A 112,923-nucleotide genomic window follows, 5' to 3' on the forward strand; every position below is an offset into this window, starting at 1 on the left:
CCAGCTCGAAGAAATTCGAGGTGCCGATCAGGGCGCAGGGTGCCGCCACGTTAAAGGGTACTTTCCATAGCCGCGCAGCCGCGTAAGCAATGGCAAAAATGCCGTAGGACTGGATCAGCAAGGGCACGGCAATCAAAGCAATCAGCAGTGGTTTATCCAGAATGATCTGCCCCTGAAACCCGAAAAGCAGCACCACGGTGCCCAGCAGGCCGAGTATCGACAGGGGTTTGACCCGAGCGTTGAAGCGCGTGACCGCATACTCGGCCTCGCCGGCGTTTTGCGCCGAGGCACTGAGCTTCAGCCGGGTGAGTACCCCGGCAATCAGCGGGATCAACACATACAGCCCGACCGAAAGGATCAGGGTTGCCCAAGGCACCTCAATGTCAGTCACGCCGAGCAACAGCGCCACCAGCGGCGCGAAGGCGAAGATCATGATCACGTCATTCAGTGCCACCTGCGCCAGGGTGTAGGTGGCGTCGCCGCGTGTCAGCTGCGACCAGACGAACACCATGGCGGTACACGGCGCGGCGCCGAGCAGGATCAGACCGGCGATGTATTGGCCGGCATCGCGAGGATCGATCAGGTCGATAAAGAAATAATGAAAGAACAACACCCCCAGCCCGGCCATGGTGAACGGTTTGATCAACCAGTTGACCACCAGGGTGATGATCAGCCCCTTGGGCCGTTCGTGAATGCGCTTGAGGCTGGAGAAGTCCACCGACACCATCATCGGATAGACCATCAGCCAGATCAGTACCGCGACAATGAAATTGACCGAACCGTATTCATAATCGGCCATGGTCTGGAACAGCCGTGGGAACAGACTGCCCAGACCAATGCCGGCGGCGATACAGAGGGCGACCCACACTGACAGGTAGCGCTCGAAAAAGCCGATGGGCTGGCGGGTGCTCATACTCAAACCTCTTCTTTGTACGTCTGCGCGCACAGGTTCCGGATGCAGAGCGTATATGGAAAAAAACATATATTTCTGAACTGAGCGCGATCCTGTTCAGAGAATACCCCCCAGAGGATTCTATCTCGTTCTGATTGTAGACGGCGCGTGGCAGGGAAAATAAACGGCGGGGGCTTTACCTTATATTCGGATAATCATATATTCGGTTTTCCGTATATTGGATGAGGCTTCATCATGACTGGCAAAGCCCGCGTTCTCTTCGTCTGCACCGCCAACGCTGCTCGTTCCCAGTTAGCCCAAGCGCTGCTCAGGCACACGGATTCGGAACATTTCGAGGCGTTCAGCGCCGGCACGGTTCCGACCGCGGTCGACCCGCGCACCTTCGAGGTCTTGTCGCACCTTGGAATCAGTACTGACGGGTTACGCAGCAAGTCGATTGATGAGTTTCAGGGAGAGCGTTTCGATTACGTGATTACCCTGTGCGATAAAGCAACTGCGCAGTGCCAGTCGCTCCCCGATGCTGGCGAGGCCTTGACCTGGAGCTTTGAAGATCCGGTCACCAGCACCAAGCCCGACGCGTTCCGTCACACGCTTCACGAAATTCATGAGCGCATCAAGATGTTTGTCTTGGTGAAAACCAAACACTGAGAACTGAAATGGCTGACCATCTGACCCCGACCACTGTCTTCAAATGCCTGGCCGACGACAATCGGGTGCGCATGATGCTGCTGATCACCCGAGAGGGGGAGTTGTGCGTCTGCGAGCTGACCTGTGCGTTGAACGAGAGTCAGCCCAAAGTCTCCAGGCACTTGGCGCAGTTGCGCACCTGCGGTTTGCTCTCGGACCGTCGGCAAGGTCAATGGGTTTACTACCGACTGCACCCCAATCTTCCTGACTGGGTGCTGCAGGTACTGACCGTGGTACTCGAAACCAACAAGCACTGGTTAAGCCCCGATGCCAAGCGTCTGGAAGCAATGGGGGACCGTCCTGAACGGGTCGCCATTTGTTGTGAGAGCAAAATTGCCTGACGAGCCCCGGTAGACGATGCCGCTGGTTTGATGATTCCCAAAGCGCCGTCGCGCAGGAAAAGACTATGTTTGATGACTCTATTCCCCAACTCGAAACCGAACTGGTTGATCTTCCGTCGACAGACAAACTCGGTATCGAAACCACATCCAGCCACAAGCCACGCATTTTGCTGCTGTACGGATCGACGCGCGAGCGTTCCTTCAGTCGCCTGTTGGTAGAGGAGGCCGCTCGGTTGTTGGAGCACTTCGGCGCCGAGGCGCGGATTTTCAATCCGTCGGGTCTGCCGTTGCCGGATGACGCACCGGTCGATCACCCCCGGGTCCAGGAGCTGCGCCAGCTGATGCAGTGGTCCGAAGGCCAGGTCTGGTGCTCGCCGGAACGCCACGGGTCCATGAGCGCGGTGTTCAAGGCGCAGATTGATTGGGTGCCGCTGGCCATGGGCGCGGTACGCCCGACCCAGGGCAAAACCCTCGCTGTCATGCAGGTATGCGGTGGCTCGCAGTCGTTCAACGTGGTCAATCAGCTGCGGGTGCTGGGACGCTGGATGCGCATGTTCACCATTCCCAACCAATCTTCCGTGCCGAAGGCCTATATGGAGTTTGACGACAGCGGCCGGATGAAGCCTTCGCCGTTCTATGACCGCGTGGTGGATGTGATGGAGGAATTGGTGAAGTTCACGCTGCTGCTTCGCGACCGCCAGGATTACCTGGTCGACCGTTATTCCGAGCGCAAGGAGTCGGCGCAAGAATTGATGAATCGCGTCAATCAGCGCTCCATCTGAGTCAAGCCCAACGCCTGGTTCGACCGGCAGTCGAACTCCATAGACACCAGCCATAGGAGCACAACAACATGACGATCAAAGTGGGTATCAACGGTTTTGGACGTATCGGTCGCCTGGCATTGCGGGCCGCCTGGCATTGGCCGGAGTTCGACTTCGTGCAGATCAACGATCCGGCGGGTGACGCCGCGACCCATGCGCATCTGTTGAACTTCGATTCGGTGCATGGTCGCTGGAATGCAGAGGCTGGCTCCGAGGGCGACAACATCGTCATCGATGGCAAGCGCATCAAGGTCACGGCCAATAAAGCGATTGCCGACACCGATTGGTCGGGCTGCGATCTGGTGATCGAAGCCAGCGGAAAAATGAAGACGGTTGCCGTGCTTCAGGGCTATCTCGACCAGGGTGTGAAGCGCGTGGTGGTCAGCGCCCCGGTGAAGGAAAAAGGTGCATTGAACGTCGTCATGGGCGTCAATCATCAGCTGTTCAAGCCCGACGACCATGCCATCGTCACCGCCGCTTCATGCACCACCAACTGCCTGGCGCCGGTGGTGAAAGTCATCCACGAGAAGCTCGGCATACGCCACGGTTCGATCACCACCATTCACGACCTGACCAACACCCAGAGCATCCTCGATCAACCCCACAAGGACCTGCGCCGTGCGCGGGCTTCGGGCATGAGTCTGATTCCCACCAGCACCGGCTCGGCCACCGCCATCGCGGAAATCTTCCCGGAGCTGCGCGGGCGCCTCAATGGTCACGCCGTGCGCGTGCCACTGGCCAACGCTTCGCTGACCGATTGTGTCTTCGAGGTCGAGCGAGCCACCACCGTCGAAGAAGTGAATCAGTTCCTCAAGGACGCTTCCGAGAACGAACTCAAGGACATCCTCGGTTTTGAGGAGCGCCCATTGGTGTCCATCGATTACCGAACCGACCCGCGCTCGTCGATCATTGATGCGCTGTCGACCATGGTCATCAATGGCACCCAGGTCAAACTCTACGCCTGGTACGACAATGAGTGGGGCTATGCCAACCGCACCGTGGAACTGGCCCGGATGGTCGGTCGGACAGTCTGAGGAATGGTCATGAAAGCGTTGTCAGCCCTCGCTCCGCAAGTGCGGCAGTACCTGCTCGTCACCGGCAATTACTGGGCCTTCACCCTCACCGATGGCGCCTTGCGGATGTTGGTGGTGCTGCATTTTCATGCGTTGGGCTACAGCCCGCTGCAAATCGCCGCGCTGTTTTTGTTCTACGAAATCTTCGGCGTGATCACCAACCTGGTGGGCGGCTACCTCGGTGCCCGGCTTGGCCTGAACCGAACCATGAATATCGGCCTGGGGATGCAGGTCGTGGCGCTGTTGATGCTGACAGTTCCCTTGGCCTGGTTGACCATCCCCTGGGTGATGGGGGCTCAGGCGCTGTCCGGGATCGCCAAAGACCTGAACAAGATGAGCGCGAAAAGCTCGATCAAGCTGCTGGTTCCCGATGGTCAACAGGGGCAACTGTACAAGTGGGTGGCGATTCTCACCGGCTCCAAGAATGCCCTCAAGGGCGTTGGTTTCTTCCTGGGGGGCGCCTTGCTGGCCCTCATCGGCTTCAAAGGTGCGCTGCTGGCGATGGCCGGCGTACTGGCGTTGATCTGGATCGCCAGCCTGATCCTGTTGAAAAAGGATCTGGGTAAAGCGAAAGCCAAGCCCAGGTTTCGCGACATCCTCTCCAAGAGCCGCGCGATCAACATTTTGTCGGCGGCACGGATGTTCTTGTTCGGTGCCCGCGACGTCTGGTTCGTGGTGGCCCTGCCGGTTTACCTGAGCAGTGTTTTCGGTTGGGACTTCTGGAAAGTCGGCGGTTTCCTCGCGGCTTGGGTGATCGGCTACGGCATCGTGCAGTCTTTTGCGCCCAACATCACTGGCAAGAAACGTGGGCACGTGCCGGATGGTCGCGCGGCGTGTCTGTGGGCAATGGCATTGGCGGGTCTGCCCGCGGCCATTGCGCTAGGACTCGACAGCGGGTTGGCACCACAGACGGTGCTACTGGGTGGGCTCATGGTCTTTGGTGCGCTGTTCGCGGTGAACTCTTCGTTGCACAGCTATTTGATCGTGTCCTACGCCAAGGAAGACGGCGTATCGCTGGATGTGGGTTTTTACTACATGTCCAACGCCATGGGACGGCTGATCGGAACGGTGCTTTCTGGCTGGGTTTATCAAGTGTACGGGCTGCAGGCGTGCTTATGGATCTCCAGCGCCTTCGTGCTGCTCGCCGCTTTGATTTCCATTGGATTGCCTCGTCACGCCAGTCCGGCGGTCGATCTTTAACCACCTTCAGACTTCGTTAAGAAACGGCCTCGATACTTTCTCCCCATACCCAAGGGAGAACGTTGACCCATGCCCGATTCTGACTGGAACATCCATCTACCGCTGGCTTTCGGCAATGCCGGCCAGCCGGTTCGCCACTTGCACCGGGCTATGCCGGGAGAGCCCCGCCGGGATGAGTTCGAAGCCTTCATCCACCGGCGTTTCCACCAGGCGCACGGCGCAGAGATTCGTCACTTCATGCCCGAACTGTTCGGGCTCGATGATGCTGACGGCAGGCTTTGCGCCGTGGCAGGCGTGCGTCTGGCCGCCCAGGGACCGCTGTTTCTCGAGCATTATCTGGACGATCCCATCGAGCCTTTGATCAAGGCCGATGCAGACTGCGCAGTGGATCGCGCCGGCATTGTCGAAGTTGGCAATCTGGCCGCCAGCGACACCGGCAGCGCTCGCCTGAGCATTATCGCGATCACCTATCTGTTGGCGATGGGCGGGCTGGAGTGGGTGGCGTTCACCGGCAATATCGGCCTGGTCAACAGTTTCCATCGCCTTGGCCTCAAGCCCGTGACCCTGTGTCCGGCCGACCCGCAGCGCCTGGGGGAAGACCGTCACCTCTGGGGCCGCTACTACGAGAGTCAGCCATGGGTTCATGTCGGCAACATCCGCGCCGGCTTCGTTCATCTGCGCGATGCCGGTCTGTTCGATCGCCTGGGTTTTTCACAGACCTACGGGGAGGCGTGCCATGTTGCCTGAAGTGGAGCGCTTCAAACTCACCCTGCGTGAGCATGCCCAACGCAAGGGCTACGCCGTGGCGCTGTGGGGCGATAACTTGCGGCTGGACTACGCCACGCTTTACTCCGAAGTGGTGTACCGCCAACAACGCTTGCGCGATGAACACATAAAGGTTGTTGCTCTGGCCCTGGATAATGGTGTCGAAGCCATGCTTTGGGACCTGGCGGTTTTGTTCGAAGGTCTGGCCTGCGTCATCCTGCCGGTTTTTTTCAGTCCGGCTCAACGCTTGCATTGCCTGGAGCAGAGCCAGGCGCAGCGGGTGATTGCCGAGCCGGGACTGGCCGCCGAACTCCAGGCCGCCGGTTACCACTACAGCGGCGAGTTCTGGCACAAAGATTACCCCGGACCGAGCCGCTTGCCGACGGGCACCGCCAAGCTGACCTTTACCTCGGGCACCACCGGCACGCCAAAAGGTGTCTGCCTGAGTGCCGACAGCCTGCTGCGGGTCGCCCGTGAGCTGGAACAGGCCAGCCGGCCGGTCAACCCAAGGCATCACCTGGCGCTGCTGCCCCTGGCGGTGCTTCTGGAAAACCTCGGGTGCTACGCGGCGCTGTATGCCGGGGCGATGCTCAGCCTGCCTGGCCAGAAAACCCTCGGCATCCAGGGCGCCAGTGGCGTCGACCCGGCGCGCCTGTTGGCGTGCCTGACCGAGCGCCGGGCGCAGAGTCTGATCCTGGTTCCACAATTGTTGCTGATGCTGGTCACGGCTGCCGAGCAGAAAGCGTTCTACCCACACGCTTTGCGGTTCGCCGCCGTGGGCGGTGCGCGGGTATCCCATGATCTTCTGCAACGAGCCCAGCGTGCTGGCGTGCCGGTATTTGAAGGCTACGGGCTGTCGGAATGCGCTTCGGTGGTGTGCCTCAACCGCCCACAGGCCAACCGCGCCGGCAGTGTCGGTCAGCCGTTGCCCCATGTGCAGGTTCGTCTGGCCGAAGACGGCGAGGTCATGATCAAGGGCTCGACCTTGCTCGGATACCTGGGGGAGCCTCCGCCGCCCGCCGACTGGTGGCCCAGCGGCGACCTGGGGGAGTTCGACGCCGACGGGTTCCTTTACCTGCGCGGGCGCAAGAAGCACCAATTCGTCACCAGCTTCGGTCGCAACGTTAACCCTGAATGGGTCGAAGCCGAACTCACCCAAGGCGGCACCATCAGCCAGGCCTTCGTCTATGGCGAAGCCTTGCCGCACAACCATGCATTGCTGTGGCCCACCCGCGCCGACTGCTCCGATCAAGCGCTGGAGCTGGCGGTAAACAAGGCCAACGAGGCGTTGCCCGATTACGCGCAGGTCCATCACTGGACGCGACTGGCGCACCCCTTCACCGCAGCCAACGGCCTGCTCACCGCCAACGGCCGACCGCGCCGTGAAGCGATTGCCGAGCATTACCGCGGGTTGTTCAGCGAATCCATTCTGTCCGAGGAATATCCGTCATGAGTTTTTTCGACACGTTGCAAGAAGCCACCCATCAGGAACGTCAAACGCTGTTTAATCTGCCGATTATCCGTGACGCCCTCGACGGCCAGGTCAGCCTGGCCAGTTACCGGGCGTTTCTGATCCAGGCCTACTACCACGTGCGCCACACCGTACCGTTGATGATGGCTTGCGGTGCACGCCTGCCAGCGCACCTGGAATGGCTGCGCAAGGCCGTGTGCGAGTACATCGACGAGGAATACGGTCATGAGCAATGGGTGCTGGATGACATCGCCGTGTGTGGAGGCGACAAGGATGCGGTGCGTGATGGTCAGCCGTCGCTGCCTATCGAATTGATGGTCAGTTACCTGTATGACTTGATCGCCCGGGGCAATCCGGTGGGGCTGTTCGGCATGGTCAATGTGCTCGAGGGCACCAGCATCGCTCTGGCGACCCACGCCGCCGACGCCATTCGTGAACACCTGGAACTGCCGCCCACCGCTTTCAGCTACCTCAGCTCCCACGGCTCGCTGGATATCGAGCACATGCAGACCTATCGCGGCCTGATGAACAAGCTGGAGGATCCGGCCGACCAGGCGGCGGTGATCCACGCCTCCAAAGTGGTGTACACGCTCTACACCGAGATGTTCCGGGGCCTGCCCCGTGACAAGGGGGACCAGCATGCGCCTGTGTGACGCCCGGATCGTCTTGACCGGTGCCAGTGGCGGAATTGGCCTGGCCATCGCCCAGGCCCTATGCGCCAGTGGCGCTCGGGTGTTGGCCGTGGCCAGGCATCGCGAAGCGCTGGAACCCTTGATCGAACGCTACCCGCAGCAGTTGTACTGGGTTGGCGCAGACCTGACTGTGCCAGGTGATCGGCGCAAGGTGCTGGCCGCCGCCGAGGCCTTGGGCGGCATCAACCTGCTGATCAATGCCGCCGGTGTTAACCACTTTGCCATGCTCGAACAACTCGAGGACAGTGAGATCGACGCCATGCTGGCGTTGAACATCAGCGCGCCGATCTGTTTGAGCAAACTGTTGCTGCCACTGCTTAAACAGGCCGCCAGCGCCATGGTGGTCAATGTCGGCTCGACCTACGGCTCGATCGGCTACCCAGGCTACGCCAGTTACTGCGCCAGCAAGTTCGCCCTGCGCGGGTTCTCCGAAGCACTGCGCCGGGAGTTGGCGGACACCCGGGTCGGCGTGCTCTACGTGGCGCCCCGGGCTACGCGTACGTCGATGAACAGCCCGGCGGCCCAAGCCCTCAACCAGGCACTCAAGGCCAACGTCGATGATCCGCACGCGGTGGCCTCGGCGGTCATACATGCCATTACTGGCGACCGTCGCGAGCTGTATCTGGGCTGGCCCGAGCGTTTTTTCGTCGGCCTCAACAGCCTGCTGCCCAACCTGGTGGACCGTGGCCTGCGCAAGCAACTGCCACTGGTTCGCCGTCTGAGCCATAAACCTGAGAACGAGCACCTCAAACCATGAAAAAAATTCTGATCTGTTTACTGTTCGGCGCCCTGGCTCAAAGCGCCTGGGCCTTGGATGACGCCGACCAGCAGCGTCTCACAGGCATCCAGCAAAGCTGGGCGCATATTCAATATGAGTTGCCTGAGGGGCAGCGTGCCGATGCCTTTGAAAAACTCGCCGCCCAGGCTTCGGCGTTCAAGCAGCAACGCCAGTCAGTGGCCGAGGCCTGGATCTGGTCGGGCATTGTCAAAAGCAGTTGGGCAGGGGCCGCAGGCGGGATCGGTGCGCTGGGCAAGGTCAAGGACGCCAAGGCTGATCTGGAACAGGCCCTGGCCCTGGATCCCAAAGCCTTGCAAGGCTCGGCCTACACCAGCCTCGGCGCACTCTATGATCGGGTTCCCGGCTGGCCCTTGGGGTTTGGCGACTCGGACAAGGCCGAGCAACTGCTCCAGCAGGCGCTGCAACTGAACCCAAACGGCATTGACAGTCTGTACTTCTGGGGCGATCACCTCTACCGTCAGAAACGCTACGCTGAAGCCCGGGTTGCCCTGCAAAAAGCCTTGCAGGCAGCGCCACGGCCCGGCCGGGAAAGCGCTGACGCGGGGCGCCGCAAGGAAATCGAAGCGTTGCTGGTGGATGTGAACAAAAAACTTGGCTGAGAGGAGTGTGCGTGCGCTTATTACTGATCGAGGATGACGTGGCCCTGGGCGAAGGCATCCATCAGGCCCTGAGCCGCGAAGGCTATACCGTAGACTGGTTGAAGGACGGGAGCAGCGCCTTGCACGCACTGCTCAGCGAAACCTTTGACCTGGCTGTGCTTGACCTGGGCCTGCCACGGATGGACGGCCTGCAGGTGTTGCGTCGCTTGCGTGACAGCGGTTCCAACCTGCCGGTGCTGATCCTCACCGCCCGGGACGCCACCGAAGATCGCATTGCCGGGCTCGATGCCGGGGCCGACGACTACTTGATCAAACCCTTCGATCTGGCGGAACTCAAGGCCCGGTTGCGGGCCTTGTTGCGCCGCAGCGCCGGTCGTGCCCAGGCGCTGATCGAGCATGCCGGCATCAGCCTCAATCCGGGGACCCAGCAGGTCAGCTATCAGGGCAACCCGGTGGCGTTGACGCCCAAGGAGTATCAGTTGCTCCATGAATTGCTGTCGCCGCCGGGCCGGGTTATGACGCGCGATCATCTGATGCAATTGCTTTACGGCTGGAACGAGGAGGCCGAGAGCAACACCCTGGAGGTGCATATTCACCACCTGCGCAAGAAATTTTCCACCGACCTGATCCGTACCATTCGTGGCGTCGGGTATCTGGTGGAGGAGCGCCGATGACTTCAATCCGGCGGCGCACCCTCACGCTGATCCTGGGGCTTTTGTTCGTTGGCCTGTTGATCATCACCGTATTCAATCTGCATGACAGCAACCACGAGATCGCTGAAGTCTACGATGCTCAATTGGCCCAGAACGCCCGGCTGTTGCAGGGTGTCATGCGCATGCCCATGGCCAGCAAGGAACATGCGCAGTTGTATCAGGCATTCAATTCGGCCTTGGCGTCGGCGGTTCCCAAAGTCGATGGACATCCCTATGAGAGCAAAATCGCCTTTCAGGTCTGGGATTCAAAAGGTGCGTTGCTGGTTCACACCTCCAGTGCACCGACATTCACCTCACCGCCGATTGCTCCTGGTTTCAGCGACGTGATAGACCAAAAGGACCGTATGTGGCGGGCGTTCGTACTGGATGATACACAGTACGGCCTGAAAATCTGGGTAGGGGAGCGTGATGATGTGCGGTCCGATCTGGTCGATCGTATTGTCCGTCACACGGTGGTGCCCAATCTGATCGGCAGCCTGATTCTGGCCGCCGTGATCTGGTTGGCCATCGGCTGGGGGCTCAAGCCTCTGGTCGACATGGCAGCCAAGTTGCGTGCGCGGCATCCGGGCTCACTGGAGCCTCTGCAATTGGTGCCGCTGCCCAGCGAACTGGAGCCCATGCAAGCGGCGCTCAATCGGGTGCTGGCGCAGATTCAGGAGTTGATGGGCCGTGAACGGCGTTTTATTGCCGACGCAGCCCATGAGATGCGAACCCCCCTGGCGGTGCTCAGGGTTCATGCGCAGAACCTGATGGAGGCGGGGAATGAGCAGAGCCGGCGTGAGTCCCTGCAACACCTGATCGTCGGAGTGGATCGCACCACGCGCCTGGTCAATCAGTTGCTCACCATGGCACGCCTTGAACCGCAAGCCGGCGTGCCTGCACCCGCCGTGATCGATCTGCCCGCCACGGTGCGTGAAAGTCTGGTTCAGATGACTCCCTGGTTGCTCAGCAAGGGGCTGGAGCTGGTCCTGGACGTCAGTGATGACATCGACCCGGTGAGGATTGATCCGGTGTCCATCGATATTGCCTTGAACAACCTGGTGACCAATGCGGCCAACTTTTCTCCCCCCAACGGCTTGATCACGGTGCGACTGGCCCGACAGGGAGATCATTACGAGCTGGCGGTCGAGGATCAGGGGCCAGGCATAGACGAGGCCGAACGGGACCGGCTTTTTGAACGCTTCTACAGCCGCGGCAACGACCAGGGTGCCGGGTTGGGCTTGACGATCGTGCGGACCATCGCCAATCGGCTTGGCGGGCAGGTCCGGTTGGAGAATCGCCCCGAGGGAGGTCTGCGCGCCACGTTGCAGATGGGCCGTCTTTAACCTTGCTCGTCGCGTGCCGGTAGTGTTTGGGCATCGGATGGACCGACGAGGAAAGCGGCAATTTCGTTGACCGTGCTGCGGGCCGTGCGTGTTACGCCGATCAGCGTAGCGGAGGCCGCACCGGTCCATTCGCCATAGCCCACCAGCCATAGCCTGGGCTCTTGAATCGAATGAGTCCCGTCAACGTCCACGCGTCCTTCAGCGTTGAGCACACCCAGTGGCTCCAGATGCTGCAGGGCGGGGCGGAAGCCGGTGCACCAGATCACCACGTCCACCGCAGACTCGCTCCCGTCGGCCCAGATTACGCCGTTGCGGGTGAAGCGTTCGAAAGGTCGGACTGATTTGAGCGCGTTGCGCGACCGGGCCTCGACAACGGGCGGTACCATGACGATGTCACCCAGCCCACCCACGGGCTGTTCGATGACGCGACCTTCCTGTTGCGCTTTCCAGCGCTGCGTGGCGCGCTCGAACAACACCTGCCCATCCACTTCATCAGGCAGGAACAGGGGTTCAACAGGTGTTACCCATGTGGTTTCGGCAACCCTGGAAACCTCGGCCAGAATCTGCGCCCCTGAATTGCCGCCACCGATGACCAGGACTTTTTTTCCGGTGAACGGCTGCGCTTGGAGGTAGTTTGCCGAGTGCAGCTGTTGACCGGCGAATAATCCCGCGCCGGGGTAGTGGGGGATGAACGGGGTACTCCAGGTGCCGGTGGCGCTGACCACAACCTTGGCGTCCCAATGTCTATCGTGCGCCTTAATCCGCAACCCGGTTTCTGTACGCTCTACAGAAGTGACGCGCACGGGACGCACGATGGGCAATTGATAGCGCTGTTCGTACTGCTTGAGGTAGTCGATCACATGGTCGCGTGATGGGTAGCCATCCTGCGTGGGCGGCATCATCCAGCCTGGGATCGAGCTCCAGGTGGCGGGGGAGAATAGACGCAAAGAGTTCCAGCCATGGCGCCAGGCACCTCCTGGCCCTTGCTCGGCATCGAGAATGACGAACGAAAGTCGGGTGCGCTGCAGGAAATACGCCACTGCCAAGGCGGATTGGCCTCCACCGACAATCACCACGTCATATTGACTGGGAGTGGCAGGCGAATGAGTCATGACGGTGGTCTCCGATTGAGGTGGGAAAACAAACCGGTGTAATGGCTGACAGTACCGTCATTTGCAGGCGCGGCAGCACCCGCCTCAGCAGCGTTTGCAGGTCCTGATGCCCAGTAATGTATAGACCGGGCAGAAACGGAAGATCCCCGTGGCCAGCGGCACCAGGCCGATCCAGCCCCACAAGCCGATCACGCCGCTCAGGCTGAGGGCAATGAGGACAAGTCCCGCGGCAATACGCAAGCTACGGTCGATGGTTCCGATATTGGCTTTCATGACGATCTCCCGATCAGTGAGTGCGCCGGTTCTCCAGCGCGGTGAACAACAACATGCCAGCCAGCATGGCCGCCATGAATACGATGATTTGCCAGTGCCCGGTGAGCAGGATCGCCACGGCGGGCCCCGGACAGATACCGGCTATCCCCCAACCGATGCCGAACAGCAGGCTGCCGCCGATCAAGCGTGGGTCCAGCTCACGCTTGACCGGCAATTGCATCGGGTTTCCCAGCATCGAACGGGGCTGGCGGCGGGCCCAGGTCAGTGGGCCGATCGCGACACCAATCGCTGCGAGCATGACCAGGGCCAGGGAGGGGTCCCAGGTGCCGGTCACATCCAGGAACGCCAAGACTTTGCTCGGATTGGCCATGCCCGCCAGGAGCAGACCGAAGCCGAACACCAGACCGGCCATGAATGCAGTCAGTTTGAGCATGTTCAACCCTCCAACATATGACGCAGGACAAAGACCGTGGCGAAACCGCTGAACATGAAACATGCCGTGGCGATCATCGAACGCGGTGAAAGGCGCGACAGGCCACATACGCCGTGGCCGCTGGTACAGCCCGACCCGTAGCGGGTGCCGATGCCCACCAGCAGGCCGGCGACGCTGAGGCCGAGCCAGCCGCTCTGAAACTCGATCTGCGGCAACGCGGTGAACAGGCCCCATACCAGCGGGGCAACGAGCAGCCCCAACAGAAACAGCGCTTTCTCGCTAACCCCCTCGCTACCACGCTGCAGCAGGCTGCCGAGTAAACCGCTGATGCCGGCGATACGCCCATTGGCGACAACGAAAAGGCTGGCAGCCAAACCAATCAACGCACCGCCGGCAAGGGCTGACCAGGGCGTGAAGTTGAGCCAGTCAATGTTCATGAGATTTCTCCGATACAAACCACGTTGAGACTCCAGCAGGCGATTAACCCAGGGCTTTTACAACCAATGCCAGGGCCACCAGCGCAGCCAGAATGGCGAAGCCTTTTTGCAGATAGGGCTCCGGCAGCCGGGCGGCGAGCAAACGGCCGCCGGTCATTCCCAACAATGCGCCAAGGGTAAAAGGTACGGCAATCGCCCATTGCAAATGACCCGCCGCCGAGCTCGCCACCACGCCGGAAATTGAAACCAGGGCAATGACCGTCAGCGACGTGGCGAGCACCGATTGGGTGGTCAGATTGGTGTAGCGCTGGAGTGCCGGGACCATGACAAAACCGCCGCCCACACCCAGCAGGCCGGACAGCGCGCCGGCGACCATGCCGGAGACCGTCAGCGCCCAGGCACAGGGTGCGGTCCAATGGAGCTTGCCGCGGTTTTCGTCCAGTACACAAGGCGGGGGTTTGCGCTTCGACTTGGCTTTGCAATCGGCGCGCGAGGGCAATGATTTTTGAAAGGCTCGGAAGGCCACGTACATCAATAGAAGGGCAAACAGGAGCGTCAAGGGGCGGTTGGGCGTGCGCTGAGCCAGCCAGATCCCCAGTGGAGAGCAGATGATGCCCGCGCCTGCGGTCAGCAGCGCAGCCTTATAGCGTACGGTGCCGTTTCTAAGGCCCATCACTGCACCCAGGGACGCGGCCAAACCCACCGCCATCAAGCCAATGGGCCCGGCTTCGGCCATGCTCAGGCCCGCGCCGAAGACCAGCAGGGGAACCGCCAGGATTCCTCCGCCAGCGCCGGTCAGCGCCAGAATCACACCCACGGTCAGGCCGAGCAGCAAGATGATGATCATCCCTCTCTCCTTGCCTTGAGGTCTGGTTTCATAGATCCGCCAACTCCGGTTTAGCCAGCCACTCATGTCCCTTGAGCATGCCCTTCCAATACAACGGAGGGAGAATCCGCTCCTTGAGTAGCCAGGCCAGCCGCGATGGCCGGGTACCGTCAATCAGCCAGGACGGGAAGCTGGGGGCGACGGTGCCGCCATAGGTGAACTCCGCCAGGACGATCTTGCCCCGTTCGACTGTCAGCGGACAGGAGCCGTAACCGTCGTAATGAGCGTTGCCCTTGGCTTTGCCCATGGCTGCCAGCACGTTATGGGCGACCACGGGCGCCTGCTTGCGAGCGGCCGCGGCGGTCTTGGCATTGCTGGAGTTGGTGGCGTCGCCCAGTGCGTGAATATTCGCCCAGGTTTTATGGCGCAGCGTGTCGGGATCGACATCAATCCAGCCAGCGGCATCGGCGAGGGGGCTGACGCGGATAAAGTCTGGCGCAATCTGTGGGGGCACCACATGCAGCAAATCGAAGTCGCGCGTGACAAGCTGGCGTGTGCCATCGGGCTGGGCGCAACTGAAGGTGGCGGTTCGCGCGGGCCCGTCAACGCTCGTCAGCGTGCTGCCGAAGTTCAGGTCGATGCCATAGGCGCGGATGTACTCCATCAGGGCCGGCACGTAATCGGGCACGCCGAACAGCACAGCTGCGGCACTGCAGAAATCGATCTTGATGTTGCCGAGTACCCCTTCACGCCGCCAGTGGTCGGCAGAGAGATACATGGCTTTTTGCGGCGCCCCGGCACATTTGATCGGCATCGGCGGTTGCGTGAAGATGGCCCGGCCACCGCGCAGTTGCTGCACGCACTCCCAGGTATAGGGGGCGAGGTGATACAGGTAGTTGGATGTAACGCCGTTGCGACCCAATGTCTGCGGCAGACCTTCAATGGCATTCCAGTTGAGTTTCAGGCCAGGGCATACGATCAGTTGTTGATACTTGACGACTCTGCACCCATCGAGAATGAGCGCATCTTTCTCGGGTTCAAAAGCGGCCACGGCGGCTTTGATCCAGTGCACGCCGCGAGGAATGGTCGAGCCCATCGTATGGGCGGTCCGGGGGGCATCGAAGACACCGCAACCGACCAGCGTCCAGCCGGGCTGGTAATAATGCACATCTGCCGGGTCAATGATGGCGATGTCGAGCCCCGGTTCCCTGGCCAATAAGCTGGATGCCGCCGCAATGCCCGCTGCGCCGCCCCCGATAATGACCACCGCATGTTCGGCCTCGGCCACTTCGATCGGGGTCTGCCCCTTGTTTGCAATCCGGCGGATAACGCCTTTCATGTCAAACCCGGCATCTTTGGCTGTTTCGACGATCTGCGGCAGAGGCAGCAGGCTCGCTTGTGACAGCGCCCACATCGTTGTCGAGCGCATGCCGGAGCGGCAATACGCCAACACCGGTTTTGGCAGCGATTCAAATAGCCGGCCGAAGGCAACGCCTTGCTCGTCGGTGACCTTGCCCGATTCCGCGGGCAGATAGTGAGCTTCAATGCCCAGCGCTTCAGCCGCGCGCTTGATTTCGGCAAACAAGGGTTGATCGCTGCCTTCGCCATCCGGGCGATTACACACGATGGCGCGAAAGCCGGTGTTTTTCAGTTCCGTCAATTGATCGGGGAAAATCTGCTCTGATACCGCTAAGCCTGGCGCAAGGTGGCGGATGTCCATGGTGGTCTCCGTGATGGGATTTTCTTATAGGGGGAGGGGACGTCAGAGCACGTTGAGCGGGATCTTCAGATAGCGTGTGCCGTTCGATTCCGGCTCAGGAAAGTGTCCGGCGCGCATGTTCACCTGAACCGATGGCAGGATCAGCGTCGGCATTTCCAACGTGCTGTCACGCTTGGTGCGCATGGCCACGAACTCTTCTTCACTGATGCCGTTGCGCACATGGATATTGTCGGCGCGCTGCTCGGCAACGGTACTGGCGAACAGTACCTCGCGGCCGTCGGGCTGGTAGTCGTGGCACATGTACAGCACCGTATCGGCCGGCAGGCTCAGTACCTTGTTGATGGACCGGAACAAGGTGCGGGCATCGCCACCAGGAAAATCACAGCGCGCCGTACCGTAGTCGGGCATGAACAGGGTGTCGCCGACGAATGCCACCGTTTGCCTGGCGTCGCTGACGACGTACGTCATGCAGGCGGGTGTATGGCCCGGCGTATGCAGTGCGCGGCATTGCAGCGAACCGATGGAGAACGTGTAGTCATTGACGAACAGATGATCGAACTGACTTCCATCCTGGGCCATGTCATCACCGGTATTGAACAGCGTGCCAAAGGCTTGCTGCACGGTGGTGATGCGACTGCCGATGCCGATCTTGCCTCCCAGCTTTTCTTTGAGGTAAGGCGCTGCCGTGAGGTGGTCGGCGTGGACATGGGTTTCAAGAATCCATTGAACCTTGGCGTCCAGCTCGGCCACCCTGGCGATCAACGTGTCGGCAGACGTCGTCGTGGTATGGCCGGACTTGGGATCGTAATCCAGTACGCTGTCCACGAGTGCGCAGTGGCGGGTCGCCTGATCAAGCACGATATAACTGACAGTATGAGTATCGGGATCGAAAAATCCTTCGACGTGCAGTGTAGCGGTCATGATCGGTCTCCTGGTCTTGTTGCCGACTGGTTTAACCTGACATAGCAATAAGTCTGCCATGCACCGAGTGAGCGAAAAATCAAAGCTATCTATTTGAATTTGTTGTGTTTATTTTTGTAGGTGGGATGCGGCATTTTCACGCACACGAATAAACAACTGCCATTGGCAGTGTTTGTTGGCATAGTGGCAGTGTCGCTTGCGTCCGGATGAATCCACAGGAACCCCGATGAGCACTATCCTGCCAACCCCGAACAATTCGATCCCTCCGCCGGACCAGGTGCAGTCTCTGGTTTCGTTTCTCGAGCACGAGCCGCAGCCGATGATCGTGCTGGACCCGGACTACAACATTCTGGCGGCGAACACCGCCTATCGGCGCCAGTTCGGCAGTGCCGATCAACCGTTTATTGGTCATAAGTGCTATCGGATTTCCCACCATTACGATGTGCCTTGCGATCAGGCGGGGGAGAACTGCCCGATGAAGAAGGCCAGGGAAATGCGCGGCCCGGACCGGGTCCTGCACATTCACCACACCCCCCGCGGGCCTGAACATGTCGACGTGGAGCTGCGGCCGATCCTCAATGACCATGGCGACATAACCGCGTATGTGGAGCGTCTTACCCTGGTACGCAGCGCCTCAGCGCGGCCCAGCAACGAGGGCCTGGTGGGCAGCTCTCCGGCGTTCAACCGTGCACTGTCGGAACTGCAGCGGGTCGCGCCGTCCATGTTGCCGGTGCTGCTGTTGGGAGAGTCCGGTACGGGCAAGGAACTGTTTGCCCGTGCGGTCCATGAAACCAGCGAGCGGGCCAACGGGCCCTTTGTGGTAGTGGACTGTTCCGGGTTGACTGAAACGCTGTTTGAGAGCGAACTGTTCGGCCACGAGAAAGGCGCGTTCACCGGGGCCACCCTGCGCAAGCAGGGCCTGGTCGAAACAGCCCAGGGCGGTACGCTGTTTCTTGATGAAATCGGCGACGTTCCCCTGGCCATGCAGGTGAAACTGCTCAGGCTGATTGAGTCGGGAACCTATCGCCGTGTTGGCGGCGTGGAAACCTTGCATGCAGATTTCCGATTGGTTGCCGCCACCCATAAGCCCTTGGAACAGATGATGGCCCAGGGTGAGTTCAGGCAAGACCTGTACTACCGCATCAGCGTATTTCCCATTCATTTACCGCCTCTGCGCAATCGCATGGAGGACATCGCGCTGCTGGTCAATTCGTTATTGCAACGTTCCGGTACGGGCAAGCGCCGGCTGACCATCGACGCCGATGCCTTGATGCAACTGCAGCGATACTCCTGGCCGGGCAATATCCGCGAGCTTCGTAATGTGCTGGAAAGAGCCAGCCTGTTTGCCGATGACGGGGTCATTCATTCCGTGCATTTACCCCAGGTCCCCGATGCGACAGCCCAACGACTGGCTAACCCGGCTGTTGCTGATGGCCACTCGTTGGCCCAGATCCTGTCTGCGTTCAAAGGGACCCGCAGTGAGCTGGCCCGGCACTTGGGTATCAGCGAACGGACTTTATACCGGCGCTTGAAAGAGCAGGGTTTGGCCTGATCAGCCGCGATGACACCTGACTGCCAATCACTGCCGTCATGGCAGATTGGCAGCCTCTGAGGTTGGCGCAAAATCCCCCTTCTCCCAGGTTACGTTCCTAATCTGCTGTTATTTAACGATAAAAACCTGACCCTGGGCCTTGGCATGGCGCGTGCTAACTGCACCGACATGACTATTTCCGACAAACGACTGCGCCGTCATCTGCTCACAGCAGTGCTTATCAAGCTGCTCCTGCTGGCAGTGCTGTGGTGGCTATTCATCCAGGATTTCCACGTCAGCGTCGATTCCAACGCGGTCGGCAACCGTTTCGGTGTACCCACCTCGGCTCAAGGGGCAAGCAAGTGATCTCAGAACAACTGGTGGATTTGTCGCGGCTGCAGTTCGCAGCCACGGCGCTTTATCACTTCCTTTTCGTACCGCTCACCGTTGGCATGGTGTGGCTGCTGGTCATCATGGAAAGCGTCTATGTGATGACCGGTAACGTCATCTGGAAAGACATGACGCGCTTCTGGGGCAAGCTATTTGGCATCAACTTCGCGCTGGGGGTGACCACCGGGATCACCCTGGAATTTCAGTTCGGCACCAACTGGGCCTACTACTCGCACTATGTCGGGGACATCTTCGGTGCACCGCTGGCAATCGAAGGCTTGATGGCGTTCTTCCTCGAATCGACCATGATCGGGCTGTTCTTTTTTGGTTGGGACCGTCTCAAGAGACAGCATCACTTGCTGGTCACGCTGTTGATGGCAATCGGCACAAACCTGTCGGCGCTGTGGATCCTGATCGCCAATGGCTGGATGCAGAACCCGGTGGGCTCAGAGTTCAGCTACATCACCATGCGCATGGAAATGGTCGATTTCTGGACGGTGGTGTTCAATCCGGTGGCCCAGGCCAAGTTTGTCCATACGGTTTCGGCCGGGTATGTCACCGGTTCGATGTTTGTGCTGTCGATCTCCAGTTGGTATTTACTCAAAAATCGTGATGTCGAGTTTGCCAAACGTAGCTTTCGGGTCGCCGCAGCATTCGGCCTGGCCTCTGTGCTGAGCGTCATCGTACTGGGCGATGAGTCCGGTTACACGGTGGGGGAGGCGCAGCAGACCAAGCTGGCGGCCATGGAGGCCATGTGGGAAACAAAGCCCGCGCCGGCTGGCCTGACGCTGATCGCGAGCATCGATGAAGCTCAATCCCGAAATAATTGGGAGGTCGAGGTGCCATGGTTGATGGGCCTGATCGGGACCCGCTCGGTCAGCCAGCAGATTCCCGGCATTCATGAGATCAAGGAAAAGAACCGCGCCCGAATCATCCGCGGTATTAGCGCAGTCAATGCGCTGGAAGCACTGAGAGCCAATCGCAGCGATCCGGCGGCGTTCAAGACGTTCGAAGAATACAAAGCTGATCTGGGCTTCGGGTTGCTGCTCAAGCGCTATGTCGAGGACGTCAACCAAGCCACACCGGCCATGATCGAAACCGCGGTGAACGATACGGTTCCGCGCGTGACGCCTATGTTTTGGGCGTTCCGGATCATGGTCGGCCTGGGTTTTGCGATGCTGATGCTCTTTGCACTGGCATTCTGGAGCACGCTGAAGTCGAACCGCACCCGCCACCGAGGGTTGTTGCGTTGGGCACTCTACATGCTGCCGGCGCCCTGGATCGCCTGTGAACTGGGCTGGTTTGTCGCCGAATACGGCCGTCAGCCCTGGACGATCTACGGCGTATTACCGACCCACATGAGCGTGTCCACGCTCAGCGTCAACAACCTGTATGGCTCGCTGGCCGGGTTCATCGTTTTCTACACCGTCTTGCTGGTGGTGGAAATGTTCCTGATGGTCAAGTTCGCCCGCCAAGGGCCTGGCAGCCTCGGTACAGGCCGTTATGTTCACGACGCTCATCTGAAGGAGCTTCACCATGCTTGATTACTTCACCCTGAAAATAATCTGGTGGGCGTTGGTCGGCGTCCTGCTGATCGGTTTTGCGATCATGGATGGTCATGACATGGGCGTCGGCACGCTGCTGCCATTCGTTGGCCGCAATGACCTGGAGCGGCGCGTTGTCATCAATACTGTCGGGCCGCATTGGGATGGTAATCAGGTCTGGTTCATCACCGCTGGCGGCGCCTTGTTCGCGGCCTGGCCTGTGGTCTACGCCACAGCCTTCAGTGGTTTCTACTGGGCGATGATTCTGGTGCTCTGGGCGTTGTTCTTCCGCCCGGTGGGGTTTGACTACCGTAGCAAGATCCACAACGCCACCTGGCGCAGCACCTGGGATTGGGGGCTCTTTATCGGAGGGGCGGTGCCTCCGCTGGTGTTCGGGATTGCGTTTGGCAACTTGCTGCTGGGCGTGCCGTTTCACTTCAATGACTATCTGGTGTCTACCTACACCGGCAGTTTCTGGCAACTGCTCAATCCTTTCGCGCTGCTGTCCGGTGTTGTGAGCAGTGCAATGATCACCCTGCAGGGCGGCACTTATCTGGCCCATCGCACTGAGGGGATTATCCAGTCCCGGGCAGTAAAAGGTGCGGTGGCGGCGGCGATCGTGCTGGTGTGCTCATTCATCGTGGCCGGCATTTGGCTGCAATGGATTGACGGCTACCGCATCACCTCGCTCGTTGATACCGCGGCGCTGCCGGACATCCTCAGCAAGACTGTGGTACGTGAACCTGGCGCCTGGATGGCCAACTACGAACGCTATCCATTGCTTTGGCTGCTGCCCGTCCTTGGATTGGGCGGGGCTGTAGCTGCCGCGTTCTTATTGATGGTGCGCCGCACGCTGTCGGCGTTTGTCGCCTCATCGCTTGCGGTGATTGGCGTGATCAGCACGGCAGGCGTCTCAATGTTTCCGTTCATCATGCCTTCATCAACCATGCCCGCGGCAAGCCTGACGGTGTGGGACAGTGTCTCCAGCCACCTGAGCCTGGCGATCATGTTCTGGGCCACGTTGATCTTCATGCCTCTGATCGTGATTTATACTTCTTGGGCGTATCGCGTCATGAGCGGAAAAGTCACCGTTGCCCAGATCAAAGCCAACGAGCATTCGGCCTACTAGTGCCGGCAAAGGAGCAAAGAATATGTGGTATTTCGCCTGGATGTTGGGAGTCGGCTTTGCGCTGTTGCTGGCGATATTGAATGCAATGTGGGGGGAGAACGAAGCGAACCGGGCCTTGAGTGACAATGACGAGCAGCAGCGATGATTCAGCAACGCTCAGATACCCAGCCGTCTTCACGCATTCATCTGGCGAGTCTGATGATCGCCATCACCATCATGCTTGCCTGCACACTGTACCCGCCGATGATGGCAACCTCGGAGGGAAAAGCTGATCACGCACTGGCGGGTGCTTTGTTTGCGGCGATGAGTGTGGCTTTCGTCAGGGGCGTGGGTTTTATCCCGCGCCGGTGGCTCTGGCGCTGGCTGTTTTCAGGTTGGACCTGCACTGCGGCATTGGTGCTGGCCGGATGGCTGATGTTCGTGCGGTGAAGGCGGGCTTACGTTCAATAACGCTGCACGAGAACGGCGACAGTAGTATTGGCTGCGCCGTTCATTCAGTTCCCTGGCCACCATCGTTCTGCCTCGCAGACGTTATGGGGGACAGGCCCCCTGGTGCGCCATCAACTGCAACTCACCCTCGGTTATTTGACCAAGGTAATCGGGATACTGGACAGCTGGATCACTTTGGCCGCGACAGAGCCCAGGAAAATGCCTTCGAGAAAACCACTGCCGTGCGAACCCAGGATGATGCTGTCGCACCCCAAGGATTTGGCGCACGCCACGATTCTGCTGGCCGCGTCGCCGTGCAGTGTATGGAAAGTAAAGGCGATGCCTTGCTGTTTCAGAAGAGCGATTGCCTTATTCGCATCTTCGGCACTTTTGCCGTCGTAGTAACGGTCAAGTTCATCCTTGCTCATGGTTTGCGCGATGCGAGTGGGTAAAAATGACTGCACATTGACCAGGTGCACCTCCACGCTGCCTCCCAGCAATCCGCCGTCCTGGATCAGTCCAATGAGGTAATGCACCACACGTTCGGAGTGCTCTGAACCATCGACAGCGACCAATACTTTGTGCATTTTCCGAATCCTCTTTCAGTAACATCCAGCGGCTGGTCGAACACCATGCCAGCCGCAGCGTCAGGGTGACTTCGGGGTCTGTCCCACTATGAGCGTAGCGCCCTTGGGGTCGGTTAACCGTAGCCGAATCTGTTTTTCAGTTTCGATGATCGCAAAGAGCGCGATGCCCACTGCGATAATCAATAGCCCATCCATAAAGGGGATCGCTTGAGTGGCAAACACCCTTTGCAGGGGCGGCGCGTAGGTGATGGCGAACTGAGCGAAGGTTACCACTGCAACGGTCAGCCACACGACCTTTGTACCTCTGACAGCCTCCCAAGTCAGTGACGTGCCATAAAGATTGCGAATGAAGAACAGGTGGAATATTTCCATCACCACCAGCGTGTTGACGGCGATGGTGCGGGCCAACTCCACCGGGTAGCCCCGGTCGAGCGCGTAGGTAAATATGCCGTAGACGCCGCAAAGAAACAGGATCGAAACCAGCACCATGTGCCAGATCAAGGCGCCGCTTATCAACGGCTCGTGCCTTGAGCGCGGCGGCCTGCGCATGGTGTTTTCTTCGGTCGGCTCGAACGCCAGGGCGATACCCAGCGTTATGGCGGTAATCAGGTTGATCCACAAGATTTGAATCGGTGTCACCGGCAGGGTGAGGCCAAACAGCAGCGCGACAATGATGGTCATGGTTTCGCCCGCGTTGGTGGGCAACGTCCAGCTCAGCACTTTCTTGATGTTGTCGTAGACCGTCCGGCCTTCACGTACGGCGGCCACGATGGAGGCGAAGTTGTCATCGGCCAGCACCAGGTCCGCCGCCTCTTTTGCCGCCTCACTGCCTTTGTCACCCATGGCGATGCCGGCGTCGGCGCGTTTGAGCGCGGGTGCGTCGTTGACCCCGTCGCCGGTCATGGCCACGGTCATGCCGTTCGATTGCAGCAACATCACCAGCCGTAGCTTATGTTCAGGGCTGGTGCGGGCGAAGATATTCACGTCCTTGAGCGCTTCTTTGAGCGTGCCGTCGTTCATCGCGTCCAGGTCGACGCCCGTCAGCACCTTGTCGGGATTTTGCAGGCCGATTTGCGCGCCGATCGCGGCGGCGGTGCCGGAGTGATCGCCGGTGATCATCTTGACTGCGATACCGGCAGCCTGGCATTGCTGGACCGCCTGGATCGTCTCGGGGCGAGGCGGGTCAATCATGCCTGTCATGCCAAGCAGCGTCAGCGAACCCTGCACGTCGCCAAACTCCAGCACGGTGTGCTCGGATGGCACGGGGCGGCTGGCAAACGCCAGCACGCGCTGACCTTTGCCGGCAATGGTGTTTGCCTGTTGGTGCCAGTAGTCAGCATTGAGCGGCTCCGTGGCGCCGGTACTGCCACGCTGCTGCGCGCACATGGCCAGGATCTGTTCCGGCGCGCCTTTTACATAGATTGACGCCTGTCGCTCATGGTTGTGGTGCAACGTCGCCATGAAGCGGTGTTTGGCGTCAAACGGAATCGCGTCGGTGCGGGGCCAGGTGCGTCGCTCTTCTTCGCCATCGATTCCGGCTTTCACGGAAAACGCCAGCAGTGCGCCCTCCATGGGATCGCCCTCGACCTTCCATGTGACATCGTGCAGCCTCAACACCGCGTCATTGCAAAGCGCGGCGGCGCGTCCCAGTTCGGCTAACGTGGAGTGATTGGAGGTGTCGATCAACTGGTCAGCCAGGTTCATGTTTCCCGACGGCTGATAACCGGCACCGTCGACCGTGAACGTCAGATCACGGGTGACCACTGATGCAACCATCATTTCGTTGCGGGTGAGGGTGCCGGTCTTGTCCGTGCAGATGACCGAAACCGATCCCAGGGTTTCGATGGCGGGCAAGCGGCGAACGATGGCGTTGCGACGGGCCATCGCGCGAACCCCGACCGCCAGGGTAATGGTGAGAACGGCGGGCAGTCCTTCGGGGATGGCGGCGACTGACATGCCCACCACCACCATGAAGATTTCGTTGAATGCGTAATGGCCGACAAAATGACCGTAAACCAGTAACAGCCCGGCGACGAGCAGAATCAGGATCGTCAGCCAGCGCGCGAAGACGTTCATTTGCTGGACCAATGGCGTGGTCAGTGTCTCGACTTCCGACAACAGATTGCTGATGCGCCCGATCTCGGCGGCGGTCGCGGTTGCAACGACAACCCCGGTGGCCTGTCCGCAGGTCACCAGGGTTCCACTGAAGGCCATGCAGGCACGATCACCCAGGGGCGCTCCAAGGCGCACAGGTTCAGTGTGCTTTTCCACGGCGGCGGATTCACCGGTCAGGATGGCTTCCTGGATCTGCAGCCTGTTGGCGTGCAGCAAGCGAAGGTCTGCCGGGACTTTATCGCCGGCCTCCAACAAGACGATATCGCCGGGTACCAGCGCTTCACCCGCGATGCTCAAACGTTCACCAGCACGAATCACGGCGGCGCGGGGCGCCAGCATCTGCCGGATCGCGTCCATGGCTTTTTCCGCTTTGCCCTCCTGGACATAGCCAATGATGGCGTTGGCCACCACCACCGCCAGAATGACCACCGTATCCCAGAGGTGTTGTAACAGCGCAGTGATCACCGCGGAGCCCAGCAGTACATAAATCAGGATATTGTGAAACTGCAACAGAAAACGCAGCCACGCCGGTCGCCGCGCCGACTCCGGCAGGCGATTGAAGCCTGTGCGCGCAAGCCGGGCTTGAACTTCTGCATCGTTCAGCCCGGTGTGCTCATTGACCTCCAGCCGTTCGAGCACCTGCTGCGCAGGCAACGTGTACCAAGCCTCGGCATCTGTGGGAATCGGAGCCTGCTCGGTCGGTGCGTTGCTCGCTCGGTTCATCAGGCCGCTATCCCTGTGCTCATTACACTATTGGCGTTCATGCCTTCAATCGAACTGCTGCGGTGCAATCACCCACAGGCTGCACGGCATCTTGTACAGCAGGCCTTCCACGGTGCTGCCGATCAACTTGTCCAAACCTTTGTAGCGCACGCGCCCCATGACAATGACATCAATGTCATGGGATGCCGCGTAGCTGGCCAATACCTTGGCCGGGTCGCCCATGACCATGCGCCGTTGTTCCGGCGCGATGCCGTTGCGCTCGGCCAACGCGTCAAACGCCTCGCCCTGGGATTCATAGAGCTGCCGGGCCAGGGTGGAGGAAAAGAACATCGAGCCGCTGCCGAAGCCGTATTCAGAGGCAGTGATGGACGACAGGTCATAGGCGTAAATGACTTCCAGAGTCGCGTCGCAGGAGGTGGCCAGTTTGTTGGCTTCGCTCAGGATCCGGTCGTTGAGGCCTTCGTAGCGGCCGTCGAGATGAAAGGGGTCAATGGCCGCCAGAATCTTGCGCGGACGGGCGTGAGTGACTTTGTTGACGAAATGCAACGGCACTTCGCTTTCGCGCAGCAGGTGCACATCCAGCGGGGTGAACATCAGGCGCGAGAACCAGGATTCATGCTCCACCGTCTTGATCAGGGCATCCATCGGCTGCTCCTTGAGGTGGACCAGAATCTCCTGCAGCGGTCTCTCGACCCACGCCACTTCGGTCGTGACTTCAATGCCCAGCTTGCGCAGTGGCCGGGCCTGGTCTTCCAGCCAGTGGCGATGGCGTTCAACGTAACCCAGGCGCATCTGTTCCAGGGCCTGCTCATTGACCAGGCTGGCGGTGGCCAGGCCTTCGAGGTAGTCGAAGGCAACGATATGCAGCGCGGCGCCTTCGGCCTTGGCCAGCGCCGCTGCCCGGTCGAAGGCCGGACTGTGTTCCATCAGCGGCGAGACGACCAACATCAAACGTGATTGCGTGGACATGACAAACCTCCCGAGCATGGACGTATGGGTACCCGACGGCCTTCGCGCCGCGTGGAGCCAGGGTTTGATCATGATCGTATCGGGCATCGGTCACTTGATTTGCATCAAGCTCATGCCAGAAGCGTGGCATCAATGCACACGGCGCCTGGCAATAGCGCTATGTTTGATCATGAAATCCTCCCAGGGACTACCCTGGACTCAGGTACAACCGGAACACTCAGTATAGAACCGAGGCCATGAGCGAAACCCTGGGCTTTGCCAATGCCGCCGCTGCGCTCGGAATCGGCTTGTTGATTGGGCTAGAACGCGAGCGACGCAAAGGCGAGGGCGCCCGGCGCGACTTCGCCGGCCTGCGTACCTTTGCCATTACCTCGTTGCTGGGTTATGTCACGGTCCAGGCTGGCGGAGTCTTGCTGCTGGGGTTCGTGGCGCTTGCGCTGGGGGCACTGGTCACGGCGGCGTATTGGCGAAACCTCGACCAGGACCCCGGTATCACCAGCGAAGTGGCGTTATTCGCGGCGCTGGCGTTGGGAGCGCTCTGCATGACCGCCCCGGCCCTGGCGATCGCGATCGGCGTGGTGATGGCCGGTCTGCTCGCCAGCCGCCAGGCGCTGCACCATTTTGCCCGTAACCAATTGACCGCCGCGGAAATGCGTGACGGGCTGGTGCTGTTGATCGCCGCGCTGGTGGTGTTGCCTCTGGTGCCGGATCGCTTCCTCGGGCCTTACGATGCGATCAACCTGCGCACCATCTGTATGTTGACGGTCATGTTGATGGCTGTGGGGGCGCTGGGGCATGTTGCGGTGCGGACCCTCGGCACTCACTACGGTTACGCCCTCAGCGCGGTTGCCTCGGGGTTCGCCTCGGCCACGCTGACCGTCGCCACCATGGGTAACATCGCCGCGAAAGAACCGGCCAATCTCAAGGTGCTGAGCGCCGCTGCCGTGCTATCCAATCTGGCGACAGTGGCGCAAATGGGGCTGATCCTCGGTGCCGTCGAACCGGCCCTGTTACTCTGGACGTGGGGCCCGCTGCTTTGCGGTGTATTGACAACATTGGTCTACGCCGGGGTGCTGATGTTTCCCCGACCCAGGGCTCGGGCGGATGAACCGATCAAGCGCGGCGGGGCCTTCAACCTCAAACTGGCCTTGACGGTAGTCCTGGCGATGGCCGGTATCACGCTCCTGTCGTCGGCGATGCTTGCCGAGTTCGGCCAGACCGGGGTAACCGTAACGGCGGTTTTCAGCGGGCTGGTTGATGCTCATGCTTCAATTGCCTCTGTTGCTTCCCTGGCGAAGGCCGGATTGTTACCCCTGGATGGCATCGCCATACCGGTCTTGATGGCGATGAGCAGCAATTCCCTGAGTAAATGCGTAGTGGCGTGGCTCAGTGGCGGACGGCGTTTCGCCGGGTATTTCATCCCCGGCCAGGTGCTGGTGACGCTGGGAATGTGGGCCGGCGTTCTGCTCCCGAATCTGTGAGCCTGTGTGGTGGCAGTTTGATGAAGATCAAGTCCTGCCCGTGGCATACGTTCATTCTGGAACCCTCAATCCTTTAGGTGGCTGCCGCCACGTGCCGAGGTGTTCCATGTCCCAGACCCAACGTTTGTTGTTATTGGCACCCGATGCCATGACCCGTTCGCCTGCGTTCGACCGCGCCACCGAACTGGCCCTGGCGCTGGATCTGCCCCTGCACATCGTCGCCATCGATTATCTGGAGGTGCTCTCGGTGGCCGGTCTTTTTGCGCCAGAACAAGTCAAGAAGGCCCGTGACGGTTATCTGGAAACGCACCGGCACTGGTTGTGGCAACAGGCTGAGCTGGCGCGCCGCCATGGAGTGGAGGCGACGAGCGAGGTGGTCTGGGGCAAAGACGCTTATCAGGCCTTGCAGCAGTACGTCAAAGAGATGCCCCTGGCGCTGATCATCAAGGACGCCGAGCCCGAACCGGCGATGAAGCGGATTTTCTTCACACCCATGGACTGGCGCCTGCTGCGCGACTGTCCGGTGCCGGTGCACCTGGTCACCGACGCGCGTCATCCGCGGCCCCGGCAGGTCCTGGCGATCGTCGATGTGCTGCGCAGCGAGGAGCAGGACCTGGTGTTCAACGACCGGATCGTCGATGCCGCCGTGAAACTGGCCGATCAATGCAACGCCCAGGTTGAGTTGTTGCACGCCTTCGACTGGACGGCGGTGTACGCCGCCGATATGGGCGTGGGTGCGCTCCCGCTCGCCACTGGGCTCTATGAAGCATTGGGGCAGGCGCAGCACGAAGTGTTTGAATCCCTGGCCGAGCGTCACGGCGTGCCGCCGCAGCAGCGTCACTTCATCGAAGGTGCGCCGCTGAGCAGCATCTGCACGTTCGCCACCGATCATCAGTGCGACGTCATTGTCATGGGCACCACACAGCATCGAGGTCTGGACAAGCACTTGGGCAGTACTGCCGAGCAGGTGCTGCAACGGGCACCTTGCAGTATATGGGCAATCAAGCCGGGCGAGTGACGGCAGGGTGACCTTGCGCGGGGCCTGGCCCCGGGTCCCGCGCAATGCACTGTGGTTAAAGATAGAGCCGGTGGATGACCTGCCGGGCATCATCGGGGTCGGTGCGGGTATCAAATCCAAGGCTATGGGCCAGATCCCGCATAGGGGCGTTATCGGCGGCGTCGATGGAATACAGCTGGCGATAGCCGTTCTTGCGGGCCGCCTCTATCAAATGCTCCATCAACAACGTCCCCAGCCCCAGATGCTGCCATTGATCGGCCACGGTCACGGCGCACTCGCATTCGTGTTCACTGGTAGCGCAATAGCGGCTGACACCGATTTCGATCAGTTGGCCGTTGTCGTGGACCAGGGCGATGTAAGCCATGCGCGTCTTGCAGTCGACATCCATCAACTGGTCGAGCATGGCCGCACCGGGTTCATTGATTTGCGCCAGGAAACGCATGTGCCGGGACTCCGGTGACAGACGCTTGATGAAGTCATACTCACGCTGGCGATCTTCTTCCTTCAGTGGCCTGATCAACACGTGCCGGCCATCTCTGAGGGCCTGGATCCAGTGCTTGCCGCTGATGCTGGCATACAGGGCAGCGGCGCGTTCATTGTGGTCTTTGACGTTGAGCATGATGCGTTCCTCCATCGGGTGTGAACCTTCGGCGCGGCAAAGGCCGTGCATTCGCTACTGTTCTACGCCGGCGTGGCAGATCGATTCTGATCTGGATCAGTGCTCGCGAATCCGCTCGTCGATGATCAATGCCGGGGAGCAATTTCTGTGGGAGCCAAACCTGTGGGGGGCAAGCTTTGCTCCCACAGGTATGTGCATGCAGTTGATAAAGATCAAGCCGCCCCGGGGTGACAAGCGCAGGCTGTTGCACATGCCAGAGAGGGACCGCTGGGGACCTGATGGCCAACAGACCAGTGGAGGTGTGTAATGGGACAGTACCAACGTTTGCTATTGATCGTTGAAGCCGACCTGCATCCGTCTGCCGCGCTGCGTCGCGCCTGTGCCCTGGCCAGGGTCAGTGGCGCGGCCTTGCACCTGTGCGCATTCGTTCAACCACCGCCTCACACGCATTTGTGGGGCGAAAAGAACGATGAAGCGACAGCTCAGCGCTATATGCACCACTACCGTCGCTGGATGGTGGAGGAGGCGGCGCTGCTCAAGGAGCAAGGACTGGATGTGACGACCCATGTGGTCTGGACCACTCATCCATTACTGGACATCCTGCGCTACGTCGAGCAGTTTCAGCCCGATTTGCTGATCAAGGATGTGACCCTTGAGCCGCTGCTCAGACGTGTTTTCGTGACGCCCCTGGACTGCCATCTGCTGCGCGATTGCCCGGTGCCGGTGCATCTGGTCAATCGCGCCACCCACAGCTTGCCGCGCCGGGTCGTGGCGGCGGTGGACCCCGCCAATCCGCAGGCCAACGCCTTGAACCAGCGCATTATCGAGGCCGCCGGGGCAATGGCCCTGCAATGCAATGCCCCGCTGCATCTGCTGCACGCCTGCGATCTGTCTCCGGCCTTCAACGGGGAGGCTTCGTTGGTGGCTGGGGCCTGGGATGAAGATTTTGCCGAGGCCTTGCGAGAGTCGCTGCATGCGGCGTTCATCAATTTGGCCGAGCGGTGGAGCATTCCACCCGAGCGCCGTCATTTCGTCATTGGCCTGCCGGTGCCGGTGATCCATGAGTTCCTCGATGAGTTCGAGGCTGATGTGGTGGTGATGGGCACCGAGCAACGCGCTGGGCTGGACCGTCTGATCGGTAGCACGACGGAACGGGCCCTGTATTCGGTGTCGGGCAGCTTGTTGGCAGTCAGGGTATGAGCAGGGCGCGTTGACTCTGATGTAAATCAAGTCGGGTTTGTTCAAGCGCTCCAGAATCAGTCGTGGCAGACCGTTCGATATCGGTTCAAGCGACCAGGGCAGTTCGCGGGTAATCCAGCCTCTTTGGGAGAATGTGATGAGTGATTTTCTTAGCCCCGACCAACTGGAAGGCATTGACGCCTATTGGCGTGCTTCCAATTATCTGGCTGTGGGTCAGATTTACCTCAAAGACAACCCATTGTTGCGCAAACCGCTGCTACTGGGCCACGTCAAGCCGCGCCTGTTGGGTCACTGGGGCACCACGCCGGGATTGAACCTGATTTACGTTCACCTCAATCACCTGATCAAGACCCACGACCTGAACATGATCCTGGTCACCGGCCCCGGACACGGCGGCCCAGCCATCGTCGCCCAGAGCTATCTGGAGGGCAGCTTCACCCAGTGTTATCCCTCGGTGGAACAGAACGAGAACGGGATGCTGCGCCTGTTCCGGCAGTTTTCCTGGCCCTACGGGTTGTCCAGTCATGTCTCGGCGCAGATCCCAGGGTCCATTCATGAAGGCGGGGAACTGGGGTATTGCCTGGCCCACGCCTACGGTGCGGCGTTCGACAACCCTGACCTGATCGTGGCCTGCGTTATCGGCGATGGTGAAGCCGAAACCGGTACGCTGGCGGCGAGCTGGCATTCCAACAAGTTCCTCAACCCCCGGCGTGACGGTGCGGTTCTGCCCATCCTTCACCTCAACGGCTTCAAGATCGCCAACCCCACGCTGCTTTCGCGTATCAGTGAAGACGAGCTGTCAGCCCTGATGTACGGGTATGGCTACGATCCTTATTTTGTCGAAGGCGACGACCCCCACAGCGTTCACCAGCAACTGGCGATGGTCCTGGACGCCATGCTGCTCAAGATCCGCGAAATCCAGCGTACGGCCCGTGCAGACTCGTCGGCACATGAACTGGAGCGGCCACTGTGGCCGATGTTGGTGCTGCGCACGCCCAAGGGCTGGACCGGTCCGAGATTCGTCGACGGTCAGCAGGTCGAGGGCACCTGGCGCGCCCATCAGGTGCCACTGAGTCATTTCGAGCAGCCCATGCATCTGACGCAACTGCAACAATGGCTCGAGAGTTACCGGCCACAGGAGCTGTTCGACGCCAGTGGTGCATTGCTGCCGGAGATTGCGGCGCTGGCGCCCACAGGGCATCGGCGTCTGGGCGCCAATCCCCATGCCAATGGCGGCTTGCTCCTCCAGTCACTTGAGCTGCCTCGATTTACCGATTACGCCGTGCAGTTCTCCGCGCCCGGCAGTGTGCAGGCGGAGTCCACCCGGGTGTTGGGCGGTTTTGTCCGGGACGTGATGAAGTACAACCTCAAGGCTGGCAACTTTCGCCTGTTCGGCCCCGACGAAACCGCCTCCAATCGCCTTGATGCGGTGTACGAGGTCAGTGGCAAGACCTGGATGGCGGCACTTGAAGCGGGGGATACCAACCTGGCCTGCGAAGGCCGGGTGATGGAAATTCTCAGCGAGCAGGTGTGTGAAGGCTGGCTTGAGGGCTATTTACTGACGGGCCGCCATGGCCTGTTCTCCTGCTATGAGGCGTTCATCCATATCGTCGATTCGATGTTCAACCAGCACGCCAAGTGGCTCAAGACCGCTGCGCAGATTCCCTGGCGCGCGTCGATCGCTTCGCTCAACTACCTGCTCACATCCCACGTCTGGCGCCAGGACCACAATGGTTTCTCCCATCAGGATCCGGGATTTATCGATCATGTGGCGAACAAAAGTGCCGATGTGGTGCGTATCTACTTGCCGCCGGACGCCAATTGCCTGTTGTCGGTGGCCGATCACTGTCTCAAGAGCCGCGATTACATCAACGTGATCGTGGCCGGCAAGCAACCAGAGTGGCAATGGCTGGATATCGATTCGGCCATCAGGCACTGCTCCATTGGCATCGGTCGCTGGGCCTTCGCCTGCCAGAACGATGACGACCCGGATGTGGTGATGGCCTGCGCCGGTGATGTGCCAACCCTGGAAACCCTGGCCGCCGTGACACTGTTGCGCCAATACGTGCCGGATCTGCGCGTGCGGGTGGTGAACGTGGTGGACTTGATGGCCCTGCAACCGCCGCAACAGCATTGCCATGGTCTGCCGGATGCCGGGTTCGATGAGTTGTTCACCGTGGACAAACCGGTGATTTTCGCGTTCCACGGCTATCCTTCATTGATCCATCGTCTGGTCTACAAGCGCCATAACCATGACAATTTCCATGTGCGCGGTTTCATGGAGGAGGGGGCCACAACCACCCCGTTCGACATGGCGGTCATCAATCACTTGGATCGCTACCAACTGGCATTCGATGTCATCCAGCGAGTACCGCGCTTGCAACCGTTGGTGGAGGGCGCCCGGGACCGCTACTGGGCCACCATGGAGAAGCACCAGCTTTACCTGATCGAACATGGGCAGGACATGCCCGAGGTCTTGAACTGGCGCTGGACGCCGGCGCCGGGTTGACTGTCCGCCTTGTCACGACTTCGACATCGCGCCGTTCGCCCTGACTTTTTGGAGATCCATCATGAGCCAGTACCAGCGCTTACTGCTGATCCTCAACCCGGCACAGCGACACTCTCCGGCCCTTCATCACGCAGCGGCCCTGACGGCGGCCAGCGGGGCGCACTTGCATGTTTCTGCGTTGGTGCCGTCACTGGACATTCTCAAACTGTTGGAGCAGGAGCCCCGTGATGAAGCGCGTCAGAATTACCTGCAGGACCACCGTCACTGGCTGGAGGAGGAGGCCGACAAGATGCGGCGCCGAGGCCTGAGGGTCACCACGCAGGTGGATTGGGTCGACGGCATGGACGAGCAGATTCTGCAGCACGTTACGCAAATCCAGCCTGATCTGCTGATCAAGCAGGTGCAACACGAGCCCCTGCTCAAACGGGCCTTCCTTACCCCGCTGGACTGGCGTCTGTTGCGCCAGTGCCCGGTTCCCACCTACCTGGTGGGCGCCACCGGCCACGCCTTGCCGCGCAAAGTGGTTGCGGCGGTGGACCCTTCCAGCGACTTTGCGCAAAACAGTGGGCTCAACGACCGGATCATTCGCGAGGCAATCGGCTTGGCCTTGCAGTGCGACGCCGAGTTGCATCTGGTTCACGCCTATGAGGTTTCGTCGGTCTACCTCGGCGATGTCGGCGGAGGTGGCCTGACGCTTAAACAGCTCAGTAATGAACTGCGCAGGAGCCTGGAAAAAACATTCTTGGAGCTGGCCAACCTGTTCGGCGTGTCGGCCGAGCGCAGGCACTTCGTGCTGGGCCATCCGGTTTCAGCCTTGAGTGAGTTTGCCCTGGAGCATGAGGTCGATGTCGTGGTGATGGGGCGCTCGCAGAAGGATGGTTCGCACGGGCTGTTGGGTAGCACTACGGAGCATATTTTGTATCAGGTGTCGTGCAGCGTACTGGCTGTGTGAAGAAACCGGTGCTCACGGCTGTGTCCTTGATGAAAATCAATGGCCCGCTGGGCGAATAGTGCGACCAATGGAACGCCAATCGATTGTTCAGGAGCACGCTCATGCGCATGACGTTTCTAGGGGCGGCCGGCACAGTCACCGGCAGCAAGTACCTGCTGGAGCATGACGATCAACGCATCCTGATCGACTGCGGGCTGTTTCAGGGCTACAAACAATTGCGCTTGCACAACTGGGACCCCTTCGAACTGCCGATGCGTGACCTGGACGCGATCGTGCTGACTCACGCACACCTGGACCACAGCGGTTACCTGCCAGTGCTGGTGCGAAACGGCTATCGCGGTCCGGTCTATGCCACGTCGGCCACCTGTGAGCTGGTCAAGATCCTCTTGCTCGACAGCGCCCGCTTGCAGGAGGAAGAGGCCGAATACGCCAACCGCAAGGGGTTTTCCAAGCATGATCCTGCCATGCCGTTGTACACCCGGGAGCATGCCGAGCGGGCGTTGAAACTGTTACGCCCGATAGCGTTCGATCATCCGGTGGATATCGCCCGTGGGGTGGGGATTGTGCTGCGCCGTGCGGGACACATCCTGGGCGCAGCCACGGTGCAGGTGCAGGCCGCTGGCGTTACGTTGGTGTGCTCCGGCGACCTGGGGCGCCCCGAGGACCCGGTGATGTTTGCCCCGCAAACCATCGAGCAGGCGGATTACCTATTGGTTGAGTCCACCTACGGCGACCGGAGGCACCCAAGTCAATCGCCCGAAGATCAACTGGCTGACGTCATCACCCGCACCGCATTGCGCGGCGGCATCACCTTGGTGCCCTCGTTCACGGTCGGTCGGGCACAACTGCTGATGTATCACCTGTATCGCCTGAAACAGCGGATGGCGATCCCGGACATCCCCATCTACCTGAACAGCCCCATGGCCATTGATGTAACCCGCTTGTATCAACGCTTTGGCGATGAGCATCGTTTGTCCAGGGAGGAGTGTGAGGGCATGTGCCACATCGCGCACCCGGTGCGCTCGGCCAGGGATTCCATGAACCTGGACCTGCAACGCACCCCGGCGGTGATCATCGCCGCCAGTGGTATGGCTACCGGAGGGCGGGTGTTGTTTCACCTCAAAAGCCTGGCGCCGAACCCGATCAATACCTTGCTGATGCCAGGGTTCCAGGCCGGGGGGACGCGTGGCGCAAGGATCGTGGCGGGTGAGCCTGCGGTGCGCATCCATGGCAAGGACGTGCCAATCAACGCCGAAGTGGTGCCGATGCAAACATTGTCCGCCCATGCCGATGCCGATGAAATCATGCAATGGTTGCGCGGCTTCAAGACACCGCCCCGGCATACCTATGTCGTGCATGGCGAACCCAACGCGTCCGATGTCCTGCGCCATCGCATTCGCGATGAGTTGGGCTGGTCAGTATCGGTGCCGGAGTATCGCGACAGCGTGGAGTTCTGAGGCCTCCTTCGCGAGCAGGCTCGCTCCCACAAAGGTCCTGAGGTACGCGGTATGTGTGTTCACCGCCGCCTCTGTGGGAGCGAGCCTGCTCGCGAAGCGGCCCATCAGCTTCAACAACACATCTCAATGCACAAAAAGCCCCTCGTCGTTGGCCGGCGAGGGGCAGGGTGCACAGCGTCAGTCAGCCTTGATCGGCACGACTTTTTCCGCTTTCAGCGCTTCCGGTTTTTTAGGCAGCGTCAGGGTCAGCACGCCTTTGCTGAACTGAGCTTCGATCTTGTCGCTATCGATGCCTTTTGGCAGGTTGAAAACCCGTTCGAAGGAGCCGTAATGGCGTTCGGACAGGTGATAACCTTTTTTCTTTTCTTCCTTGGCTTCTTTCTTCTCGCCCTTGATGATCAGGTTGCCATTGGCGAGCCGGATTTCGATGTCTTTCTGATCCATGCCGGGCAATTCGGCTGTGATTTCAAAGCTCTTTTCCTTCTCGCTGATGTCCACGGCCGGCAGGCTTGTGGAGAACTCCCTGCGCCAGAATGGCTCGACATCGAACAGTCCGCGACTGAAGGGAGAAAGACCTGTACCCCGGTTGAAGTCATCGAACAGGTGATCCACCTGCTGACGGAGTTTTTCCAGTGGATGCCAAAGGTCATTCTTGGCCGGATGCTGAGTGTTGTCTTGGGTATCGACCGGCATTTTTTTCACTGAATTGGACATTTGATTTTCCTCTTTGGTGATGTCCGGGCGGGACTTGGCATCATTGCCAGGGACCGGTTCCGGACGGGTCAATGCACGCTTGCAAGCCTTACAACGAGAGCTGGCCGGACCAGAGCATCCAGCCGGCGAAAATCGCCGCCACCCAGATCACCAGCAGCAACCCCCAGCCGAAACCATTGAGCGCATGCCCGGTCCTGGCCCGTTGCGCGCTGAGGTAAATCAGCGAACCGGGGGCATAGAGCAGGGCGCTGAGCAGCATGTAGCGGGGGCCGGCGGCGTAGAGCAGCCAAATGCAATAGGTGGTGGCGACCAAGGCGATGGCCATGTCGCGCAATTGCAGGACGCGGTGCCCGGCGTAGGTCTGGCCTTGCCAGGTCATCTTCAGCGCGTACAGGCCGCTGAACAGATAAGGCAGCAGGATCATCGAGGTGGCGAGTGAGATCAGGGCCAGGTAGCTGGCGCTCGAATACAGCGTCAACAACAGGAACAGCTGAATGCAGCCGTTGGTGATCCACAGCGCGTTGGCCGGCGCGCCATGCTGGTTTTCCGAGGCCAGCGCGCGGGGCATGACCTTTTCCCTGGCCGGCGTGAACACCGATTCCGCTGCCAGCAGGGTCCAGGCCAGCAACGCACCGCCGACCGACACAATCAGGCCGATACTGATCAACACCGCACCCCAAGGACCGGCCACCGCCTCCAGAACACCCGCCATGGATGGGTTCTTCAGGGCAGCCAGTTCAGGTTGTCTGAGGATCCCCAGAGACAGGAGCGACACGGCAATCAGCAGCAGCAACGTCAGGACGAAACCGATCACCGTGGCCCTGCCCACATCCGCCCGGTCGGCGGCACGGGCGGAAAACACGTTGGCACCTTCAATGCCGATAAAGACCCAGACCGTCACCAGCATGGTGCTCTTGACCTGATCCAGGGTACTACCCAATGCCGGCGTGCCCCAAAAGTCGACCATGAAGGTGTCTTTGGAGAATCCAGCGATCACCAGGCCGATGAACAGCAGCAAGGGCACGACTTTGGCCACAGTGGTCAGGGCGTTGGCCTTGGCCGCTGTGCGCATCCCGCGCAGGATCATCCAATGCAACGACCACAGCACCACCGACGCACCGGCAATCGCGGCCTTGTTATTGCCTTCGCCGAACAAGGGAAAAAAGTAACTGAGTGCCGCGAACAGAATCACCAGATAACTGACGTTGCCAATCCACGCACTGATCCAGTAGCCCCACGCCGAATTGAAGCCCAGGAACTCACCCCCAAGCGCACGAGCGTAGGCGAACACGCCATTATCGAGTTCCGGTTGACGATTGGAGAGGGTCTGATAGACCAGGGCCAGTGACAGCATACCCACGCCAGTGATCAGCCAGCCGATCAGGATAGCCCCGGCACCCGCGCTGGAGGCCATGTTCTGGGGCAGGCTGAAAATGCCGCTGCCGATCATCGAACCCACCACCAGCGCAACCAGCAGGCTCAATGACAGGCGTTTGGGTTCGACCTTTCGCAAACTGCCGGCCAAAGGATGAGGTTTGACGGCCGGGATGACCGGCTCAGTGCCTTGCAGGTGCGTTGCCATGATTGAAGCCTCCACGAGACGAAGGGGTCGACGACCTTCGCCGAAGCGAAGGTTCTAGCGCTGGTTATTAATCTCTGCGTGAAGAGGCTGGGTAGCATTGATTTAGATCAGAGGTTATGCAGGGCGTGCGTGCGTGAATTTCATAGGAGAAGGGCTGAGCTGCCTTGCAGGGAAATTGACATAAATCAACGCCGAGGCCGCTCTATCAGAGGACGCTGGATTGACGCTGAACGACGGGGCGCAACAGCCTGTGGAGGTTTTCCAATGAGTCAGAGTCCCTCAATGCAAACAGTGTGGAAGGACCGCAGCGCAGCGGGGCAAGGGCTGGTGGAACATTTGTTCAAATACGCCCATCGACCCGATGTCATCGTCCTGGCCTTGCCCCGCGGCGGAGTTCCAGTGGCTTATGAAGTGGTCACCGCTCTGCACGTGCGCCTTGATCTGATGCTGGTTCGCAAACTGGGTGTGCCGTCCAACCCTGAGTTCGCGATGGGCGCCATTGCCAGTGGTGGCATACAGATCCTCAATGACGACGCTCTTCGTGCCCATCCAATTGATCAGCCCAGTTTCGACGCCGTGGTTGCCCGGGAAACCCGGGAGCTGTTGCGTCGTGAGCAGGCGTATCGAGGCACTCGTGAGCCTGTACAACTCAAGGACCAGGTGGTCATCCTGATTGATGACGGTCTGGCGACGGGGGCCTCGATGATGGCAGCGATCCACGCGGTCCGCACGCAAGGGCCTTCGCGCGTTGTGGTCGCCGTGCCGGTTGGGCCGCTTGAAACAGTGGAGGCGCTACGCAGCGAAGTGGATGAGGTAATTTGTCCGCTTATTCCTGACTGGCTGGTTTCCATAGGCTATTGGTACAAGGACTTCCCTCAGACATCCGATGAAATCGTCATCGATTTGCTGCAGCGGGCCTGGCAACGGGAGTCGACCGCCGCGTCTCAGGGGTAGAGCGGCGGGACTGCGAACGGGCCTGCGACTCAGACAAGCAACAGGTGATCGTCCACCTCTCTGACCCCCGGCACCGACCAGGCCGCCCGTTCCGCGATTTTACGCTGGCGCCATAAATGGACTTTGCCTTCGAGCCTCACCACATCCCCATCGACCTTGACGTGAATTGCCTTGGCATCCACTTCGGCATTGCGTTTAAGGGCCTCTTCGATACGACGCTGGATGTTGCCCGCGTCCACTCGAGGGCGCAGGGTTAGCCGATTGTTCACGCCCACCACGCCGGACAGCTTGAACACGGACCGCTCCACGCTTTCTTTCTGGTATTGCCATTCCACTTCGCCTTCCAGGCTGACCCAGCCGTTCTGCACGATGACTTTTATGTCGCCTTCAGGAACGTCGCAGCTCCAGTTGATGATCTTCAAGGCGCGATTGGCAATGGTGTCGTCTGCGGTGCCGGCGTTTTTATTCAGTCGGACCTGGATTTCCTCAGCTACGGCGCGCACGCCCTCGAGGCTTTTGACGGCGCGTTCGGCGCTGATCTTTTCTGCATAACTACCGACATGACCGGAAAGGGTGACGACGCCATTGTCCACGGCCACGCCAATATGGGCTGCGTTGAGGTCGGGTTGGAATTCCAGTTCTTCCAGAATGGTCTTGCGCAGGGTCAAGTCGCTCATCGTGGCGTCCTCCAGGTAATGCGAAGCGGGCGGGGCTATCAGGGCCCGGTCTGCTTTTTCTACGCCTGGGTGATGCCGACACATTGAGCTAAATCAACAAGGGTGTAAGTGGGTCAACGCGCTGTCGGGGCAACGGCCTGTGATTTGATGAAAGTCAGCAGGGCGGTCGACCGTGTCAGCGGGGCGGGCGATCAGGCGACGGGCAGGTGATCAGTGATGCAAGCGCCTCGAGAGGGTTTCACCGCTCTGAATGACGATGGCAACCAGCCACTTTTTGCTTGAGGCCGGGCAGGTCCAGGATGGTGACGTTGCGTCCGTGCATGTCTACCAGTTCCTCTTCTCGCAGGTGCGCGATACCCCGGCAGATCGTTTCCAGCCGCAGGCCCAGATAAGAGCCGATAGCCTCACGGCTCATGCGCAAGACGAATTCCCTGGAGGAGTAACCGCGCATGTTAAGTCGCTGAGACAGGTTCAGCAGAAACGCCGCAAGACGTTCATCGGCATTCATGTTGCCAAGCAACAGCAGCATGCTGTGGTCGCGCACGATCTCTTGGCTCAGGAGCTTGTTGAGGTTGTGCTGTAAAGAGGGCAGATCGTGGGCAAGTTTTTCCAGGTTGCTGAAAGGAATCGGGCAAACTTCGCTGTCTTCCAGCGCTATTGCATTGCAGGCGTAATGATCGGTGCTGATGGCGTCCAGACCGAGCATTTCGCCTTGCATCTGGAAACCGGTGATTTGCTCGCGACCGTCTATCGACAATACGCTGGTCTTGAAGAAACCCAGCCGCACTGCATACAACGAGCGCAGCGGATCGCCGGTGCGGTACAGCGCCGTGCCTTTTTTGACCTTGACTCGCTGGGAGATCAAGGTGTCCAGACGCTCGACTTCGCCGCCCGTCAGCCCGATAGGCAGGCACAGCTCAAGCACGCTGCAGTTGGAGCAAGCGGTTTTAAGGGAATGCACGCGCAGAAGTCGTGCTTCTGATTCGCTCATCGGAATAAACTCCTTTGCTGGAGCAATCATAGAAGATCAAATCCGTTGCGCCTGTTCTTTGTCGTATATAGATAGACCGGCTGTCATGTTTCAATCTGCAAGCACAGGTCCTGAAGCGAATGGTTCGACAAACACGAGGCCGACTACACTCAATTGCTGCTCTTTAGCGCGCTAGAAAAGATCCCTGTCCAGGTTCAAACACCGAACCTGTTGAACTTTCATGAACTAGCGCGGTGAATAGGGATCTAGACCTCCAACATAACGGCTCTATGAAACATATCCGAACCCGCATTCAGAAGGATTATCCGAGCTGGAATCACCGACTCCGGCCATAAACCGGGGGCGATGGAGAGCGTGGGCGTTTCAGCCAGGCGGATTGAGGATTACCAGATGTCGAACATTGAAGAGCTTGCCGTGGAGGTTTGCGCTCCGAGCGAGTACCAGAGCCTGCTCACCCTGGGCGCGAGCGCGCTAGACGCCATACCGGGGGCGGTATACCTCTGTGATCACGAGGGTTGGCTCGTCAGGTACAACAGTGAAGCGGTCGAGCTATGGGGCAGGACGCCCATTATCGGGAAAAACGGTGACCGCTTCTGCGGCTCGCACCGGCTTTTTTTACCGGATGGCACGCCGCTGGCTTTCGAAGACTGCCCCATGGCTTCGGTGCTTATTACCGGCGCTGCGACACGCAATCAGGAAGTGATCATTGAGCGTTCGGATGGAACGCGGCTTATGGCGCTGGTGAACATCCGGGCCCTCAGGGATCGGTGTGGGGTCATTGAAGGGGCGATCAACTGTTTTCAGGATGTCTCGGCGCGTCATGCGATGGCCGAAGAGCTTCGTCGCAAGAGTGCCGACCTCGAGGATTTTTTTGAAAACAGCGCGGTGGGGCTTCACATTGTCAGCAACGCGGGCATCATCCAGCGTGCCAACAAGGCCGAGCTGAACATGCTGGGCTATACGGCTGATGAATATATCGGTCGCCACATTACGGAGTTTCATGTGGATGAGCCCGTTATTGGTGACATCCTCAATAAACTGGGCAGCGGCGAAAGCCTGGACAGCTACCCGGCGCGGTTGAGGGCCAAAGACGGCACGATCCGGCATGTAGCGATTACCTCCAATGGGCGTTTCGAGGACGGTAAGCTCTTTCACACACGCTGTTTCACCATCGACGTCACGCTCGCCCAGCAAATGGAAAGCCAGATTCGCGAAAGCGAACGGCATATGCGCAATCTTCTCGAGGCTCTGCCCGCTGCGGTTTATACAACCGATGCACAAGGGCGCATCACCTTCTTCAATCGGGCGGCTGTCGAATTGTCTGGTCGAACCCCACAGTTGGGGGACATGTGGTGCGTGACCTGGAAAATATTCAATACCGATGGAAGCGCGCTTCCCCACGACCAGTGCCCGATGGCGGTGGCCTTGAAGGAAAACCGCCCGATACGTGGTGTCGAGGCCATTGCCGAGCGGCCGGATGGCACTCGTGTGCCGTTTGCGCCTTATCCCACACCGCTGCATGACGCCGATGGCAACCTGGTGGGCGCTATCAACATGCTGGTGGATATCACCGAGCGAAATCAGGCGCAGAACCGGCAGAAGACCCTGATCGACGAACTCAATCATCGGGTCAAGAACACCCTGGCCACTGTGCAATCCCTGGCGGCACAAACGGCGCGCAATGCCGAGGATGCGAACGACGGTTACAGGCGTTTCGAAGCCAGGCTGCTTGCGTTGTCCCGGGCTCACGATCTGTTGACCCGGCGCCATTGGGGCCATACCCCGCTGGGGTCCCTTGCCCATGAAGTGCTGATGCCGATATTTGGCCAGGAACCCAGTCGAATCGTGGTTGAGGGCGACCCTGTCGATGTCGGCACCCGCGTTGCGCTCAACCTCACCATGACCCTCAATGAACTGGCGATCAATGCACTGAAATACGGCGCGATGTCAGTAGAGACGGGCACGCTTTCAGTGAAGTGGGTTGTGCAACCACAATCCGATGGAATGCTACTGACCCTGGACTGGCGCGAGCAGGGCGGGCCACGGGTGGCCCAACCCAAGCGGGAAGGGTTGGGTTCGCGTTTGATGAAGCGCTGCATCGAGCGCGATTTGGGCGGGACATTTGACCTGACCTTCGACCCGAAGGGCGTTTGCTGCCGAATCTCGTTTCTGATCCAGGCGTCCAGCCCATGAGTTCGTTCCCCGGAGTCAGGGTGCTGCTGGTTGAGGACGAAGGCACCATCGCCATGCTGGTCGAGCAAATGCTGGAAGAGCTCGAATGCGTGGTGGTGGCGTCAGTGGCACGGCTCGCTACGGCCTGCGAAGTGGCGAATCGGGTGGCAATTGACCTGGCCATTCTCGATGTCAACCTGGCCGGCGAGCGGGTTTTTCCGGTTGCCGAAATTCTCCAGGCGCGCCAGATTCCGTTTTTATTCAGCACCGGATACGGTGCCAGCGGGCTGCCGAATGAGTTCGCCCATCGTCCTGTGTTGCACAAGCCATTTTCCGAAAACGAGTTGCAACTGAAGATCGCTCTTGCGCTGGGGCGCTGACCTTCAGCGATGAGCGGGCACGCTGTCCGGTCCTGGTGATTCCCCGCAGGCGCCCTGGACGTGTTCATTCCAGTTTATGAAACAGTGGATTGCAGTTCGTGCGTATTCCTCCCCAATCCCTTTGGGAAGAAGATAACCCCACCTGCAATGCACCCTCGGCAAGAGGCGTAGCGCAGTCCCCCTGACCGTAGCGTCTTAACGCAGCCTGCAAGGCTGCGGGCGCGAGGAGTAGCTGATGGACGAAGCCGCGAAACCACAATCCTCACCCTGGCATGAAGGCGAACTGACCTTGCAACGCTCGGTCGGTGCGGTCGACATGATGACCAGCGTCGGCCAGCGACAATTGGCGCGCAACTGGATGCCGGACCAGCACCGGGAGTTCTACGCACAGTTGCCTTTCGTGGTATTGGGCGCCGTGGATCGGCAAGGTGACGTGTGGGCGACCCTGCGCACCGGCAAACCCGGTTTCATGAGCTCACCTGATCCGCAAACCCTGCAGATCGATCTCAAGCCACAACCCAGCGATCCGGCCCAGGAGGGCATGGGCGAGGGGGCTGCCATCGGCATGCTGGGTATCGAATTGCACACCCGTCGGCGCAACCGCATGAACGGCAACATTCGCCGTTTGCTCGATCACGGGTTGGAGATTTCCGTCAGCCAGGCCTATGGCAATTGCCCCCGCTATATCAACCTGCGCCAATATTCCTTTGTTCGCGAACAGGCCGGTGACGTTCGGCACCTGGTGGTAACGGACCCATTGGCTCGACGCCTGATCACGGCGGCTGATTCGTTCTACATCGCCACCTATGTGGAGCGCGACGGCGAACGGCAGGTCGATGCGTCCCACCGCGGCGGCAAGCCAGGTTTTGTGCGCATGGACGAGGACGGCACGCTGACCATCCCGGACTTCTCCGGAAATCTGTTCTTCAACACCCTGGGCAACATCCTGCTCAATCCCCGCGCAGGCCTGATCTTCGTCGATTTCAAGACCGGCGATCTTCTGCAAATGACCGGTTCCGCCCAAGTATTGCTGGACGATCCCGAAATTGCCGCGTTCCAGGGCGCCGAGCGGCTGCTGCGCTTCAAGCCGCAGCGCGTGGTTTACCGCCAGGCCGCGATCCCGTTGCGCTGGAAGGACCAGAGCGCGGGCGACTCGCCCAATTCATTGATGACTGGCAGTTGGGAGCAGGCCGCCGAGCGCTTGCAGGCCGAAGCCCTGCGGACCCAATGGCGCCCATTGCGTGTGGTTCGTGTGGTGGATGAGAGCCACAACATTCGCTCCTTCTACCTGCAAGCCGCCGACGGAGCGGGCGTGCCCCGGTTTGACGCCGGCCAGCACTTGCCCGTGCGGATTTCGCTGGAGGGGCAGAAAGTCCCCTCGATTCGTACCTACAGCGTGTCCAGCGCACCGTCGGATGATTTCCTGCGCATCAGCGTCAAGCGCGAGGGCTTGGTCTCCTCGCATCTGCATGACCGGATTGAGGTGGCGCAGCAGATCGAGGCGCGAGCGCCCCAAGGGCATTTCACCGTTCAGGCCGCTGAGCGGCGGCCCTTGGTGCTGCTGGCGGCGGGCGTGGGTGTGACGCCGCTGTTGTCGATGTTGCGCGAGGTGGTTTATCAGGGCCTGCGCATGAGTCGGATGCGTCCGGTCTGGTTGGTGCAAAGCGCGCGCACGGTAGCCGACCTGGCATTTCGCGAGGAAATCGATGAGCTGGTCAAGCGTGCCGCAGGTAAGGTAAAGGTACTGCGCCTGGTCAGCCAGCCGCCTACGGAAGGTGTGGGGCAAGGCTACGACGCGACGGGCAGGATCGATGTGGAACTGCTCAAGCAACTGCTGGCGCTTGATGACTACGACTACTACCTGTGCGGGCCCGTCAGCTTCACCCAGTCGCTGTATGACGGATTGCGCAAATTGCGCATTCCAGACGATCGCATTCATGCCGAAACCTTCGGCCCATCCACACTGGTACGCGACGCCGAAGTCAGCGTGCCAGCGGCCCCGCAAGTGCCTGCATCGAGCGAGTCGGTGAAGATCCTGTTCGCCAGCTCCGGCAAGGAGGCCCGCTGGGAACCGGGCAGCGGGACCCTGCTGGAGCTTGCCGAAGCCCGGGGGCTGAGCCCTGAGTTCAGCTGCCGCGGCGGTTCGTGCGGCACCTGTAAAACCCGGCTAAGCCAGGGGCAGGTGCATTATCTGAACAGTCCGGCCGAGCCGGTTGTCGAAGATGAGGTACTGATCTGTTGCGCAGTACCGGCACAGGGGAGTGAGACCGTGGTTCTGGACGTTTGAGCAGGTGCTACACCCTCGCCAAAAGAGCAGCTTTTTGATCGTTCCCACGCTCTGCGTGGGAATGCATCCCGTGACGCTCTGCGTCACCTTCCAGAAGCGGAACGCGGAGCGTCCCTGGCGACATTCCCACGCAGGAGCGTGGGAACGATCGAATCTCTGGCTCCAATCGCCCAGCCCAGCGCCCTTGCCACAGGCTAGATCGTACGTCGCACTTTTCCTGGTGCTTGCCCATAAATCTCCTTGAACTTCTTGCTGAACGCCGCCTGGGATTGGTAACCGACCTGCACGGCAATATCGCTCAAGCCCAAATGTGAATGGCTGAGCAGACTGAACGCCAACTCCATGCGTATTTGCGTCAACAACACCCAAGGCGATACCCCGGCCACGCGAACGAAGGTTCGCATGAAGTTCGCGCGGGACATGTTCGCGAGGTCCGCCAGGCCCTGGATCGTCCACTCGTAGGCCGGATCTGCGAGCATCGCCTGCCAGGCTCGGCCCAGACGTTTATCGCCCAACAGCGCCAGCGAGCCGCTGTCCTGGCCGTGATTTGCCAGATGCGCACGCAGAATAAGCGTGAACAATGCCTGGGAAAGCGCATCGAGCAGAAAACGGGCACCGACCTTGGCCTCATCGGCTTCCGCACGAATGACTTCCACCAGCGCGGGTAGCGGACCGTTGGCCGACAACGCGCCGCTGGGGATGACCAGGTATTCGGGCAGGGAGGCAAACAGCAGTGAGGCCCGATTGAAGTGAAAGTCGCCACACAGCATGTCCAGTTCTGCACTGGCGTTGCCAATACGATGGACCGGCAGCGCGCCACCTGTGACGAGTTTCGGTGAAGTTGGCGCCACTGTTTTCCCAGGGCTGTGCATCAGGTGTCGCGCACCACGGGGCAGAAGCAGGATGTCACCTGCGCGCATGGGCAAACGCTGCCCATCGGGAAACTCCACCCGGCACTCTCCCGCCAACACGATGTGATAGGGCGCTCTGCCCAGGGCTTGCTGTTCATGATCCAGAGCCCAGTCACCCTGGAACTGACAGCGTAGATCCAGACTGCCGCGCACATTGGCCAGGCTGATGAGTCGATCGATCGCATTCATTTGAGAGCATCGCCAAAAAAACTGAGCGGATTGAACAAAATCGACCCGCGCCGGAGTGAAAAACTGAGGGCGTCGAAACAGTACACCCAACCCACTCAGGAGTTAATGCCATGTTCAATAACTGGTCTGAAATGTTGCCCACCATTCAAAAAGCCTTTGGCGCGCTGGGCAAGAGCAACCCGAAAATGGTCAAGGCCTACATGGCCCTTGGGGAGGCCGCCAGCGAAAACGACGTACTCGATGCCAAGACCCGCGAGCTGATTTCGATTGCCGTCGCGGTGACCACCCGCTGCGATGGCTGTATCGCCGCGCACACGGACTCGGCGATCAAGGCTGGGGCGAGCCGCGAGGAAGTGGCCGCCGCCCTGGCAACCGCGATCTCGCTGAATGCAGGCGCCGCGTACATCTACTCGCTGCGTTCGCTTGAAGCCTATGACACGTTGAAAAACCGCGCGTGACGCCACGCAACGTCAGGCCCCGGCACTGCAAAGTACCGGGGCTTTTGCCCGTTTTATGGAAAACAGCCAGTTGATTGTGCTAAACCTTCTGATCGTTCGATGCCGGCTTGCTGGCAGTCAACTGTCCTGACAACCGCTTAAGGGAATGATCATGAGCCTGCACGGCGATTACGATCCGCAGAACATCTTCGCGCTAATCCTTCGTGGCGACGCGCCGTGCTACAAGATTTACGAAGACGCCGATGTACTGGCTTTTCTGGATATCTTTCCTCAATCGCGCGGCCACGTCCTGGTGATTCCCAAAGCGTCCCAGGCCCGGAATATTCTTGATGTCGAGCCTGCGGCCCTCGGCGCGATGATGTCTGCCGTGCAGCGGCTCACACGGGTCATCGTGGACGAGCTGAAGCCCGATGGTGTGCAAATCGCGCAGTTCAACGGGGCTCCGGCCGGGCAGACGGTCTACCACATTCATGTACACATCGTCCCTCGCTGGGAGGGCGAGGAGGCGGGCATACATGGGCGGGGCAAGGCCGACCCCGAGGAGCTCAAAGTGCTGCAGGCACGTCTGGTCGAGCGCATCCGTGCAGGGGGCTAGCGCTGGCCCGATCCTGACGTAGGTAGCGAGTCAGTACACGGTTTTCTTGAAAGGGCGGGTGACCACGCCCGTGTAAAACGCCAGGATCGCGAGGCCTTGCACCACGACAGCGGCAATCACGATAGCGACGATGGCCTGGCTCGGTTCGGCAAAGACTGAACGGACTAGGCCGAAGAATGCTGGAGCGAAGGCATAGGTGGCTTGACTGATTGCGACCATCAGCGCAATCACCCTGGCGGTCTGTTCGCGGCTGAACTCAGTCTGGGCGATCAACGGCGGCAATGAAGTGGCGTTGCCGATTCCCGAACCGATCAACACCACCGCCACCCAGGCGACCGCCGGATGGATATCCAGGCCCAGGAGCATCAGTGTTCCAAGCATCTGAATCCCATAACCCAGGCAGGCCAGTTGACGGCGGTTGACGCCTTGGGTCATCAGGCGTGCGGCCACGTAACGCCCGCCCATGGCGCTGGCGGTGGCCAGGCCCATGGCGAATGAGGCGTCATGGGCGCCCATGCGTCCCGCCAGAATCGAATACAGGTGGGCGATCAAGCCTATTTGGGCGAACAACCCCAGGGACATGCCCGCTGCCAAGGAACGGAAACTGGCCGATTTGAGGGTTTGCGCCGCAGTCCAGGGTGTGGCGCTCGTGCCAGTCGCTATCGGTTCTGGTTGGTCGGCATTGTCCGGATGTTGGCCGAGGCTTTGAGGGCTTTTATTGAACACCAGAAAGGCGAAGCAGCCGAGCAGCACCACGGCTGCGAGGCTGATCACCAGCGCCGCCGTGGCAAAGCCAAAACGCTCGATCAGCAACACCCACAACGGCGAGAAAATCACCCCACCCATGCTGGCGCCGTTGTAAGCCTTGCCCAAGGCTTTGGGCCGCTCCTTGATATACCAGGGCGCGATCAGGGTGTTAACGGCAGCGGCGCCTAATGTCACCCAACCGATGCCCGAGCAGATGGCCCCGGCATACAGCACCCATAATTGGCTGGCCTGAGCCCAGATATTCACCCCGACCCCCAGCACCACGCTGCCCAGCAGGGTAACGGCCGGTACACCGAAGCGCGCGTAGAGCCTTGGCAGGTTGGCGATGACCAGGGTGCCGCTGAGAAAGTGCAACGTAACGGCCGCCGACACCTGGGCCACCGGCCAGCCGGTGCGATCCATCACGGCCTGCATATAGATCGGCGGCCCATAGAAACCGACCCCCCATCCGATCATTGCCAGGATGAATGTGCAGGTCAGTACGGTCTTTCCAAAAAAGCGGGTGGGTTTCATTGCCATCTCCTCCATGTGGGCTCACAGGTTATGCACCTGAGGCATCGCTCACTTCGAGGAGGGTCAAACTATGGATGTCGCTGCTGCCAATACTTTTTAATCCCACACCCAGTGCCAGGTTCAGCGCACGCGCGTGCGGCTCTGCTCCGCCAGGTCCAGCGCTTTTTGCATGTCCAATCGAGCCGAACGCCCCACGTCCTTGTCGTTTAGCTGATAGCTGCGCTCCGACGGCAGGATGGGCGCGGTGAGGTCCTCGCCATCCATCCGTTCGAAGTCGTGGTTTTCACCAATGGTCATGGCGCTGCGCCGGAGCAGCATGCGTAGCTGCTCGGGCTGAAGTTGCGGGTTGATGGACAGCATCGCCGCCAGCAAGCCCGCGACCATGGGCGTGGCATAGGATGTGCCGCAATGCACTGCGCCGTTTTCGCCGGCGCTGGTGGTCGAGGCGTGGGCGCAAGCGGCGGCGGTGATGTCCACGCGCATGTCGATATTCGAGGAGCTGCGCTTGACCGCATAGCCCGGGTCATCGACGGCAACCCCGGCGCGCTCGTTGCGCTGGTGCCCGCCGACCACCAGCAGTTGTTCGGTGATGAACGACGAGGGCAGGCGGTATTCATCGGTGCCCGAGAACGAAGACCCATTGCCGGCGGAGTTCACCACCACCACGTCGGGATGCTCCTTGCGCAGCCACAGGAAAAACTCTTCCAGCAGTTCCTCGTAACCGCTCATGGCGATGCCTGAGCGCAACAGCGAGTCGACTTCATCGCCTTTGACGTTTTTCGCGCCAACGCGGTGAATGCCCCAGCTCCAGTTGAGCACCCGCACGCCGTCCTCCACAAGATTGACCGAGGCGGCGATGTTGGCGGTGATCCCGGCATCGGAGTTGCGCTCGACAATGACTTCGAAACCACCGCTGGCTCTGTCCAGACCCCGGAGAAAACCGGTGTTTCCACCGTCATCCCAGCGCGCGGCGAGAATGCCGGCGACGGTGGTGCCGTGGTTGTCTGGCGTACTCGCATCGCGCGCATAGACGCAGGTGCGCGGCATCGAGCAGCCGCCGAGGTAGTCGGCGAAATCGGCGGTGTCGAAATCCACGTTACGTTCGATCAGGCCAATGCGCACCGGTTGCGGCGGGGGGGGCGGTTGCCGCGCAGGAATGCGCCGCTGGTAGTAGTTCACCGCGTCGAGAAAACGGTTGGCGGCCCATTCATCGGAGTCCAGGGCCGGCTTCTTCGGCTCTTCGGGGTGAGCGCTGGCTTGCTCGGCCTCTTCTGCCGCCGACTCCTCGATCACCACGGCATCGACACTGGTCTCGCTGCCCATCCGTAGCACCAGCGCGTCGCGCTGCACCAGATCCTTGGCAGGTAGCCGAAGCTGATACAGGTTCAGGGGAGCAATACTGCCGACGACCTTGGCGCCGTATTTTTGGGCGAGACGCTCAGCTTCCTGGCGCCCATCGTGATTTTCCTCGATCAACAGGCTCACCAGATCGACGTAGGTGCTCAAGCCGTCCATGTTCTTGGCGACTTCGTCCGGCCCGGCGGCCAATACGTGACTGTTGCGCAGGCTCAGCCAGGCTGCATTGCTGACGCGCTGCCCGTCTTCCAGCCAAATAGGGCCGCTCTGATAGGCGGCGCTGTCCAGGCGCACGCGCAGGTTTTGCCCTTCGCGTTGGACAATGAGCGCGGGTAGCGTTTTTTCACCGAGTTTCAGTTGTGGCGTTTGAGTATCCAAGCCATGCACCGTCAGGCACCAGTCCTGATGCTGGCTCTGCAGCAGGTCACCGCAGCGGTCCAGGCGTTCCAGACGCAGCGGTTCTTGTGCGGCGGCCGCCGTGCTGGCGGCCAACGTGAGCAACGTAGCGAGGACAGCAGATCGTAAGGACATGAGTCAGGTTTCTTTGCCGAGGGGCCTGGTGTTCCGACTGCCCCGTGGCCTGTTTCGTTCAGCGCGAACAGCAACGGTGACTGACTCACAGCATCCGGGGGAAAAACCGTTTCATCTGATCTGCTCGCCGAGAATTTCACCCTGAATTCTTGCCGCATCGCGTGCTGGGGGCAGTCCGAATACTCGTGCGTAATCGCGACTGAACTGTGTAGCGCTTTCGTAACCGACCTCCAATGCCGCGCTGGTAACGCTTTTGGCATGGGCGACCAGGAGTGTCCGAGCCTGCAGCAAACGCACTCTTTTTTGGTACTGCAGAGGGCTCAGCGCGGTCACGGCTTTGAAGTGACGGTGAAAGGCCGAAACGCTCATCGCAGCCCGTTGTGCCAGCGCTTCCACGCGAATGGACTCGGCAAATTCCCGGCGAATGTACTGGATCGCGAGGCTGACCCGAGCCATGGCGCTATCGGGTGCTGCGATATCACGCAGCATCCAGCCGTGAGGGCCTTGTAACACCCGGTAGAGGATCTCTCGTTCGTAAACGGGGGCAAGGGCCGCAATGTCTTCAGGCCGGTTCATCAACCGCAGCATACGGACCCAGGCATCCATCAACTCGGGCGTGACTGAGGCTACCGAAAAGCCCGCATCCTTTTCGTATTGGCCGACAGGCTTTGGCAGGTCGGCGAGCAAAGTTGCCAGGACCGTCGGGTCGAGTGTCAGGCTGACCGCCAGGTAAGGTTCGCCGGACGCAGCGGGATGGACTTGGCCGACCGCTGGCAATTCGATGGACATGACGAAATAGGTCGCAGGGTCATAGTCCAGCGTACGGTCGCCGATGGTCATTGACTTACTGCCTTGCAGAATCAGATTGATCATCGGTTCGTAAACGGCGGCCAGCAAATGCGCCGGGATTTCACCCTGGACCATGGCCAGGCGCGGTATGCCCGTTTCCGTGCGGCGGTTCTCGGCCCGAGCAGCCAGGGCGCGCAGTTCATTGAGTGGGTTGGTCATGGGGCCATCTGAACGCAGGCGGATGCGTCCACGCAAGCAAAAAGTAGAAACAGGCAGGATTCGAGCAGGAACGGCTGCGCTCGCTACCAAGGCGATGGTTACTGTGGTGACTCAACTCAGTGACAGTGGCGCAGCGAATGAGCGTGATCGCCATGCTGCTGTCCGAAGAAGGACGCTGGATCAATGCTCAGACGATCGAAGTCGCGGGCAGCTACAACATCTGAATAGCGAGGCTAGCGCATGCTTGATCATATTTTTATCTCAGTCAGCGACATTGAGCGTTCCATCCGTTTCTACACCGCGACACTGACCCCGCTGGGCATTACCGTGCGACTTGATTACGACGGCAAGGACGGACCGCCAGGCCACCCGGATCTCAAGGGCTTCGGCGCCAATGGGCGGATGTTCTTCTGGTTGCGCGAGGGCGTGGTCGAGGGGCGAGCCGTGCATGTCGGTTTCGTGGCGAGCAGCAAGGCCGAGGTCAACGCGGCGTATGCGGAGGCCATGGCCAGTGGCGGCCGCGACAACGGCGCCCCCGGCGCACGTCTGCATTACGACCCCGATTACTACGCAGCCAATGTCCTTGACCCGGATGGCTACAGCCTCGAATTCGTCTACAAGAACTGGCAGCACAATCAATGAAAAAATTAATGATCTACGGCGCGACGGGCTACACCGGGCGCATGGCTGCCGAGCATGCCAAAGCGTTGGGGCTGGAATTTGTCATCGCCGGACGCAATGGCGAAAGGTTGCAGGCTCTGGCTGCTCAACTGAACGTCACGTACCGAGTGTTCAGCCCGGATAGACACGCAGCACAATCCCTGGAAGGCATCAGCGTGCTGCTGAACTTCGCCGGGCCTTTTGCACAGACAGCGCCCGCCCTGATGCAGACCTGCATCAAGGCTGGGGTCGACTACCTGGATATCACTGCCGAGATCAACGTCTATCGGCAGGCCGAACAGCTTGGCGCACAGGCCGTCCAAGCGGGTGTCATGTTGCTGCCCGGCGTCGGCTGGGACGTGGTGCCGACAGACTGCCTGGCCATGCATGTCGCCCGTCGTGTACAGGATCCGCAGTCGCTGAAGATGGCGCTGCAGGTCGCAGGCTCCATGTCACGGGGATCGGCTTTGAGCGTCAGCGAGATCATCGGCGCGGGGCTCTTGGCGCGGGTGGACGGATTACTGGTGGCAACACCCGACGCGCAGCCTCAGCACTTCGACTTTGGCGATGGCCCGGCACTGTGCGCACCGCTGTCCTTCGGTGATCTGATCACCGGGTGGCATTCCACCGCAGTCCCGAATATCGCCATGTTCGTGAATATCACCGGTGATGCCTTTCCCGAAGGCGACCTGTCACAACTTTCCGACGGCCCAAGCGTTGAACAACGTGAGGCCAACCGCGCCCGCGCCGTGGCAGAAGTCACAGGAGCTGACGGCACGGTAGCGCGTTCAATGATCGAGACCGTCAACGGCTACACCTACACCCCCCTGGCGGCTGTGGAGGCGGCGCGGCGGGTGCTGGACGGTGAGCGGCGGGCAGGCTTTGAAACCCCGGGCCGGATGTTCGGTGTCGGTTTCGCCGAGACGATTGCAGGGACGACAATCACTGATTTATAGGGGTACAACGGTGGCGGGCCGGCTAGAGACAAGCTTTACCTTCAGCAGGCCTATCGCATCGATACTCAACCCCAGCGGCCCTTCGGTGAGTCCGGATTCGTAATTGACTTGAAAGCCCTGCGCCCATTCATGTTCATTTGTCGTTTCTATCGTCGACTCACGTCGCACTTGAGTCCGAGACACGTGCAGTTCGCACAAATAACGCGTGCACCTTCTCCCAGAAATTCCCCCCGAGTACAAAAAAGCTGCCAATCAGCATGACGTCACCCAGCAATTGGGCCTGCCAGAGGTTCGGTCTGAGACCTGGCCAGAAGGCATCGACGTAAGGCTCGAGGAATGAGGAGATCAACGGCAAGCAGAACATCACGATGCCGATTCGATGACGAACCGGGCCAACTTCGTCCTTCATGGAAGGCACAAGCCCGGACACGTAACCGACCAAGCTGCTCTTCAACTGCTGGAAGCCGGCCTTGCCCATGACGGCGATGACGAGAATCAGCAGGACTTTGTTGCTGATAAACAGGACCCCAGTCAGCGCTGCGATCTTCGATCCAGGCACATCGAGCGCCGCCGCGACCGGCACCATCAGCCAGGAGCCTAGCATCAGACAAATGATGGCTATACCCAGTTTGAAGCGCCATTTAGCGGTATGGGGGGAGTTCATGGCTGCCGTACCTTTTTGACGGGTCTTATCAAATATAACGATGCTGAAAAGCTTAGCAGTCTGTGGGCGATCAGGGCGTCTATGCTCCTGTAATCTTCCTTGACTGGAAAAAACGCATGCATCTGACGCGATCGGGCCAACTGCTAGTGTTTGGAGTGCTCGGCTTGAGCGGCTGCGTGCGCCTGGGGCCAGACTTTCAGTCACCGAGGGAGGCGTGGCCAGGACACTGGACTACTCCTGCCCTTGAGCAAGTCAGCCAACGCAGCCGGGCCCCGGACTTTCGTCAATGGTGGCAAGTTTTCGGCGATCCGGTTCTCAATCGTCTGATTGCCGAGGCGGATGCCAACAATTCAGACCTTAAAGTTGCCGGTCTGCGGGTGATTGAGGCGCGGGCCCAGTTGGGTATTGCCCAAAGCGGGCGTTACCCACAACTGCAGCAGGCCAGCGCCGACAGTCTGTACTTCAACCGTCAGCAATCCGGCGGAAGTAGTCCGCAAAACAGTCATTTCTGGCAATACAGTGCGGGGTTCGACATTGGTTGGGAACTGGACTTCTGGGGGCGCTTCAGTCGCGCCATTGAATCATCCGATGCCAGTTACTTCGCCGCCCAGGCCAATTTCGAAGACGGGCTGGTTCTGCTGCGCGCCCAACTAGCCAGTACTTACTTTTCGCTGCGTACCACCGAAGCACGTTTGCGCGTGGCCAAGGAAAACGCCAAACAGCAAAAGCGTAACTTCGAGATAACCGAGAAGCTGTTCAAGAGCGGCCAGAATGCAGAGCTCGACCTGCAACAAGCCAGAACCCAATACCTGGGCACCCTGAGTACCATCCCCAACTTCGAGGATCAGGTTCTGCGTACCCGTAATTCGTTGGCGGTACTGATTGGACGGCCGCCCGGCGCTCTGCCGCAACTGGTCGAAAATGAAGGATGGATTCCGCTGGTGGACCGTACCGTGCTGCAGGATGTACCGGCCAACCTGCTGCTGCGCAGGCCCGACGTGCGTGCCGCTGAACTCAATGTCGCGGCCCAGTCGGCCCTGATCGGCGTGGCCGAAACCGATTTCTATCCGTCGCTGACCTTGCTGGGCAGCATCGTTTGGACGACTGATACGCTCAATGGCACCCCCAGGAGTCTGGACCTGATCGGTGGCCCGAGTCTGCGCTGGAATCTGTTCGACCACGGCCAGATCAGTAACAACGTGCGCGTCCAGGATGCGCGGTTGCAGCAACTGATCGAAGGGTACCGCGAAAAAGTGCGCCAAGCGGCACGCGAGGCAGATGACGCAGCCAATGGACTGATCAAGTCCTTGGAGCGCGAAGCAATCCTGCGTGAGGCCGAAGTCGCCGCCAAGCGATCACTGGTGCTGGCCAACGCCCTGTATCGGGAAGGGTACTCGGACTTCCAGCGGGTGCTCGACTCGCAACGCGCACTGCTGGAGCAACAGGACAATTACCTGGTCAGCCGAAGCAATGCCGTCAGCAATGTGATTGCCCTATACAAAGCGTTGGGCGGCGGTTGGTACAGCGTCCAACCGAAAGTCGCCCCGGCCACCCGCCAGCAAATGGAAGGGCGCACGGACTGGGGCAACTTGCTGGATGAGCCTTCAGCAGCGGAACCGAAAAAGGTCAACAATCATGAGTGAAGCCGCGCAGTCTTCCACCGATGCCTCTTCCCCCGAGGCGCCAGAACCGCCAGTTGAATCCGGCTCAAAAGGCATCAAGTGGGTACTGATCTTGATCACACTGAGTCTGGTCTGGTACTTGTTGGCTGACCGCTTTACGCCTTATACGCAACAGGCTCGAGTCGGTGCCTTTGTGATACCGGTGGCTGCGGAAGTGGCTGGTCGAGTCATCCGCGTCAACGTGCGTAACAATCAGGACGTCAAGGCGGGAGACGTGCTGTTCGAAGTGGATCCTCAGCCATATCAGATTGCCGTCGACCGTGCGCATGCAGATCTTGAGTCCACCCGTCGACAGATCGGTGCCAGCACCGCTGGCATAGCCGCGGCACAAGCCAATTTGCGAGCGGCCCAGGCGAATGAACTCAAGGCGCGGCAGGACAACCAGCGGCTCGAGGGTTTGTACCGCGAAGACCCAGGCACCATTTCCGTACGCTTGCTCGAAGTATCTCGCGCAAACTACCAACAAGCGCTCAGCCAGGTCGCCGCCGCCCGTGCCGAGGTCCAGCGCGCGCGCGAGCAAGAAGGTGGCAGTGCGGAAAACAACGCTTTGCTGCGCAGCGCCGCCACCGCGTTGTCGAAAGCTGAACTCGACCTGGCTAATACACAGATTCGCGCACGTTCGGCAGGTTTGATCACCGACCTACGCACCGACGCGGGGCAGTTCGCAGCCATCGGCAGCCCAGTCATGACCCTGATCGCCATCCATGATGTGTGGATCAGCGCAGACATGACCGAAAACAACCTCGGTCTGGTCAAGCCCCAGACAGCGGTGGCGATCGTCCTGGATGCATTGCCAGGCGAAGTGTTCGACGGGCGTGTACGCAGTGTCGGCTACGGCGTCAGCGTGGGTCCGACGACAGCGCCCGGTACATTGCCAACTGTGCAGAACAGCCGGGACTGGCTTCGTCCGGCACAGCGTTTTCCGGTGATCATCGAATTTTCCGAGGATTCAATGGCCAGGCTGCGTGACACTCGCGCGATACGTGCCGGTGGCCAAGCCGAGGTCATGGCTTTCCCCTCTCAAGGCAACCCGCTGAATCCACTGGGCCGCATATTTCTGAGGCTGATGAGTTGGCTGTCTTATGTCTACTAAGCGGACGCCGAGGACTCAGCGGGCGTTGCGCCTGGCTACAGGCACCGCGCTGTGCCTTGCGGTCAGCTTCGGCGTAGCCTTGCCGATTCCCTTTATCGCGCCCGTGCTTGCGGTACTTTTGATTTCCACCCTCAATCGTCCGTTGCAACTCAAGGCCGGACTGACACTGGCCCTGGTCGCGATGTTGACCACCGGTGTCGGCCTATTGCTTATCCCAATCCTGCGCTACTACCCGTTCAGCGGCGTTCTCCTGGTCGGCGTGAGCCTGTTCCTGGTTTTTCGATTGGGTCTGCGTGGCGGCAATAACCTGATCGTCACGTTTCTGGTGATCGGCCTGACCATGATCTCGTCAGCTGGCTTCGTCGATTTTGACTTGGCGATGATGATCATCGGTGCATTGGTTAAAGACTTGATCCTCGCTGTCATCGTGCTGGCGATAAGTCATTGGCTGTTTCCCGAGTCAGCCAATACTCCGTCATCACCTGCGGCCCCGGCCTTGCGGGCGGAAGACGTCGACAGGGTTGCGCTACGGGCAGCGCTGATTGTATTACCAGCGTTTCTGGTGGCCCTGATTGATCCGGCCACTTACCTGCCCATTGTCTTGAAAGCGGTCAGCCTGGGTCAGCAGAGCTCCACAACGACGTCGCGTAATGCCGCTCGAGAATTGATTGGCTCGACCTTGTTGGGAGGCCTGCTGGCGGTGTTGTTCTGGTGTGCACTGAGTCTCTTTGTACACCTATGGATGTTCTTCCTTTGGATGCTGCTGTTCGGCCTCGTGCTGGCGCGCAAGCTATATGGGATAAGCCCTACACGGTTAAGCCCAGGGTTCTGGCTCAACAGCCTGATCACCCTGATTATTCTGCTGGGCCAGTCGGTTCAAGACAGTATTGCGGGCAAGGACGTCTACACGGCGTTTGCCGTACGCATGGGATTGTTCATTCTCGTGACGCTGTATGCCTGTCTGATGGTTCATATTCTGGATCAGCGACAACCAAGACGAGCTCAAGAATTAATCTGATGGATAGACCGCTTCATGGGCAATCCTTGCGATGAAATCCTCAGAAATCATGGCAAGGGGTGGCAAAAGCGTTTACTCACTTTGGGGCGATGCAGACTGCCGGTCGTGAAAGTCCACTATCGACTCATACTGTTTTAAACCGCAGGTCTTGAACTGCTCGGCGGTGTTTTCACACAGCCTGGACCCCTTGCTGCCGGTTGTGACAGGCAGCAAGGGGCCAATCTCTCTCGTCCGCTGCGTCGGCAGCCGTGGCAGCAGATCTTTGAGATAGGCATACGGATCATGCCCATGCATGCGTGCTTAGATATCCAGGCAAATTTTGCCGAAATGCTGGTTGGTTTCCTGATACTTGAACGCTTCGACAATCTCGCTCATAGGGAAATGACGATCAATAATCGGGCGCATGCCATTAGCATTGATGGCTCGGATCATGTCCTGCTGCTGGCTGCGGCTACCCACCAATACACCCTGCAGACGCACTTGCTTGATCAGTGCCGGTACAAAATTCATTGCACCGCTTACGCCACTCAATATGCCGATGACGGAGATGTGACCAGCAACCCGAATTGCACTCATCGATTGCTCAAGCGTCGCAGGGCCGCCGACTTCGATGATGTGGTCAACACCACGGCCACCCGTTAGCGCGCGTGCAGTTTCGCCCCAGTTGAGGTCTTTGCGGTAATTGATCACATGATCAGCGCCTAGCGCTTTCAGACGTTCAAGTTTTTCGTCGCTTGAAGAGGTCGCAATAACGGTAGCGCCGGCCATTTTAGCGAACTGCAGGGCGAAAATTGAAACGCCACCAGTGCCTTGGACGAGCACGGTGTCGCCCGGCTTGAGTGAGTCATCGGCCATCAGGGCGCGCCATGCAGTCAGGCCAGCGGTGGTAAGCGTCGACGCTTCAGCATGGCTGTAGCCAATAGGCGCGAGGGTGAACGATGTGGCGTTGGCCGTTACTTGCTCACGAGCGTAGCCGTCAATGCCATCACCTGGCACGCTGACAAAGCCTTCAACCAGTGGCGTACCGTTGATCCATTCCGGGAAGAAGGTGCTGACGACCGAGTCACCTACCTTGAATTCAGTGACATCTGGGCCGACAGCAATGACTTCACCTGCACCATCGGCCATGGGGATGCGTTTTTCGCTAGGGCCCCACATACCGCTGACCACCGCGAAGTCGTGGTAGTTGAGCGAGTTTGCATGAAGACGTACGGTGATTTCGCCACGCGCTGCGGCTCGGACTTCGCTGCTGCCAACCACAACCTTTTCATAGCCGCCACCGGGTTCAACGAAGATAGTTTTGCTGCTCATAGAGGTTCCCTCATGTTTTCTCATTACGCGAAATAACGAAATGAATGTTTAAAAATTACAATTCGATGATCAGCCTAGCCGCAAAGTCATTAATCGCCTGCTCATTGCGCCGGTAGTAAGTCCATTTTCCGATGCGGGTGGTCAGCACGAAGCCTGCACGTTGCAAGATAGCTAAATGTGCAGACGCAGTAGAAGGTGAAAGCCCGGCCTTGTGCTGCAAATGGGTGACGCACACGCCTATCGCAGGATCGCCATGATCCTGAGGGGGGAAATTACTGAGTGGGTCTTTGAGCCACTCCATCATTTGCATGCGAGTGTCATTGCCCAGGGCTTTGAGCTGTTCGAGTATCATGGGCGGCAATGCTACGCTTTTTTACGAAATGTTCAATAAGTAATCTATGGTCCCGCGCAAAGGGTTGAAATCAAAAACGCATCCAGCTGAATCGACCCCGCTATTTGTAGACGCCTTGAATGACTGCTTGGGCAGCCAGTAAAGTCATCAATATCGATATGTCTCACGCTGGGAAGGTGAGAGGGTATGCGCCTTTTGCTTGGCCGGGATACGCCAAGCGCTCCGATTCAACTTTGTGTTTCCACGATCCTGAGCCAAGGCCAGCGAGCCTGATAACTTTTCGCCTTCTGATCGAACAGATCCGGCTTGGGATTCTTTGGGTTGATGCGAAGGAACCCTTGCTCGGTGTCGGTCAGGCCGTTGGGGGCATAAACTTCGCCAGTTTCTATATCCAAACCAATGCAGGTACCCGAAACCAGGTAGCGATCAACTCCGTCTTTAGCCGACTGAAGCTGGGGATAGTCCGCTCCAAACCGCTGGCGGTACCACAGGTGAACGCGAGCCTGATTCTTGATCTCAACGTTCACTTCAAGGTCTTGGAAGAGACGCTGAGCTGAGTTGATGACCTCATTCTCAGCGTCCCAGGACAGATCACTGTCGAAGTAAAAAACGTCGTAATCCTTCACTCCCCAGGCTGGTGGCAGCTGTGACTGATGATTCCAGACGGCTTGGAACAGGCAGCCTGCAGTGAGCATGCATTGATTCAAACCGAGTGAAGGTAGGCGTGAGGTGATTTCCGCATTTATTGGATTGGCCATTGCTATCCTGACCAACCTTTCGACAGTCAATGTCATTTTCGTCCCTTTGGAATCGATCTAGTCCTGGCGACCGGCAATAGATCATCGCTTGGTAAAATTTCTCCAATGACGGCGTTTCCACACACTCTGGGCCAAGAGCGGTCATTGGTTTTGGGGGCTACAAACCGGGCTGTCGATGCCGGGCATAGAGAATTGAACCACCCACTCCGGACGTTCCTCTAGCTTGCAGTTCAAACGTATCCGGATACCCCTTGATCAGTTCACTGAGCTTTTTGTAACCATGGGTGCGAGGGTCGAATTCAGGTCTCAATTTGCTGATGTTGGTGCCTAGCGCACCCAGGTGAACCCAGCCATCCTCGTCGGCAATGTCATCCAATATCTTTGCAATAAAACTTACGGGTGCCTTGGGTAGTTTTTTCGCCTCGGGCGTACTGGCGACATTGACGGTCTCAATTTCGGCGAGTGGCTCGGGTTCGGGGCGATCATGTCCATTGCTTGCAGCAACAAGCGCTTCACCGCGCAACAATTCGGTATAGATAAACTTGTCGCAGGCCGACACGAACGGTCTCGGGGTTTTTTCTTCACCAAACCCGTAGACCGTCAAACCTTCTTCTCGTAACCGCGATGCGAGCCGGGTGAAGTCACTGTCGCTCGAGACCAGGCAGAAACCGTCGAAGCGGCGGGTGTATAGCAGGTCCATTGCGTCGATGATCAACGCACTGTCTGTTGCGTTCTTACCTTTGGTATACGCGAACTGTTGAATAGGCTGAATCGAATGGTCGAGCAGCACCTTTTTCCATCCGCCCAACTGAGGGCCAGTCCAGTCGCCATAGATCCGCTTGACGTTGGCGACACCATACTTGGCGATTTCTTCGAATAAACCTTCAACAATTGCCGCCGCGGCGTTGTCGGCGTCGATTAACACTGCCAAGTGTTTTTGCGTGACGGTGGGTGCGTGGATGGCCATAGGTCGTCCTCGAGTTGAGGACTTAAACATACCGTTAAAGCAACGACGAACAAAAGGGGCGCCGCTGCCAGAGGGCATGAAACAGTGGGCGGCAGCGACAACAGGGGAAACCTATGGGCCAGGAAATGAGCCGGGTAATCAGGAGTCCGGGATGCCGATGCTGTTATCCGAGTTACTGAGAAGGCGAATACGACCGTAGTACCTGAGAAGCCATGGAACAACGGGCCTAGTCCTGTGAAGATGGTTTTTTCATCCTGAAGGGTGCCCACCAGGGGCACCGTTTCAGTTCTATCGCAAGACGCCAGACTCAAACCAAGTCTTCAGGCTGCATGGTCAAAATGATTTTCCCGACGTTCTTGCAAGATTCCATCCGGCGATGTGCATCGGCGGCCCGTGATAACGGGAACGTGCTGTCAACGACAGGCTCGAGGCTTGCAGCGCCATCGAAGCGATCAAGCCAATGCTCACGGAAGCGCCTGATCATGTCGTGCTTCTCCGGCTGCGTGCGGGACTTCATGACCGTGCCAATGATTTGCAAGTGACGGTAGAGGATATGCTCCAGCTCTATAGTTACTTTGCCGCCACCGCCGAGGATGCCAACCTGAATCAGGCGGCCGCCATGCGCAAGGGACGCGACGTTGCGTGCGAAGTAGGGCTCGCCGACGAAGTCGATGACGATATCGACGCCTCGACCGTTGGTTTTATCGGCAATGACTTCGGCGAAGTCCTGTGTCTTATAGTCAATCGCGACATCTGCCCCCAAGTGTTCGACGCGAGACAATTTGCTGCCTTCAGTTGTCGCATACACCGTGGCGCCTGTGGCGTAAGCCAGCTGCACGGCGGCAGACCCAACGCCTCCAGCAGCAGCGTGAATCAGCACCGAGTCGCTGGCCTTGAGCCGAGCCAGATGCATCATCGCTTCATGGGCGGTGACGAAGACCTCCGGAATTGCTGCCGCGTGCACATAGTCCAGCTGGGCAGGGATGTGCATGGCCATGCGGTAGTCGATTCGAGCCAGTTCGGCATAGGCGCCGCCTCCAACAACGCCCATCACTCGATCACCCACCTCAAATCCGATCACCTCACTGCCTGCATCGATCACCTCTCCGGCGATCTCCAGCCCGATGATCTGGGAGTCACCGAAATTAGGATGGCCATAGCCACCCGTTCGATGAGTCAGATCCGCACGGTTTACCCCCGCGGCATAGACACGCACTAGCAAGTCGGTAGGACGCACTTCAGGAGTGGCAACCTCTGCGAGTTCCAGAACGTCTGCGGCACCAAATTCTCTGATGTTGATGGCTTTCATGCTTGGTTGTTCTCCGATTCGGTAAACGTGGCGTTGGCGATAGCAGACGCGGTAATGGCGCCAGGGAATCCCACGTAGAAAGCCAGGTGCGTGATCGCCGCTGCAATTTCGTCATGATTAACGCCATTGCCCACCGCCCGGCGTAAATGAGCGGGCAATTCTTCCGAGTGGCCCCCGGCGATCAATGCGGCCACGGTGATCAGGCTGCGGTCGCGGGGGGACAATGCCGGATCGCTCCAAATCTGCGGATAAAGCGTTGAGTCGACGAACTGCGACAGCTTGGGCGTGAATGCGCGCGCCGCTTCGCGGGGACTGCTGAAATTGATCTTGGACATGGGAATTACCCTTAAACCTGGCTGATGAATTTGTGGGTCAGATAGTGCTCGATGCCTTCAATGCCGCCTTCCGAGCCATGACCGCTTTCTTTCATGCCGCCGAACGGAAGCTCGGTGGCGACGATGCGGTATTGGTTGATCCCAATCATTCCGGCCTCCAATCCGTCAGCGACGTCAATGGCGGTTCGCGCACTGGATGTGAATGCGTACGCTGAGAGCCCGTAGGGCAGGCGGTTCGCTTCTTTCAGTCCATCCGCCAATTCATCGAACGGCATCAGTACTGCGATCGGGCCAAAGGGTTCTTCGTGCATGACTCGGGCGTTCAGCGGCACATCCGCCAGAACGGTGGGCTGGAAGAAGAAGCCTTCACGTGACAAGGCTTCGCCCCCGACCAATACCCGAGCACCTTTCTCGACGGCATCGGCCACCAGTTCTTCCATCTTTGCCAATTGCCTTGGGTTGGCCAAAGGGCCCACTTGAGTGTCTGGATGCAGGCCATCACCGATTCTCAGGGCTTTGGTTGCAGCGACAAAATGATCGACAAAAGCTTGATAGGCACCGCGCTGGATCAGAAAACGAGTGGATGAAATGCACACCTGTCCGGTCCCGCGAAACCGATTCGCGACACCTTCGGTTGCAGCCTTTTCAATATCTGCATCTGCGAATACGAGCACGGGGCCGTGCCCACCCAACTCAAGGGTGATGGGCTTAACGCCTTCGGCAGCTCGGGCAGATAGCAGGCGACCGATGGGCACTGAGCCGGTAAAGGTGACTTTGCGAATGATCGGTGAGGCGATCAGATGGCTGGACACTTGATCCGGTACGCCGAAGACCACCTGCAGCACCCCTTTGGGCAAGCCTGCGTCGTCGAGTGCACGAGCCAGGGCCAGCGCTGTGGAAGGACTTTCTTCACCTGGCTTGAGGATAACGCTGCACCCGGCGGCCAAGGCTGCCGAGAGCTTGCGGGCTGGAGTAATGGCCGGGAAGTTCCAGGGTGTGAACGCTGCCACTGGGCCGATGGCCTGGCGTTTGACCAGTTGCAGTACGCCAGGACGGTTGGCCGGTACCACGCGGCCATCAATACGCCGGGCACTCTCGGCGAACCACTCGAAGTATTCCGCCGCACGTATCACTTCATCCATGCTTTCACCCAGCGGCTTGCCTTCTTCCAGTGTCATTTGCGCGGCGATGTGCGGTGCTCGTTCAATGATCAGGTCGGCGGCCCGCTTGAGGATTTTTGCGCGTTTGTCAGGTACGGTCTGGCGCCATTGTTCGAAGCTCAGTCGAGCCACCTCAAGGGCGTTATCAAGGTCACCTGCGGTGGCGAGGGGGACGCGCCCGATCATCCGTCCGGTTGCCGGGTTAACGACAGCAGCAGTGTCGCGCCCTTGGTCACTGATCCATTCACCACCGATGAAAAGATAAAGCGGGTCGTAGGGAGTGTTCATGATGTGGCCTTCATTTGGTTGTCAGGGTTTGGTATGACGCTCGGCGCCTGAGTGGCTGTGCCGCAGGCCTGTTGAGGCGGCCTGTGCAACCAAGTCTATGGAAGGCGACACCGTTGATTTAGTCGGCCCAGAGGGAATCATTGTTGTCAGCAGAGGTAATATCGAGCATCGGGCCGAGCGTGTAGCATCATGGAAAAATGCGTGTTTTCACGGGTATGCGTCAGATCTGAAGGAAGGTCGCAATGGATAAGCTTTCGAACATGTCGGTCTACATAAAGGTTGTCGAGATGGGCAGTTTCACTGCCGTGGCAAATCATCTGGACTCCACAGTAGGTAACGTATCGCGTGCTGTTTCTGCGCTCGAAAACGTGCTCGATGCGCGTCTGTTGCAACGCTCGACCCGGCGCCTGTCGGTCACTGATGCGGGGCGGCGGTTCTATGAGCGGTGCACGAAAATTCTGGCTGATCTTGAGAGTGCGGAAGCCGAAGCAAGCAACGCGGCCTTGCAGCCCAGGGGAACACTCCGTGTGCATTGTGTACCCGGACTGGCTCGGCATCTGGTCACGGGAGCCGTGCTGGAATACCGCAAACATTTTCCGGATGTCACTGTGGATCTATTGCTTTCCCAGCGCATGCCTAACCTGCTTGAAGACCAGCTCGATGTCTCGATTCTGATTGCCCGAACGCTGCCTGATTCGGCGTATGTCAGCCAAAAGATCGGTGTCAGCCATTGCGTTCTGGTGGCGTCACCAGACTATCTGGCTCGACATGCGCCGCCCGTGACGCCGAAGGATCTCGATGATCACCAGTGTCTGCTGCTGGGCACCGTGGACTATGTCAGGGATGAGTGGCAACTGAAGAGCAAGGCGGGCGACGCGACATTTGTCCCTGCCGGGCCAAGTTTCAGCGTGAACGATATGGATGCGATGGCGGTGGCTATTCGGGAGGGGGCTGGAATTGGGTTGCTGGCCGGGTTTACGGCCGTCGAGGATTTGCGCTCCGGGAAGCTGGTGCGGGTTCTGCCTGACTTCCATACGTATGAGCGCAACGTCTATGCCATCTACAACTCACGACAGTTTGTCGATGCAAAAATCACCCGCTTCATCGACACGTTAAAGGATCGGGTTGGTCGTCAATTGGCAGCCACCGCTCAGGAGCTCATCCATTGAAATACCGCGAGTCATAAGTATTTTCACCTCGACAACACAACTTTCGAGCAACTCGCCTAAGCGCAAGGATATGTAGCCCCCCAAAAAACACCACCGGTAGCATCGGCTGGCCAATACCCAATAGTGAATTAAGCTATGAGGGCTGACCGCCTCCCGGCTCAAGTCGCTTTCAGGACACGTTAAGTCGTCTGTGTGCAATCGCCGCCCCCCGGGAGTGGCAAGCTGTAACGATGCCCCGGACCTGGTGCGCCTAGACACTTGGCCGGAGAGCGAGAATGGTGACTGGATCAGCCACGCGTCCGTGACGTGGCCCGGCACCGCAGCCAAGACTCCGGACGGTCGTCGCGTTGCGGCGGTATCGTTCGAGATGCCGAGGTACGTTTATGCCTGATGAGACGCTTCACCTGCCTCTGATTCATAGCGTGTTGCAGCGCGAAAAGGACACTCCCGGTGCCTTGCTGCCGATTCTCCACGCCATCCAGGAAGGCTGCGGGTACGTTCCCGACGCCGCCGTCCCGGAGATTGCCCATGCCTTGAACCTCAGCCAAGCTGAAGTGCGCGGCGTAATCAGCTTCTACCACGACTTCCGTACCTCGCCGCCGGCGCGCCACACGCTGCGTCTGTGCCGGGCCGAGTCCTGCCAGAGCATGGGGGCCGAGGGCCTGGCTGCGCAGTTGCGTGAGCAATTGGCGCTGGATGACCATGGCACCAGTGCCGATGGCAGCATCAGCCTGCGTCCCGTCTATTGCCTGGGTGCCTGCGTCTGTTCACCTGCTCTGGAACTGGACGGCGAGCTGCATGCACGGTTAACCCCCGAGCGCTTGCGCGAGCTGGTGAAGGGTTGTCTGGAGGAGGGCGCATGCTGAAGCTCTGTATCCCCCGTGATTCAGTGGCCCGTGCCGTGGGGGCGGACAAGGTCGCCGTGGCGCTGGTGAGTGAAGCCGAGCGTCGACAACTGCCGCTTGAACTGCGCCGCACCAGCTCCCGTGGGCTCTATTGGTTGGAGCCAATGCTGGAGCTTGAAACCGCCGAGGGCCGGCTGGGCTTTGGCCCGATCACGCCGCAAGACGTGCCGAGCCTGCTTGATGCCCTTGCAGGAGATCCCGCCAGTCATCCGTTGGCCTTGGGGCTGGTCGAGGAAATCCCGTACCTCAAAAGCCAGCAGCGTCTGCTGTTTGCGCGTGCCGGCATCACTCAACCGCTGTCCCCGGACGATTACCGTGCCCAAGGTGGTTTTCTCGGGCTTGCGCGGGCGATCCAGATGGACGGCGCCGACGTGGTCGCCAGCGTGCTCGATTCCGGCCTGCGCGGCCGCGGTGGCGCGGCGTTCCCGGCGGGCATCAAGTGGCGCACCGTTCGAGATGCGGTAGGCGCACAGAAGTATGTGGTGTGTAACGCCGATGAGGGCGACTCCGGCACGTTTGCCGACCGCATGCTGATGGAGGGCGATCCGTTCCTTTTGATCGAAGGCATGATTATCGCGGGCATCGCTGTCGGCGCGACCATGGGCTACATCTATGTGCGTTCGGAATACCCGGACGCGGTAGCCACCCTCAATGCCGCCCTGGGCATCGCTCGCCAGGCAGGTTATCTGGGGACGAACGTGGGCGGCAGCGGTCGCGCGTTCGAGCTGGAAGTCCGGGTGGGCGCGGGGGCCTACATCTGTGGTGAGGAAACCGCCTTGCTGGAATCGCTGGAGGGCAAGCGCGGCACCGTTCGCGCCAAACCGCCATTGCCGGCGCTGCAAGGTTTGTTCGGGCTGCCGACACTGGTCCACAACGTGCTGACCCTGGCCTCGGTGCCCGTGATCCTGGAGAAGGGCGCACAGTTTTACCGTGATTTCGGCATGGGCCGTTCCTTGGGCACGATGCCTTTTCAACTGGCGGGCAACATCCGTCACGGCGGCCTGGTAGAGCGCGCCTTCGGTTTGAGCCTGCGTGAGCTGGTGGAAGGTTATGGGGGCGGTACCGCCAGTGGGCGGCCGCTCAAGGCCGCGCAAGTGGGCGGGCCGTTGGGTGCCTGGGTGCCGCCTTCGCAGTTCGACACGCCGCTGGACTACGAGGCATTCGCCGCCATGGGCGCCATGCTCGGCCACGGTGGTGTGGTGGTTGCCGACGACAGCCTGGACATGGCCCGGATGGCCCGTTTTGCCTTGCAGTTCTGCGCCGAGGAATCCTGCGGCAAGTGCACGCCGTGCCGGATCGGTTCCACCCGTGGCGTGGAAGTGGTGGACCGCTTGATCGCCAGCACCGATGCCGCTGCGCGCCAGGAGCAGGCACTGCTGCTGCAAGACCTTTGCGACACCATGCAGTACGGCTCGCTCTGCGCCCTGGGTGGGATGACTTCCTTTCCCGTCGGTAGCGCCCTCAAGCATTTTCCCGCCGACTTCGGTCTGGCGACCACGGAGGCCGACCAATGATCAATATCTTCGACCCAAGCAGCGATATCGACCTTGGCACCCCGGCACGTGAAAGCGACGTGCAGGTCAGCCTGACCATTGATGGCCGCGAAATCAGCGTCGCCTCTGGCACCTCGGTGATGCGCGCGGCGGCCATGCTCGGCACCACCATTCCAAAACTCTGCGCCACCGACAGCCTGGAAGCCTTCGGCTCCTGCCGCATGTGCCTGGTGGAGATCGACGGTATGCGTGGCTACCCGGCCTCCTGCACCACGCCGGTGACACAAGGCATGGTGGTGCGCACCCAAACGTCCAGACTGGCCGATCTGCGGCGCAACGTGATGGAAATGTACATTTCCGATCACCCGCTGGACTGCCTGACGTGCGCCGCCAACGGCAACTGTGAATTGCAGACGGTGGCGGGGCAGGTGGGCCTGCGCGAGGTGCGCTACGGCTACGAGGGTGCCAATCACCTGGCCGAAGCCAAGGACGTCTCCAACCCTTATTTCGAGTATGACCCGAGCAAATGCATCGTCTGTAACCGTTGTGTGCGCGCCTGTGAGGAAATCCAGGGCACGTTTGCCCTGACCATCACCGGACGCGGCTTCGATTCCCGCGTGGCGGCGGCCGGCGGTGACAACTTCCTCGACTCCGAATGCGTCTCCTGCGGCGCCTGTGTCCAGGCCTGCCCGACGGCGACCCTGATCGACAAGAGCGTTGTGGAGGTCGGCCAGCCGGAGCGCAGCGTCATCACCACCTGTGCCTATTGCGGTGTAGGCTGCTCCTTCCGCGCCGAAATGAAAGGCGAGCAACTGGTGCGCATGGTCCCGGACAAGAACGGCCAGGCCAACCATGGGCACTCCTGCGTCAAGGGCCGTTTCGCCTGGGGTTACGCCACCCACCCAGACCGCATCACCAAACCGATGATCCGCAAGCACATCAGCGACCCGTGGCAGGAAGTCAGCTGGGAAGAGGCGGTCAACTACGCGGCCAGCGAATTACGGCGTATCCAGCTCAAATACGGGCGCGACTCCATCGGTGGCATCACCTCCAGCCGCTGCACCAACGAAGAAACCTACCTGGTGCAGAAACTGGTGCGCACCGCTTTCGGCAACAACAACGTCGACACGTGCGCCCGGGTCTGCCATTCGCCCACCGGTTATGGCCTCAAGCAGACCTTGGGCGAATCCGCCGGCACCCAGAATTTCGACTCGGTGATGAAGGCCGACGTGATCCTGGTGATGGGTGCCAACCCCACCGACGCTCACCCGGTGTTCGGCTCCCAGCTCAAGCGTCGCTTGCGCCAGGGCGCACGGCTGATCGTCATCGACCCGCGTCGTATCGATCTGGTGGACTCCCCCCATGCCCGTGCCGAACTGCACTTGCAACTGCGTCCGGGGACCAACGTGGCCATGCTCAATGCGCTGGCCCATGTGATTGTCACTGAGGGGCTGGTCAACCAACCTTTCGTCGAGGAGCGCTGTGAGGCAGCGGATTTCACCCGGTGGCGCGAGTTCGTCAGCCAGCCGGACAACTCGCCCGAAGTCCTCGGACCGGTGTGTGGCGTGCCCGCCGAGCAGATCCGCGCCGCCGCGCGGCTTTACGCCAGCGTTGACAATGCCGCTATCTACTACGGCCTCGGTGTCACCGAACACAGTCAGGGCAGCACCTCGGTGATGGGTATCGCCAACCTGGCCATGGTCACCGGCAATATTGGCCGTGAAGGGGTCGGGGTGAATCCGCTGCGCGGGCAGAACAACGTCCAGGGTTCCTGCGACATGGGTTCTTTCCCCCACGAGCTGCCGGGCTATCGGCACATTTCCAACGAGACGGTACGCGCCCAGTTCGAACAGGCCTGGAACGTGACTCTGCAACCTGATCCAGGGCTGCGCATTCCCAATATGTTCGAAGCGGCCCTGGACGGGACCTTCAAGGCCCTTTACTGCCAGGGCGAGGATATCGCCCAGAGTGACCCGAACACTCAGCACGTGACCGCGGCACTGTCGGCCATGGAATGCGTGGTGGTGCAGGATATCTTCCTCAACGAGACGGCCAAGTTCGCCCATGTGTTCCTGCCGGGCAGCTCGTTCCTTGAGAAGGACGGCACCTTCACCAACGCCGAGCGCCGCATTTCCCGAGTGCGCAAGGTGATGGAACCGCTGGCCGGTAAGGCCGACTGGGAAGCCACCGTGGCCCTGGCTGATGCCTTGGGCTACAAGATGCACTACAACCATCCTTCGCAGATCATGGACGAGATCGCTCGCCTGACCCCTACCTTCAGTCGCGTCAGCTACGCCGAACTGGATCGTCACGGCAGCCTGCAGTGGCCGTGCAACGATGCCGCGCCCGACGGCACGCCAACCATGCACATCGAGCAGTTCGTGCGTGGCAAGGGGCGCTTCATGCTCACCGGCTATGTGCCCACCGAGGAGAAGGTCAACAGTCGCTATCCGTTGCTACTGACCACCGGGCGGATCCTTAGCCAGTACAACGTCGGCGCCCAGACCCGACGCACCGACAACGTGGCCTGGCATGAAGAGGACCGGCTGGAAATCCACCCGACCGATGCCGAAAACCGCGGCATCGTCGAGGGTGACTGGGTCGGTATCGGCAGTCGCGCCGGGCAGACCGTGCTGCGGGCGAAAGTCACCGAGCGGGTGGCGCCTGGGGTGGTCTACACCACCTTCCACTTCCCCGAATCGGGTGCCAACGTCATCACCACCGACAACTCCGACTGGGCCACCAACTGCCCGGAATACAAAGTGACGGCGGTCGAGATCGTGCGGGTCAGCCAGCCTTCCGAATGGCAGAAGCGCTACCAGGCCTTCAGTGATGAACAGGGGCGTCTGCTCAGAGAGCGTCGCCATGCCGAGAAAGCCGAGGTGCGGCGATGAGTTCCGAAAGCCTGATCAAGATGGCCAACCAGATCGCGCAGTACTTCGCCAGTGAACCGGATCACGAGCAGGCGGTGAACGGTGTGCGCCAACACATGAAGAACTTCTGGACGCCGGCCATGCGTCGCCAGTTGAGTGCTTGGCAAACCGAGCATCCGGGCGCAGTACTGCATCCTTTGGTGCTGGCGGCACTGACGGAAACGACCGAGGGGGCGGTCTAGCAGGGCCTGCGATGGCGGGAACGGGCACAGCCCTGGCCGGTTCATCGTCGAAGACGTATGACTAAACCGGTCAGGGCTGTGGTCAACTCAGGGATCTGTCAGTTGACAGTGATGTAGGGGTCCCAGCTGTAGTTCGGACCAATCTGGTTCAGGTTCCGGTCCAGCAGCACGAAGGTAACGGTGTACCAGAGTTTTCCTGCGTTCAGGGCCGTGGACTGCCAGAAGGTGTAGGTCACGTCAGTTTTGGCGATGCCGTGGGGGGCGCCCTTGTCCAGGTACGGCACCGGGATATTCGGGATGTTGTAGGAGATCGGGGTCGACATGGAACCTGGGTAATCACCGCCCTGGTGAGGGTTGCCTTGCTGGACGTTGGTGATCAGTGCGACGCGGTCGAAGTTGCGCGACAGGGTCGTTGCGCGCCAGCGGATGATGTCGCCGGGGTTCACGTCGATCCACAACTCGTCGCCACCTTCGCCGGTGTTGCCGCTGGCTTGCTTGTCGACCGCATCGCGGCTCACCAGCATGGCCACTGCGCCACCGACATCGCCGGGATGGGCGATCAGGTAATCGGCATCAATCGTGACAAGCACATCAATTGTTTGGGTCGCTCCAGACATTTTGTTGCTCCTTGATCGTAGTGACATCGACGACCGCGCCCTCAAAGGGCGTCCGGGCCACCCGGTCCCTGGGTGCGGTCTCGGGGGGAACGATAGAAGATGGCTTTATGGAGTCAAATTTCGATTTCTTGACGCTGAAAAAGCGCAGCGAAGCGCGACGGCGGCATGTCCTTGATTCGGTTCCGAACCGGACATTTTCGTAAGAGGCATCGGGTGAAATTCTGGCGGCATGCGTAGGTGAAGGCGCACAGCGCATGTCTGTCTTTGCCTTCAATGCCGCCACGGACACGCCGCAGGAATTGGTCAGCCGCCGTGCTCGGTCCTGCGGCTGCTGACTTCCGCCGGTACGTCATCCCCGGCCATGCGTTTGCGAAACAACGCGGCCCGGGCCAGCAACAGGGTGGTCACCGGTACCGTGATGGACAGCAGGATCGGTATCAGCCAGGCATGCAGAACCGGCGCGGACTTGAGCGCTGAAAAATAGATGATCGAGGCCAGCGCCACGCACCAGGCGCCCAATGTCGAAGCCAGGGCCGGCGGGTGCATGCGCTGGAAATAATCCTTCAAACGCACCAGGCCGATCGCTCCGGCCAGGGCGAACAGGCTGCTGAGCACCAGCAGGATCGCCACGGGAATTTCGACCCACATCGACAGTTCACCGCTCATTCAATCACCTCGCCGCGCAACAGGAACTTGGCCAGGGCGAACGAGCCGACAAAGCCGAACAGGGCGATCATCAGCGCCGCCTCGAAATAGGTGTCACTGGCGTAACGAATGCCCAGCACCAGCATCATCAGCATCGCCACGATGTACAGATAGTCCAGGGCCAGTACCCGGTCTTGCGCTGACGGTCCCTTGAACAGACGCAGCAAGGTCAGCACCATCGTCAGGGAGAACAGGAACAGGCTCAACAGGATCGCGTTGGACAGCAATGGGCTCATTCGAAAATCTCCATCAGCGGCCGCTCGAAGGTGGTCTTGAAGTGCGTAATGAATGCCGCTTCGTCTTCCAGATCGAACACGTGCAGCAGCAGGACGCTGCGATCCAGGGCCAGTTCCGACCAGACCGTGCCGGGAATCACTGTGGTGATCATCGACAGCGCCGCCAGGCCATTGGCATCGTGCAGGTCCAGCGGCACCTTGATGAACCGCGAGCGAGGTGGGTGGTGTCCAGCGTTGATCACACTCCAGGCCACGGCCAGATTGGACACCAGCACTTCGCGACCCACCAGCAGGAACAACCGCAGCACTGCCCAGGGCCGCCGAATATGGATGGGCCTGGGGCGCAACGGGCGCATCATTAAAGGTGCCAGCACGCCCAGTGCCGCTCCCAGCAGCAGATGCCCTGCACTGAGGGACAGGTTCAACAGCAGCCAGAGCAACCAGAGTGCCAGGGACAACCACGGAGCAGGAAACAGACGTTTCATGGTTGCACCTCTGTCAGTGCGCTGTCCGCTTTCGGGCCGGGGACGGGGCGGGTAGCGAGCACCGACATCACATAATGTTCGGGGGTGTTCAGCCCGGCGGCCGCCTCTTGGGTGTAGCGCAGCAGTGGCTCGGCCTTGAAGGTCAGCGCGATGCCCAACCCCAGGAGCACGATGATCGGCAGGCACTCGGAAGGTCGCAACAAGGGTGACGGTCGTTCTTGCGGCGTCCAGAAGCGCTGGATACCCAGGCGCGAGAAAGCGATCAACGACGCCAGCCCCGACAGGATCAACAGCGCCAACAAGCCCCACGCCTGGTTCGACACCGGTTCCACACTGTCCCCAAGCCCCTGAGGGTTGAGCAATGCGCTCATGAGCCCCAGCTTGCCGATGAACCCCGAAAGTGGCGGCATGCCCACCACCAACAGAGTGCAGGCGATGAAACTCAAGCCGAGGAAGGCCATGGTCCAGGGAATGACTTGCCCGATGACGGCTTTCTGTTCGTCATCGAGGTTGATGCCCTTGGGCGGTTGCAGGGATTCCAGTGGCCGAGGCAGAACATCGAGATCGTCCTCCAGCGACGGCTCATTGGCCGAGCGCGAGCGTTCGATCAGCTCGGCCAGCAAGAACAACGCACAGAGTGCCAGGGTCGAACTCACCAGATAAAACAGCGCCGCACCTACCAGGTTTGGCTGGGCAAAGCCGATGGCCGACAACAGGATTCCGGCGGACACCAGGATACTCAGGCTGGCCATGCGCTCCAGGCGCTGGGCCGCAAGAATGGCGATGGCGGCACAGATGATCGTTGCCATGCCGCCGTAGATCAGCCAGTCGCCGCCGAAATATGCCGAGGCACCGGCCTGGCCGGAGAACAGCAACGTCCACAGGCGCAGGATCGTGTAGACGCCCACCTTGGTCATGATCGCGAACAGGGCCGCCACCGGCGCACTGGCGGCGCTGTAGGCCGGCACCAGCCAGAAGTTCAGCGGCCACATGCCGGCCTTGGCCAGGAACGCCACCGCCAGGATGCCCGCCCCGGCGTGCAGCAAGCCCCGGTCGGCTTCCGGCACCAGGGGCACCTTCAACGCCAGGTCAGCCATGTTCAATGTGCCGGTGACGCCATAGATCAGCGCCGCGCCGATCAGGAACAGCGAGGAGGCCAGCAGGTTGATGGAAATGTAGTGCAACCCCGACGACACCCGCGCCCGGCCCGAGCCGTGCAGCATCAAACCGTACGACGCTGCCAGCAGCACCTCGAAGAACACAAACAGATTGAACAGATCCGCGGTCAGGAAGGCCCCATAGAGGCCCATCAACTGGATCTGGAACAGCGCATGGAAACTCGCGCCGGCGCGATCCCAGCGGGCTGTGGCGAACAGCAAGGCACTGACGCCGATGATGCCGGTCAACACCAGCATCAACGCCGACAGACGATCGACCACCAATACGATGCCGAACGGCGCCTGCCAGTTGCCCGGCAGGTACACGCCGATGGAGGCGGGCAGGGCCTGGTCCTGGGTCCAATGCAACAACAGCATGGCGATGCCCAGGCCCAGCAGGCTGGAAAACAGATTGATCCGCGCTTTGAGCGGGCGATGCTTCTCGCCCAGCATGAGCATCAGCGCAGCGGTCAGCAGCGGCAGCAGGATCGGCGCGGCGATCAAATGAGGCGTCAACATCATTCCTTGGGCTCCCGACCGTCCACATGGTCCGTGCCGGTCAAGCCCCGGGAAGCCAGCAGGACCACCAGGAACAGCGCGGTCATGGCGAAGCTGATCACAATCGCAGTGAGGACCAGCGCCTGGGGCAGTGGGTCGGTGTAATGCAGCAGGTCCTGGGGTATGCCGTCCTTGATGATCGGTTCCTTGCCGATGAACAGGCTGCCCATGCTGAAGATGAACAGATTGACGCCATAGGACAGCAGGCACAGGCCCATGACCACTTGGAACGTCCGTGGCCGCAGCACCAGCCAGACCCCGGATGCGGCCAGCACGCCGATTGCTATTGCGATGACTTCTTCCATCAGGCCGCGCCTCCCGCTACCGGTTGTGCAATGGGTTTTGGATGCAGGCCAGGCTTGTGGGCCCGCACCGACTGGTGAGCCAGGGCGGTGAGAATCAACAGGGTCGAACCGACCACCACGGCGTAGACGCCGATGTCGAAGAACAGCGCGCTGGCCAAATGAATATCACCCAGCACCGGCAACTCGAAATGCCAGGTGTGGGTGGTCAGGAATGGATAACCCACGGCCATCGCTCCAAGCCCCGTGACCGTGGCGAACAACAGCCCCGTGCCCATCCAGCGCAGCGGACGCAGGCTCATCTGCGCTTCGACCCATTGGGTGCCAGCGACCATGTATTGCAGGATGAACGCCACCGACATCACCAGCCCGGCCACAAAACCGCCGCCGGGTTGATTGTGACCGCGCATGAACAGGTAGAACGACACCACCAGGGAGATCGGCAGCAGCAAACGCACCAGCACCGACGGCACCATCATGAAACCCAGCGCGGTATCACTGGCGTGGCGCGGGTTGACCAGATCGGTGACCACGTCGGGCGCCAGCAGACGCTGTTGGGCCGGTAGCTGCATGCTTTCCTTGGGTGGCCGGAAACGTCGCAGCAGGGCGAAGACCGCCAGGGCCACCGCCACCAGCACCGTGACCTCGCCAAGGGTGTCGAAGCCGCGGAAATCTACCAACATCACGTTCACCACGTTGCTGCCGCCGCCCTCAGGCAAGGCCCGGCTCAGGTAAAACGATGAAATATCGTTGGGTGTCTGGCGGGTCAGCATTGCGTAGGACAGCAGCGCCATGCCGCCACCCACGGCGATGGACAGCAGCAAGTCCCGCAGACGACGGATGCGTGCGCGTCGTTCGCTGTTGGGTCGCGGCGCTGCATCCTCGATCCGCCGGGGCAACCAGCGCAGGCCCAGCAGGATCAGCACGGTGGTGACCACTTCCACGGCCAGTTGCGTCAGGGCCAGATCGGGGGCCGAGAACCAGACGAAGGTCACGCAGGTCATCAGGCCGCAGACGCTGACCATGGTCAGGGCCGCGAGCCGGTGATACTTGGCTTGCCAGGCCGCGCCCAGGGCACAGGCAATTGCCAGCAGCCACAGGGTCACGAACACGATGGAGCCAGGGATCTTCGGCCGGTCACCCCATACCAGCGTGCTGTTGAGCATCGGGATCAGCCCGGCCAGTACGGCGGCCAGCACCAGCCAGAACAGCTGCGCTTGCAGGCGCCGGGTGCTGATCTTGCGCTCCAGCCGTCGGCCCTGGCGCATCATCAGCACCAGGCAGCGCTCGAACAGCCGCTTGCCGCTGAATCGGCCAATGAACGGTGGATGCTTGATGTGGCCCAGTTTGAACTGATTGCGCAGCAGCAGATAAAGCACGATGCCGCCGGACATCGCCACCAGGCTCATGATCATCGGCGCGTTCAGGCCATGCCAGATCGCCAGGCTGTACTCGGGCAACGGGCCGCCCACCACCGGCAATGCGGCGGCGGCCAGCAACGAGCCGACCACCTGGGCCGGGAAAATGCCCACCAGCAGGCAGGCGAACACCAGCAACTCCACCGGTGCTCGCATCCAGCGTGGAGGTTCATGGGGGGTATGGGGCAGGTCGGTGGCGGGGGGGCCGAAGAACACGTCCACGGTAAAGCGCAGGGAGTAGGCGACGCTGAAGGTCCCGGCAATGGTGGCGATGATGGGTAGCGCCAGCTCGACCCAGGCCGTGGCGGAGATGAACACGGTTTCGGCGAAGAACATTTCCTTGGACAGAAACCCGTTGAGCAGCGGCACTCCGGCCATCGCCGCGCTGGCGACCATGGCCAGGGTGGCGGTGAACGGAATCAGCCGCACCAGGCCGCTGAGCCTTCGAATATCGCGGGTGCCGCTTTCGTGGTCGATGATCCCGGCGGCCATGAACAGCGAGGCTTTGAAGGTGGCGTGGTTAAGAATATGAAACACCGCCGCCACCGCCGCCAGCGGACTGTTGAGGCCCAGCAGCAGGGTGATCAACCCCAGATGGCTGATGGTGGAGTAGGCCAGCAGGCCCTTGAGATCGTTCTGAAACATCGCGCAGTAGGCGCCCAGCAACAACGTACAGGCCCCGGCGCCGCCGACGATGTAGAACCATTGTTCACTGCCCGACAGCGACGGCCACAACCGCGCCAGCAGGAATACACCGGCCTTGACCATGGTGGCCGAATGCAGATACGCCGATACCGGAGTGGGCGCGGCCATGGCATGGGGAAGCCAGAAGTGGAAAGGGAACTGCGCGCTTTTGCTCAGCGCGCCGATCAGGATCAGCGGCAGCAGGATGGGGTAGAGGGCGTGGTCACGGATCAGGTTGCCGGCAGCCAGGACCTTGTCCAGGTCATAGCTGCCCACCACATGGCCGAGGATCATCACGCCGGCCAACAGGCACAGCCCGCCGGCCCCGGTCACCATCAAGGCCATGTAGGCACCGCGTCGGGCATCGGCGCGGTGATGCCAATAGCCGATCAGCAGGAATGAGAACAGGCTGGTCAGTTCCCAGAAAAACACCATCTGGATCAGGTTGCCGGAAATCACCAGGCCAAGCATGGCGCCCATGAAGGCCAGGAAAAACGCAAAGAAACGCGGCACAGGATCGTCCGGCGACATGTAGTAGCGGGCATACAGCGACACCAGCGTGCCGATGCCCAGCACCAGCATCGCGAACAGCCAGGCGAAACCGTCCAGGCGCAGCACGACATTCAGGCCCAGGCTCGGTAGCCAGAAGTACTCCTCACGAATCACACCGCCGTCGGCGATCTGCGGGTACAGCAAAGCCACCTGAACGGTGCCGACCAAGGCCACGAGGCCTGCCAGCAAGGATTCGGCGTTACGGGCGTTATGCGGCAGTAGCGCCGCGACACAGCTGCCGATGAAGGGCAAAAGCAATAGAACTATCAGTGACATAGGCTTCTATTCGGCGGGAGTTTGTCAGGGATCATACGTGGCGAGCGTCCGATCACCAACCGCCAGCCTGTCGCAGAATCCTACAAGGCCGGTGGAGTTTTCCTATTTTGCGTGGGGTAGGAGCCGCCGAAGACGGCGATCTTCCTAGAGACAAAACTTCTCGAAAGGTTTTTCGATTGCCTCAGCGTTCGCGCTCGAGCACCTCATCCGCCTCGTTGACAATTTTGCCGCGGGTTTTCAGTTCACTGACGATCACCGCCGCCACGATCAACACCGCACCTACCAGCGCAATCGCCGGCAACCGCTCGCCGGCCAGGCGCCCGGCGATACCGGCCCACACGGGCTCGCCGGCATAGATCAGCGTGGCGCGGGTGGGCGAGACGCTTTTCTGCGCCCAGTTCATCGCCACCTGGATCGCCGCGCTGGCCGCCCCCAGGCCCACGGCGCTGATCAGCAACAGCCAGGAAAAGTCCGGAATTCTTTCCTGGGTGGGCACCACCATCAAAAATGCCAGCACCGCCGTGCTTGCCAGTTGCACCACGGTTACCCGGCGCACATCGACCTGGCCGGCGTAGGCGCTGATCAGGATGATTTCGGCGGCAATGGCGATGGCGCTGATCAGCGTGGCGATTTCACCGGGGCTGAAATTCAACGATGCCCCGGCCGGGCCCGACACCAGCATCAACCCGGTGAAGGCCAGCATGATGCCCAGGCTCGGCATCAAGCCGGGCCGACGGCCCAGCACCAGCCACTGCAACAGCGGCACGAAGGGCACGTAAAGTGCGGTGATGAACGCCGATTGGCTGCTGGGAATGGTCTGCAGGCCGACGGTCTGCAAGCCATAGCCGAGCATGATCGCCACGCCGATCAAGCTCCCGGCCTTGAGTTCGAACAGGGTCAGGTCCCGCAGATGCCGCCACGAAAACAGCGCGACAAAGGCAGCAGCGGCGGCAAACCGCAGGCCCACGAAAAACATCGGCCCGCTGACCGTCATGGCGTGTTGCACCAGCAAGAAAGTCCCGCCCCAGATCATGGTGATCAGCACCAGCACGCATTCGGCCTTGCTGAACCTTGAGAAACGGGAGGAAGCTTGAGGGGAGTTCACCGATGCCATGACCTTGCGCGCCACTTGAGGCGGACGCACAATGCGCCCGAAGAAGGTGGGCAGTATAATGCGCAACCCCAGCAGATGAGCAATATAGTGCACAAAGAAAACGGCCAGCGGGCATCCGTCCTGCAACACGTCAGCCAGAACGTCCGCCGCCTGCGGCACGCCGCGCAGCTCAGTCAGACAACCCTGGCCGAACTGTCAGGGGTCAGCCGGCGCATGTTGGTGGCCATCGAGGCCGGCGAAAAGAACGTCAGCCTGACCACCCTTGACCGTGTCGCCGAAGCTCTCGACGTGGCCTTTAGCGACTTGATTCAGGCCCCCGATGCCCGCGACCCGAGTCGCATCAACGAACTGGCCTGGGCCGGTACCATCCCCGGCAGCAAAGCCGTGCTGCTGGCCAAGGCCACCGCCAGTCGCGAAGTCGAACTTTGGGAATGGCGCCTGGAGCCCGGTGAGCATTACCCATCCGAACCTGATGCCGATGGCTGGAGCGAGCAGCTCTATGTGTTCGAAGGCTGCCTGACCCTGACGCTGGGCAGCGCAGAGCACCAGATAGGCGCCGGTGAGTTTTTCATGTTTGCCAGCAACCAGCCCCATGCCTATCGCAATGAGGGGCCGGTGGCGACAAGATTCGTACGCAACGTGGTGATTTGATTCCTGGAGAGCGACATGCATACAGCGCTGGATCGACCTGGCAGCAGCATCACCCGCGAGGCCGATGTTTTGATCATCGGCGGTGGCCTGAGCGGAGCCATGCTGGCGGCGCAGCTACTGCGCCTGCCTGGCCGGCGCAACGTGCTGATCGTTGAGCCGCGCAGCGAGTTGGGCCGGGGCGAGGCCTACAGCGCCGTTGAACTGGGCCACACCTTGAACGGCAACGCCGCGCGGATGAGCGTCGATCCAGACAACGCCGATGACTTGACTCAATGGCTCGCCGAATTCATCGAAGCCGGTGGTTGGCCCGAGTCGGATCAACAGCATGTGCCGGTCAGCGAGCTGTTCCCGCCCCGGGGAATCTTTGGTTTATATGTGCAGCAGCGCCTGGCGGAAGCCCGGGCGCTGGGGGCCCGTAATGGCTCTGTGGCGGAGCATGTGCGCGGGGAGGCCGTGGATCTGCAGGTCGCCGGTGATGCCGTGCTGCTTACGCTTGACGATGGCCAGACGTTGCGCGGACGTTTCGCGGTGCTCGCCACCGGCATGTTCCCGGCGGCGCGGACCCCGCAGACCGAATCCAGCGGCTTGAATGCCGCCGCGCTGGACCCTTGGGATGTAGCGGCGATGCGTCGGCTCGATCCGCAATCCACGGTGTTGATCATTGGCTCAGGGCTGACGATGGTGGATGCCGTGGTGTCCCTCGAGCAGGCCGGGCATCGCGGACCTATCGAAGTGTTTTCCCGCCATGGCCTGCTGCCCCATGTGCGTCGACAACCGCCTGAGTGGGTGGACTTTCTCGCCGCCGATCACAGCCTCCGCTCGCCACGCCAATTAATGCGCGCTCTGCGTGAGCAATGCCGTCAGGCCCAGGCCGAAGGCATCGACTGGCAGGCCCCTCTGGACACGGTGCGTGCGCACATCGGGCGCTTGTGGAGCCAGGCCAGCGATGTGCAGCGCCGGCAATTCGTGCGGCATGTACGACCCTGGTGGGAGAGCCATCATCATCGTTCGCCGCCTTTGAGCGCTGAGCTGGTGGCGCGGTTGCACGAGGAAGGGCGGTTGCGGATCCAGGCAGCGTCGTTCAAGGGGCTGGCGCCGTCTGCCGAGGGAGCGGTGAACATCCGCATTCGCCGAAGGGGCGAGGCAGACCTGACGGTGGTGCAGGGCGCTGCGCTGATCAACTCCAGTGGCATTGAATACGATTGGCGCCGGGTTGCACGACCGTTGCCCCAACAACTGCTGGCTCGCGGATTGGTCCAGCCCGGCCCGCTGGCCCTGGGCATCGCCGCCCGTCCCGATGGCGCGGTGCTGGATGCCCAGGGCGAGCCTGCCAGTCGTCTGTTCGCCATGGGGCCACCGTTGCGCGGGATGTGGTGGGAAAGCACCGCTGTGACCGATGTGGCGAGCCAGGCCAAGGCGCTGGCGGCGCGGTTGGTTGAGTGGCAATCAACCTGAACATTGTCCCCCGTGGCGAGGGGATTTATCCCCGCTGGGGTGCGAAGCGCCCCTAAAGCTGACGCCTCGGTGTATCAGGCAGATTTTTTGGGGCCGCTGCGCGACCCAGCGGGGATAAATCCCCTCGCCACAAAGGGCGGCACAAATCGGCAGTGTGTCAGCCAGTCACGGTCACCCAGCGCTGTTCCCTCGCCGCCAGGCGAATCGCCGCCGCCAGCCGCTCCACTTCCCAGGCTTCTGCAAAATCGGTCCCGTCGCCGCCTTGGCCGGCGAGGGCCATGATCAGTTCCTGGACTTCCAGGGTCTTCAATTCGTTGTACCCCAACTGATGCCCGGCCGCTGGGCTGAACGCGGCATAGCCCGGCAGATCCGGGCCGGCCAGCAGACATTGGAAGCCCCCTTGGCCGACGCGGCACAGGCGCAGTTCATTCAGCCGTTCCTGATCGAACGCCAAGGTGCCGAGCGTACCGCTGATCTCGAAGCTCAAGTGGTTCTTGTAGCCGTGCTTGAGCCAACTGCTGCTGACCGTGCCTCGGGCGCCGCTGGTGAAGCGCAGCAGGGCGTGGACCTGGTCATCCACGGCGATGGTGCGCTGCTCAGTGTTGTCGGCACTGGCGGGGCGTTGGCTGTGTACGGTCTGGCTGTCGGCACACACGGCCTCGACATCGCCCAATAAATGACGGGCCATGGCCAGCAAGTGACTGCCCAGGTCCGCCAATGCGCCGCCAGCGTGGGCGGCTTCGCAGCGCCATGACCATGGTGAGGTCGGATCGGCCATGAAGTCTTCGCTGAACTCGCCCTGGAAACTGATGATCTGCCCCAGTTCCCCGCGCCGGATCATGTCACGCGCCCGTTGAATGACTGGATTGTGCTGGTAGTTGTAGCCGACCCGCGTGACCACGCCGGCCGCCTTGGCTGCCCGTTGCATCTGGTCGGCCTGTTCCAGCGACACGGCCAGGGGCTTTTCACAATAAACCGGCTTGCCCGCTGCCAGCGCAGCCATGGCCATCGGGAAGTGCAAATGGTTGGGCGTGGTGATGGCGATCAGGCCGACCTTCGGGTCGTCGATCAGTTGTTGCCAGTCGCTGTGGGCCGTCTCGAACCCCCAGCTCTGGGCGCACTGCCGGGCACGCTGGGGATCGGCATCGGCCAGCGCCGCCAGTTTCAGGTTCAGGGGGAGGTCGAACACCGCTTTGGCATTGTGAAACGCCAAGGCATGGGCACGGCCCATGAAGCCAGTGCCAATCAGACCGATGCCGAGTTCGCGCATGAGAAAGAGCCCTTTGAATTTTTATTTTCAGAAGGGCTCTTTATGGAATAAATATTCGCACATTGCAAATGTTGGAATAAATATTCTTTTGTTGGCGCTCACTGCACCACCCCCTGTGGGAGCGAGCCTGCTCGCGATAGCGGTGGATCAGTGACATCAATGCTGGCTGATCCAACGTCATCGCGAGCAGGCTCGCTCCCACAGGGGAAACATCATCAGGAGAGGAAACCCCCATCCACATTCAGCGCCACACCGGTGGTATAGCTGGACGCATCACTGGCCAGGTACAGCACCGCGCCCGCCATTTCGCTTGGATCGGCCACGCGCTTGAGCGGGATCTGCGCCAGGGCGGTTTTCAGGATCGCGTCGTTCTTGACCAGCGCCGAGGCGAACTTGGTGTCGGTCAGGCCCGGCAGCAAGGCATTGCAGCGGATGCCGAATTGCGCGCATTCCTTGGCGAACACCTTGGTCATGTTGATGACCGCGGCCTTGGTCACCGAGTAGATGCCCTGGAAGATCCCCGGCGAGATGCCATTGATCGACGCCACGTTGATGATGCTGCCGCCACCGTTTTCGCGCATCAGCTTGCCGGCTTCGACCGACATGAAGAAATAGCCGCGAATGTTCACGTCGACGGTTTTCTGGAATGCCCCCAGGTCAGTGTCCAGCACGTTGCAGAACTGCGGGTTGGTGGCGGCGTTGTTCACCAGGATGTCCAGGCGCCCGAACTGCTCGCGGATACCGGCAAATACCTGGCTGATCTGTTCCATTTCACCGATGTGGCAGGCGATGGCGGTCGCTTTGCCGCCAGCGGCGATGATGGCATCGGCCACGTGCTGGCAACCCTCGAGTTTGCGGCTCGAGACGATCACATGGGCGCCTTGCTGGGCCAGCAGTTTGGCGATGGCCTCGCCGATGCCGCGGCTGGCGCCGGAAACGAAAGCGATTTTACCGTCGAGGTCGAACAACTGAGTCTTGGACATGCTGTTTCCTTGTTATAGATGCGCTCAGAGCGTGGATTTGCTGATGACCTGCAGGCTCATCTGCTCCAGCAATTTGTTCATCTGAACGAACTGCGCGAAGCGTTTGTCCTGGGTCTGGCCATGGAAGAAGCGGTAGTAGATCTGTTGGACGATGCCGGCCAGACGGAACAGGCCGTAGGTGTAATAGAAGTCGAAATTGTCGATGCGGATCCCGGAGCGTTCGGCGTAGTAATCGACGAACTCGCGACGGGTCAGCATGCCCGGTGCATGACTGGGCTGGCGGCGCATCAGTTGTACCGGGGCCGGGTCGCCGGCTTCGATCCAGTAGGCGAGGCTGTTGCCCAGGTCCATCAGCGGGTCGCCAATGGTGGTCAGTTCCCAATCCAGCACGCCGATGATCTGCATCGGGTTCTCTGGGTCGAGGATCACGTTGTCGAAGCGGTAGTCGTTGTGCACGATGCTGGAGGTGGGGTGGTCGGCAGGCATCTTCTCGTTGAGCCAAGCCTTGACCACCTCCCATTTCGGCGCGTCCGGGGTCAGGGCTTTTTCGTAACGGTCGCTCCAGCCACGGATCTGCCGGGCCACGTAGCCTTCGGGCTTGCCCAGGTCGGCCAGGCCGCAGGCCTTGTAGTCAACCTGATGCAGTTCGACGAGGCGGTCGATGAAGCTCTTGCACAGTGCTTCGGTACGGGCAGCGTCAAAACCCAGTTCCGGCGGCAGGTCGGAGCGCAGGATGATGCCCTTGACCCGCTCCATCACGTAGAACTCGGCGCCCATCACCGACTCGTCGGTGCAGTGCACGTAGGCTTTCGGGCAATAGGGGAAACCTTCGCGCAACTGATTGAGGATGCGGAACTCACGGCCCATGTCGTGGGCGGACTTGGCTTTATGGCCGAACGGCGGGCGCCGCAGGACGAATTCCTGTTCAGGGTATTCCAGCAGGTAAGTCAGGTTCGAAGCGCCACCGGGAAACTGGCTGATCTGCGGCGTACCGGTCAGGCCTGGAATGTGGGCCTTGAGGTACGGGTCGATCAGACTGGCATCGAGTTCTTCACCGTCGCGGACACGGGTGGACTGATCAGTAAACGCCATGCTTATCCCTTCTGCTTATTTTGGAGGCCATCGATCATTGGCTAATCTAATGGCAGGTGAGAGGCGTCACAAGCACGCCAGGGTCTTATAGGTTAGCGTGTTGCAGGATAATCAGCGGGCCTGATGCCGGGTGGATGAGCTATGGTTTCAGCGTCTGTCGCTTTTCAGGGAGCCATCGCGATGGGATGCCCGCAAGTCTGTGGCACCGCAACCTTGCAATGCAGTTTCGGCGCCGCCCCGGCGGTGCTCAATGTGCTGCCGGTCAATCGGCTGCTGACCGGCGGGATGCCGGCGGCGAATATCATGGATCACATTCCCCTGGTGAACATCACCACCTTCGGCATGTGTCAAAGCCTGGCTAACCCGACCGTCGCCGCTGCGACTGCCGCGGCATTGGGCGTGCTGACACCGATGCCGTGCATTCCTGCCACCGCAACGCCCTGGATCCCCGGCGGCCCGCCGACCTTGCTGCTGGGCAACATGCCGGCCATCGATGCCAACAGTACCCTGATGTGTACCTGGGCCGGGGTGATCAAGATCGTCGTGCCGGGGCAGGTGCAGATGCTCATTCCTTGATTGGTTCGGACCTACAGGTAGGGATGATTTCCTGTGGGAGCGAGCTTGCTCGCGATAGCGGCGGTTCAGTTGGTGGAGATGTTGGCTGTACCACCGTCATCGCGAGCAGGCTCGCTCCCACATGGGTAAGGGGAAAGATAATAATTATGCTTGTGCCGGATCACTCCAGCGCCTGAACCACCAGCGCACTCTGGAAATCGGCTTGCCCTCGGCGTCCAGTGGTCGGCCGTCTTCGGCATAAGCGTGTGCCGGTTCCAGCAGTTGGCCGTTGAGGTAGCGGGCGTCGACGGCGGGGTTGCCATTGGGGTGCATGCGTCGATAACGACCGTCACGCACACCGTCACGATAGAACTCGGACTCGGCCAGTTGCCCATCGGGGAAATAGTTGTTCGCTTCACCGTGCAGCAACCCCCGCCGATAAGTGGCCTGGCGCTGCAGCCCGCCTTCGGCGGCGTAGAAGCTTGCCACGCCCTGCAGTTTGCCTTTGACGAAGGGCAACACCGCCGAGACTTTACCGTTGGGGTGATACAGCGTGCTGGTGCCTTGCAGCTCACCGTGCTGATAGTTGAGTTTCGCTTGCGGGCGCTGGGCCTCCTCAATCTGCAGCGGGCCGTCGAGGTGGCCGTCGACCAGTTGCCCGCTCAGGTGACTGTCGCCACGCTCCACGTCGAGTTTTTTCGAGGTCATCGGCGCGCTCCCGTCAGTTGACCTTCACCAGGCCGCCCTTGATGGTCAGCATGCCGCCGCCGTCCACGGTCTGTTCGGCGGCGGCCTTGTTCACCAGGCTGATGCCGGCGTCGTTGGTCAGGGTGGTGCCGGCCTTGTTTTCCAATGACGTACCGGCCTGGTTGCTCAGGGCGGTTCCAGCCTTTTGGCTGATGGACGTGCTGGCCTGGGCCGCCAGGTCAGCACCGCTCTTGATCGCGAAACTGCCGCCGCTTTGCAGGGTCAGGGTGCCACTGACCTTGATGTTCAGGTTGCCGTCCACCGTCAGTTCATAGTTACCGGTGACCTTGTGCGCGTAGTTGCCCCCGGTGCTGTGGTTCTGGTCCGAACCCACGGTCACGGTGCGGGTGTCCTTCACATCGAGGCTGTCGCTGCCGGTCTGGATGGTCACGCTGCGTTTGCCCTTTTCCAGGGTGACGGTTTCGTCGCCTTCCTTGACCGTGCGGGTGCGCGCGTTCTGCACTGTGAGGGTTTCATCGTGACCGACCGTGGCGGTGGTGTCGTTGAGCACGTTGATGTTGAAGTCTTTCTGGGCCTGGAGAAAAACCTCCTCGGCGTCCTTCTTGTCCTCGAAGCGTAATTCGTTGAAACCGCCGCCGCCCTTGGACGAGTTGGTCTTGATCCCGGACTGGGTCTGGTTGGCCGGCAGCGCGTAGGGCAGGGCGTTGTCGCCGTTGTAGACACAACCGGTCACCAGCGGCCGGTCGGGGTCGCCGTCGATGAAGGTGACGATGACCTCCTGGCCGATGCGCGGCACGAACTGCATGCCAAACCCCTTGCCGCTCCAGGGCAAAACCACACGAACCCAGCAGGATGAACTCTCGTCGTTCTTGCCGGTGCGGTCCCAGGGGAACTGCAACTTGATCCGCCCGTATTCGTCGGTCCAGATTTCTTCACCGGCCTTGCCCACCACCAGTGCCGTCTGGGTGTGCATGCGTGGTTTTTGCGTGGTGCGGGGCGGTCGATAAGTCGTGGCCTTGGGAATCGCCTCGAAGCGGTTTCGGTAGCTATCGTGGCTGGCTTCGTGGCTGACCGAGGTCACCACCCAATCGATATTCAGCGTCGAGTCTTCATGGCCGGCGAGGGTGAACCAATACCCCGGCACCAGCCAACGGCAGTCGCTTTCGCCGACAAACCGCTTCTCCTGACTGCGCAGGCCATCCACCCGCTGTTTGGTCAACGCATCGCCCTGGCCCTTGGCGTCATAGCCGCCCGGATGCTCGTATATCGAACTCGGCCCGGCGACGGCTTCGGCCTGGCTGTAGAGCGAAGTCGTTGGCGTGGTGAATTGGTAGTCGGTTGCCTGGTAGACCCCGGCCACCGCTTGCAGGCACACCTGGCCTGAGCGGATGCCATGCAGTTCCCGATCACCTATTTTCTGCCCGAGATAATTCACCGTCGGGCCATTGGGGATCGGCAAGAACGCATCATTGTTGTCAGCCAGCACCAGCGTGTGCGTGCCTTGTTCGTGGCTGAAAAACCAGAAAATCCCGTCTTCTTCCATCAAGCGCGAAACAAAGGCCAGATCGGTTTCGCCGTATTGCACACAGTATTCGCGTGGTGTGTAGCTGCCGGTGAGTTTGAGCTGGAAATCGGTGAAACCATGGGCCTTGAAAATCGTGGTGACGATGTCCGAGGTGGCGAGGTTCTGAAACACCCGATTGTTGCTCGCCAGGGTCAGCCACCAAAGCCACGGGCGCAATAAAAGTTGATAGCGTTCGGCGGTGGCGTCGGCGGGGAGCTGGCGGATCTCCGCGACCAGAAAATCCAGCGGGCGCAACAAGGCGTCCTTGTGCAGCGTCATGGTGACATGGCTGGCGACAGCGCTGGTGAGGGTCAGCGAAGGGCCGTCGTTGATGCCGTTGAGGATGTGCGAGCCCAACGCATTGAGGCTCTCTTCGCCGGACAGCGATTCCGGATACAGCGCCGACAGCGTGGCCGCGGTGAGGGAGAGGGTGGTGTTGCTGTCGGTGGAGCGGGGCATTGATTGTCCTCAGCGCCTTTAAATATCGTCAGGAAATCCTTCGACCGGGCCTGCCCATAAACACGACTCAACCGGGAAAGGAACATTGTCCAGTTGATTGGTATTGACCCCAATGCGTTGAGCGCAAATTTTGTCAGGCTCGCCAACTTTTTTAATCTTGATGAATCCGCTATTTACGTAATCATCCACTTTCTTCATCTGTTTTGGTTTTATCCATGCGAGGTTGAAATACAAAACATAGACTTCTGACAGTTTGCTAATGCCGAGTTTCTCTTTTTTCTCTCGTATTTCAGACGGCGGTATGGTCGTTAAATAGAAACCTTCTTCATGCTGCTTTTTGAACCAGGCCCACTTTTGAGGTTGATTCATCGTGCATTTCCACTCCCGGACGGCAGGGGTGCCGATTTGATTATCAGTGATGGATTTGGCCGCTGACTGGGTGGTGTAGTGATAGAACTTCATAAGGGCTCCGGTCCAACTCAGAAAGTCTTAACAGGCGATGAACCACGACGGTTTGTCACTCCAACACCCACTCCGCCAACTTCCCCGTCACCTGCGTCATCAACACATTCTCCACATCCCTTGCTCCTGCCGCGCTGCACTTGGCCAACACGGCCTTGACGATCCCTGCGTCGAACTCGAACTGCTTGCCGGTCGCGGCCTTATACCGCCCACGCAGTTTCTCCAGCTTGGCCAGGACAATGGCTTCCAGCGTCGCCTCCTCCAGCGGCCGATACGCCACCACCGTCATGCGCGCCAGGAATGCGGGGCGAAACGCTTGCAGCAAGACTTTATGCAAGGCTTCGTTGAACGCGTCGCTGCCCAGTTGCGCGGCTGGCGTGTCCAGTAGCAGTTCGGCGCCGACGTTGCTGGTGGCGAGCATCACCGTGTTCTTGAAGTCCACCACCAGGCCGGTGCCGTCTTCCATCAGGCCTTTGTCGAAGACGTTGTAGAAGGCCTCGAGCACATCCGGGTGGGCCTTTTCGATTTCATCCAGCAACACCACCGAGTAGGGTTTGCGCCGCACCGCTTCGGTGAGCACACCGCCGCTGCCGTAGCCGACATAGCCGGGCGGGGCGCCTTTGAGTTGGCTGACGGTGTGGGCTTCCTGGTATTCCGAAAGGTTGATGCTGATCAGGTTGCGTTCGCCGCCATACAAGGCATCGGCCAGGGCGTAGGCGGTTTCGGTCTTGCCCACGCCGGTGGGGCCCACCAGCAGGAATACGCCGACCGGCTTCTGCGGATCGGTCAGGCCGGCGCGGTAGGCTTGCAGGCGCTGAGCGATGGTGTTCAACGCGGTGTCCTGGCCCATCACCCGCAGGCCCATGCGCTGACCGAGGGTGCGCACGGCGTGGGCTTCGTCGGCGAGCATCTTGCCTACCGGGATGCCGGTCCAGCCGGCGATCACGGCGGCGACGGTCTTGCTGTCCACCTGTTCGGGTACCAGCGGATCGTCCTGGCGAATGGCATCCAGGCCGGCCTCCAGACGCAGCAGTTCGGCAGCCAGGTGGTCGATGCGGTTATCGATCTCGGTGTCGGGCTTTTCACCGTCGGCGCGCTCGCTCAAGGCCAGCAGCTCGCGGCGGGTGTCGAGCAGTTCGCGCACCGCTTCGCGCTCTTCACCCCAGCGGGTCTCCAGCTCGCGGATGGCCTGCACGTTGCCGCTCGACTCGGTTTCCAGCAGGGTGATGCGCTCGCGGTGATCCAGCCCGGTGGCCTGCTCACGGCGCAAGCGTTCGACTTCGTCCTTGAGGCTGTTCTGGCGGTGGCGCAGGCTTTCCAGGGGCGGCGGCACATCGTGTTGGCCGAGGGCGACCCGCGCGCAGGCGGTGTCGAGCACGCTGATGGCTTTGTCCGGCAACTGTCGCCCGGAAATGTAGCGGTGGGACAGTTTCACCGCCTCCTGAATGGCCGCATCCAGCACGTGTACGCCGTGATGTTGTTCCAGTTTGGTCGCTACGCCACGGAGCATTTCCACGGCGGTGAGTTCGTCCGGTTCTTCGACCTGCACCAGTTGGAAGCGACGGGCGAGGGCCGGGTCTTTCTCGAAGTATTTTTTGTATTCCAGCCAGGTGGTGGCGGCCAGGGTGCGCAGTTCACCCCGGGCCAGGGCCGGTTTGAGCAGGTTGGCCGCGTCGCTGCCACCTTCAGCGCCGCCGGCACCGATCAGGGTATGGGCTTCGTCGATAAACAGAATGATCGGTTTTTCAGCGCTGCGTACAGCGTCAATCACGCCTTTGAGACGCTGTTCGAACTCGCCCTTGACGCCCGCGCCGGCCTGCAACAGGCCCAGATCCAGCACGCGCAAAGTGACCTCCTGCAACGACGGTGGCACGTCGCCTGCGGCAATGCGCAGGGCCAGCCCTTCCACCACGGCGGTTTTGCCGACGCCCGGCGCGCCCACCAGGATCGGGTTGTTCTGCCGACGTCTGAGCAGGATATCGATGCACTGACGAATCTCACCGTCGCGTCCGACGATGGGATCGATGCGTCCGTCCCGAGCGTCGGCGGTCAGGTCCTGGGTGTATTGGTCGAGCACCGGGTCCTGTTTCGGTGGTGCCTCACCGGGTTTTACCGGGCGCACGCCGCCGACATGTTCCCGCGAGCTTTCGGTCCATTCCAACAGATGGGCGCGCAAGGCCTCCCGGGGAATGCGCAGCAGCGACGAGGCACTGTTGAGCAACAGGCTGCGACGCTCATCACGGTCCAGCAGTGCCAGCAACAACAAGCCGGAACGAATGCTGTCCAGGCCCAGCACGCTGGCCTGCACCACAGCATCTTCCAGCAGGCCGATGGTTTGCGTCGACAGGGCCGGCGTGCGGGTACTGCCGGATTTGAACAGCTCCAGGGCCTTGTTGATTTCTGCCGCCACCGCGTCGCGCTCCAGGCCAAAGCGCGGCAACAGACAGGCAAAGTCACCGCCTTCGATGTCCAGCAGTTCCAGCAGCAGGTGCTCGATTTCCACATAGTGATGGCTGCGTTGCAGGCAGCGTTGCGCGGCGCGTTCCAGGGCGCGACGGTTGTCCGGGTTGAGGCGTCCGATCAGGCTGGCCAGTTCCATTTCAGGCGATCTCCGGCTGACGAAGGCGAGTTTCGATCCGTTGTACGGCAAGGTTCGGCTGGCGTTGCAGGCCACCGTTCCAGCTCAATCGCGGCGGCGCCTGGCGAACCAGTTGCAGTGGCCCGGCGCCACGGATCAGCAGCACCAGACTGCAATCCAGATCGGGACCGAAGTACAAGGCGTAAAGGCTGGCGAGTAACGGATGGGTCTCGCCGGTGGGCAGCAATGCACTGGCCTGAACTGCGGTCAGCGGGCCGAGGGTCAGGCGCACGCCGGCATGTTCGTCCCAGACCCGAGTGCCGGCGACCGCGCTGTGGCCCAAGCGCAAGTTGCGCCCGCCGGGCTGCAAGCGGCTGCGGCTGGCGGGGGGAATTTCGCGCCAGCCACCTTTGTAGGCGGTCAGTTCCACCGGCAGCCCGAACTGTTCGCGCACGATGGCCGCAAACCCGGCCAGGGAGCGCCGGCCATCGGCGTACAGTGCGGTACACGCCAGCACGCCCGCATCGGGCGCGGCCTGGCGTTCTTGCAACGCCTTGGGCAGCAGGCCGGTCAATGCACGCAATTGCGCCTGCACGGCAGACGCCGCCGGTGCGGTAAAACCCAGGGCGATGCGGTGTTTGCGCATCACTTTGTAGAGCAGGCTGAGCAGACGATGCTGGAACAGGTCGAGAAACTCCGCCGGCGCATGATCGCGCGCCCGTGCCCGTTGTTGCAGCCATTCCTGATAGGCGTAGGGCAAGGGGCCGTCGGGGCCGCCGAGGCCAAAGATCGGCGTGGTCAGGATGGGTGCCGTGCCGGGCTCCTGCTTCAGGCTTTCGACTTCACTGGCGGCGAACAGCGGTGTCAGCGGTCCCCGCAGGCGCAGGGCTTCGGCGTGGGGCGCGGTGCCGCTGCCCAGGGTTTCGGCCTGGGGCTGTTCGCGCTCCAGCACCAGCAATGCCTGAAGCCATTCGAAACGATGCGGGTCGCGCCGCAAACGTTCGCTAAGGTTCAGAGCGTCAGGGGTTTGCCGGCTTGGGGTTGCCATGTTTTCACCTCCCTGTCCGACTGAACGAGTACGGTGCGCACGAAACGATTGGCGGTGGCATAGAGGGAAAAGAACTGCGCCAGCACCCCGGAGAACAGCACGGCACTGCTGCCGACGAAGTGTTGCGGGTCCAGTTGCAGGCTTACTTGCAACCCGTTGCGCCACCCGCGCCAGGCGTCTTCGCCGACATGGGCGATGACCCGGTCACAAGCCAGTTCCAGCACCCCGGCGATCTGTCGCCGGGCGCTGGCCTCGTCCCGCAGATTGTGCAATTCGAGAATTTCCCGCAGCGCGTCGAGAGCCTGGGGACCTTCCACCAGCGACAGGTGGTTGAGGGTCAATTGCGACACCAGTCTCCAGCGCGATTCGCCATCCAGGCGTGGCAGGCTTTGCGGGCTGGGCGGGTTGCGCAGACGAGCCCAGGCCACAGGCCCGGGACGCTCAAAACCCAGCGCGGTGCCGGACGGCAGGCTCTGGGCCAGATGGCGGTTGGTGCACAGCAACTCGGCGGTGAGGCTGTAGTCCCGCGTGTCAGCCAGCGGGTCGAACTGAGTGTCCACCAGGCTGACCATCAAATCGGTGCCCAGGCGATTGGGGCTCATGCCGCTGACTCGCCGCGCATGCCAGTAATAGGCCTGGTCGTTGCCGTGCTGGCTGCCGTAATAGGCCGGCACTTTGCGCACCCCCTGGCTCGACGTCGCGCGCATGCCGCGGATGCTGTGGATCTCGACGCTGTTCTCTCGATGACTGTCGGCCACCAGGCGGTATTCGCTGCGGGTGCCGTCCGGGCGTAGCGGCTCGGACGTCCTGGGGAACAGGTTGATCACTGGCGCGCAGCCCAGGGCGATGTCGCTGGCCTGGAGCGGAAGGCGGCTGACGGGCGCGCGGTCGAACACGATGTACAGGTACAACGCTTGGCTGTCGCTGGACGCTCCGGCCAGTGGCAGGTCGAAAAAGCCGAATTTGTCGGGGAAGGCAAAGTACTCCGCCAGCAGGCGCATGCCGGGATGCACCCCGTCCTCGTCCGGCAGCAAGGCTTGATCACTGGCGAAACCGACGATCTCCGGCAGGCCGGTCAGGGGTTCCGGCACGCTGCCCGGTGGGCCGGCCAGGACCTTCACGGCATGGGCGCCGAGCAGGTCATACAGCCAGGCGTTGATCATTGGTGAGGCTGCCAGGTGCACCCGCAGAGAATCGATCCCCAGCGTCGACCATTGGCTTTCCCCCAGGCAACGCAGGTTCAGGCGCAAGGCGGAACGCGCCTGCACCACCCCCGTCAGCGCCTGAGCCTCATCGCTGCCCAGCAGCAACGCTTCACTGACTTCGATCGGCCACAGGCGCACGGCGGCCGTGGTGCGAAAATGAATGCTCTGCCCCTTGTCGGTGGTGACGAACAAGGGCGTGTCCCGGGGCAGGGGGTAGCCTTCATTGAGGTTGCCTTTGCTCGGGTCGGGCTCGAACTGCACGATGGCGCAGGACGGCAGAGGACGCAGGGCCAGAGGGTAAAGCTGTTCGAGCAAGGCATCGCTGAACTCGGCGTAGTCGTCGTCCAGTCTTCGCTGCAAGCGGGCGGCCAGCAGTGCGAAGCCCTCCAGCAGTCGCTCGACATGCGGGTCCGGGCATTCGCCGGGAGACAGCTCCAGACGCCTGGCGACCTTGGGGTAACGTTCGGCGAACAGGCTTCCGGCATGCCGCAGCCAGGTCAGTTCACGCTGGTAATAATCCAGCAGTTGCGGGTCAATCGAGTCGCTCATGTCGTACCTCAAGGCCGTCGCCGGCGGGCTCGATGACAAATGCCACGGGCCATGAGTGCTGGTCGCCGCGCAACTCGCCCAATAGCCGTATGTTCAGTTGCTGGGGATGACCCGGCACAGGGTTGACCTGGACCTCGCCCAATCGCAGGCGTGGTTCGAAGTGGTTGATGGCTTGACGGATCTCGCGGGTCAGTTGGCGACGGTCATCGCTGCGCTGCTGTTGTAGCGCCGTCCAGTCAGCGATGCCGTAATCCAGGATGCTCGGCGGTTCGGTCAGCGCCTTCGGGCCGCGTCGGGTGTTGAACAGGCGCAGCAGTTCGGCATGAACCGAGTCCTGCAGCGCCTGCCGGTCGAACGCCCGCTCAGGGTCTTGCGCCGGGCTGGCCAGGCGTTCGAACAGAGGAGGGCGAAGCCCGAAACCAGCCATGGGCGCGGCTTCCTTACTTGGTCATCTTGTTGGCCGCCAGGTCCCACGTTGTGCCCGCCGTGCCTTCCTTGGTGCCGTCGTCTTTCTGCGCGGTGAGTTCCCATTTGATCTTGGTGAAGTTCAGCGACAGGGTTTCCACCGGTTTGCCGCCCGTACCGCCACTGACGCTGACGTTGGACAGCACGACGTTGGTCAGGGTGTAGACGATGAACGGCATGATCTGGCCGCTGCCTTCGGCGGCGTTGCGACCGATGGTGATGATGGCTTCGGGGATCGGTTTACCGGCGCAGCAATATTCGTTGAGGGTGGGGGTAGAACTGTCGACGAATTTGGTCAGGGTGAATTCGCCGATGTGGGGCCTGCCGGACGTACGTTCCGAGTTGCTGACGTCATTGGTGACTTGCATCGCCACGTTGTGGCTGTAGGACATGACTTCGATTTTGTCCGTGAAACCCTCAAGCAGGCTGTCGCCCTTGATGTCGCCGCCGAGGTCGAGAATGATCGCATCCATTGTGTGGAACTCCTGAATAAGACGAGATTGGGGGTGCCCAATACCGTTAAAAACGAACGCCGAACCTGTGGCGAGGGGATTTATCCCCGCTGGAGCGCGAAGCGGCCCTAAATCTGACCACCCTAAGTGAACCGCTTAGGGGGCTGCTGCGCAGCCCAGCGGGGATAAATCCCCTCGCCACAAGCTCCTCGCCAGAGGTTTCGGCCGTCAGGCCGCTACCGGCGGCGGCAGGGTCGCCACCAGGCGGATCGAAGCAGTCAGCTCCTCCAGCTGGAAGTGCGGCCGCAGGAACACCGTAGCCTTGTAGGCCCCTGGCTTGCCCGCCACCTCCGTGACGTCCACCCGCGCTTCGCGCAACGGGTACTGCGCCTTGATCTCTTGCGGCGCGTTGTCGTTGATCAGCACGTAGTCGGCGATCCAGTTATTGAGGTAGGTCTGCACGTTGTCGCGGGTCATGAAGCTGCCGACCTTGTCGCGCATGATGACCTTCAGGTAATGGGCGAAACGCGAGGCGGCGAGCACATACGGCAACATCGCCGAGATTCGCGCGTTGGCGTTGGCCTCGTTGGTGTTGTAGAGCTTGGCCTTGTTGGTGGTCTGGCCGCCGAAGAACACGGCCACGTCACTGTTTTTCTTGTGGCACAGGGAAATGAAGCCCAGGTCGTTGAGTTCTTTTTCGCGCCGGTCGGTGATCGCCACTTCGGTCGGGCATTTGAGCGACAGGTCCCCGGAGCTGGTGCGGAAGGTATGGGCCGGCAGGCCTGCTACCGCGCCACCGCCTTCGGCCCCGCGAATCGCCGCGCACCAGCCATATTTGGCGAAGGCTTCGGTGATGCGTTGCGACAGCGCCCAGGCGGCGTTGCCCCACAGGTATTTACTGTGGTCGGTGCCGTTGACGTCCTCGACGTAGTTGATGCCTTCCACCGGCAGTGTGTCCGGGCCGTAGGGCAGGCGCAGCAGAAAGTGCGGCAGCACCAGGGACACGTAGCGCGAATCTTCGCTTTCGCGGAACGAGCGCCACTTGATCAGCTCCTGGCTTTCGAAAATCTTCGACAGGTCACGGGGCACGGCCAGCTCGGTGAAGCTGGTCATGTCGAACAACCGGGGGCTGGCGGCGGCAATGAACGGCGCGTGCGCGGCGGCGGCGACGTTCGACAGTTTTTCCAGCAGGCCGATGTCCTGGGGGTGGCGTCCAAACGTGTAGTCGCCCACCAGCAGGCTGAACGGATGCCCGCCGAAGGTGCCGTATTCTTCCTCGTAGATCTTCTTGAACAGCGCGCTCTGGTCGAACTCGACGGCTTTTTCCAGATCGTTCTGCAGTTCTTTCTGGGTCACGTTGAGCAAGCGCAGTTTAAGTCGCGTGCTGGTTTCAGTGTTTTGCACCAGCAGATGCAGGCCGCGCCAGGAGGCTTCGAGTTTTTGCAGTTCGGGGTGGTGCAGCACTTCGTTGAGCTGGGCGCTGATCAACTGATCGATCTGGCTGATGCGGTCGTTGATCATGGCCACGGTGTCCTTGTCGATGGCCATGCCTTCGTCGAGGACCTGGGTGGCGAATTCGGCCAGCATGTCGCGGGCGTAGTCCTGCTGGCTGTCGTCGTGGGCCATGCGGCCTTCGGCGATGATCTTGTCCAGCAGGGACAGGGTCTGGGTCGTGCTCTCGCTGGTTTGAGCGCTGGATGAAGCAGGCATGGCTTTATCTCCCTTGAGTAATGAGCGCGATCAGGCCTGTGGTTCGGCCGGGGCTGGGTCATCGTTGGCGGCTTCGGTCGGCAGGTCTTGCGCATCCTGAGGGCGGGCTGACTTGATCTCTTGCAGGCCTTCGGTGTTGGCGATCACGTCGCGCAGCAGCTTGTCCAGGTCGTCGTTGCCATCAAGCTTGGTCAGCAGGTCCCGCAGCCGCTGGCGGGCTTCGAACAGCCGGCGCAGGGGCGTGACCTGCTCCACAACCTTGACCGGGTCGAAGTCGTCGATGTGGCGGAAGTTGAGTTCGATGTTGAGCTTGCTGTCGTCACCGCTGAGGGTGTTATTCACCTGGAGCGTGGCGCGAGGGGAGATGGAGGCCAGTACCTCGTTGAAATTGTCGCGATCGATTTCGGTGAAGCGCCGCTCGTTGAGCTTGGGCAGCGGGTCCAGTGGTTTGCCCGAGAGGTCGGCCAGAATGCCGACCACCAGTGGCAATTCTTTCTTTTCGATGGCATTGCCGATTTCCACGTCATAGGTGATCTGGACGCGGGGAGGACGAACTCTGTCGAGCTTGTGCTGGGTACTTTCTGCCATGGCGGCCGACTCCGATGCATGTAGGGAGCAATGCATCGGGGGGCCCGCTCATCGCATTCCCTTGCTGATCCGCAGGTTGCAAATGGAGGGCAGTAGACCTGTCATTCCCTTGACGAACCTGGTGCATTCGACTGTGTGGGTCGAACTACCCAAGACGCTAGAACAGGTCTATAAAAATGCAAGCAAAAACAATTTTTGACCGCTGAGAAAAGGAAGATTCATTTTGCGTGTTCTTTTTTCCGGATTTTTTTTGAGCGTCGCGCTCACCGGTTGTTCGCTGTTTGCTCCCAGTGTCGACCTCGACAGCCTGACCCTGGACGTCGCGCCCCGAGCCAATGACGACACACCCATCGCAGTGGATTTTGTCGCCGTGAACGACCCGGATCTGCTCAAGCAGCTGTCGGGAATCAGCGCACGCCAGTGGTTTGCCGAGCGCGAACAGTTCCAGCGCGACTATCGTCAACTCATGTCGGTGTGGGGGCTGGAGCTGGTGCCGGGGCAATTCATCGACCGCCAACCCTTCCCTCTGGAGGGCAGGCGCGCCGCTGGACTTTTGGTCTTCGCCAGCTATAACACTCCCGGAGCCCACCGGCTTCGGCTGGACGATCAGCGCCAGGCTTGGCTGAAGTTCGAAAGTCGTGAGATGACCCTGGTGAACGATGGCCAGCTTGCCAGTCAGCCTTGAGTGACCGCGGGCCGCCCTGGGGCGGCGTCATTGGGATGTCGAAGGGAGTCGTATGAGTCTGTTACCTGACGCGGTTTGCTGGCACGAGGGCATGCAGTTGCTGCCCCAGCACTTCCAATTGCAAGGCCTGCGCGCTGAAGCCCTGGCCGCGCATTTTGCCGGCGCCTGCAACCCCTGGTTCTGGGGTGTCAGCCAGTTGGAGGTCGACCCTTCGGCCCTCAGCGCCGGCCAGGTCCGGCTGTTGCAGCTGCAGGGCACCTTGCCGGACGGGTTGCCGGTCAACGTGCAGGCCGGGGTCGGGCCGACCCTGGAGCTGGACATCACCGAAGCGGTGAACAAGACCGACGACGCGACGGTGACCGTGTACCTGGCCATCAGTCCGCTCTGGCGCGCCGGGCAATTGCTGCCGCTCAAGGGCCGGCTGCAATCGGTAGTGGGTGACGCCTTGCCGGACCTCACCAGCGGCGAGTTCCCCGAGTCCATCACGGTGTGGCGGCCGAACCCTCGGCTGTGCACACAACTGAGCAAGGCCGACTCGATCTGCCTGCCGCTGTTGCGCATCCGCAAGGAGGGCGGCGGTTTCCTGCGGGTGGCCTACACACCGCCGACGCCGATCCTGTTGCCGGAATCGATTCTTGGTCGGCGAGTGGCCGGGCTGTGTGCCAGGGCCCGGGAGAAATGCCTGTTCCTGGCCGGGCGCCTGCGTCAGGCCCAGGCGGCCGGTAACCAGGACGATGCCATGGAGATTCGCCGTCAATTGACTGCGTTGTGGGCGCGTTTGCCGGAAGTCGAAGGCGCGCTGAACACCCGGGTGGCGACGCCCCAGGCATTGCATGGTCTGCTGTTGGGGCTGGCTGGTAGCTGGTCGGCGCTCGATCCGCTGGCCGGTGTCCCGGCCTTTGCGCCATTGGATTTTCTTGAGTTGCAACGCGGCTATGAGCCGCTGCTGGACTGGTTGGAAAACACCCTGGAGCTGGTCCGCGCCGGTTATCGCAGCCTGGCCTTCGAGCGCGATGACCAGGTGTTCTCGATCCAGTTGCCCGACGACCAGCCGAACCAGCGCCTGGTGATCGGCCTGCGTATGCCCAACGGCGCCAGTGAGCAAGCCGCCGCCGAGTGGTTGCGCGGGGCGATCATCGCGTCGGCGCCGCACATCCCGTTGTTGAGTCGCCAACGCATGAGCGGTCTGCCCCATCAGGCCATGAGCCGCAACGAACAGGTGGCCTACAGCGTGGGTGACGACACCCGGTTGTTCGTGGTGGCCGCCAGTGGGCAATGGTTCGATGGGCAATTGCCGTTGCACATCGTAGCGCCGGCCTCGCATCAGGCCAGCAGTCCGTGGCAAGTGGTGTTGTTTGTGGCGCAAGCCGGTGAAAGCGCCTGATCGTAAAAGGGGAGTCGTATGCCTGACGGAAGTGGCGGGGCGGTTCGGAGTCTGCATGAGGCACCGCTGAGCAGTGCGTTTCGTCAGGCTTGGCTGAAGTGGTCCCAGGACTGGCAGGACTTGCCCAAGGACAGCGACCCCGCGGTATTGGTCAGCCGGGTGGTGGAGTTTTCCGGTCGAAGCGCCCAGCGGTTGTGGCGGGTTGCCTTTGCCACCGTGGGCGATGCGGCCACCGAGCAGGTCAAGGCATTGGTCTACGCCTTCGTGGCGCTGGTGGACGAGACCTTGCTGTTCACCCCATGGCCGGGACAACTGGCCTGGCAGCAGCATCCCCTCGAATCGCGCATGTACTCCAGCCGTCAGGCCGGCGAACGGTTGCCGGCCGCTATCAAGAAACTGCTCGATGAGCAGATGCCCGGCACCCGGGACCTGGCCAACGTGTACCTGCAGTGTCTGATTCTCGGTTTTCAGGGCCGATTGCGGGGCGAGCCCGGTCAGGTCCAGCACGAAAAATGGCGGGTGGCGCTGTTCACGTTCGCCTGGCAGCACGAGCCCGATTATGTCGATGTCAGCCAGCGCCTGGCGATGTCTGCGGCGGCCACACCGATACGTGTCCCGGTTCAACAGTCGTTGCCGGACGGTTTGCGCCTGGGCCTGGTGATCCTGGCGATGGTGTTGCTGCTGACCGGGTTGGGGCAGGTGTTCTGGCGTGACATCCAATCAGAGCTTGAACCGGTGCTGCAACTGAACGAGTCGGTGGTTCAGGAGCAGGACTCATGAGCCTCTTGAGCATCGTCGCCCTGGTGTTGCTCGCCATTGTCGCGGTGCTGCTGATTGCGGCGGCGATCTGGTGGCTGCGCACCCAGGGCGGCGCGGCTATCCGCAGCTTCTATGGCGCGGTGCGCCACATGGAGCAGGAGCAAGGCACTCAGGACCGCTATCAGATGCCCTGGTTGTTGATGCTGGGCAACGAGGCCGATGGCGCGCAGTTGTGCGCCCAGTGGCGTTTGCAGCCGACAGACAAGGCGGCGTGGTTCGGCCGCTGGTGGTCGGATGCCGAAGGCGCGGTGCTGGTGGTGCCCCAGGCGCTGTTTTTGCCCGATGAGGGCATGAACATGCAGCGGGGCAACTGGTGGCGCCTGTTGGGATTGATTCTGCGCCTGCGCAGCAGACGGCCGCTGGATGCGGTGATCTGGACTGTGCCGTTCGGCAAGCTCGATGACATCGAGCAGACGACCGAGCTGAGTCTCAAGGTCCGGCGCTGTTTCATCGACCTCTTGCAACGGTTCGGTCTGAGCTTGCCGGTGTACGTGGTGATCACCGGGATGGAAGAACTGCCGGGGTTCCAGGAACTGGTCAGCGCCTTGCCCGCCCAGGCGCGGGAATCGACGCTGGGCTGGTCGTCGCCATATTCGCCCGAGGCGGCGTGGCAATCGCAATGGAGCGATCAGGCGCTGGATCAGGTCAACGCCGCATTGTCCCAGTCGATCATCGAAATCGGCGCGCTGTCGGGGCAGTTGAGCAGCGATCTGTATGGGTTGCCGGAGCGTTTCGAAGGGTTGCGGCGCGCCATGCAGCTGCTGCTGGAACCGGTTTTCCAGGGCAACGCGCAAGGCGAGGCACCGCGCTTTCGTGGCGTGTATTTCACCGCCAGCCAGGCGCCGGCCGTCACCGGCGATGGGTTGACCGCCAGCGACAGCGTTTTGCGCCAGACGGTGTTCGCTCGACAATTGTGGTCGCGCCGGCTGGTGGCCGAGCGGGGCCTGGCCCAGCCGGTGCCACGCCTGCTGCGCTTGCGCCAGCGTTGGCATCGGCTGGGCGGTGGGGTGGCGCTGGTGGTCGGCGTGGTCTGGCTGGGGAGCATGGTCTGGGTCTGGCACGATTCGGTCGAGCAAGCCGAGGGCTTGTCGCGGTTGGTCCTCAGCGCGCACAAAAACCATGTCGTGGTCGACCCCGACAAGCCGCAACTGGAGCCGACTCGGCACAACGTGCAGAACTACTGGAACGTGCTGGAAAAAGCCCCGCGCTGGCGTTTCGTCTCGGTGGTGTTTCCGACTTCCTGGTTCTCCGCCGTGGACGTACAACTGGACAACGGCTTGCGCATGACCGCCCGCCATCATTGGATATTGCCGCTGCGTGACCTGCTGGTCTCGGACCTCGAACAACTCAAGGGCATCCGCAATACCGAGCGGCGCGGCAACGTGGAAAGCGAAGATCCGGCGCAATGGCAAAGTTACGTGAAAGCCAAGGACCTGGTTGAGCGTGCGGTGCGCCTGGAACAGCACAACCAGATGTTCAGCCAGGCGGTGAACAACCCCAAGGCACCGTTGGACGAGCTGGTGCAACTGAGCAACAACGCCCTGTCGTTGAACCTCAACACCGGGACCTTGAGCCGGGCGCGTTTTTACAATCGGGTGCTGTTCGATGCCCAGAATAGCGATTTGAAAGGCCTGGACCTGAACGCCGCGCGCCCCGTGATTGCCGATAACTTCATGGGCCTGATGCAGCGCTGGCTGGATCATTACTTTCTGGCGGACAACTTCGTGCGTCAGGCCGGTTACCTGAAGCTGCATCTACAACGGCTTGAGGCCGGCGGCGGCAACTCCTTGAGCGAACTCGAAGAGCTGATGGCGTTGGTCGATGACCTGCAAAGGCTCGTCAGCCTGACCAACTCGGCCTGGGGCCGCGGTAAGGGGCAGGACCTGGTGCCCGGTTACACCCAGTTGATGGACAAGGTGGGCCACAGCACGCTGCTGGGGCCGGATCTTGAGCAGGATCTGCAGAGCCAGGCGGCAAAATTGCAGCAGAGCTTTCGCGACCAGTGGATCGTCCAGACCGGTTCCAGGGACAATCTGTTGGTCCAGCAGGGCAGCGGTTTGCTGGTGTTGCAGGAGCATGTCACGGCGCTGGACGGCGCGGTACAAGCGCTGTTCAAGCGTGACTTCGTGGCATTGGCCATGCAGAAGGCGCCGTCGGACAGTAACGCCGACTCGATGGGCCGGGGTGACAGCGACGATTTCAGCGTTGCCTTGAACTACTTCGCCAGCTACCAGAGCTACGCCAATGAAGAACTGCCGCGCATCCCGCCGGATTATCGTGGGGCGCTGATGGAGGCTGCTGAAAGCGCGGCGGCGCGGGCCATGTGGCTGAGTCTGGATGACAGCGAGCAACCGCTACCGGGCATGAGTTTCAATGTGCAGACCTCCCAGGCCGTTGCCCTGCAAAAAGCTTTCATGGATGTGAAGCGCAGCGATCTGGCGATTCGTTTTCAGCGCCTGCTCAACCGCCGCGCGTTGGCGCAGATCCAGAGCGGCCTGAACGAAATCGACGCCCAGCCACTGTTCACTCAACGTGCCGATGTCCAACGCTGGGACGGCTCGAAGAACTTCGGCTTGCAGTTGTACGGCGCCACTGATCCTCAGGACTTGAAGCTGAACCTCAACCAGCAGTTCGGCGCCATGCTACAGATCGCCGAGCAGCGCATGCCCGCGCTGGAATGGCTGATTGTCCAGCAGGACAACCTGTCGGCCCTGGAGCATGATCAGGTCGCCCGGTTCATGGCGCTCAACGACGAACTGCTCAAATACAAGAACCAGAACCCGGCCAGTGCGGCTGCCCAACTGGAGCAATTGGTAAGCCGCGATTTCATCGAAATGGACACCACGTCCTGCGCGCAAATACTGCAAACGTCCAGCCTGCCCGGCGGACGTGGCGACCTGGCCGTGCGCACCGTTACGCTGCAACAAAGTGCCTTGCAGCGCTGCCTGTATCTACAACAGAACCAGGCGGCGACCGCCTGGAATGACCTGTCCAATTATTTCAATCAGTACCTGGCCGGGCGCTTTCCGTTTTCCCAGGACGTGCGGGCCAGCGATGCCGACCCGGCGCGGGTCCAGCGCCTGCTGGAGCTGATCGACACGCGGCTGCCTCAGGCACAGGCCGGACTGGCGTTGAGCCGGACGCCGGAGCGATTGGCGGCGGAGGATTTTCTCAACCGTTTGAAACAGGCCGGTGCCTGGCTCGGGCCGCTGTTCGTGCGGGACAAGAGTGGCTTGCTCGGCGTGGAAATGGACGTGCGCTGGCGAACCGATCGCGAGCAGGAACGCGGCGCGGATCAGGTGATCGCCTGGGGGCTGAACGCCGGCAACCAACAGATCAGTTACCCAGGTGAAACCGGGCAGAACCTGCGCTGGATGGTCGGGCAACCGGTGAGTTTGACCCTGCGCTGGGCCCGTAACGGTTACCAGCGTCCGGCCAACGACCCCTTGCAACCCGACCTGGTGGTGCGCGATCTGGAAGCCGGCTGGGAGTATCAGGGGCCGTGGGCGTTGCTGCGCCTGATGCGCTCACTGGTGTCGAGCCAGCGCCAGCCGAACGCCGACTACACCGACTTCCCGCTGACCCTGCAACTGCCCGTGACGGCCCAGACCCAGGCGACCACGGCGCAACAGACCCAGATGTTCCTGCGTTTGTCGCTGATGAGCCAGGGTTCGAAGCTGCCGCTGTCGATTGCGCCGCTGCCGACCCAGGCCCCCCGTTCACCTTTCATGGCGACCTCATCGAGCACCGCCATCGCAACCCGCGAGGAGGGCTTGTGAGTTTGCCGATATCCCCTTTGCCCGAACTCATCCCCCGGTTGCTTGAGCCGATCAGCGCCGAATCGCCCTGTGGCCAGGATCTGCGCTACGAGCCGGAGTTCGACCAGTTGCGCGAGTTGCGCCGGGAGGACGACACCAGCCTGCCCACAGGTGTGTGGCAATCGTCGATCAAGCGTGCCCAATGGCCGGAACTGGAAAGACTCGCCACTGCGTTGCTGCTCGAGCGCAGCAAGGATTTGATGATCAGCGCGTGGCTGGGGGAGGCCTGGTTACACCTGACCGGGCTGGAAGGACTGCCGGGCAGCCTGGCGTTGGTGGCGGGTCTGTGTGAGCGTTACCCCGAGCAACTGTATCCCCGGGCCGATGACGGTGACCCGTCGTGGCGGGTCATTCCGCTGGAGTGGCTGGCCCGTCGCTACAGCGAAGTGTTACTGACACGGGTGCCCTTGTTCGATGGCCGGGACCCTGATTTCGACGGTTTCTGCCTGGCCGACTGGCAACGCTTGCAGCGCCAGCAGGTGTTGGTCAACGACAGTAAAAACGCCAAGGCCTCGGCGGAAGCGGCGCGCAACGACCAGAAAAAACTTAGCGAACTGATTCGCACCACGCCATTGTCGTTCTGGCTGCATCGCCAGGGCAGCCTGATGCTGAGCCTGCAGCACCTGCAACGGCTCGAAGCCTGGAGTGATGCCTACCTGGGCGATCAGGCCCCAGGCTATTCCTCCCTGCAGGACGTGATACAGGCCTTGCTGACATTGATAGAGGAGTTCATTGCGATGAACCCACAGCAACCCACCGTCGTGCCGGCGCAAGCACCACCGCCGGTGACGCCGCAAACCGCCCCAGCGCAGGTGGGCGCCGCGGCAACCCTGGCTTTTCAGGAGCCGGCCAGCCGCGAGGAAGCCTATCGCCAGTTGCTGGTCATCGCCGGCTACCTGGCTCGCACCGAACCCCACAGTCCGGTGCCCTATTTGATCCGGCGCGGCGTGGAGTGGGGCAACAAACCGTTGAACGAGCTGCTGGGCGAACTGATCAGTGCCGATGCCGAATCCCGGCGCGTGTGGACGCTATTGGGCGTTCTCTAACGCTCCTCGTCGGGCAAGCGCACCGGCGTCAGTACCGGTTTGCCGGAAAAGAACGCGGTCAGGTTCTGGCCCACCAACTCCACCATAGCGCGGGTGGCTTCCGGCGACAGGCCTGCCACGTGGGGTGTGAGGACGACGTTGGGCAGGTTCTTCAGCGTCTGCGGCACTTCGGGCTCGTGATCGAACACATCCAGGGCCGCTCCGGCAATTCGCCGTTGTTCCAGGGCGCTGATCAGGTCGGCGGTGGCAACCACGCTGGCCCTGGCGACGTTCACCAGAAATCCTTTTGGACCGAGCGCATCCAGGCTCTGCTTGTTTATCAACTGCCGGGTATCCAGGCCGCCTGGTGTGGCGACGATCAGGAAGTCCGAGACCCGCGCCAGTTCCGTGGGCGTGGCGCAGAAGGTGTAGGGCACGTCGTTGCGTACCCGGCGATTGTGATAGCTGACACTCATGTCAAAGCCCAGGGCGGCCCGTTTGGCGATCGCCATGCCCACCGCGCCAAGGCCCAACACGCCCAGCCGCTTACCGGCCAGGGAAGGGCGCGCGCTCCTCGGCCATTCGCCCCGTCGCAGGGCGGCATCGCAATGGGGGATGTCGCGCACGAGCGCCAGCAACAGCGCCATGGCATGGTCGGCAACCGACGACGCGTTGACCCCGGCGCCATTGGTCACGACGATGCCGCGCTGATGGGCGGCCTGCAGGTCCACCTGCTCGTAGCCGGCGCCGATCACGCAGATGATTTTCAGGTTGGGCAGGGCGGCAATTTCCTCGGCCGTCAAACCCAGGGGACCGCGGGTCAGAACCGCGCTGAACCGTTCTCCATGTTCGTAAATCGCCGTCTTGCGCTCGGCAGGCGTTGGCGCCAACTCCAAGTGATAGCCCTGACGCTCAAGAATCGGCAGGTATTCGTTGACGGTTTCAACCAGTACAAGAACGGTTGCGGTCATGCTGTGCTCCTGTGGGCAATAGGACTGACGAAAAACCTGTGGGAGCGAGCCTGCTCGCGATAGCGGTGTCTCAGGAAATACCATGGCTGGCTGTTCCATCGCTATCGCGAGCAGGCTCGCTCCCACAGGGTTTTGTGCATTATGGCTTATCCTGCGCTGGTAACTGTTTCATCTGTTCTGAGTGTAGGAGTTGGCGCAAAACGGCGATAGGTCGGCGGCTTCATTCCCCGGCGTTATTTGCCGCAGATGCACCGTCCTCACAACCGCTCCTCAGCTAAGTCTTTGCTTCTGCTCGTTAATCCCGGACAATCGCGCCCCTGTTTCGGCCAGGGCGCTGCCTGTCGGGTTTTCCGACTCGTCCTGGTCGGGTGCATGTGACCGGAATGCGGAGATCCGACCGGATGAATGATCAGGCCACTAGCGTCGAAGAACGCTTTGAAACGACAGCCCCAGCTACGCTCAGCCAGTGGGGGCGGCATGACACTACTTGGATGTTGGGCCTGTTTGGCACCGCCATCGGTGCAGGTACTTTGTTTTTGCCCATCAACGCCGGCCTCGGCGGTTTCTGGCCGTTGTTGATCCTGGCGTTGCTAGCCTTTCCCATGACGTTCTACGCCCATCGGGGCCTGACCCGTTTCGTGTTGTCCGGCCGTGAAGGCGCGGACATCACTGACGTGGTGGAGGAGCATTTCGGTATCAAGGCCGGTGCACTGATCACGTTGCTGTACTTCTTTGCAATTTTCCCGATTCTGCTGATCTACAGCGTGGCGCTGACCAATACGGTGGGCAGCTTCCTGGAGCATCAACTGCATATCCAGCCGCCACCTCGGGTGGTGCTGTCGCTGGTGTTGATCCTGGGTTTGCTGGCAGTGGTGCGATGCGGGGAGCAGGCGATCGTCAAGGCCATGAGCCTGATGGTCTATCCGTTTATCGTAGCGTTGCTGTTCCTGGCGGTGTTTCTGATCCCGCACTGGAACGGTGGCATCCTGACCACTGCGTCCACGCTGCCTGAACCTTCGGCGCTGCTGCATACCTTGTGGCTGGCGATTCCGGTGATGGTGTTCTCGTTCAACCATTCGCCGATCATCTCGGCGTTTGCGGTGGATCAGAAGCGTCGCCATGGCGATAACGCCGAAGTGCGCAGCTCGCAGATCCTCTCGCGCGCCCATGTGCTGATGGTGGTGATGGTGCTGTTCTTTGTGTTCAGTTGTGTTTTGACGCTTTCCCCGTCGCAGCTGGCCGAGGCCAAGGCGCAGAATCTGTCGATCCTGTCGTACCTGGCCAACCACTTTAGTAATCCGACCATCGCTTTTGCCGCGCCATTGATTGCGTTCGTGGCGATCTCCAAGTCCTTCCTGGGGCATTACATTGGCGCCAGCGAAGGCCTCAAGGGCCTGATCGTCAAGAGCGGTCGACGTCCGGCGGCAAAGACCCTGGACCGTCTGACCGCAGCGTTCATGTTGGTGGTGTGCTGGATCGTCGCCACCCTTAACCCGAGCATCCTGGGCATGATCGAAACCCTGGGCGGCCCGGTAATCGCGGCGATCCTGTTCCTGATGCCGATGTACGCCATCCAAAAGGTCCCGGCCATGGCCCGTTACCGCGGCCAGGCGTCCAATGTGTTCGTGACGCTGGTAGGGGTGGTGGCAATTACCGCGCTGGTCTATTCCCTGACATCCTGACCGGATTCCCTGTGGGAGCGAGCGCGCTCGCGAAAGCGGTGGGTCAGCTTGCATTGATGTTGGATGTGCTGCCGTCTTCGCGAGCAGGCTCGCTCCCACATGGAGTCTTGGGTGTTCATAGATTCGTCATTCACCACAAGTCTCTGTGGGAGCGAGCCTGCTCGCGATGGCGTCAGTTCAGGTTGCATCGAAAACAGGCATAAAAAAACGCCGCCCCTCGCAAGAAGGGCGGCGTTTTTAGTCGAGCGTTGAAGCCTTAGGCTTGAACGACCGGGATGTTGGCATTGGCAGCCGCTTCACGGAACTCGGCGATCTGGTCGAAGCTCAGGTAGCGGTACACGTCCGCTGCCATGCTGTCGATCTTGCCGGCGTATTCCATGTACTCCTCGACGGTCGGCAGGCGACCCAGGATAGACGCCACGGATGCCAGTTCGGCCGAAGCCAGGTAGACATTCGCGCCGTCGCCCAGACGGTTCGGGAAGTTACGGGTCGAAGTCGATACCACAGTGGAGTTCGGTTCCACGCGTGCCTGGTTACCCATGCACAGCGAGCAGCCTGGCATTTCCATCCGTGCACCGGCCTTGCCGTAGATGCCGTAGTAGCCTTCTTCGGTGAGCTGGTGAGCGTCCATCTTGGTCGGCGGCGAGAGCCACAGACGGGTTGGCAACTGACCCTTGACCTGTTCCAGCAACTTACCGGCAGCGCGGAAGTGGCCGATGTTGGTCATGCACGAACCGATGAACACTTCGTCGATCTTCTGCCCAGCGACGCTGGAGAGCAGGCGGGCATCGTCCGGGTCGTTCGGCGCGCAGAGCACAGGCTCCTTGACGTCGGCCAGGTCGATCTCGATGACTTCGGCGTATTCGGCGTCCTTGTCGGCTTCCAGCAGTTCCGGGTTGGCCAGCCAGGCTTCCATCGCCTGGGCACGACGCTCCAGGGTGCGGGCATCGCCGTAGCCTTCGCCGATCATCCAGCGCAGCAGGGTGATGTTCGATTGCAGGTATTCGGCAATCGATTCCTTGGACAGCTTGATGGTGCAACCGGCAGCCGAACGTTCGGCCGAGGCGTCGGACAGTTCGAACGCTTGCTCGACGGTCAGGGTTTCAAGGCCTTCGATTTCCAGGATGCGGCCGGAGAAGGCGTTCTTCTTGCCTTTCTTCTCGACGGTCAACAGACCTTTCTGGATCGCGTAGTAAGGGATGGCGTGAACCAGGTCACGCAGGGTGACGCCTGGTTGCAGCTTGCCCTTGAAGCGAACCAGGATCGATTCCGGCATGTCCAGCGGCATGACGCCAGTGGCGGCGGCGAACGCCACCAGGCCAGAACCGGCCGGGAACGAGATACCGATCGGGAAACGGGTGTGGGAGTCGCCACCGGTGCCGACGGTGTCCGGCAGCAGCATGCGGTTCAGCCAGCTGTGGATGATGCCGTCGCCCGGACGCAGGGACACGCCGCCACGGGTCATGATGAAGTCAGGCAGGGTGTGGTGGGTGGTCACGTCGATCGGCTTTGGATAGGCCGCGGTGTGGCAGAAGGACTGCATCACCAGATCGGTCGAGAAGCCCAGGCACGCCAGGTCTTTCAATTCGTCACGGGTCATCGGGCCAGTGGTGTCCTGGGAACCGACGGTGGTCATCTTCGGCTCGCAGTAGGTGCCCGGACGAACGCCGGTCACGCCGCAGGCCTTGCCGACCATTTTCTGCGCCAGGGTGAAACCCTTGGTGCTTTCGGCCGGGGCTTCCGGCTTCTTGAACAGGTCCGAAGCGGGCAGGCCTAGCTCGGCACGTGCCTTCTCGGTCAGGCCGCGACCGATGATCAGCGGGATACGGCCGCCGGCACGCACTTCGTCCAACAGGACCGGGGTCTTCATTTCGAAGGTGGCCAGGACTTCATCAGTGCCGTGCTTGCAGACTTTGCCAGCATGCGGGTACAGGTCGATCACGTCGCCCATGTGCATGTTGGACACATCGAATTCGATCGGCAGGGCGCCGGCGTCTTCCATGGTGTTGTAGAAAATCGGGGCGATCTTGCTGCCGAAGCAGAAACCACCGGCGCGCTTGTTCGGCACGTAAGGAACGTCGTCACCGAAGAACCACAGCACCGAGTTGGTGGCTGATTTACGCGACGAACCGGTACCGACCACGTCACCGACGTAGGCGATCGGGAAGCCCTGGCCGCGCATCTCTTCGATCTGCTTCATCGGGCCGGTCTTGCCTTGTTCATCCGGCACGATACCGTCACGGGCCATTTTCAGCATGGCCAGGGCGTGCAGTGGGATGTCCGGGCGGGACCAGGCGTCAGGAGCCGGGGAGAGGTCGTCGGTGTTGGTTTCGCCGGTAACCTTGAACACCCGAAGGCTGATCTTGTCGGCCAGCACGGGGCGGTTCTTGAACCACTCGCCGTCGGCCCAGGATTGCAGCACGCCCTTGGCGTGAACGTTGCCATTGCGGGCTTTTTCAGCCACGTCGTGGAAGGCGTCGAACATCAGCAGGGTGTGCTTGAGTTCTTCGGCGGCTACGGGCGCCAGTTCGGCGTCGTCCAGCAGGTCCACCAGGGTCACGATGTTGTAACCGCCCTGCATGGTGCCGAGCAGTTCAACGGCGCGCTTCTTGTCCAGCAGAGGGGATTGGGCTTCGCCTTTGGCCAGGGCGGACAGGAAACCGGCCTTCACGTAGGCGGCTTCGTCGACTCCAGGCGGAACGCGATTGGTGATCAGGTCAACGAGGAAAGCTTCTTCGCCAGCCGGAGGATTCTTCAGCAGCTCGATCAGGCCTGCGGTTTGTTCGGCGTTAAGCGGCTGGGGAACGATACCCAGTGCTGCACGCTCTTCGATATGTTTGCGGTAGGCTTCAAGCACAGTTATTACCCTCATCAGTGGTCCCAAATGGGTGTCCGGGACGCTCATCCAGAAACCCACGGTACTCATGCGCGTCGGAGGCTTTTTGAGCCACCACGCCAGAGTTTCCGCGAGTTCCTCACAGAAGCTGCTTTCAAAGTTTTACGCCTGCAGAACGGGGAGCTGATGAGGGTTGGCGTTGGGCTTTCCCCGCTGGAAAGACCCTCGGCCAACACCGCTCTGAAGGAACGACTGTGCTCGTGACGCTTTGAAAACAGCTTCTAACGGACATTGGCGCCTTAAAAGGCTGGCTGATTCTACGGCAAAAAAAAAATAAACGTAAGTTGGCCCCTGAAGTTTGAGGGGTGATCAATCTTAGACAAAGGGCTAACATGCCGGCCTGTCCTGCTTTTGCGTGTGTTTTTCCTTATGCCCAACCAGCTCATCAAGACCCCCTGCGTCGGCCTTTGCTCCACTGTCTACGGTGACCTGGTGTGCCGTGGCTGCAAGCGGTTCCACCATGAAGTGATTCATTGGAACGGCTATAACGAGGACGAAAAACGCGCGGTGTGGATGCGGCTTGAGCAGTTGCTGGTCCAGGTGATGGTGGCCAAACTGGAGGTTTTTGATCCTGCGCTGCTGCGCCAGCAACTGGAAACACGCAAGATTCGTTTTGTGCCGCACCAGTCGGAATATTGCTGGGCTTATCAATTGATCGCCCGTGGCGCGCGGGTGATCAACAACCTGGAAGCCTACGGCATGGTGCTGATGCCCGAATTTCGCGACTGGGACCTGCCGGACCTGCGCGACGCCATTGATCGGGAATTCTTCCTGCTGTCCGAAGCCCATTACCAGCGCTACATCGCGCCGGGGTTCCTGAAGGATGCCATTGGCGGCTGAAGGAGATGGCTTTTGTGGCGAGGGGTGTCAGTCCTTGACCGCCAGCTCCACCAGATGATCCTCGACCTCCTGCGGTTTGAGCACCAGCACGTCGCTTTCCAGCGTGTCGAGCACCGCTTCGGCGGTATTGCCGATCAAGACCCCTGACAACCCGGAACGCGCCACGGTGCCGATCACTGTCACCGCTGCCTGCAGCTTGCGCGCCATGTATGGAATCAGGACGTCCGCCGGACCTTCTTCGATATGCAGGTGCTGGTCGTCGATGTCGAACTCAGCCTGGAACGCCCGGCATTGTTCGCGGTATTTGGCCTCGATGGTTTCCTTGAGCTGGAACGTCGGATCGGCGGAGGACAGCATCGGTGTGGGATGGGCGCTGATCACGTGCAGGTGCGCCTTGGCCAGGATGGCAATGTCGTAGCCGTGATCGATGATGGTGGAGTGCAGGTGGCGGTGCTCGCCGTCGGCATTGCCCACGTCGACGGCGGCCAAGATCACTTTGTCTTTCCAGGAACCGGCGGTTTTCACCAGCAGCACTGGAGACGGGCAATGGCGCAGCAATTTCCAGTCCGCCGGGGTGAGCAGGGCTTTTTTCAGCGGGCTGTCGGGAAAATGTTGCTTGATCACCAGGCCGCAACCTTCGGCCTGCTGTACGTCGATGATGGTTTCGTACAGGCTTTCGTTCCAGGCCTGTTCGGTGGTGACACTGTAGCCGTCGGCCAGCAACGCGGCCTTCAGCACGCTGAGCATGCCGGCATGGTCATGCTTCTTGTCACACACCAGCAGATGCAGGTGGGCCTGGGTGACACCGGCAATCAGCTTGGCGCGCTTGAGCGCGAGGCTTTCCGAATGTTCGGGGTCGATGACCACCAGAATGCTGCGAATGGCTTGCATGATCGGCGTCTCCAGCAATAAAAAGGCATGGCGTTGCTCAACTATAGTTGTTGTATGGCAGTCGTCGACTTGATGCATATCAACGGCGGTGGCTGGTGGTCTGGAGGCAGGCCGGTATAATCGGCGCCCTTCGCTCGACTCTCTTTTTCCGTGAGCCCCATGATCCTTCCCGAAATTCATGAATTCCTTGGTTGCCGCACTCCCGATGCCTGGGTCCAGGCGGCGCTGGCCGACCAGGAGACGCTGCTGATCGACCACAAGAACTGCGAATTCAAGGCCGCCAGCACCGCCCTGAGCCTGATCGCCAAGTACCACTCCCACGTTGACCTGATCAACCTGATGTCACGTCTGGCCCGGGAAGAACTGGTGCATCACGAACAGGTGATGCGCCTGATGAAAAAACGCAAGGTCGGCTTACGCCAGCTCTCTGCCGGGCGTTACGCCTCGGGGCTGCGCAAAGTGGTCCGCAGCCACGAACCGGTCAAACTGGTGGACACTTTGGTGGTCGGCGCTTTCATCGAGGCCCGCAGTTGCGAGCGTTTCGAGGCCCTGGTGCCGCACCTGGACGAAGAATTGGGCAAGTTCTATTTCGGCTTGCTCAAAAGCGAAGCGCGGCATTTCCAGGGCTACCTGAAACTGGCCTACCAGTATGGCGACGCCAAGGACATCGCCCAGGTGATCGACAAGGTTCGTGACGCCGAGCAGGCGCTGATTGAATCGCCGGATGTGGAGTTTCGCTTCCACAGTGGTGTGCCTGCGGTATAGGGCTGTTTGCCCTGACGCCATCGCGAGCAGGCTCGCTCCCACATTTGATCTTCAGTGAACACAAGTAATGAGTACACCGAAAATCCCTGTGGGAGCGAGCCTGCTCGCGATGAGGCCTCACGCAGCTCTACATCCTTAATCGCTCAAACCCAGG

At 60.7% G+C, this 112,923-nt stretch carries 105 protein-coding genes and 2 pseudogenes (2 of these 107 only partly in view); 52 read left to right on the forward strand and 55 right to left on the reverse strand.

Going from position 1 to position 112,923, the window contains the following annotated elements:
- Positions 1–913, reverse strand: the 5' portion of a protein-coding gene (gene arsB, locus T3A99_RS03075) for an ACR3 family arsenite efflux transporter (protein ID WP_322833924.1). Its footprint begins 173 nt before the window's first position; the window shows 913 of its 1,086 coding nt (coding positions 1–913); it begins with the start codon at positions 911–913; the stop codon falls past the left edge of the window.
- Between the two features lie 234 nt (positions 914–1,147).
- Between arsB and T3A99_RS03080 the strand changes: the two genes are divergently transcribed.
- The 12 genes from T3A99_RS03080 (at position 1,148) to T3A99_RS03135 (ending at position 11,399) form a co-directional block, all read left to right on the forward strand.
- Complete coding sequence (locus T3A99_RS03080; protein WP_047225645.1) at positions 1,148–1,561, forward strand: arsenate reductase ArsC; 414 nt, start codon at positions 1,148–1,150, stop codon at positions 1,559–1,561.
- Between the two features lie 8 nt (positions 1,562–1,569).
- The gene (locus T3A99_RS03085) at positions 1,570–1,941 is read left to right on the forward strand and encodes a metalloregulator ArsR/SmtB family transcription factor (protein WP_047225646.1); all 372 of its coding nucleotides are present in this window, start codon (positions 1,570–1,572) and stop codon (positions 1,939–1,941) included.
- Between the two features lie 65 nt (positions 1,942–2,006).
- Positions 2,007–2,723: an arsenical resistance protein ArsH gene (gene arsH, locus T3A99_RS03090; protein WP_322833925.1), complete on the forward strand. Its 717-nt coding sequence runs from the start codon at positions 2,007–2,009 to the stop codon at positions 2,721–2,723.
- Positions 2,724–2,791: 68 nt separating this feature from the next.
- Positions 2,792–3,796 carry an ArsJ-associated glyceraldehyde-3-phosphate dehydrogenase gene (locus T3A99_RS03095; RefSeq protein WP_076384302.1) on the forward strand — a complete coding sequence of 335 codons (1,005 nt, stop codon included), beginning with the start codon at positions 2,792–2,794 and terminating at the stop codon, positions 3,794–3,796.
- Between the two features lie 9 nt (positions 3,797–3,805).
- Entirely contained in the window at positions 3,806–5,035 is a 1,230-nt protein-coding gene (gene arsJ / locus T3A99_RS03100) for an organoarsenical effux MFS transporter ArsJ (RefSeq protein ID WP_076384304.1), read from the forward strand.
- A gap of 69 nt (positions 5,036–5,104) precedes the next feature.
- On the forward strand, positions 5,105–5,782 hold the full coding sequence (locus T3A99_RS03105; protein WP_047225650.1) for a thermostable hemolysin: 678 nt from the start codon (positions 5,105–5,107) through the stop codon (positions 5,780–5,782).
- A complete protein-coding gene (locus tag T3A99_RS03110; protein WP_188250775.1) occupies positions 5,772–7,253 on the forward strand; it encodes an AMP-binding protein in 1,482 nt (493 codons plus the stop codon). Before T3A99_RS03105 ends, T3A99_RS03110 begins: the two co-directional genes overlap by 11 nt.
- On the forward strand, positions 7,250–7,924 hold the full coding sequence (locus tag T3A99_RS03115; protein ID WP_076384308.1) for a TenA family transcriptional regulator: 675 nt from the start codon (positions 7,250–7,252) through the stop codon (positions 7,922–7,924). The genes T3A99_RS03110 and T3A99_RS03115 overlap by 4 nt, the downstream gene beginning before the upstream one ends.
- On the forward strand, positions 7,911–8,720 hold the full coding sequence (locus T3A99_RS03120) for an SDR family oxidoreductase (RefSeq protein WP_047225653.1): 810 nt from the start codon (positions 7,911–7,913) through the stop codon (positions 8,718–8,720). Before T3A99_RS03115 ends, T3A99_RS03120 begins: the two co-directional genes overlap by 14 nt.
- Positions 8,717–9,361, forward strand: coding sequence for a tetratricopeptide repeat protein (locus T3A99_RS03125; RefSeq protein WP_047225654.1), 645 nt, complete (start codon positions 8,717–8,719; stop codon positions 9,359–9,361). Before T3A99_RS03120 ends, T3A99_RS03125 begins: the two co-directional genes overlap by 4 nt.
- An 11-nt stretch (positions 9,362–9,372) precedes the next feature.
- The gene (locus T3A99_RS03130; protein WP_047225655.1) at positions 9,373–10,035 is read left to right on the forward strand and encodes a response regulator; all 663 of its coding nucleotides are present in this window, start codon (positions 9,373–9,375) and stop codon (positions 10,033–10,035) included.
- Entirely contained in the window at positions 10,032–11,399 is a 1,368-nt protein-coding gene (locus T3A99_RS03135) for an ATP-binding protein (protein ID WP_047225656.1), read from the forward strand. The genes T3A99_RS03130 and T3A99_RS03135 overlap by 4 nt, the downstream gene beginning before the upstream one ends.
- On the opposite strand, the gene T3A99_RS03140 is transcribed toward T3A99_RS03135, so the two are convergent.
- From T3A99_RS03140 to T3A99_RS03170, 7 genes are all read right to left on the reverse strand, one after another.
- Positions 11,396–12,511: an ArsO family NAD(P)H-dependent flavin-containing monooxygenase gene (locus T3A99_RS03140; protein ID WP_322833926.1), complete on the reverse strand. Its 1,116-nt coding sequence runs from the start codon at positions 12,509–12,511 to the stop codon at positions 11,396–11,398. The two genes, T3A99_RS03135 and T3A99_RS03140, sit on opposite strands and share 4 nt — an antisense overlap.
- A gap of 84 nt (positions 12,512–12,595) precedes the next feature.
- Positions 12,596–12,784, reverse strand: coding sequence for a DUF2892 domain-containing protein (locus T3A99_RS03145; RefSeq protein ID WP_047225658.1), 189 nt, complete (start codon positions 12,782–12,784; stop codon positions 12,596–12,598).
- A 13-nt stretch (positions 12,785–12,797) separates the two neighbouring features.
- Positions 12,798–13,217 carry a DUF6691 family protein gene (locus tag T3A99_RS03150; RefSeq protein ID WP_160892186.1) on the reverse strand — a complete coding sequence of 140 codons (420 nt, stop codon included), beginning with the start codon at positions 13,215–13,217 and terminating at the stop codon, positions 12,798–12,800.
- 2 nt (positions 13,218–13,219) lie between these two features.
- Positions 13,220–13,654: a YeeE/YedE family protein gene (locus T3A99_RS03155; RefSeq protein WP_281460121.1), complete on the reverse strand. Its 435-nt coding sequence runs from the start codon at positions 13,652–13,654 to the stop codon at positions 13,220–13,222.
- 43 nt (positions 13,655–13,697) lie between these two features.
- Positions 13,698–14,501: a sulfite exporter TauE/SafE family protein gene (locus tag T3A99_RS03160; RefSeq protein ID WP_281460122.1), complete on the reverse strand. Its 804-nt coding sequence runs from the start codon at positions 14,499–14,501 to the stop codon at positions 13,698–13,700.
- A gap of 28 nt (positions 14,502–14,529) precedes the next feature.
- Positions 14,530–16,200: a bifunctional protein tyrosine phosphatase family protein/NAD(P)/FAD-dependent oxidoreductase gene (locus T3A99_RS03165; protein ID WP_047225662.1), complete on the reverse strand. Its 1,671-nt coding sequence runs from the start codon at positions 16,198–16,200 to the stop codon at positions 14,530–14,532.
- A 42-nt stretch (positions 16,201–16,242) separates the two neighbouring features.
- Entirely contained in the window at positions 16,243–17,121 is an 879-nt protein-coding gene (locus T3A99_RS03170) for an MBL fold metallo-hydrolase (RefSeq protein WP_047225663.1), read from the reverse strand.
- 226 nt (positions 17,122–17,347) lie between these two features.
- Here T3A99_RS03170 and T3A99_RS03175 point away from each other — a divergent pair, with 226 nt between their 5' ends.
- The 6 genes from T3A99_RS03175 to T3A99_RS03200 all read left to right on the forward strand — a co-directional run bounded on the left by T3A99_RS03175 (position 17,348) and on the right by T3A99_RS03200 (position 22,144).
- A complete protein-coding gene (locus tag T3A99_RS03175; protein WP_047225664.1) occupies positions 17,348–18,673 on the forward strand; it encodes a sigma-54 interaction domain-containing protein in 1,326 nt (441 codons plus the stop codon).
- A 144-nt stretch (positions 18,674–18,817) separates the two neighbouring features.
- Positions 18,818–19,018: a cytochrome oxidase putative small subunit CydP gene (gene cydP / locus T3A99_RS03180; RefSeq protein WP_188250895.1), complete on the forward strand. Its 201-nt coding sequence runs from the start codon at positions 18,818–18,820 to the stop codon at positions 19,016–19,018.
- Complete coding sequence (locus T3A99_RS03185) at positions 19,015–20,586, forward strand: cytochrome ubiquinol oxidase subunit I (RefSeq protein ID WP_047225665.1); 1,572 nt, start codon at positions 19,015–19,017, stop codon at positions 20,584–20,586. Before cydP ends, T3A99_RS03185 begins: the two co-directional genes overlap by 4 nt.
- Entirely contained in the window at positions 20,579–21,715 is a 1,137-nt protein-coding gene (gene cydB / locus T3A99_RS03190) for a cytochrome d ubiquinol oxidase subunit II (protein WP_076384320.1), read from the forward strand. Before T3A99_RS03185 ends, cydB begins: the two co-directional genes overlap by 8 nt.
- A gap of 22 nt (positions 21,716–21,737) precedes the next feature.
- The gene (gene cydX, locus T3A99_RS03195) at positions 21,738–21,860 is read left to right on the forward strand and encodes a cytochrome bd-I oxidase subunit CydX (protein ID WP_047225667.1); all 123 of its coding nucleotides are present in this window, start codon (positions 21,738–21,740) and stop codon (positions 21,858–21,860) included.
- Positions 21,857–22,144, forward strand: a complete 288-nt coding sequence (locus tag T3A99_RS03200; protein WP_107322782.1) for a cyd operon YbgE family protein — start codon at positions 21,857–21,859, stop codon at positions 22,142–22,144. Before cydX ends, T3A99_RS03200 begins: the two co-directional genes overlap by 4 nt.
- A 152-nt stretch (positions 22,145–22,296) precedes the next feature.
- On the opposite strand, the gene T3A99_RS03205 is transcribed toward T3A99_RS03200, so the two are convergent.
- From T3A99_RS03205 to T3A99_RS03215, 3 genes are read right to left on the reverse strand one after another with little or no spacing between them, the layout of a single operon-like run.
- Positions 22,297–22,731 (reverse strand): universal stress protein, encoded by a 435-nt coding sequence (locus T3A99_RS03205; RefSeq protein ID WP_274090145.1) that lies wholly within the window; start codon positions 22,729–22,731, stop codon positions 22,297–22,299.
- A 60-nt stretch (positions 22,732–22,791) separates the two neighbouring features.
- Complete coding sequence (locus T3A99_RS03210; RefSeq protein ID WP_322833927.1) at positions 22,792–25,569, reverse strand: cation-transporting P-type ATPase; 2,778 nt, start codon at positions 25,567–25,569, stop codon at positions 22,792–22,794.
- Between the two features lie 45 nt (positions 25,570–25,614).
- Positions 25,615–26,538: a universal stress protein gene (locus tag T3A99_RS03215; protein ID WP_322833928.1), complete on the reverse strand. Its 924-nt coding sequence runs from the start codon at positions 26,536–26,538 to the stop codon at positions 25,615–25,617.
- A 236-nt stretch (positions 26,539–26,774) separates the two neighbouring features.
- On the opposite strand from T3A99_RS03215, the gene T3A99_RS03220 reads away from it, so the two are divergent.
- The gene (locus T3A99_RS03220; RefSeq protein WP_322833929.1) at positions 26,775–28,019 is read left to right on the forward strand and encodes an MgtC/SapB family protein; all 1,245 of its coding nucleotides are present in this window, start codon (positions 26,775–26,777) and stop codon (positions 28,017–28,019) included.
- A gap of 106 nt (positions 28,020–28,125) precedes the next feature.
- A complete protein-coding gene (locus T3A99_RS03225) occupies positions 28,126–29,037 on the forward strand; it encodes a universal stress protein (RefSeq protein ID WP_047225675.1) in 912 nt (303 codons plus the stop codon).
- Positions 29,038–29,092: 55 nt separating this feature from the next.
- Here the strand turns inward: T3A99_RS03225 and T3A99_RS03230 are convergent, their stop codons facing one another.
- The gene (locus T3A99_RS03230; RefSeq protein ID WP_047225870.1) at positions 29,093–29,656 is read right to left on the reverse strand and encodes a GNAT family N-acetyltransferase; all 564 of its coding nucleotides are present in this window, start codon (positions 29,654–29,656) and stop codon (positions 29,093–29,095) included.
- A gap of 306 nt (positions 29,657–29,962) precedes the next feature.
- Here T3A99_RS03230 and T3A99_RS03235 point away from each other — a divergent pair, with 306 nt between their 5' ends.
- The 4 genes from T3A99_RS03235 to T3A99_RS03250 all read left to right on the forward strand — a co-directional run bounded on the left by T3A99_RS03235 (position 29,963) and on the right by T3A99_RS03250 (position 35,774).
- A complete protein-coding gene (locus tag T3A99_RS03235; RefSeq protein ID WP_305466038.1) occupies positions 29,963–30,856 on the forward strand; it encodes a universal stress protein in 894 nt (297 codons plus the stop codon).
- A 136-nt stretch (positions 30,857–30,992) separates the two neighbouring features.
- Entirely contained in the window at positions 30,993–33,365 is a 2,373-nt protein-coding gene (locus tag T3A99_RS03240; protein ID WP_322833930.1) for a phosphoketolase family protein, read from the forward strand.
- A gap of 61 nt (positions 33,366–33,426) precedes the next feature.
- Entirely contained in the window at positions 33,427–34,317 is an 891-nt protein-coding gene (locus T3A99_RS03245) for a universal stress protein (RefSeq protein WP_322833931.1), read from the forward strand.
- Between the two features lie 101 nt (positions 34,318–34,418).
- Complete coding sequence (locus T3A99_RS03250; protein ID WP_305466036.1) at positions 34,419–35,774, forward strand: MBL fold metallo-hydrolase RNA specificity domain-containing protein; 1,356 nt, start codon at positions 34,419–34,421, stop codon at positions 35,772–35,774.
- A gap of 177 nt (positions 35,775–35,951) precedes the next feature.
- On the opposite strand, the gene T3A99_RS03255 is transcribed toward T3A99_RS03250, so the two are convergent.
- Both T3A99_RS03255 and arcD read right to left on the reverse strand, forming a co-directional pair.
- Positions 35,952–36,488, reverse strand: coding sequence for an Hsp20/alpha crystallin family protein (locus tag T3A99_RS03255; RefSeq protein WP_047225871.1), 537 nt, complete (start codon positions 36,486–36,488; stop codon positions 35,952–35,954).
- An 88-nt stretch (positions 36,489–36,576) separates the two neighbouring features.
- Positions 36,577–38,070, reverse strand: coding sequence for an arginine-ornithine antiporter (gene arcD / locus T3A99_RS03260; RefSeq protein ID WP_322833932.1), 1,494 nt, complete (start codon positions 38,068–38,070; stop codon positions 36,577–36,579).
- Positions 38,071–38,334: 264 nt separating this feature from the next.
- Between arcD and T3A99_RS03265 the strand changes: the two genes are divergently transcribed.
- On the forward strand, positions 38,335–39,024 hold the full coding sequence (locus T3A99_RS03265; RefSeq protein WP_047225681.1) for a phosphoribosyltransferase: 690 nt from the start codon (positions 38,335–38,337) through the stop codon (positions 39,022–39,024).
- A 29-nt stretch (positions 39,025–39,053) separates the two neighbouring features.
- Here T3A99_RS03265 and T3A99_RS03270 read toward each other — a convergent pair whose 3' ends face one another.
- Together T3A99_RS03270 and fnr are read right to left on the reverse strand one after the other, a co-directional pair.
- Positions 39,054–39,701, reverse strand: coding sequence for a BON domain-containing protein (locus T3A99_RS03270; protein ID WP_047225682.1), 648 nt, complete (start codon positions 39,699–39,701; stop codon positions 39,054–39,056).
- Positions 39,702–39,939: 238 nt separating this feature from the next.
- Positions 39,940–40,692 (reverse strand): fumarate/nitrate reduction transcriptional regulator Fnr, encoded by a 753-nt coding sequence (fnr, locus tag T3A99_RS03275; RefSeq protein WP_322833933.1) that lies wholly within the window; start codon positions 40,690–40,692, stop codon positions 39,940–39,942.
- Positions 40,693–41,082: 390 nt separating this feature from the next.
- Between fnr and T3A99_RS03280 the strand changes: the two genes are divergently transcribed.
- The 3 genes from T3A99_RS03280 (at position 41,083) to T3A99_RS03290 (ending at position 45,531) form a co-directional block, all read left to right on the forward strand.
- Positions 41,083–42,885, forward strand: coding sequence for a PAS domain S-box protein (locus tag T3A99_RS03280; RefSeq protein ID WP_322833934.1), 1,803 nt, complete (start codon positions 41,083–41,085; stop codon positions 42,883–42,885).
- The gene (locus T3A99_RS03285; protein WP_076384348.1) at positions 42,882–43,244 is read left to right on the forward strand and encodes a response regulator; all 363 of its coding nucleotides are present in this window, start codon (positions 42,882–42,884) and stop codon (positions 43,242–43,244) included. The genes T3A99_RS03280 and T3A99_RS03285 overlap by 4 nt, the downstream gene beginning before the upstream one ends.
- Positions 43,245–43,479: 235 nt before the next feature.
- The gene (locus T3A99_RS03290) at positions 43,480–45,531 is read left to right on the forward strand and encodes a pyridoxamine 5'-phosphate oxidase family protein (protein WP_322833935.1); all 2,052 of its coding nucleotides are present in this window, start codon (positions 43,480–43,482) and stop codon (positions 45,529–45,531) included.
- Between the two features lie 194 nt (positions 45,532–45,725).
- On the opposite strand, the gene T3A99_RS03295 is transcribed toward T3A99_RS03290, so the two are convergent.
- On the reverse strand, positions 45,726–46,631 hold the full coding sequence (locus T3A99_RS03295; RefSeq protein ID WP_107322322.1) for an AraC family transcriptional regulator: 906 nt from the start codon (positions 46,629–46,631) through the stop codon (positions 45,726–45,728).
- A gap of 110 nt (positions 46,632–46,741) precedes the next feature.
- Between T3A99_RS03295 and T3A99_RS03300 the strand changes: the two genes are divergently transcribed.
- Entirely contained in the window at positions 46,742–47,089 is a 348-nt protein-coding gene (locus T3A99_RS03300) for a carboxymuconolactone decarboxylase family protein (RefSeq protein ID WP_047225688.1), read from the forward strand.
- 151 nt (positions 47,090–47,240) lie between these two features.
- Positions 47,241–47,684: an HIT family protein gene (locus tag T3A99_RS03305; RefSeq protein ID WP_076384354.1), complete on the forward strand. Its 444-nt coding sequence runs from the start codon at positions 47,241–47,243 to the stop codon at positions 47,682–47,684.
- 30 nt (positions 47,685–47,714) lie between these two features.
- On the opposite strand, the gene T3A99_RS03310 is transcribed toward T3A99_RS03305, so the two are convergent.
- The 3 genes from T3A99_RS03310 to T3A99_RS03320 all read right to left on the reverse strand — a co-directional run bounded on the left by T3A99_RS03310 (position 47,715) and on the right by T3A99_RS03320 (position 51,860).
- Entirely contained in the window at positions 47,715–48,965 is a 1,251-nt protein-coding gene (locus T3A99_RS03310; RefSeq protein ID WP_107322323.1) for an MFS transporter, read from the reverse strand.
- Positions 48,966–49,085: 120 nt separating this feature from the next.
- Positions 49,086–50,852, reverse strand: a complete 1,767-nt coding sequence (locus T3A99_RS03315) for a S8/S53 family peptidase (protein ID WP_107322324.1) — start codon at positions 50,850–50,852, stop codon at positions 49,086–49,088.
- 111 nt (positions 50,853–50,963) lie between these two features.
- Positions 50,964–51,860: an AraC family transcriptional regulator gene (locus tag T3A99_RS03320; protein ID WP_172833794.1), complete on the reverse strand. Its 897-nt coding sequence runs from the start codon at positions 51,858–51,860 to the stop codon at positions 50,964–50,966.
- Positions 51,861–52,003: 143 nt separating this feature from the next.
- Here T3A99_RS03320 and T3A99_RS03325 point away from each other — a divergent pair.
- From T3A99_RS03325 to T3A99_RS03335, 3 genes and pseudogenes are all read left to right on the forward strand, one after another.
- Positions 52,004–52,084: pseudogene (locus tag T3A99_RS03325) on the forward strand (3-oxoacyl-ACP reductase); the annotation flags it as partial.
- 16 nt (positions 52,085–52,100) lie between these two features.
- Entirely contained in the window at positions 52,101–52,502 is a 402-nt protein-coding gene (locus T3A99_RS03330) for a VOC family protein (protein ID WP_107322325.1), read from the forward strand.
- Entirely contained in the window at positions 52,499–53,476 is a 978-nt protein-coding gene (locus tag T3A99_RS03335) for a saccharopine dehydrogenase family protein (RefSeq protein ID WP_188250789.1), read from the forward strand. Before T3A99_RS03330 ends, T3A99_RS03335 begins: the two co-directional genes overlap by 4 nt.
- On the opposite strand, the gene T3A99_RS03340 is transcribed toward T3A99_RS03335, so the two are convergent.
- Positions 53,471–53,659 carry an OprD family outer membrane porin gene (locus T3A99_RS03340; protein ID WP_409936842.1) on the reverse strand — a complete coding sequence of 63 codons (189 nt, stop codon included), beginning with the start codon at positions 53,657–53,659 and terminating at the stop codon, positions 53,471–53,473. The two genes, T3A99_RS03335 and T3A99_RS03340, sit on opposite strands and share 6 nt — an antisense overlap.
- Positions 53,634–54,140 carry a transporter suffix domain-containing protein gene (locus tag T3A99_RS03345; protein ID WP_047225698.1) on the reverse strand — a complete coding sequence of 169 codons (507 nt, stop codon included), beginning with the start codon at positions 54,138–54,140 and terminating at the stop codon, positions 53,634–53,636. Before T3A99_RS03345 ends, T3A99_RS03340 begins: the two co-directional genes overlap by 26 nt.
- Positions 54,141–54,256: 116 nt before the next feature.
- Here T3A99_RS03345 and T3A99_RS03350 point away from each other — a divergent pair, with 116 nt between their 5' ends.
- Genes T3A99_RS03350 through T3A99_RS03360 form a run of 3 tightly spaced genes read left to right on the forward strand, consistent with a single transcriptional unit; the run spans position 54,257 to position 57,933 of the window.
- Complete coding sequence (locus T3A99_RS03350; RefSeq protein ID WP_047225699.1) at positions 54,257–55,783, forward strand: TolC family protein; 1,527 nt, start codon at positions 54,257–54,259, stop codon at positions 55,781–55,783.
- The gene (locus tag T3A99_RS03355) at positions 55,776–56,915 is read left to right on the forward strand and encodes an HlyD family secretion protein (RefSeq protein ID WP_322833936.1); all 1,140 of its coding nucleotides are present in this window, start codon (positions 55,776–55,778) and stop codon (positions 56,913–56,915) included. Before T3A99_RS03350 ends, T3A99_RS03355 begins: the two co-directional genes overlap by 8 nt.
- Positions 56,905–57,933 (forward strand): DUF2955 domain-containing protein, encoded by a 1,029-nt coding sequence (locus T3A99_RS03360; RefSeq protein ID WP_322833937.1) that lies wholly within the window; start codon positions 56,905–56,907, stop codon positions 57,931–57,933. Before T3A99_RS03355 ends, T3A99_RS03360 begins: the two co-directional genes overlap by 11 nt.
- 204 nt (positions 57,934–58,137) lie before the next feature.
- Here the strand turns inward: T3A99_RS03360 and T3A99_RS03365 are convergent.
- The 8 genes and pseudogenes from T3A99_RS03365 to T3A99_RS03400 form a co-directional block, all read right to left on the reverse strand.
- Positions 58,138–58,233, reverse strand: a pseudogene (locus tag T3A99_RS03365) (transposase domain-containing protein); the annotation flags it as partial.
- The gene (locus T3A99_RS03370; RefSeq protein WP_047225703.1) at positions 58,234–59,244 is read right to left on the reverse strand and encodes a zinc-dependent alcohol dehydrogenase family protein; all 1,011 of its coding nucleotides are present in this window, start codon (positions 59,242–59,244) and stop codon (positions 58,234–58,236) included.
- Positions 59,245–59,299: 55 nt separating this feature from the next.
- Positions 59,300–59,596, reverse strand: a complete 297-nt coding sequence (locus T3A99_RS03375; RefSeq protein WP_047225704.1) for an ArsR/SmtB family transcription factor — start codon at positions 59,594–59,596, stop codon at positions 59,300–59,302.
- A gap of 227 nt (positions 59,597–59,823) precedes the next feature.
- On the reverse strand, positions 59,824–60,354 hold the full coding sequence (locus T3A99_RS03380; protein ID WP_256676789.1) for a nucleotidyltransferase family protein: 531 nt from the start codon (positions 60,352–60,354) through the stop codon (positions 59,824–59,826).
- Positions 60,355–60,511: 157 nt separating this feature from the next.
- Complete coding sequence (locus T3A99_RS03385) at positions 60,512–61,321, reverse strand: NYN domain-containing protein (RefSeq protein ID WP_107322332.1); 810 nt, start codon at positions 61,319–61,321, stop codon at positions 60,512–60,514.
- A 307-nt stretch (positions 61,322–61,628) separates the two neighbouring features.
- Complete coding sequence (locus tag T3A99_RS03390) at positions 61,629–62,630, reverse strand: NAD(P)H-quinone oxidoreductase (protein WP_322833938.1); 1,002 nt, start codon at positions 62,628–62,630, stop codon at positions 61,629–61,631.
- The gene (locus tag T3A99_RS03395) at positions 62,627–62,965 is read right to left on the reverse strand and encodes a carboxymuconolactone decarboxylase family protein (RefSeq protein WP_047225708.1); all 339 of its coding nucleotides are present in this window, start codon (positions 62,963–62,965) and stop codon (positions 62,627–62,629) included. The genes T3A99_RS03390 and T3A99_RS03395 overlap by 4 nt, the downstream gene beginning before the upstream one ends.
- A gap of 11 nt (positions 62,966–62,976) precedes the next feature.
- Positions 62,977–64,413, reverse strand: coding sequence for an NAD-dependent succinate-semialdehyde dehydrogenase (locus T3A99_RS03400; protein ID WP_139049910.1), 1,437 nt, complete (start codon positions 64,411–64,413; stop codon positions 62,977–62,979).
- Between the two features lie 242 nt (positions 64,414–64,655).
- Here T3A99_RS03400 and T3A99_RS03405 point away from each other — a divergent pair, with 242 nt between their 5' ends.
- The 5 genes from T3A99_RS03405 to T3A99_RS03425 all read left to right on the forward strand — a co-directional run bounded on the left by T3A99_RS03405 (position 64,656) and on the right by T3A99_RS03425 (position 71,095).
- A complete protein-coding gene (locus tag T3A99_RS03405) occupies positions 64,656–65,582 on the forward strand; it encodes a LysR family transcriptional regulator (RefSeq protein WP_047225710.1) in 927 nt (308 codons plus the stop codon).
- 383 nt (positions 65,583–65,965) lie between these two features.
- Positions 65,966–66,448, forward strand: coding sequence for a formate dehydrogenase subunit gamma (locus tag T3A99_RS03410; protein ID WP_047225711.1), 483 nt, complete (start codon positions 65,966–65,968; stop codon positions 66,446–66,448).
- Positions 66,442–68,001, forward strand: a complete 1,560-nt coding sequence (locus T3A99_RS03415; protein WP_322833939.1) for a formate dehydrogenase beta subunit — start codon at positions 66,442–66,444, stop codon at positions 67,999–68,001. The genes T3A99_RS03410 and T3A99_RS03415 overlap by 7 nt, the downstream gene beginning before the upstream one ends.
- Positions 67,998–70,874: a formate dehydrogenase subunit alpha gene (gene fdhF, locus T3A99_RS03420; RefSeq protein WP_322833940.1), complete on the forward strand. Its 2,877-nt coding sequence runs from the start codon at positions 67,998–68,000 to the stop codon at positions 70,872–70,874. Before T3A99_RS03415 ends, fdhF begins: the two co-directional genes overlap by 4 nt.
- Positions 70,871–71,095 (forward strand): formate dehydrogenase subunit delta, encoded by a 225-nt coding sequence (locus T3A99_RS03425; RefSeq protein WP_274090131.1) that lies wholly within the window; start codon positions 70,871–70,873, stop codon positions 71,093–71,095. Before fdhF ends, T3A99_RS03425 begins: the two co-directional genes overlap by 4 nt.
- Before the next feature lie 98 nt (positions 71,096–71,193).
- Here the strand turns inward: T3A99_RS03425 and T3A99_RS03430 are convergent, their stop codons facing one another.
- From T3A99_RS03430 to T3A99_RS03465, 8 genes are all read right to left on the reverse strand, one after another.
- Positions 71,194–71,712, reverse strand: coding sequence for an AidA/PixA family protein (locus tag T3A99_RS03430; protein WP_322833941.1), 519 nt, complete (start codon positions 71,710–71,712; stop codon positions 71,194–71,196).
- A 303-nt stretch (positions 71,713–72,015) separates the two neighbouring features.
- Positions 72,016–72,378, reverse strand: a complete 363-nt coding sequence (locus T3A99_RS03435) for a Na+/H+ antiporter subunit G (RefSeq protein ID WP_047225716.1) — start codon at positions 72,376–72,378, stop codon at positions 72,016–72,018.
- Entirely contained in the window at positions 72,375–72,653 is a 279-nt protein-coding gene (locus T3A99_RS03440) for a K+/H+ antiporter subunit F (RefSeq protein WP_047225717.1), read from the reverse strand. The genes T3A99_RS03435 and T3A99_RS03440 overlap by 4 nt, the downstream gene beginning before the upstream one ends.
- Positions 72,650–73,138, reverse strand: a complete 489-nt coding sequence (locus T3A99_RS03445; RefSeq protein WP_047225718.1) for a Na+/H+ antiporter subunit E — start codon at positions 73,136–73,138, stop codon at positions 72,650–72,652. Before T3A99_RS03445 ends, T3A99_RS03440 begins: the two co-directional genes overlap by 4 nt.
- A complete protein-coding gene (locus tag T3A99_RS03450) occupies positions 73,135–74,817 on the reverse strand; it encodes a monovalent cation/H+ antiporter subunit D (RefSeq protein ID WP_160892222.1) in 1,683 nt (560 codons plus the stop codon). The genes T3A99_RS03445 and T3A99_RS03450 overlap by 4 nt, the downstream gene beginning before the upstream one ends.
- Positions 74,814–75,158 (reverse strand): Na+/H+ antiporter subunit C, encoded by a 345-nt coding sequence (locus tag T3A99_RS03455; RefSeq protein WP_047225720.1) that lies wholly within the window; start codon positions 75,156–75,158, stop codon positions 74,814–74,816. Before T3A99_RS03455 ends, T3A99_RS03450 begins: the two co-directional genes overlap by 4 nt.
- Complete coding sequence (locus T3A99_RS03460; protein ID WP_322833942.1) at positions 75,158–78,085, reverse strand: monovalent cation/H+ antiporter subunit A; 2,928 nt, start codon at positions 78,083–78,085, stop codon at positions 75,158–75,160. Before T3A99_RS03460 ends, T3A99_RS03455 begins: the two co-directional genes overlap by 1 nt.
- 181 nt (positions 78,086–78,266) lie before the next feature.
- Positions 78,267–79,292, reverse strand: coding sequence for a DMT family transporter (locus tag T3A99_RS03465; RefSeq protein WP_322833943.1), 1,026 nt, complete (start codon positions 79,290–79,292; stop codon positions 78,267–78,269).
- On the opposite strand from T3A99_RS03465, the gene T3A99_RS03470 reads away from it, so the two are divergent.
- The gene (locus T3A99_RS03470; RefSeq protein ID WP_047225723.1) at positions 79,287–79,850 is read left to right on the forward strand and encodes a helix-turn-helix domain-containing protein; all 564 of its coding nucleotides are present in this window, start codon (positions 79,287–79,289) and stop codon (positions 79,848–79,850) included. The two genes, T3A99_RS03465 and T3A99_RS03470, sit on opposite strands and share 6 nt — an antisense overlap.
- A gap of 15 nt (positions 79,851–79,865) precedes the next feature.
- Positions 79,866–81,305, forward strand: a complete 1,440-nt coding sequence (locus T3A99_RS03475) for an FAD/NAD(P)-binding protein (RefSeq protein ID WP_281459157.1) — start codon at positions 79,866–79,868, stop codon at positions 81,303–81,305.
- A gap of 157 nt (positions 81,306–81,462) precedes the next feature.
- Here T3A99_RS03475 and T3A99_RS03480 read toward each other — a convergent pair whose 3' ends face one another.
- The 3 genes from T3A99_RS03480 to T3A99_RS03490 all read right to left on the reverse strand — a co-directional run bounded on the left by T3A99_RS03480 (position 81,463) and on the right by T3A99_RS03490 (position 84,650).
- Positions 81,463–82,575, reverse strand: a complete 1,113-nt coding sequence (locus T3A99_RS03480) for a Gfo/Idh/MocA family protein (protein WP_281459158.1) — start codon at positions 82,573–82,575, stop codon at positions 81,463–81,465.
- A 215-nt stretch (positions 82,576–82,790) separates the two neighbouring features.
- Positions 82,791–83,558, reverse strand: a complete 768-nt coding sequence (locus T3A99_RS03485) for an SDR family oxidoreductase (protein ID WP_047225726.1) — start codon at positions 83,556–83,558, stop codon at positions 82,791–82,793.
- 24 nt (positions 83,559–83,582) lie between these two features.
- Complete coding sequence (locus T3A99_RS03490) at positions 83,583–84,650, reverse strand: phosphotransferase family protein (protein WP_107322337.1); 1,068 nt, start codon at positions 84,648–84,650, stop codon at positions 83,583–83,585.
- Between the two features lie 180 nt (positions 84,651–84,830).
- Here T3A99_RS03490 and T3A99_RS03495 point away from each other — a divergent pair, with 180 nt between their 5' ends.
- Positions 84,831–85,226 carry a DUF4280 domain-containing protein gene (locus tag T3A99_RS03495; RefSeq protein ID WP_047225728.1) on the forward strand — a complete coding sequence of 132 codons (396 nt, stop codon included), beginning with the start codon at positions 84,831–84,833 and terminating at the stop codon, positions 85,224–85,226.
- A gap of 144 nt (positions 85,227–85,370) precedes the next feature.
- Here T3A99_RS03495 and T3A99_RS03500 read toward each other — a convergent pair whose 3' ends face one another.
- The 10 genes from T3A99_RS03500 to tssB all read right to left on the reverse strand — a co-directional run bounded on the left by T3A99_RS03500 (position 85,371) and on the right by tssB (position 96,993).
- On the reverse strand, positions 85,371–85,913 hold the full coding sequence (locus T3A99_RS03500) for a toxin-antitoxin system YwqK family antitoxin (protein WP_322833944.1): 543 nt from the start codon (positions 85,911–85,913) through the stop codon (positions 85,371–85,373).
- A gap of 13 nt (positions 85,914–85,926) precedes the next feature.
- On the reverse strand, positions 85,927–87,936 hold the full coding sequence (gene tssI, locus T3A99_RS03505; RefSeq protein WP_322833945.1) for a type VI secretion system tip protein VgrG: 2,010 nt from the start codon (positions 87,934–87,936) through the stop codon (positions 85,927–85,929).
- 18 nt (positions 87,937–87,954) lie between these two features.
- A complete protein-coding gene (locus T3A99_RS03510; RefSeq protein WP_047225731.1) occupies positions 87,955–88,398 on the reverse strand; it encodes a hypothetical protein in 444 nt (147 codons plus the stop codon).
- Between the two features lie 55 nt (positions 88,399–88,453).
- Entirely contained in the window at positions 88,454–90,997 is a 2,544-nt protein-coding gene (gene tssH / locus T3A99_RS03515) for a type VI secretion system ATPase TssH (protein ID WP_107322341.1), read from the reverse strand.
- 1 nt (position 90,998) lies between these two features.
- Positions 90,999–92,024 carry a type VI secretion system baseplate subunit TssG gene (gene tssG / locus T3A99_RS03520; RefSeq protein ID WP_188250795.1) on the reverse strand — a complete coding sequence of 342 codons (1,026 nt, stop codon included), beginning with the start codon at positions 92,022–92,024 and terminating at the stop codon, positions 90,999–91,001.
- Positions 91,988–93,778, reverse strand: a complete 1,791-nt coding sequence (gene tssF, locus T3A99_RS03525; RefSeq protein ID WP_188250796.1) for a type VI secretion system baseplate subunit TssF — start codon at positions 93,776–93,778, stop codon at positions 91,988–91,990. The genes tssG and tssF overlap by 37 nt, the downstream gene beginning before the upstream one ends.
- Positions 93,762–94,205: a type VI secretion system baseplate subunit TssE gene (tssE, locus tag T3A99_RS03530; RefSeq protein ID WP_047225735.1), complete on the reverse strand. Its 444-nt coding sequence runs from the start codon at positions 94,203–94,205 to the stop codon at positions 93,762–93,764. The genes tssF and tssE overlap by 17 nt, the downstream gene beginning before the upstream one ends.
- A 13-nt stretch (positions 94,206–94,218) precedes the next feature.
- The gene (locus tag T3A99_RS03535; RefSeq protein ID WP_047225736.1) at positions 94,219–94,716 is read right to left on the reverse strand and encodes an Hcp family type VI secretion system effector; all 498 of its coding nucleotides are present in this window, start codon (positions 94,714–94,716) and stop codon (positions 94,219–94,221) included.
- A gap of 207 nt (positions 94,717–94,923) precedes the next feature.
- Positions 94,924–96,405, reverse strand: a complete 1,482-nt coding sequence (gene tssC / locus T3A99_RS03540) for a type VI secretion system contractile sheath large subunit (RefSeq protein ID WP_047225737.1) — start codon at positions 96,403–96,405, stop codon at positions 94,924–94,926.
- Positions 96,406–96,435: 30 nt separating this feature from the next.
- Positions 96,436–96,993, reverse strand: a complete 558-nt coding sequence (gene tssB, locus T3A99_RS03545; protein WP_047225738.1) for a type VI secretion system contractile sheath small subunit — start codon at positions 96,991–96,993, stop codon at positions 96,436–96,438.
- A 223-nt stretch (positions 96,994–97,216) separates the two neighbouring features.
- Between tssB and T3A99_RS03550 the strand changes: the two genes are divergently transcribed.
- The 5 genes from T3A99_RS03550 to tssA are packed head-to-tail and all read left to right on the forward strand — an operon-like array spanning position 97,217 to position 104,745.
- Positions 97,217–97,678, forward strand: a complete 462-nt coding sequence (locus tag T3A99_RS03550; protein ID WP_047225739.1) for a hypothetical protein — start codon at positions 97,217–97,219, stop codon at positions 97,676–97,678.
- Positions 97,679–97,730: 52 nt separating this feature from the next.
- The gene (tssK, locus tag T3A99_RS03555; RefSeq protein WP_107322345.1) at positions 97,731–99,062 is read left to right on the forward strand and encodes a type VI secretion system baseplate subunit TssK; all 1,332 of its coding nucleotides are present in this window, start codon (positions 97,731–97,733) and stop codon (positions 99,060–99,062) included.
- Between the two features lie 18 nt (positions 99,063–99,080).
- Positions 99,081–99,842, forward strand: coding sequence for a DotU family type IV/VI secretion system protein (locus tag T3A99_RS03560; RefSeq protein ID WP_107322346.1), 762 nt, complete (start codon positions 99,081–99,083; stop codon positions 99,840–99,842).
- Positions 99,839–103,660 carry a type VI secretion system protein gene (locus tag T3A99_RS03565; RefSeq protein WP_322833946.1) on the forward strand — a complete coding sequence of 1,274 codons (3,822 nt, stop codon included), beginning with the start codon at positions 99,839–99,841 and terminating at the stop codon, positions 103,658–103,660. The genes T3A99_RS03560 and T3A99_RS03565 overlap by 4 nt, the downstream gene beginning before the upstream one ends.
- Entirely contained in the window at positions 103,657–104,745 is a 1,089-nt protein-coding gene (gene tssA, locus T3A99_RS03570; RefSeq protein ID WP_160892242.1) for a type VI secretion system protein TssA, read from the forward strand. Before T3A99_RS03565 ends, tssA begins: the two co-directional genes overlap by 4 nt.
- Here tssA and T3A99_RS03575 read toward each other — a convergent pair.
- Positions 104,742–105,695, reverse strand: coding sequence for a 2-hydroxyacid dehydrogenase (locus tag T3A99_RS03575; protein WP_322833947.1), 954 nt, complete (start codon positions 105,693–105,695; stop codon positions 104,742–104,744). The two genes, tssA and T3A99_RS03575, sit on opposite strands and share 4 nt — an antisense overlap.
- Positions 105,696–106,096: 401 nt before the next feature.
- On the opposite strand from T3A99_RS03575, the gene T3A99_RS03580 reads away from it, so the two are divergent.
- Positions 106,097–107,377, forward strand: coding sequence for a serine/threonine transporter (locus T3A99_RS03580; protein WP_076384405.1), 1,281 nt, complete (start codon positions 106,097–106,099; stop codon positions 107,375–107,377).
- Between the two features lie 256 nt (positions 107,378–107,633).
- Here the strand turns inward: T3A99_RS03580 and acnB are convergent, their stop codons facing one another.
- Positions 107,634–110,234 (reverse strand): bifunctional aconitate hydratase 2/2-methylisocitrate dehydratase, encoded by a 2,601-nt coding sequence (acnB, locus tag T3A99_RS03585; protein WP_047225746.1) that lies wholly within the window; start codon positions 110,232–110,234, stop codon positions 107,634–107,636.
- Positions 110,235–110,642: 408 nt separating this feature from the next.
- Here acnB and T3A99_RS03590 point away from each other — a divergent pair, with 408 nt between their 5' ends.
- On the forward strand, positions 110,643–111,113 hold the full coding sequence (locus T3A99_RS03590) for a DUF1289 domain-containing protein (protein WP_047225747.1): 471 nt from the start codon (positions 110,643–110,645) through the stop codon (positions 111,111–111,113).
- A gap of 27 nt (positions 111,114–111,140) precedes the next feature.
- Here the strand turns inward: T3A99_RS03590 and T3A99_RS03595 are convergent, their stop codons facing one another.
- On the reverse strand, positions 111,141–112,004 hold the full coding sequence (locus tag T3A99_RS03595; RefSeq protein WP_274090122.1) for a universal stress protein: 864 nt from the start codon (positions 112,002–112,004) through the stop codon (positions 111,141–111,143).
- A gap of 159 nt (positions 112,005–112,163) precedes the next feature.
- Here T3A99_RS03595 and T3A99_RS03600 point away from each other — a divergent pair, with 159 nt between their 5' ends.
- Positions 112,164–112,769 carry a tRNA-(ms[2]io[6]A)-hydroxylase gene (locus T3A99_RS03600; protein WP_076384407.1) on the forward strand — a complete coding sequence of 202 codons (606 nt, stop codon included), beginning with the start codon at positions 112,164–112,166 and terminating at the stop codon, positions 112,767–112,769.
- 135 nt (positions 112,770–112,904) lie between these two features.
- Here the strand turns inward: T3A99_RS03600 and T3A99_RS03605 are convergent, their stop codons facing one another.
- Positions 112,905–112,923: the 3' end of a GFA family protein gene (locus tag T3A99_RS03605; RefSeq protein WP_288911778.1), read on the reverse strand. It continues 470 nt past the right edge of the window; 19 of the gene's 489 nt are visible here — the last part of the coding sequence; its start codon lies beyond the right edge, outside the window — the gene reads right to left on this strand; its stop codon occupies positions 112,905–112,907.

The sequence above is a fragment of the Pseudomonas sp. N-137 genome, from assembly GCF_034555295.1.
Classification (GTDB): domain Bacteria; phylum Pseudomonadota; class Gammaproteobacteria; order Pseudomonadales; family Pseudomonadaceae; genus Aquipseudomonas; species Aquipseudomonas rhizophila.

Excerpts from the sequence above, each read along its gene's own strand:
- T3A99_RS03080 (WP_047225645.1), top strand. The coding sequence starts at position 1,148 with ATGACTGGCAAAGCCCGCGTTCTCTTCGTCTGCACCGCCAACGCTGCT.
- T3A99_RS03085 (WP_047225646.1), top strand. The coding sequence starts at position 1,570 with ATGGCTGACCATCTGACCCCGACCACTGTCTTCAAATGCCTGGCCGAC.
- arsH (WP_322833925.1), top strand. The coding sequence starts at position 2,007 with ATGTTTGATGACTCTATTCCCCAACTCGAAACCGAACTGGTTGATCTT.
- T3A99_RS03095 (WP_076384302.1), top strand. The coding sequence starts at position 2,792 with ATGACGATCAAAGTGGGTATCAACGGTTTTGGACGTATCGGTCGCCTG.
- arsJ (WP_076384304.1), top strand. The coding sequence starts at position 3,806 with ATGAAAGCGTTGTCAGCCCTCGCTCCGCAAGTGCGGCAGTACCTGCTC.
- T3A99_RS03105 (WP_047225650.1), top strand. The coding sequence starts at position 5,105 with ATGCCCGATTCTGACTGGAACATCCATCTACCGCTGGCTTTCGGCAAT.
- T3A99_RS03110 (WP_188250775.1), top strand. The coding sequence starts at position 5,772 with ATGTTGCCTGAAGTGGAGCGCTTCAAACTCACCCTGCGTGAGCATGCC.
- T3A99_RS03115 (WP_076384308.1), top strand. The coding sequence starts at position 7,250 with ATGAGTTTTTTCGACACGTTGCAAGAAGCCACCCATCAGGAACGTCAA.
- T3A99_RS03120 (WP_047225653.1), top strand. The coding sequence starts at position 7,911 with ATGCGCCTGTGTGACGCCCGGATCGTCTTGACCGGTGCCAGTGGCGGA.
- T3A99_RS03125 (WP_047225654.1), top strand. The coding sequence starts at position 8,717 with ATGAAAAAAATTCTGATCTGTTTACTGTTCGGCGCCCTGGCTCAAAGC.
- T3A99_RS03135 (WP_047225656.1), top strand. The coding sequence starts at position 10,032 with ATGACTTCAATCCGGCGGCGCACCCTCACGCTGATCCTGGGGCTTTTG.
- T3A99_RS03140 (WP_322833926.1), bottom strand. The coding sequence starts at position 12,511 with ATGACTCATTCGCCTGCCACTCCCAGTCAATATGACGTGGTGATTGTC.
- T3A99_RS03145 (WP_047225658.1), bottom strand. The coding sequence starts at position 12,784 with ATGAAAGCCAATATCGGAACCATCGACCGTAGCTTGCGTATTGCCGCG.
- T3A99_RS03150 (WP_160892186.1), bottom strand. The coding sequence starts at position 13,217 with ATGCTCAAACTGACTGCATTCATGGCCGGTCTGGTGTTCGGCTTCGGT.
- T3A99_RS03155 (WP_281460121.1), bottom strand. The coding sequence starts at position 13,654 with ATGAACATTGACTGGCTCAACTTCACGCCCTGGTCAGCCCTTGCCGGC.
- T3A99_RS03160 (WP_281460122.1), bottom strand. The coding sequence starts at position 14,501 with ATGATCATCATCTTGCTGCTCGGCCTGACCGTGGGTGTGATTCTGGCG.
- T3A99_RS03165 (WP_047225662.1), bottom strand. The coding sequence starts at position 16,200 with ATGGACATCCGCCACCTTGCGCCAGGCTTAGCGGTATCAGAGCAGATT.
- T3A99_RS03170 (WP_047225663.1), bottom strand. The coding sequence starts at position 17,121 with ATGACCGCTACACTGCACGTCGAAGGATTTTTCGATCCCGATACTCAT.
- T3A99_RS03175 (WP_047225664.1), top strand. The coding sequence starts at position 17,348 with ATGAGCACTATCCTGCCAACCCCGAACAATTCGATCCCTCCGCCGGAC.
- cydP (WP_188250895.1), top strand. The coding sequence starts at position 18,818 with ATGGCGCGTGCTAACTGCACCGACATGACTATTTCCGACAAACGACTG.
- cydB (WP_076384320.1), top strand. The coding sequence starts at position 20,579 with ATGCTTGATTACTTCACCCTGAAAATAATCTGGTGGGCGTTGGTCGGC.
- cydX (WP_047225667.1), top strand. The coding sequence starts at position 21,738 with ATGTGGTATTTCGCCTGGATGTTGGGAGTCGGCTTTGCGCTGTTGCTG.
- T3A99_RS03200 (WP_107322782.1), top strand. The coding sequence starts at position 21,857 with ATGATTCAGCAACGCTCAGATACCCAGCCGTCTTCACGCATTCATCTG.
- T3A99_RS03205 (WP_274090145.1), bottom strand. The coding sequence starts at position 22,731 with ATGCACAAAGTATTGGTCGCTGTCGATGGTTCAGAGCACTCCGAACGT.
- T3A99_RS03210 (WP_322833927.1), bottom strand. The coding sequence starts at position 25,569 with ATGAACCGAGCGAGCAACGCACCGACCGAGCAGGCTCCGATTCCCACA.
- T3A99_RS03215 (WP_322833928.1), bottom strand. The coding sequence starts at position 26,538 with ATGTCCACGCAATCACGTTTGATGTTGGTCGTCTCGCCGCTGATGGAA.
- T3A99_RS03220 (WP_322833929.1), top strand. The coding sequence starts at position 26,775 with ATGAGCGAAACCCTGGGCTTTGCCAATGCCGCCGCTGCGCTCGGAATC.
- T3A99_RS03225 (WP_047225675.1), top strand. The coding sequence starts at position 28,126 with ATGTCCCAGACCCAACGTTTGTTGTTATTGGCACCCGATGCCATGACC.
- T3A99_RS03230 (WP_047225870.1), bottom strand. The coding sequence starts at position 29,656 with ATGCTCAACGTCAAAGACCACAATGAACGCGCCGCTGCCCTGTATGCC.
- T3A99_RS03235 (WP_305466038.1), top strand. The coding sequence starts at position 29,963 with ATGGGACAGTACCAACGTTTGCTATTGATCGTTGAAGCCGACCTGCAT.
- T3A99_RS03240 (WP_322833930.1), top strand. The coding sequence starts at position 30,993 with ATGAGTGATTTTCTTAGCCCCGACCAACTGGAAGGCATTGACGCCTAT.
- T3A99_RS03245 (WP_322833931.1), top strand. The coding sequence starts at position 33,427 with ATGAGCCAGTACCAGCGCTTACTGCTGATCCTCAACCCGGCACAGCGA.
- T3A99_RS03250 (WP_305466036.1), top strand. The coding sequence starts at position 34,419 with ATGCGCATGACGTTTCTAGGGGCGGCCGGCACAGTCACCGGCAGCAAG.
- T3A99_RS03255 (WP_047225871.1), bottom strand. The coding sequence starts at position 36,488 with ATGTCCAATTCAGTGAAAAAAATGCCGGTCGATACCCAAGACAACACT.
- arcD (WP_322833932.1), bottom strand. The coding sequence starts at position 38,070 with ATGGCAACGCACCTGCAAGGCACTGAGCCGGTCATCCCGGCCGTCAAA.
- T3A99_RS03265 (WP_047225681.1), top strand. The coding sequence starts at position 38,335 with ATGAGTCAGAGTCCCTCAATGCAAACAGTGTGGAAGGACCGCAGCGCA.
- T3A99_RS03270 (WP_047225682.1), bottom strand. The coding sequence starts at position 39,701 with ATGAGCGACTTGACCCTGCGCAAGACCATTCTGGAAGAACTGGAATTC.
- fnr (WP_322833933.1), bottom strand. The coding sequence starts at position 40,692 with ATGAGCGAATCAGAAGCACGACTTCTGCGCGTGCATTCCCTTAAAACC.
- T3A99_RS03280 (WP_322833934.1), top strand. The coding sequence starts at position 41,083 with ATGTCGAACATTGAAGAGCTTGCCGTGGAGGTTTGCGCTCCGAGCGAG.
- T3A99_RS03285 (WP_076384348.1), top strand. The coding sequence starts at position 42,882 with ATGAGTTCGTTCCCCGGAGTCAGGGTGCTGCTGGTTGAGGACGAAGGC.
- T3A99_RS03290 (WP_322833935.1), top strand. The coding sequence starts at position 43,480 with ATGGACGAAGCCGCGAAACCACAATCCTCACCCTGGCATGAAGGCGAA.
- T3A99_RS03295 (WP_107322322.1), bottom strand. The coding sequence starts at position 46,631 with ATGAATGCGATCGATCGACTCATCAGCCTGGCCAATGTGCGCGGCAGT.
- T3A99_RS03300 (WP_047225688.1), top strand. The coding sequence starts at position 46,742 with ATGTTCAATAACTGGTCTGAAATGTTGCCCACCATTCAAAAAGCCTTT.
- T3A99_RS03305 (WP_076384354.1), top strand. The coding sequence starts at position 47,241 with ATGAGCCTGCACGGCGATTACGATCCGCAGAACATCTTCGCGCTAATC.
- T3A99_RS03310 (WP_107322323.1), bottom strand. The coding sequence starts at position 48,965 with ATGAAACCCACCCGCTTTTTTGGAAAGACCGTACTGACCTGCACATTC.
- T3A99_RS03315 (WP_107322324.1), bottom strand. The coding sequence starts at position 50,852 with ATGTCCTTACGATCTGCTGTCCTCGCTACGTTGCTCACGTTGGCCGCC.
- T3A99_RS03320 (WP_172833794.1), bottom strand. The coding sequence starts at position 51,860 with ATGACCAACCCACTCAATGAACTGCGCGCCCTGGCTGCTCGGGCCGAG.
- T3A99_RS03330 (WP_107322325.1), top strand. The coding sequence starts at position 52,101 with ATGCTTGATCATATTTTTATCTCAGTCAGCGACATTGAGCGTTCCATC.
- T3A99_RS03335 (WP_188250789.1), top strand. The coding sequence starts at position 52,499 with ATGAAAAAATTAATGATCTACGGCGCGACGGGCTACACCGGGCGCATG.
- T3A99_RS03345 (WP_047225698.1), bottom strand. The coding sequence starts at position 54,140 with ATGAACTCCCCCCATACCGCTAAATGGCGCTTCAAACTGGGTATAGCC.
- T3A99_RS03350 (WP_047225699.1), top strand. The coding sequence starts at position 54,257 with ATGCATCTGACGCGATCGGGCCAACTGCTAGTGTTTGGAGTGCTCGGC.
- T3A99_RS03355 (WP_322833936.1), top strand. The coding sequence starts at position 55,776 with ATGAGTGAAGCCGCGCAGTCTTCCACCGATGCCTCTTCCCCCGAGGCG.
- T3A99_RS03360 (WP_322833937.1), top strand. The coding sequence starts at position 56,905 with ATGTCTACTAAGCGGACGCCGAGGACTCAGCGGGCGTTGCGCCTGGCT.
- T3A99_RS03370 (WP_047225703.1), bottom strand. The coding sequence starts at position 59,244 with ATGAGCAGCAAAACTATCTTCGTTGAACCCGGTGGCGGCTATGAAAAG.
- T3A99_RS03375 (WP_047225704.1), bottom strand. The coding sequence starts at position 59,596 with ATGATACTCGAACAGCTCAAAGCCCTGGGCAATGACACTCGCATGCAA.
- T3A99_RS03380 (WP_256676789.1), bottom strand. The coding sequence starts at position 60,354 with ATGGCCAATCCAATAAATGCGGAAATCACCTCACGCCTACCTTCACTC.
- T3A99_RS03385 (WP_107322332.1), bottom strand. The coding sequence starts at position 61,321 with ATGGCCATCCACGCACCCACCGTCACGCAAAAACACTTGGCAGTGTTA.
- T3A99_RS03390 (WP_322833938.1), bottom strand. The coding sequence starts at position 62,630 with ATGAAAGCCATCAACATCAGAGAATTTGGTGCCGCAGACGTTCTGGAA.
- T3A99_RS03395 (WP_047225708.1), bottom strand. The coding sequence starts at position 62,965 with ATGTCCAAGATCAATTTCAGCAGTCCCCGCGAAGCGGCGCGCGCATTC.
- T3A99_RS03400 (WP_139049910.1), bottom strand. The coding sequence starts at position 64,413 with ATGAACACTCCCTACGACCCGCTTTATCTTTTCATCGGTGGTGAATGG.
- T3A99_RS03405 (WP_047225710.1), top strand. The coding sequence starts at position 64,656 with ATGGATAAGCTTTCGAACATGTCGGTCTACATAAAGGTTGTCGAGATG.
- T3A99_RS03410 (WP_047225711.1), top strand. The coding sequence starts at position 65,966 with ATGCCTGATGAGACGCTTCACCTGCCTCTGATTCATAGCGTGTTGCAG.
- T3A99_RS03415 (WP_322833939.1), top strand. The coding sequence starts at position 66,442 with ATGCTGAAGCTCTGTATCCCCCGTGATTCAGTGGCCCGTGCCGTGGGG.
- fdhF (WP_322833940.1), top strand. The coding sequence starts at position 67,998 with ATGATCAATATCTTCGACCCAAGCAGCGATATCGACCTTGGCACCCCG.
- T3A99_RS03425 (WP_274090131.1), top strand. The coding sequence starts at position 70,871 with ATGAGTTCCGAAAGCCTGATCAAGATGGCCAACCAGATCGCGCAGTAC.
- T3A99_RS03430 (WP_322833941.1), bottom strand. The coding sequence starts at position 71,712 with ATGTCTGGAGCGACCCAAACAATTGATGTGCTTGTCACGATTGATGCC.
- T3A99_RS03435 (WP_047225716.1), bottom strand. The coding sequence starts at position 72,378 with ATGAGCGGTGAACTGTCGATGTGGGTCGAAATTCCCGTGGCGATCCTG.
- T3A99_RS03440 (WP_047225717.1), bottom strand. The coding sequence starts at position 72,653 with ATGAGCCCATTGCTGTCCAACGCGATCCTGTTGAGCCTGTTCCTGTTC.
- T3A99_RS03445 (WP_047225718.1), bottom strand. The coding sequence starts at position 73,138 with ATGAAACGTCTGTTTCCTGCTCCGTGGTTGTCCCTGGCACTCTGGTTG.
- T3A99_RS03450 (WP_160892222.1), bottom strand. The coding sequence starts at position 74,817 with ATGATGTTGACGCCTCATTTGATCGCCGCGCCGATCCTGCTGCCGCTG.
- T3A99_RS03455 (WP_047225720.1), bottom strand. The coding sequence starts at position 75,158 with ATGGAAGAAGTCATCGCAATAGCAATCGGCGTGCTGGCCGCATCCGGG.
- T3A99_RS03460 (WP_322833942.1), bottom strand. The coding sequence starts at position 78,085 with ATGTCACTGATAGTTCTATTGCTTTTGCCCTTCATCGGCAGCTGTGTC.
- T3A99_RS03475 (WP_281459157.1), top strand. The coding sequence starts at position 79,866 with ATGCATACAGCGCTGGATCGACCTGGCAGCAGCATCACCCGCGAGGCC.
- T3A99_RS03480 (WP_281459158.1), bottom strand. The coding sequence starts at position 82,575 with ATGCGCGAACTCGGCATCGGTCTGATTGGCACTGGCTTCATGGGCCGT.
- T3A99_RS03485 (WP_047225726.1), bottom strand. The coding sequence starts at position 83,558 with ATGTCCAAGACTCAGTTGTTCGACCTCGACGGTAAAATCGCTTTCGTT.
- T3A99_RS03490 (WP_107322337.1), bottom strand. The coding sequence starts at position 84,650 with ATGGCGTTTACTGATCAGTCCACCCGTGTCCGCGACGGTGAAGAACTC.
- T3A99_RS03495 (WP_047225728.1), top strand. The coding sequence starts at position 84,831 with ATGGGATGCCCGCAAGTCTGTGGCACCGCAACCTTGCAATGCAGTTTC.
- T3A99_RS03500 (WP_322833944.1), bottom strand. The coding sequence starts at position 85,913 with ATGACCTCGAAAAAACTCGACGTGGAGCGTGGCGACAGTCACCTGAGC.
- tssI (WP_322833945.1), bottom strand. The coding sequence starts at position 87,936 with ATGCCCCGCTCCACCGACAGCAACACCACCCTCTCCCTCACCGCGGCC.
- T3A99_RS03510 (WP_047225731.1), bottom strand. The coding sequence starts at position 88,398 with ATGAAGTTCTATCACTACACCACCCAGTCAGCGGCCAAATCCATCACT.
- tssH (WP_107322341.1), bottom strand. The coding sequence starts at position 90,997 with ATGGAACTGGCCAGCCTGATCGGACGCCTCAACCCGGACAACCGTCGC.
- tssG (WP_188250795.1), bottom strand. The coding sequence starts at position 92,024 with ATGGCAACCCCAAGCCGGCAAACCCCTGACGCTCTGAACCTTAGCGAA.
- tssF (WP_188250796.1), bottom strand. The coding sequence starts at position 93,778 with ATGAGCGACTCGATTGACCCGCAACTGCTGGATTATTACCAGCGTGAA.
- tssE (WP_047225735.1), bottom strand. The coding sequence starts at position 94,205 with ATGGCTGGTTTCGGGCTTCGCCCTCCTCTGTTCGAACGCCTGGCCAGC.
- T3A99_RS03535 (WP_047225736.1), bottom strand. The coding sequence starts at position 94,716 with ATGGATGCGATCATTCTCGACCTCGGCGGCGACATCAAGGGCGACAGC.
- tssC (WP_047225737.1), bottom strand. The coding sequence starts at position 96,405 with ATGCCTGCTTCATCCAGCGCTCAAACCAGCGAGAGCACGACCCAGACC.
- tssB (WP_047225738.1), bottom strand. The coding sequence starts at position 96,993 with ATGGCAGAAAGTACCCAGCACAAGCTCGACAGAGTTCGTCCTCCCCGC.
- tssK (WP_107322345.1), top strand. The coding sequence starts at position 97,731 with ATGAGTCTGTTACCTGACGCGGTTTGCTGGCACGAGGGCATGCAGTTG.
- T3A99_RS03560 (WP_107322346.1), top strand. The coding sequence starts at position 99,081 with ATGCCTGACGGAAGTGGCGGGGCGGTTCGGAGTCTGCATGAGGCACCG.
- T3A99_RS03565 (WP_322833946.1), top strand. The coding sequence starts at position 99,839 with ATGAGCCTCTTGAGCATCGTCGCCCTGGTGTTGCTCGCCATTGTCGCG.
- T3A99_RS03575 (WP_322833947.1), bottom strand. The coding sequence starts at position 105,695 with ATGACCGCAACCGTTCTTGTACTGGTTGAAACCGTCAACGAATACCTG.
- T3A99_RS03580 (WP_076384405.1), top strand. The coding sequence starts at position 106,097 with ATGAATGATCAGGCCACTAGCGTCGAAGAACGCTTTGAAACGACAGCC.
- T3A99_RS03590 (WP_047225747.1), top strand. The coding sequence starts at position 110,643 with ATGCCCAACCAGCTCATCAAGACCCCCTGCGTCGGCCTTTGCTCCACT.
- T3A99_RS03595 (WP_274090122.1), bottom strand. The coding sequence starts at position 112,004 with ATGCAAGCCATTCGCAGCATTCTGGTGGTCATCGACCCCGAACATTCG.
- T3A99_RS03600 (WP_076384407.1), top strand. The coding sequence starts at position 112,164 with ATGATCCTTCCCGAAATTCATGAATTCCTTGGTTGCCGCACTCCCGAT.